General features: G+C 59.8%; 109 protein-coding genes, 1 pseudogene and 1 riboswitch (2 of these 111 only partly in view). Of the genes and pseudogenes, 48 read left to right on the top strand and 62 right to left on the bottom strand.

The window, feature by feature from the left end; translation table 11 throughout:
* From C4J83_RS04810 to C4J83_RS04785, 5 genes are all read right to left on the bottom strand, one after another.
* A protein-coding gene (locus C4J83_RS04810; protein ID WP_119735344.1) for a winged helix-turn-helix domain-containing protein crosses the window boundary here: on the bottom strand, positions 1-2014 show its 5' portion. The gene continues 716 nt to the left of window position 1, outside the view; only the first 2014 of its 2730 coding nucleotides appear in the window; the start codon lies at positions 2012-2014; its stop codon lies beyond the left edge, outside the window.
* 285 nt (positions 2015-2299) lie between these two features.
* Positions 2300-3664 (bottom strand): DUF1329 domain-containing protein, encoded by a 1365-nt coding sequence (locus C4J83_RS04805; RefSeq protein WP_106579575.1) that lies wholly within the window; start codon positions 3662-3664, stop codon positions 2300-2302.
* A 43-nt stretch (positions 3665-3707) separates the two neighbouring features.
* Positions 3708-5567 (bottom strand): DUF1302 domain-containing protein, encoded by a 1860-nt coding sequence (locus tag C4J83_RS04800; protein ID WP_124416454.1) that lies wholly within the window; start codon positions 5565-5567, stop codon positions 3708-3710.
* A 333-nt stretch (positions 5568-5900) separates the two neighbouring features.
* Positions 5901-7583: a fatty acid--CoA ligase gene (locus C4J83_RS04795; protein WP_124416453.1), complete on the bottom strand. Its 1683-nt coding sequence runs from the start codon at positions 7581-7583 to the stop codon at positions 5901-5903.
* Positions 7584-8835: 1252 nt separating this feature from the next.
* Complete coding sequence (locus C4J83_RS04785) at positions 8836-9468, bottom strand: LysE family translocator (protein WP_106578706.1); 633 nt, start codon at positions 9466-9468, stop codon at positions 8836-8838.
* An 84-nt stretch (positions 9469-9552) separates the two neighbouring features.
* Between C4J83_RS04785 and C4J83_RS04780 the strand changes: the two genes are divergently transcribed.
* The 3 genes from C4J83_RS04780 to C4J83_RS04770 all read left to right on the top strand — a co-directional run bounded on the left by C4J83_RS04780 (position 9553) and on the right by C4J83_RS04770 (position 12392).
* Positions 9553-10518 (top strand): 2-hydroxyacid dehydrogenase, encoded by a 966-nt coding sequence (locus C4J83_RS04780; RefSeq protein WP_124416452.1) that lies wholly within the window; start codon positions 9553-9555, stop codon positions 10516-10518.
* A 30-nt stretch (positions 10519-10548) separates the two neighbouring features.
* Positions 10549-11547 carry a methyltransferase gene (locus C4J83_RS04775; RefSeq protein ID WP_124416451.1) on the top strand — a complete coding sequence of 333 codons (999 nt, stop codon included), beginning with the start codon at positions 10549-10551 and terminating at the stop codon, positions 11545-11547.
* Between the two features lie 50 nt (positions 11548-11597).
* A riboswitch (yybP-ykoY riboswitch) is annotated at positions 11598-11719 on the top strand.
* Positions 11720-11807: 88 nt separating this feature from the next.
* Positions 11808-12392 (top strand): TMEM165/GDT1 family protein, encoded by a 585-nt coding sequence (locus tag C4J83_RS04770; protein WP_016974259.1) that lies wholly within the window; start codon positions 11808-11810, stop codon positions 12390-12392.
* A gap of 121 nt (positions 12393-12513) precedes the next feature.
* Here the strand turns inward: C4J83_RS04770 and C4J83_RS04765 are convergent, their stop codons facing one another.
* Entirely contained in the window at positions 12514-13332 is an 819-nt protein-coding gene (locus tag C4J83_RS04765) for a M48 family metallopeptidase (RefSeq protein WP_106578741.1), read from the bottom strand.
* Positions 13333-13560: 228 nt separating this feature from the next.
* On the opposite strand from C4J83_RS04765, the pseudogene C4J83_RS31025 reads away from it, so the two are divergent.
* Together C4J83_RS31025 and C4J83_RS31020 are read left to right on the top strand one after the other, a co-directional pair.
* Positions 13561-14793: pseudogene (locus C4J83_RS31025) on the top strand (cache domain-containing protein); the annotation flags it as partial.
* A gap of 63 nt (positions 14794-14856) precedes the next feature.
* Positions 14857-15699: a methyl-accepting chemotaxis protein gene (locus tag C4J83_RS31020; protein WP_372239320.1), complete on the top strand. Its 843-nt coding sequence runs from the start codon at positions 14857-14859 to the stop codon at positions 15697-15699.
* Between the two features lie 104 nt (positions 15700-15803).
* Here the strand turns inward: C4J83_RS31020 and C4J83_RS04755 are convergent, their stop codons facing one another.
* From C4J83_RS04755 to C4J83_RS04745, 3 genes are read right to left on the bottom strand one after another with little or no spacing between them, the layout of a single operon-like run.
* Entirely contained in the window at positions 15804-16424 is a 621-nt protein-coding gene (locus C4J83_RS04755) for an SOS response-associated peptidase (protein ID WP_106578702.1), read from the bottom strand.
* 36 nt (positions 16425-16460) lie between these two features.
* Complete coding sequence (locus tag C4J83_RS04750; RefSeq protein WP_106578701.1) at positions 16461-16721, bottom strand: putative signal transducing protein; 261 nt, start codon at positions 16719-16721, stop codon at positions 16461-16463.
* 11 nt (positions 16722-16732) lie between these two features.
* On the bottom strand, positions 16733-16915 hold the full coding sequence (locus tag C4J83_RS04745; RefSeq protein WP_106578700.1) for a CPXCG motif-containing cysteine-rich protein: 183 nt from the start codon (positions 16913-16915) through the stop codon (positions 16733-16735).
* A 131-nt stretch (positions 16916-17046) separates the two neighbouring features.
* On the opposite strand from C4J83_RS04745, the gene C4J83_RS04740 reads away from it, so the two are divergent.
* A complete protein-coding gene (locus C4J83_RS04740) occupies positions 17047-18210 on the top strand; it encodes a 1-acyl-sn-glycerol-3-phosphate acyltransferase (protein ID WP_177416144.1) in 1164 nt (387 codons plus the stop codon).
* Between the two features lie 121 nt (positions 18211-18331).
* Here the strand turns inward: C4J83_RS04740 and C4J83_RS04735 are convergent, their stop codons facing one another.
* On the bottom strand, positions 18332-18589 hold the full coding sequence (locus C4J83_RS04735; RefSeq protein WP_106578698.1) for a hypothetical protein: 258 nt from the start codon (positions 18587-18589) through the stop codon (positions 18332-18334).
* Between the two features lie 183 nt (positions 18590-18772).
* Between C4J83_RS04735 and C4J83_RS04730 the strand changes: the two genes are divergently transcribed.
* Complete coding sequence (locus C4J83_RS04730) at positions 18773-18982, top strand: hypothetical protein (RefSeq protein WP_106578697.1); 210 nt, start codon at positions 18773-18775, stop codon at positions 18980-18982.
* A gap of 56 nt (positions 18983-19038) precedes the next feature.
* Here C4J83_RS04730 and C4J83_RS04725 read toward each other — a convergent pair whose 3' ends face one another.
* Positions 19039-19623: a YajG family lipoprotein gene (locus C4J83_RS04725; protein ID WP_064450736.1), complete on the bottom strand. Its 585-nt coding sequence runs from the start codon at positions 19621-19623 to the stop codon at positions 19039-19041.
* A 182-nt stretch (positions 19624-19805) separates the two neighbouring features.
* Between C4J83_RS04725 and C4J83_RS04720 the strand changes: the two genes are divergently transcribed.
* Positions 19806-20039, top strand: a complete 234-nt coding sequence (locus C4J83_RS04720; protein WP_119736632.1) for a hypothetical protein — start codon at positions 19806-19808, stop codon at positions 20037-20039.
* Between the two features lie 724 nt (positions 20040-20763).
* Positions 20764-22272: a malate dehydrogenase (quinone) gene (gene mqo / locus C4J83_RS04715; RefSeq protein WP_124416448.1), complete on the top strand. Its 1509-nt coding sequence runs from the start codon at positions 20764-20766 to the stop codon at positions 22270-22272.
* Positions 22273-22342: 70 nt separating this feature from the next.
* On the opposite strand, the gene C4J83_RS04710 is transcribed toward mqo, so the two are convergent.
* From C4J83_RS04710 to C4J83_RS04695, 4 genes are all read right to left on the bottom strand, one after another.
* Complete coding sequence (locus tag C4J83_RS04710; protein ID WP_106578694.1) at positions 22343-22630, bottom strand: PA4642 family protein; 288 nt, start codon at positions 22628-22630, stop codon at positions 22343-22345.
* A 230-nt stretch (positions 22631-22860) separates the two neighbouring features.
* The gene (locus tag C4J83_RS04705; protein WP_119736630.1) at positions 22861-23346 is read right to left on the bottom strand and encodes a hypothetical protein; all 486 of its coding nucleotides are present in this window, start codon (positions 23344-23346) and stop codon (positions 22861-22863) included.
* Positions 23347-23381: 35 nt separating this feature from the next.
* A complete protein-coding gene (locus C4J83_RS04700) occupies positions 23382-23849 on the bottom strand; it encodes a WbuC family cupin fold metalloprotein (RefSeq protein ID WP_124416447.1) in 468 nt (155 codons plus the stop codon).
* 3 nt (positions 23850-23852) lie between these two features.
* Positions 23853-24410: a hypoxanthine-guanine phosphoribosyltransferase gene (locus tag C4J83_RS04695; RefSeq protein WP_025856323.1), complete on the bottom strand. Its 558-nt coding sequence runs from the start codon at positions 24408-24410 to the stop codon at positions 23853-23855.
* Between the two features lie 164 nt (positions 24411-24574).
* On the opposite strand from C4J83_RS04695, the gene upp reads away from it, so the two are divergent.
* On the top strand, positions 24575-25213 hold the full coding sequence (upp, locus tag C4J83_RS04690; protein WP_017138223.1) for a uracil phosphoribosyltransferase: 639 nt from the start codon (positions 24575-24577) through the stop codon (positions 25211-25213).
* A 2-nt stretch (positions 25214-25215) separates the two neighbouring features.
* On the top strand, positions 25216-26490 hold the full coding sequence (locus C4J83_RS04685; RefSeq protein ID WP_106578691.1) for a uracil-xanthine permease family protein: 1275 nt from the start codon (positions 25216-25218) through the stop codon (positions 26488-26490).
* A 128-nt stretch (positions 26491-26618) separates the two neighbouring features.
* Here C4J83_RS04685 and hisC read toward each other — a convergent pair whose 3' ends face one another.
* The 10 genes from hisC to C4J83_RS04635 form a co-directional block, all read right to left on the bottom strand.
* A complete protein-coding gene (gene hisC / locus C4J83_RS04680) occupies positions 26619-27671 on the bottom strand; it encodes a histidinol-phosphate transaminase (RefSeq protein WP_124416446.1) in 1053 nt (350 codons plus the stop codon).
* A gap of 3 nt (positions 27672-27674) precedes the next feature.
* Complete coding sequence (gene hisD, locus C4J83_RS04675) at positions 27675-28994, bottom strand: histidinol dehydrogenase (protein WP_106578689.1); 1320 nt, start codon at positions 28992-28994, stop codon at positions 27675-27677.
* Positions 28995-29121: 127 nt separating this feature from the next.
* A complete protein-coding gene (gene hisG, locus C4J83_RS04670; protein WP_003188599.1) occupies positions 29122-29757 on the bottom strand; it encodes an ATP phosphoribosyltransferase in 636 nt (211 codons plus the stop codon).
* Between the two features lie 257 nt (positions 29758-30014).
* A complete protein-coding gene (gene murA, locus C4J83_RS04665) occupies positions 30015-31280 on the bottom strand; it encodes a UDP-N-acetylglucosamine 1-carboxyvinyltransferase (protein ID WP_106578687.1) in 1266 nt (421 codons plus the stop codon).
* Positions 31281-31303: 23 nt separating this feature from the next.
* On the bottom strand, positions 31304-31543 hold the full coding sequence (locus tag C4J83_RS04660) for a BolA family protein (protein WP_008434291.1): 240 nt from the start codon (positions 31541-31543) through the stop codon (positions 31304-31306).
* A gap of 114 nt (positions 31544-31657) precedes the next feature.
* Positions 31658-31963: an STAS domain-containing protein gene (locus tag C4J83_RS04655; protein WP_106578686.1), complete on the bottom strand. Its 306-nt coding sequence runs from the start codon at positions 31961-31963 to the stop codon at positions 31658-31660.
* A complete protein-coding gene (locus C4J83_RS04650; protein ID WP_119736621.1) occupies positions 31960-32610 on the bottom strand; it encodes an MlaC/ttg2D family ABC transporter substrate-binding protein in 651 nt (216 codons plus the stop codon). The genes C4J83_RS04655 and C4J83_RS04650 overlap by 4 nt, the downstream gene beginning before the upstream one ends.
* An 11-nt stretch (positions 32611-32621) precedes the next feature.
* On the bottom strand, positions 32622-33089 hold the full coding sequence (gene mlaD / locus C4J83_RS04645) for an outer membrane lipid asymmetry maintenance protein MlaD (protein WP_005784855.1): 468 nt from the start codon (positions 33087-33089) through the stop codon (positions 32622-32624).
* A complete protein-coding gene (gene mlaE, locus C4J83_RS04640; RefSeq protein WP_106578684.1) occupies positions 33089-33886 on the bottom strand; it encodes a lipid asymmetry maintenance ABC transporter permease subunit MlaE in 798 nt (265 codons plus the stop codon). Before mlaE ends, mlaD begins: the two co-directional genes overlap by 1 nt.
* Complete coding sequence (locus C4J83_RS04635; RefSeq protein ID WP_003171811.1) at positions 33886-34695, bottom strand: ATP-binding cassette domain-containing protein; 810 nt, start codon at positions 34693-34695, stop codon at positions 33886-33888. Before C4J83_RS04635 ends, mlaE begins: the two co-directional genes overlap by 1 nt.
* Before the next feature lie 320 nt (positions 34696-35015).
* Between C4J83_RS04635 and C4J83_RS04630 the strand changes: the two genes are divergently transcribed.
* The 10 genes from C4J83_RS04630 (at position 35016) to C4J83_RS04585 (ending at position 42065) form a co-directional block, all read left to right on the top strand.
* Positions 35016-35990, top strand: coding sequence for a KpsF/GutQ family sugar-phosphate isomerase (locus tag C4J83_RS04630; protein ID WP_106578683.1), 975 nt, complete (start codon positions 35016-35018; stop codon positions 35988-35990).
* On the top strand, positions 35991-36515 hold the full coding sequence (locus C4J83_RS04625) for a KdsC family phosphatase (RefSeq protein WP_106578682.1): 525 nt from the start codon (positions 35991-35993) through the stop codon (positions 36513-36515).
* Positions 36516-36523: 8 nt separating this feature from the next.
* Positions 36524-37096 (top strand): LPS export ABC transporter periplasmic protein LptC, encoded by a 573-nt coding sequence (lptC, locus tag C4J83_RS04620; RefSeq protein ID WP_106578681.1) that lies wholly within the window; start codon positions 36524-36526, stop codon positions 37094-37096.
* Entirely contained in the window at positions 37083-37658 is a 576-nt protein-coding gene (gene lptA / locus C4J83_RS04615) for a lipopolysaccharide transport periplasmic protein LptA (protein WP_106578680.1), read from the top strand. Before lptC ends, lptA begins: the two co-directional genes overlap by 14 nt.
* Positions 37658-38383, top strand: coding sequence for an LPS export ABC transporter ATP-binding protein (gene lptB / locus C4J83_RS04610; protein ID WP_016974288.1), 726 nt, complete (start codon positions 37658-37660; stop codon positions 38381-38383). The genes lptA and lptB overlap by 1 nt, the downstream gene beginning before the upstream one ends.
* Positions 38384-38567: 184 nt before the next feature.
* Entirely contained in the window at positions 38568-40061 is a 1494-nt protein-coding gene (locus tag C4J83_RS04605) for an RNA polymerase factor sigma-54 (RefSeq protein WP_106578679.1), read from the top strand.
* Positions 40062-40136: 75 nt separating this feature from the next.
* A complete protein-coding gene (hpf, locus tag C4J83_RS04600; protein ID WP_106578678.1) occupies positions 40137-40442 on the top strand; it encodes a ribosome hibernation-promoting factor, HPF/YfiA family in 306 nt (101 codons plus the stop codon).
* Between the two features lie 9 nt (positions 40443-40451).
* Positions 40452-40916, top strand: coding sequence for a PTS IIA-like nitrogen regulatory protein PtsN (ptsN, locus tag C4J83_RS04595; RefSeq protein ID WP_058419319.1), 465 nt, complete (start codon positions 40452-40454; stop codon positions 40914-40916).
* Positions 40917-40918: 2 nt separating this feature from the next.
* Positions 40919-41776 carry an RNase adapter RapZ gene (rapZ, locus tag C4J83_RS04590; protein ID WP_106578677.1) on the top strand — a complete coding sequence of 286 codons (858 nt, stop codon included), beginning with the start codon at positions 40919-40921 and terminating at the stop codon, positions 41774-41776.
* Between the two features lie 16 nt (positions 41777-41792).
* Positions 41793-42065: an HPr family phosphocarrier protein gene (locus tag C4J83_RS04585; RefSeq protein ID WP_106578676.1), complete on the top strand. Its 273-nt coding sequence runs from the start codon at positions 41793-41795 to the stop codon at positions 42063-42065.
* 97 nt (positions 42066-42162) lie between these two features.
* Here C4J83_RS04585 and C4J83_RS04580 read toward each other — a convergent pair whose 3' ends face one another.
* The 6 genes from C4J83_RS04580 to pmbA form a co-directional block, all read right to left on the bottom strand.
* Positions 42163-43056, bottom strand: coding sequence for a ZIP family metal transporter (locus tag C4J83_RS04580; protein ID WP_124416445.1), 894 nt, complete (start codon positions 43054-43056; stop codon positions 42163-42165).
* 32 nt (positions 43057-43088) lie between these two features.
* Positions 43089-43700 carry a superoxide dismutase gene (locus C4J83_RS04575; protein ID WP_119736614.1) on the bottom strand — a complete coding sequence of 204 codons (612 nt, stop codon included), beginning with the start codon at positions 43698-43700 and terminating at the stop codon, positions 43089-43091.
* Between the two features lies 1 nt (position 43701).
* A complete protein-coding gene (locus C4J83_RS04570; RefSeq protein WP_124416444.1) occupies positions 43702-44145 on the bottom strand; it encodes a DUF2753 family protein in 444 nt (147 codons plus the stop codon).
* Positions 44146-44172: 27 nt separating this feature from the next.
* Entirely contained in the window at positions 44173-45549 is a 1377-nt protein-coding gene (locus C4J83_RS04565; protein WP_124416443.1) for a class II fumarate hydratase, read from the bottom strand.
* The gene (locus C4J83_RS04560) at positions 45542-45937 is read right to left on the bottom strand and encodes a FagA protein (RefSeq protein ID WP_119736607.1); all 396 of its coding nucleotides are present in this window, start codon (positions 45935-45937) and stop codon (positions 45542-45544) included. Before C4J83_RS04560 ends, C4J83_RS04565 begins: the two co-directional genes overlap by 8 nt.
* A gap of 145 nt (positions 45938-46082) precedes the next feature.
* Positions 46083-47429, bottom strand: coding sequence for a metalloprotease PmbA (gene pmbA, locus C4J83_RS04555; protein ID WP_124416442.1), 1347 nt, complete (start codon positions 47427-47429; stop codon positions 46083-46085).
* 108 nt (positions 47430-47537) lie between these two features.
* Between pmbA and yjgA the strand changes: the two genes are divergently transcribed.
* Positions 47538-48059, top strand: coding sequence for a ribosome biogenesis factor YjgA (gene yjgA / locus C4J83_RS04550; protein ID WP_083360139.1), 522 nt, complete (start codon positions 47538-47540; stop codon positions 48057-48059).
* A gap of 45 nt (positions 48060-48104) precedes the next feature.
* Here yjgA and tldD read toward each other — a convergent pair whose 3' ends face one another.
* The 8 genes from tldD to mreB all read right to left on the bottom strand — a co-directional run bounded on the left by tldD (position 48105) and on the right by mreB (position 59333).
* A complete protein-coding gene (tldD, locus tag C4J83_RS04545; RefSeq protein ID WP_106578669.1) occupies positions 48105-49547 on the bottom strand; it encodes a metalloprotease TldD in 1443 nt (480 codons plus the stop codon).
* A 16-nt stretch (positions 49548-49563) separates the two neighbouring features.
* Positions 49564-50412, bottom strand: coding sequence for a carbon-nitrogen hydrolase family protein (locus C4J83_RS04540; RefSeq protein ID WP_124416441.1), 849 nt, complete (start codon positions 50410-50412; stop codon positions 49564-49566).
* A gap of 48 nt (positions 50413-50460) precedes the next feature.
* A complete protein-coding gene (locus tag C4J83_RS04535; RefSeq protein WP_124416440.1) occupies positions 50461-54276 on the bottom strand; it encodes a YhdP family protein in 3816 nt (1271 codons plus the stop codon).
* A 76-nt stretch (positions 54277-54352) separates the two neighbouring features.
* Entirely contained in the window at positions 54353-55810 is a 1458-nt protein-coding gene (rng, locus tag C4J83_RS04530) for a ribonuclease G (protein ID WP_010213134.1), read from the bottom strand.
* Between the two features lie 70 nt (positions 55811-55880).
* On the bottom strand, positions 55881-56477 hold the full coding sequence (locus C4J83_RS04525) for a Maf family protein (RefSeq protein WP_124416439.1): 597 nt from the start codon (positions 56475-56477) through the stop codon (positions 55881-55883).
* 51 nt (positions 56478-56528) lie between these two features.
* Complete coding sequence (gene mreD / locus C4J83_RS04520) at positions 56529-57017, bottom strand: rod shape-determining protein MreD (RefSeq protein WP_017138250.1); 489 nt, start codon at positions 57015-57017, stop codon at positions 56529-56531.
* Positions 57017-58108, bottom strand: coding sequence for a rod shape-determining protein MreC (mreC, locus tag C4J83_RS04515; protein ID WP_372239319.1), 1092 nt, complete (start codon positions 58106-58108; stop codon positions 57017-57019). Before mreC ends, mreD begins: the two co-directional genes overlap by 1 nt.
* 187 nt (positions 58109-58295) lie before the next feature.
* Positions 58296-59333 carry a rod shape-determining protein MreB gene (mreB, locus tag C4J83_RS04510; RefSeq protein WP_002555108.1) on the bottom strand — a complete coding sequence of 346 codons (1038 nt, stop codon included), beginning with the start codon at positions 59331-59333 and terminating at the stop codon, positions 58296-58298.
* A 210-nt stretch (positions 59334-59543) separates the two neighbouring features.
* Here mreB and gatC point away from each other — a divergent pair, with 210 nt between their 5' ends.
* The 6 genes from gatC to C4J83_RS04480 all read left to right on the top strand — a co-directional run bounded on the left by gatC (position 59544) and on the right by C4J83_RS04480 (position 64771).
* Positions 59544-59831 (top strand): Asp-tRNA(Asn)/Glu-tRNA(Gln) amidotransferase subunit GatC, encoded by a 288-nt coding sequence (gatC, locus tag C4J83_RS04505; RefSeq protein WP_003171764.1) that lies wholly within the window; start codon positions 59544-59546, stop codon positions 59829-59831.
* 16 nt (positions 59832-59847) lie between these two features.
* Positions 59848-61299 carry an Asp-tRNA(Asn)/Glu-tRNA(Gln) amidotransferase subunit GatA gene (gatA, locus tag C4J83_RS04500; RefSeq protein WP_124416437.1) on the top strand — a complete coding sequence of 484 codons (1452 nt, stop codon included), beginning with the start codon at positions 59848-59850 and terminating at the stop codon, positions 61297-61299.
* A 10-nt stretch (positions 61300-61309) separates the two neighbouring features.
* On the top strand, positions 61310-62755 hold the full coding sequence (gatB, locus tag C4J83_RS04495) for an Asp-tRNA(Asn)/Glu-tRNA(Gln) amidotransferase subunit GatB (RefSeq protein ID WP_124416436.1): 1446 nt from the start codon (positions 61310-61312) through the stop codon (positions 62753-62755).
* A 159-nt stretch (positions 62756-62914) separates the two neighbouring features.
* Positions 62915-63286, top strand: coding sequence for a septal ring lytic transglycosylase RlpA family protein (locus tag C4J83_RS04490; protein WP_106578662.1), 372 nt, complete (start codon positions 62915-62917; stop codon positions 63284-63286).
* A gap of 58 nt (positions 63287-63344) precedes the next feature.
* Positions 63345-64391 carry a calcium/sodium antiporter gene (locus C4J83_RS04485; protein ID WP_124416435.1) on the top strand — a complete coding sequence of 349 codons (1047 nt, stop codon included), beginning with the start codon at positions 63345-63347 and terminating at the stop codon, positions 64389-64391.
* Positions 64388-64771: a carboxymuconolactone decarboxylase family protein gene (locus tag C4J83_RS04480; protein ID WP_106578660.1), complete on the top strand. Its 384-nt coding sequence runs from the start codon at positions 64388-64390 to the stop codon at positions 64769-64771. The genes C4J83_RS04485 and C4J83_RS04480 overlap by 4 nt, the downstream gene beginning before the upstream one ends.
* Positions 64772-64880: 109 nt before the next feature.
* Here the strand turns inward: C4J83_RS04480 and C4J83_RS04475 are convergent, their stop codons facing one another.
* The 5 genes from C4J83_RS04475 to kdgD form a co-directional block, all read right to left on the bottom strand.
* Positions 64881-65822, bottom strand: a complete 942-nt coding sequence (locus tag C4J83_RS04475; protein WP_106578659.1) for an AEC family transporter — start codon at positions 65820-65822, stop codon at positions 64881-64883.
* A gap of 228 nt (positions 65823-66050) precedes the next feature.
* Positions 66051-67604, bottom strand: a complete 1554-nt coding sequence (gene garD / locus C4J83_RS04470; RefSeq protein ID WP_124416434.1) for a galactarate dehydratase — start codon at positions 67602-67604, stop codon at positions 66051-66053.
* An 11-nt stretch (positions 67605-67615) separates the two neighbouring features.
* Positions 67616-68983: an MFS transporter gene (locus C4J83_RS04465; RefSeq protein WP_124416433.1), complete on the bottom strand. Its 1368-nt coding sequence runs from the start codon at positions 68981-68983 to the stop codon at positions 67616-67618.
* Between the two features lie 186 nt (positions 68984-69169).
* Complete coding sequence (locus tag C4J83_RS04460) at positions 69170-70615, bottom strand: aldehyde dehydrogenase family protein (protein ID WP_124416432.1); 1446 nt, start codon at positions 70613-70615, stop codon at positions 69170-69172.
* 54 nt (positions 70616-70669) lie between these two features.
* Positions 70670-71581: a 5-dehydro-4-deoxyglucarate dehydratase gene (kdgD, locus tag C4J83_RS04455; RefSeq protein WP_064450699.1), complete on the bottom strand. Its 912-nt coding sequence runs from the start codon at positions 71579-71581 to the stop codon at positions 70670-70672.
* Positions 71582-71814: 233 nt separating this feature from the next.
* Here kdgD and C4J83_RS04450 point away from each other — a divergent pair, with 233 nt between their 5' ends.
* Complete coding sequence (locus tag C4J83_RS04450; protein ID WP_124416431.1) at positions 71815-72972, top strand: phospholipase; 1158 nt, start codon at positions 71815-71817, stop codon at positions 72970-72972.
* A gap of 163 nt (positions 72973-73135) precedes the next feature.
* On the opposite strand, the gene C4J83_RS04445 is transcribed toward C4J83_RS04450, so the two are convergent.
* The 8 genes from C4J83_RS04445 to rplM all read right to left on the bottom strand — a co-directional run bounded on the left by C4J83_RS04445 (position 73136) and on the right by rplM (position 78935).
* The gene (locus C4J83_RS04445; protein WP_106578653.1) at positions 73136-73885 is read right to left on the bottom strand and encodes a FadR/GntR family transcriptional regulator; all 750 of its coding nucleotides are present in this window, start codon (positions 73883-73885) and stop codon (positions 73136-73138) included.
* A gap of 158 nt (positions 73886-74043) precedes the next feature.
* The gene (locus C4J83_RS04440; protein WP_106578652.1) at positions 74044-74463 is read right to left on the bottom strand and encodes a ClpXP protease specificity-enhancing factor; all 420 of its coding nucleotides are present in this window, start codon (positions 74461-74463) and stop codon (positions 74044-74046) included.
* Positions 74464-74480: 17 nt separating this feature from the next.
* Positions 74481-75098, bottom strand: coding sequence for a glutathione S-transferase N-terminal domain-containing protein (locus C4J83_RS04435; RefSeq protein ID WP_106578651.1), 618 nt, complete (start codon positions 75096-75098; stop codon positions 74481-74483).
* Positions 75099-75247: 149 nt separating this feature from the next.
* Positions 75248-76027 (bottom strand): cytochrome c1, encoded by a 780-nt coding sequence (locus C4J83_RS04430; protein ID WP_106578650.1) that lies wholly within the window; start codon positions 76025-76027, stop codon positions 75248-75250.
* Positions 76027-77238 carry a cytochrome b gene (locus tag C4J83_RS04425; RefSeq protein WP_106578649.1) on the bottom strand — a complete coding sequence of 404 codons (1212 nt, stop codon included), beginning with the start codon at positions 77236-77238 and terminating at the stop codon, positions 76027-76029. Before C4J83_RS04425 ends, C4J83_RS04430 begins: the two co-directional genes overlap by 1 nt.
* Positions 77238-77834, bottom strand: coding sequence for a ubiquinol-cytochrome c reductase iron-sulfur subunit (petA, locus tag C4J83_RS04420; protein ID WP_003216040.1), 597 nt, complete (start codon positions 77832-77834; stop codon positions 77238-77240). Before petA ends, C4J83_RS04425 begins: the two co-directional genes overlap by 1 nt.
* Positions 77835-78099: 265 nt before the next feature.
* Positions 78100-78492, bottom strand: a complete 393-nt coding sequence (gene rpsI, locus C4J83_RS04415) for a 30S ribosomal protein S9 (RefSeq protein WP_003171743.1) — start codon at positions 78490-78492, stop codon at positions 78100-78102.
* 14 nt (positions 78493-78506) lie between these two features.
* Positions 78507-78935, bottom strand: a complete 429-nt coding sequence (rplM, locus tag C4J83_RS04410) for a 50S ribosomal protein L13 (protein WP_003171742.1) — start codon at positions 78933-78935, stop codon at positions 78507-78509.
* Between the two features lie 248 nt (positions 78936-79183).
* On the opposite strand from rplM, the gene C4J83_RS04405 reads away from it, so the two are divergent.
* Positions 79184-80224 carry an NADP(H)-dependent aldo-keto reductase gene (locus C4J83_RS04405; protein ID WP_124416430.1) on the top strand — a complete coding sequence of 347 codons (1041 nt, stop codon included), beginning with the start codon at positions 79184-79186 and terminating at the stop codon, positions 80222-80224.
* A gap of 162 nt (positions 80225-80386) precedes the next feature.
* Here C4J83_RS04405 and C4J83_RS04400 read toward each other — a convergent pair whose 3' ends face one another.
* Positions 80387-81523, bottom strand: coding sequence for an acyl-CoA dehydrogenase family protein (locus C4J83_RS04400; protein ID WP_124416429.1), 1137 nt, complete (start codon positions 81521-81523; stop codon positions 80387-80389).
* A 244-nt stretch (positions 81524-81767) separates the two neighbouring features.
* Between C4J83_RS04400 and C4J83_RS04395 the strand changes: the two genes are divergently transcribed.
* On the top strand, positions 81768-82664 hold the full coding sequence (locus tag C4J83_RS04395) for a GlxA family transcriptional regulator (protein ID WP_177410109.1): 897 nt from the start codon (positions 81768-81770) through the stop codon (positions 82662-82664).
* 130 nt (positions 82665-82794) lie between these two features.
* Here the strand turns inward: C4J83_RS04395 and zapE are convergent, their stop codons facing one another.
* The 3 genes from zapE to C4J83_RS04380 form a co-directional block, all read right to left on the bottom strand.
* Entirely contained in the window at positions 82795-83889 is a 1095-nt protein-coding gene (gene zapE, locus C4J83_RS04390) for a cell division protein ZapE (protein WP_106578645.1), read from the bottom strand.
* 79 nt (positions 83890-83968) lie between these two features.
* On the bottom strand, positions 83969-85324 hold the full coding sequence (locus C4J83_RS04385) for a tryptophan--tRNA ligase (protein ID WP_124416428.1): 1356 nt from the start codon (positions 85322-85324) through the stop codon (positions 83969-83971).
* Between the two features lie 24 nt (positions 85325-85348).
* Complete coding sequence (locus C4J83_RS04380) at positions 85349-85978, bottom strand: alpha/beta hydrolase (protein ID WP_106578643.1); 630 nt, start codon at positions 85976-85978, stop codon at positions 85349-85351.
* 147 nt (positions 85979-86125) lie between these two features.
* Between C4J83_RS04380 and C4J83_RS04375 the strand changes: the two genes are divergently transcribed.
* Positions 86126-86563, top strand: a complete 438-nt coding sequence (locus tag C4J83_RS04375) for a Z-ring associated ZapG family protein (protein ID WP_124416427.1) — start codon at positions 86126-86128, stop codon at positions 86561-86563.
* A 191-nt stretch (positions 86564-86754) separates the two neighbouring features.
* Here the strand turns inward: C4J83_RS04375 and C4J83_RS04370 are convergent, their stop codons facing one another.
* From C4J83_RS04370 to C4J83_RS04360, 3 genes are all read right to left on the bottom strand, one after another.
* Entirely contained in the window at positions 86755-88479 is a 1725-nt protein-coding gene (locus C4J83_RS04370) for an ABC transporter ATP-binding protein/permease (protein ID WP_124416426.1), read from the bottom strand.
* Positions 88480-88578: 99 nt separating this feature from the next.
* Complete coding sequence (locus C4J83_RS04365) at positions 88579-89139, bottom strand: response regulator transcription factor (protein WP_003171731.1); 561 nt, start codon at positions 89137-89139, stop codon at positions 88579-88581.
* Positions 89132-90394 carry an ATP-binding protein gene (locus C4J83_RS04360; protein ID WP_106578640.1) on the bottom strand — a complete coding sequence of 421 codons (1263 nt, stop codon included), beginning with the start codon at positions 90392-90394 and terminating at the stop codon, positions 89132-89134. The genes C4J83_RS04365 and C4J83_RS04360 overlap by 8 nt, the downstream gene beginning before the upstream one ends.
* Before the next feature lie 218 nt (positions 90395-90612).
* Here C4J83_RS04360 and C4J83_RS04355 point away from each other — a divergent pair, with 218 nt between their 5' ends.
* The 11 genes from C4J83_RS04355 to C4J83_RS04305 all read left to right on the top strand — a co-directional run bounded on the left by C4J83_RS04355 (position 90613) and on the right by C4J83_RS04305 (position 105412).
* The gene (locus C4J83_RS04355; RefSeq protein ID WP_124416425.1) at positions 90613-91329 is read left to right on the top strand and encodes an SIMPL domain-containing protein; all 717 of its coding nucleotides are present in this window, start codon (positions 90613-90615) and stop codon (positions 91327-91329) included.
* 90 nt (positions 91330-91419) lie between these two features.
* A complete protein-coding gene (locus C4J83_RS04350) occupies positions 91420-93021 on the top strand; it encodes an ABC transporter substrate-binding protein (protein ID WP_124416424.1) in 1602 nt (533 codons plus the stop codon).
* A gap of 258 nt (positions 93022-93279) precedes the next feature.
* Positions 93280-94908: an ABC transporter substrate-binding protein gene (locus tag C4J83_RS04345; protein WP_106578637.1), complete on the top strand. Its 1629-nt coding sequence runs from the start codon at positions 93280-93282 to the stop codon at positions 94906-94908.
* 365 nt (positions 94909-95273) lie between these two features.
* Entirely contained in the window at positions 95274-96818 is a 1545-nt protein-coding gene (locus C4J83_RS04340) for an ABC transporter substrate-binding protein (RefSeq protein WP_372239317.1), read from the top strand.
* A gap of 170 nt (positions 96819-96988) precedes the next feature.
* Positions 96989-98383, top strand: coding sequence for an OprD family porin (locus C4J83_RS04335; protein WP_106578635.1), 1395 nt, complete (start codon positions 96989-96991; stop codon positions 98381-98383).
* Between the two features lie 80 nt (positions 98384-98463).
* Positions 98464-100062, top strand: coding sequence for an ABC transporter substrate-binding protein (locus C4J83_RS04330; RefSeq protein WP_106578634.1), 1599 nt, complete (start codon positions 98464-98466; stop codon positions 100060-100062).
* A gap of 76 nt (positions 100063-100138) precedes the next feature.
* On the top strand, positions 100139-101149 hold the full coding sequence (locus C4J83_RS04325; RefSeq protein WP_106578740.1) for an ABC transporter permease subunit: 1011 nt from the start codon (positions 100139-100141) through the stop codon (positions 101147-101149).
* Between the two features lie 10 nt (positions 101150-101159).
* On the top strand, positions 101160-102071 hold the full coding sequence (locus tag C4J83_RS04320) for an ABC transporter permease subunit (RefSeq protein WP_106578633.1): 912 nt from the start codon (positions 101160-101162) through the stop codon (positions 102069-102071).
* A gap of 10 nt (positions 102072-102081) precedes the next feature.
* Positions 102082-103050, top strand: coding sequence for an ABC transporter ATP-binding protein (locus tag C4J83_RS04315; protein WP_124416422.1), 969 nt, complete (start codon positions 102082-102084; stop codon positions 103048-103050).
* Positions 103050-104021 carry a peptide ABC transporter ATP-binding protein gene (locus tag C4J83_RS04310; RefSeq protein WP_106578631.1) on the top strand — a complete coding sequence of 324 codons (972 nt, stop codon included), beginning with the start codon at positions 103050-103052 and terminating at the stop codon, positions 104019-104021. The genes C4J83_RS04315 and C4J83_RS04310 overlap by 1 nt, the downstream gene beginning before the upstream one ends.
* 254 nt (positions 104022-104275) lie before the next feature.
* A complete protein-coding gene (locus tag C4J83_RS04305; RefSeq protein WP_124416421.1) occupies positions 104276-105412 on the top strand; it encodes a hypothetical protein in 1137 nt (378 codons plus the stop codon).
* An 83-nt stretch (positions 105413-105495) separates the two neighbouring features.
* Here C4J83_RS04305 and C4J83_RS04300 read toward each other — a convergent pair whose 3' ends face one another.
* The 3 genes from C4J83_RS04300 to C4J83_RS04285 form a co-directional block, all read right to left on the bottom strand.
* Complete coding sequence (locus tag C4J83_RS04300) at positions 105496-105756, bottom strand: hypothetical protein (RefSeq protein ID WP_124416420.1); 261 nt, start codon at positions 105754-105756, stop codon at positions 105496-105498.
* Between the two features lie 97 nt (positions 105757-105853).
* Positions 105854-106111: a hypothetical protein gene (locus C4J83_RS04295; protein ID WP_106578628.1), complete on the bottom strand. Its 258-nt coding sequence runs from the start codon at positions 106109-106111 to the stop codon at positions 105854-105856.
* 257 nt (positions 106112-106368) lie between these two features.
* Positions 106369-107952, bottom strand: a complete 1584-nt coding sequence (locus C4J83_RS04285) for a peptide chain release factor 3 (protein ID WP_106578627.1) — start codon at positions 107950-107952, stop codon at positions 106369-106371.
* Positions 107953-108284: 332 nt separating this feature from the next.
* Here C4J83_RS04285 and C4J83_RS04280 point away from each other — a divergent pair, with 332 nt between their 5' ends.
* The 5 genes from C4J83_RS04280 to C4J83_RS04260 form a co-directional block, all read left to right on the top strand.
* Positions 108285-109001 carry an ABC transporter permease gene (locus C4J83_RS04280; protein WP_025856261.1) on the top strand — a complete coding sequence of 239 codons (717 nt, stop codon included), beginning with the start codon at positions 108285-108287 and terminating at the stop codon, positions 108999-109001.
* A 20-nt stretch (positions 109002-109021) separates the two neighbouring features.
* Entirely contained in the window at positions 109022-109918 is an 897-nt protein-coding gene (locus C4J83_RS04275; protein ID WP_124416419.1) for a glycine betaine ABC transporter substrate-binding protein, read from the top strand.
* Positions 109919-109929: 11 nt separating this feature from the next.
* Positions 109930-110583, top strand: a complete 654-nt coding sequence (locus tag C4J83_RS04270) for an ABC transporter permease (protein WP_027604864.1) — start codon at positions 109930-109932, stop codon at positions 110581-110583.
* Complete coding sequence (locus C4J83_RS04265; RefSeq protein ID WP_053131666.1) at positions 110580-111737, top strand: osmoprotectant ABC transporter ATP-binding protein OsmV; 1158 nt, start codon at positions 110580-110582, stop codon at positions 111735-111737. Before C4J83_RS04270 ends, C4J83_RS04265 begins: the two co-directional genes overlap by 4 nt.
* Positions 111738-112215: 478 nt before the next feature.
* On the top strand, positions 112216-113250 hold the 5' portion of the coding sequence (locus tag C4J83_RS04260) for a type III PLP-dependent enzyme (RefSeq protein ID WP_017138295.1). It continues 129 nt past the right edge of the window; 1035 of the gene's 1164 nt are visible here — the first part of the coding sequence; the start codon lies at positions 112216-112218; its stop codon lies off the right edge, out of view.

Genomic DNA, 113250 nt, shown 5'->3' with positions numbered 1-113250 from the left:
GCGGCACGTCCCAGATATGCATCAAGCGCTCGGCTTCGGCAAGTTCGGCGAAGGCCTTGGCGAAATCACCGCGCCGCCCTTCGAAATTGGCGATCACACAATGCCCGATGAGCACGCTGATATCGCGGCAGGCGCGCGCTTCGCTCAGGCCGGCACGCAAGCGGGCAAGGCCAGCGTCTGACTGATAACGCACCAGCAGCAGGTAACCTTCGTACAGCGATAGCCGCGCGCGTACGGCGTACAGCCGTTGAGGCGCAAGGCCCTGCAGGCGTTGCAGCCCCTGGCGCACTTCGTCCAGAGAACGCAGAATTTCGCCGCGCGCCTGCAACACGCGCGCGCGGTCGTAATGGGCCAGGGCCTCGAACAGCGGGTTGCCGACGCGCTGCGCCAGCTCCAGGGATTCGCGATTCAGGCCACGCGCGCGCCACAGGTCGGCATCGACAATAGCCAGGTTGGACAGGGTCGACAGGCACATCAGGCGCTGGCCATAGCGTTTGTGCGGCAGGCTTTCCAACGCCTCGCTGCAATAACGCTGGGTCAATTCACGATCACCTCGCCCGCGGGCGATGATCCCGCTCAGCGCCAGCCATTGGGCCAGCATCGACTTTTGCGCAGTGGCCGACGGCGCCGGCAGGAAGCGACTGAGGTAGCCTGACAATTCTTCTGCCGCATCCAACTGGCACGCCAACCCCAGCGCCCAACTGTAGAGCACGATCAAGCGCGGCGTGCTGATCAGCAGGCTGTCGGGCAAGTCCATCTTCCAGCGCAGCAGCATGCCCACATTCTGCTCGGCCAGCAGTTGCTCCTCTGACAGGTTCTGCACCAGGTTTGCCGCCACATCGAGGTGGCCGGCGCGCAATGCCTGCTCTACGGCTTCGTCGATAAAACCCTGGGCGTTGAACCATCGACAGGCCCGCAAGTGCAGGCTGGCAATCGGCAAGGTGGCATTGCTCACGCGGCGCGTGCGCAGCAAATCGGAAAACAAATGGTGGTAACGGTACCAGTGGCCCTGTTCATCCAGCGGCACCAGAAACACCTGATGGGCCTGCAAATAGCGCAGGATTTCCGCGCTGTCGTGGGCCTCGCGCACGGCGTCGCACAGCTCGCTGCAGAAACGATCCTGAGGCGCCGTGTCGTACAGGAACGCCTGCACTTCAACCGGCAGGCAGTCGATGACCTCTTCGAGCAGGTAATCACGAATCAGCCCTTCGCCACCGTGCAAGCTGTGCGGCAACGCGCTTTCATTGCCCGCTTCGGCGATTGCCAATAGCCAGAAACGCAGGCCGGCGACCCATCCTTCACTGCGCCGGATCAAGTTGTCCAGCGCCTCGCCGCGCAACGAACTGCTGTGCCGATCCAGCACGGCCAGCGATTCGTCGTGGGTCAGGCGCAGGTCCTGTTCGTGCAGCTCCAGCAGGTGCCGGGACAGCCGCAGGCGCGCCAGGTGCCAGTCGGGACGTTGGCGGCTGGTGACCATGACCACCAGCCCATCGGGTAAATGATTCAAGAAAAACTGCAGGCAACGATCCAGCACCGGACCCTGAGCCAGATGGTAGTCATCCAGTACCAGCAACAAGGGCGCACGCGTGGACAAGTGCAACGTCAGCTCATCGAGCAGGCCGTCGAGCCATTCTTCAAAGGCAAAGGGTTGGTGACGCTGGCGCATTTTCAGCAGGCCCAGGGATTGGGCGCCGAGTTGCGGGAAATACTGTTGCAAACCGTCGAGCAGGCGCTCGAGGAAACGGCCCGGGTCGTTATCGCGTGGGCTCAGGCCCAGCCACAGGCTTTGCCAATGCGCCGGCAAACTCTGGCAGAACTCTACCGCCAGCGAACTCTTGCCGAACCCCGCCGGAGCGCTGACCAGTAGCAATCGCCCCTCCAGGCCAGCACTCAGCCGTTCGCACAGGCGCGGGCGCAGCACATAGCCGTCAGGCAAAGGTGGCCTGTAGAAGCGCGCTTCCAGGGTCGGAATTACTGCGCTTGCAGGCCCTTGGATTCGGGACAGATCAGTCATCGCCGGGCTCTTGTAGAAGGCTGTTGTCGGCATTGCAGATGTCCGCAGACTAGCGGTAAAAGCGGCAGGGTTGTAGATCTTTGCAACATTTACCTGAAAAAGAACTACGACAAAAAATGTGAGAGCTGCCTTGCGCAAGGCTGGCTTGTGTGGGAGCTGGCTTGCCTGCGATAGCATCAACTTGGTGTAACTGATACACCGAGGCGCCTGCATCGCGGGCAAGCCCGACTCCCACACAAGCCAGCTTTACACAAGCCAGCTCCCACATTGTCGAGTGAGTGTTGCTTAACGCACGCCATCCTGGCGCAGGGCCGCCGGGGTGAAGTCGCTGGTGGTGGCGGTAAAGCCGAAGTCATACGCCTGCTTCTCTTCGTTCTTCATGCCCAGGGCCAGGTAACGGCCGGACTGCAGGTCGTAGAGGGTTTCGAGGGCATACCACGGCACTTGTTTGTCGTAGTAGTTCTCAGCGTGAGCTTCAGCCACGCGCCACAATTGGCCACGGCCATCGTAGTGGTCGATCACAGCGGCTTGCCAGGTGTCTTCGTCGATGAAGAAGTCACGCTTGGCGTAGATGTGGCGCTGGCCTTCCTTCAAGGTTGCGACCACGTGCCAGACGCGACGCAGCTCATAACGTGCCAGGTCCTGGTTGATGTGGCCGGCCTTGATGATGTCGACGTACTTGAGCTTCGGATCGTCGATCTTGTAGCTGTTGGAGGCGATGTAGATTTCTTTCTTGCCTTCCAGCTTCCAGTCGTAGCGGTCCGGTGCGCCGTTGTACATGTCGAGGTTGTCGGAGGTACGCAGGCCATCGGCGGCGGTGCCCGGCCCGTCATAGGACACTTGCGGCGCCCGGCGAACACGGCGTTGGCCGGCGTTGTAGACCCACGCCGAACGCGGCTCCTTCACCTGGTCGAGGGTTTCGTGCACCAACAGCACACCACCGGCCAGACGTGCCGGCGCGGTCACTTGCTGCTTGAAGTAGAACAGCACGTTGCCCGGGTTTTTCGGGTCGTAGTCCTTCATCTTGTCGCGGAACACAAACTGATCGCGAAAGTACACCAGACTGAACGAGCCGTTGGTTTGCGGCGTGGCCTGGGTGACCAGACGCGTCACGCTGCCGCCGCGATAGCGGGTGATGTGGTTCCAGATCACTTCCACGCCGCTTTTGGGGATCGGAAACGGAACCGCGGTTTCGAAATTTTCCAGGCCGTTGCCGCCAGACACGAGGTTGGTGTTGGTGGCGTTCTTCTTGATGGCGGCGAACACATCAGCCGGCACGGTAGCGCCGCGATGGGTCGGGTAGACCGGCATCTTGAAGGTGTCCGGGTAACGCTTGAACATCGCGTACTGCCCCGGCGCCAGCTTGTCTTTGTACTGCTCGACGTTCTGCGCGGTGATCGTGAACTGCGGCTGCTCGCTGGCATACGGGTTGGCGAGGAAACCACGGGCATCCACGGCGCCGGCATTGGTGGGCAGCGGCGACCATTTGGGGATGGTACCGGCCGCGTTACCGGCCATCTCTGCGCCCATCGGGGTCAGGGTCGTGCCCAGCTTGGCGGCTTCATCGGCCGAAACTGCTGCCATGACGCTACCCGCCATGATCGACAGCCCAAGCACACCCACGTGCAACAGACTTTTAGTTATTTTCATGTTCTGGCTCTTCCTGAAATGCATGCATCTGAAAAAGAAAGTCTTAGAAGTTCACGCCGGCGCTCAAGGCGATAAAGTCGCGATCATCCACCGTGGTGAACCGGCCACCAAAGAAGTTGGTGTAGTTCAGGCCGACGGTGTAGGTGTTCTGGTACTCGGCATCGACGCCCAGGCTGACGGCCTTGCGACCTTCTTCAAAGTTGCCGCCAGGGCCTGGCGAATAACCTTTGACGTCATGGGACCAGGCCACGTTGGGCTTGAGGTTCACACCGGCAAACACATCCGGGTATTCCCAGATCGCCCGGGCGCGATAACCCCAGGACGTCGCGGTGGTGTAGCCGTCGTTGTTGCAATTGGTGTTCAGGCCGGATGCATTCGGCAGGCCCGCCCCCTGAGCGGTCGAATTGTTCAGCGCGTTGCAGAAACCACCCGGTAGCGTGCCAGGGCCGAACACCGGATCGCGGCCATAACGCGCAGTGTTTTTGCTTTCCAACCCGCCCACATGGGTCACGCCGATTTCGCCCACGGTGGTCAGGCGGGTCGCGCCCATTACCTGGTCAAAGAAGTGCGTGAAGGTGGTCTGGAACTGGGTCACTTCCTTGCGGTTGTAGCCGTGCAGATCCTGGCCCGGCGTGCCCTTGAGCACCGACGCATTGCCATAGCCCGGAATCGGCGTAACGCCCGCGTACAGGATATCGGTGGTGCTCAGTTGCACCGGCGCGTTCGGCCGGTAGCTCAACTCACCACTCCAGGCGGTGCCGGTCGGCAACGTGGTGGAGAAGCTCAAGCCATACAGGCGGATATCCTCCGGGTACTCGACGAAGTACTGGGAACTGCCCGCCACGATCAGCGGACGCAATGCCGCCAACGGCCCCAGTGGACGGGTGTAGGCCGAGTTGGGCGCACCTGTCGCGCTGAAGATCGGCGCACGGCTGTGGTAGTTCATGAAATACGCGCCGAACTCGGTGTCCAGCGGTTCGAAGTTGTAGTGCATGGCCACGCCGAACTGGCCGCTGTCCCGTGCATCACGGTCACCGCCACGTTTTACCAGCACGCCCTCATTGTTAACGTCCACACCCAGAGCATTCAATGTCGGCAAGGCCGCGCCAGGGATGGTGGAACGCTTGTTCAAGACCCGCAGGTTATTGCTGCAACCGTCGGCAATCACGTCTGGCTGGGAGAAGAACGTGCCGCAGTTATCCACCACGGTCTGGTCCCACTCCAACTGGTAGAACGCCTCTGCGGAGAGGTTGTCGGTGAGGGTCTGGGACACGTAGAACATGTTGACCGGAATCAAGCCTTCCTTGATCTCGGCGCCCGGACGACGGAATGCAGACACGTCGATCGGGTTGATCGAGTTGATACCGCCACCAATGAACGTACTTTCGCCCCAGCTCACTACCTGCTTGCCGAAGCGCACGCTGCCTGGCTCATCGGCAACGGTGTAGTTGTGATAAATGAACGCATCGAGGATCTGCCCGCCAGAGGACTTGGCGCCCTCTTTGCGGTTGTTGTTGCTGACATTCTTGAAGTCCAGGTCTTCGTTTTGCAGCGCGAAGTCATACCAGTATTTGCCACGCACAAAAATGCCGGTGTCGCCGTATTTCAATTCAAGGTCATGGATACCCTTGAAGATCTTCGAGAAGGAATCACCCTTGTTGAAGTTCAGGTGGCCGTCATCGGAGGTTTGCGAAAGCCCCTTGCCGCCGTTGTTGACACCAATCAGGTCTTTATTGCGACCCGCAGTCGACCAGCTCGCCCCCACCGACAGGGAGGAGTCAAAACTACCTTCGATTTCACCAATGTTGAAACTGACGCCGAATGCGGGCCCGGCGAGCGTAGAAGCGAGACTGACGGCCAGGGGCAGTCTTGCCCGGCGCCAGAACTGGTTTACTGAGGTCATCGACGCTACTCCATGTGCATTATTGTTATGGCAGTGAGTTCTTTCTTCTGGATGCATGTACCGGCCGGAATACAACGATTCCAATGCCGAACGGCAACCGAGCCCCCATGGCCCGAAGCGCAACATCCTTGAAAAACTCTGAGATGGACTATAGCCAGCAGGGGGTACCGCTTGATCCCTCTAAAGTGTGATTTGCATCACCAACCCGTCTGCCACAGTCCTTTCGCCACGCCGACGAAGGCCGGCGCGGCAAGGATGGCTGAAAATTGGCAAATCACAAGTGAAGGCTTGAGATAGAGCATTGCCGCGCCCGATCGGACGCGGCGAGAGGCATCAGAGGGTGGACAGGAACGTGCTGTTATTGGCCTGCCATTCAATGATGTCTATACGGATACGTTTTTTGTCGAGCTTGCCGACACTGGTCTTGGGAATTTCAGTAACAACGGCAATCTGGCTTGGAATCGCCCACTTGCTCAAATGGCCCAGTTCGACAAAAGGCTTGAGGTGTTCCTTGAGCTCGCGAGCACCTATCACTTGGCCATCATGCACCACCAGCAACGCAAACGGACGCTCGCCCCATTGCGGGTCGGCGATGCCCACCACCGCTACTTCGCGTACCGCCGGGTGACGGCTGACCAGATCTTCGAGGGCCAGGGAGGAGATCCACTCGCCGCCGGTCTTGATCACATCCTTGATGCGGTCGCGAATGTCGATCACGCCAAATGCGTCCAGCGTGGCCACGTCGCCGGTGTGCATCCAGCCGCCCTCCCACAGCTCGGCGCCCTTTTGCGGCTCGTTGTAATAGCCTTCGGTCAGCCACGGTGCGCGCAGCACCAGCTCACCCTGGGACTCGCCGTCAGCGGGCAGGAAGTTGCCTTCGCTGTCGACAATCGCCGCTTCCACCAACGGCCCGGGCACGCCGGCCTTGATGCGGTAGGTGGTGCGCTCGTCCTCGGTGCCGGCCATCAGTTCTTCGTTGAGGTGGGCACACGACACCAACGGCCCGGTCTCGGACATGCCGTACGCGGCAGTCAGTTGAATACCGCGCGCCTTGGCGGCTTCATACAGCGTGCGATTGAGCGCGCTGCCGCCGATGACGATTTTCCAGCCGCCAAAATCCACGCCTTGCGCCGCCTTAGCGTTGAGCACCATTTGCAGGATGGTCGGCACGCAGTGGGAGAAAGTGACCTTTTCCTTGCGCCACAACTCCACCAGGTATTCCGGGTCGTAGCGGCCCGGATAGACCTGCTTCAAACCGAGCATGGTTGCCACGTACGGCAGGCCCCAGGCGTGCACGTGGAACATCGGCGTGATCGGCATGTACACGTCGTTGGTGCCCAGCAGGCGCACGCTGTCGACGCTGCCCATGATCGTCGCAACGCCCATGGTGTGCAGCACCAGTTGGCGGTGGGTGAAGTACACGCCTTTGGGGTTGCCGGTGGTGCCGGTGGTGTAGAAGGTGGTGGCGACGGAGTTTTCGTCGAAGTCCTGGAAGTCGTACGTGGGGCTGGCGGCCGCCAGCAGGGTTTCGTACTCGCCGACCAGGTTGGGCAGCTCGGCGGTTTTTTCGTCGCCGTCGGTGAGCAGCAGCGTTTTGTCGACCGTGGTCAGGTGGCCGGCGATGGCCTGGTAAAGCCCCACGAACTCGCTGTTGACCAGCACGAAGCGGTCTTCGGCGTGGTTCATGGTGTAGAGAATCTGTTCGGGCGACAGGCGCACGTTGATGGTGTGGATTACCGCGCCGATCATCGGGATGGCGAACATGCATTCGAGGTAGCGGTGGCTGTCCCAGTCCATCACGGCGACGGTGTCACCGGCCTTGACCCCGGCCTCGGTCAGCACATTGGCCAGGCGCGCAACGCGCTCGATGAGGGTGGGGTAGGTGTAACGCAGTTTGTCGCGGTAGATGATTTCCCGGGTTTTTTCGTAGCGGGTCCCGGACATCAGCAGGCGTTTGATCAACAGTGGGTATCGGTAAGCGCCTTCGGCGGGTGGGATAACACGGGTCTGCAACATACGAATCCCTTATCTGACTGCACGGTGTTGGCTTGAAGACCTGCACTTTAGAGGGCTTATGTGTCAGCTAAATCAGCCAAAGGAATGATTTGCAGAGGCCGATGAATGCTAGCTTTGCGCCACCATTTAGGTGGTGTGTGAGTTCAGCGTGGGGGCCGGGATTGTTTGCGGCGAGGTGGTAGGGCTGGGACTTGGGGTGGTTGCAGGGCTGGGACCATATCCGTTATTTGGGTGATGGCGGGTATGGGTTCCGCCCTTACGGCGGGTCACTTTGGAAAAGCCCCAAAGTAACCAAAGGGCTCTTGCCCCACCACTCGGCACCTCGCTTAGGCTCGGTGTGCCCTCACTCCGGCTTGAATCCGTGGGCCGCCGTGACGGGCCATCCATGGCCCAACACGGCTAACCCGGCGTCCTGCCGGGTTACCCACGGATTCAAACCTGCGTTCGGCCAGCGTGGTTTAACGGGGCGCCTAAGGTCAAAGTCAAAAGCAGATCAAGATCAAAAGCAGAGCACGGCGGCCTAGTAGCCGACCTGAGTGGTTAGATCAAAAGCGAAGGCGAGGCGGCCTGACAGCCGACCTGATCTTGAAGGCTGAACTCAATCAAAGGTGGGAGCTGGCTTGCCTGCGATGGCATCTACTGGGTGTGCCTGATAGACCGAGGTGCCTGCATCGCAGGCAAGCCAGCTCCCACAGAAAAGCAAAGGCAGAGTGGTGGTGGAGGCTGAACTCGGTCAACTTGTGGGAGCGGGCTTGCTCGCGAAGGCGGTGGATCAGTCAACTCATGTGTAGCTGACACACCGCCTTCGCGAGCAAGCCCGCTCCCACATTTGGATCTCAGTGCATCAGATAGAAGTGTGTTGCTGTGCTGTTGCTGTGCTGTTGCCCTGCTTTTGCTTCAACCACTCAGGTCGGCTACTAGGCCGCCGTGCTCTGCTTTTGATCTTGCTTTTGATCTGACAGGCCCCGTCAACCACGCTGGCCGAACGCAGGCTTGAATCCGTGGGTAACCCGGCAGGACGCCGGGTTAGCCGCGTTGGGCCATGGATGGCCCGTCGCGGCGGCCCACGGATTCAAGCCGGAGTGAGGGCATGCCGAGCCTGGGCGAGGCACCGAGTGGTGGGGCAGAGACCTTTTGGTTACTTTTGGGGCGTTTGCCAAAAGTGACCCGCTGTAAGAGCGGAACCCTAAGTGGCCGTTACCGCAGCAACGGATATGCACTCACTCCCACAGCACAAACCAAAGCCCACCCCTCACTTCATACTCGTAAACGCAAGCTTCACACCAATCGCAATCAAAACCGCCCCCATGGTCCGATCAAACCAATGCCCCATCCGCGCAAATCCCGCGCGTACCCGCTGCTGACTGAACAACATAGCCACCAGGCAAAACCACAACGCCGTCGCCACCGCCAGGTACACACCGTACCCAGCCTGGATCGCCAGCGGCGTGTGCGGGTTGATCACCACAGTAAACAGCGACAGGAAAAACAGCGTGGCCTTGGGGTTCAAACCATTGGTCACAAACCCCGCAGTAAACGCCGCACGCGGAGTGCGCTCACCCACTTCAGGCCGCAACTCGCCCTCGGCAACCGGCTTGGCCGGCTGCGCACGCAACGCTTTGAAACCGATGTACAACAAGTACGCCGCCGCCGCCCACTTCAGTGCGTTAAACAGCACGATGGACTGCGACACGATCAAACCAATCCCCAGCAGCGAATAGCCCACGTGCAGGAAAATCGCCGAGCCCACACCCAAAGCGGTCCAGGTGCCGGCGCGACGGCCATGGGTCACACTCTCGCGCACCACCACGGCGAAATCCGGGCCGGGGCTGGCCACCGCCAACAAGTGAATCAAGGCTACGGTCAAAAACTCGGCGGCGTACATGCTCACTCCATTAAGTAACTGATTATTTCATCTGATAGGCTCGGCAGATTACGCCTTCGAACCCTGTCGCAAAAGGTACAGTTGATGACGAACAATCGCCGCGCCGTCTTCCTTGATCACCCGTCCCTGGACCTGGGGGACCTGGACCTCAGCGAATTGCGCAACAGCTTCAGCGACCTGCAGCTGTACGCGCACACCACGCCGCAGAATGTGGTCGAACGCCTGCAAGGCGCTCAAGTGGTCATCAGCAACAAGATCGCGCTGAATACCGAAACGCTGCAAGCCTGCCCCGAACTCAAGCTGATCCTGGTATCGGCCACCGGCACCAACAACGTCGACCTCGCCGCAGCCCGCGCCCATGGCATTACGGTGAGCAACTGCCAGGGCTACGGCACGCCGTCGGTGGCGCAGCACACGATCATGCTGTTGCTGAATCTGGCGACGCGCCTGAACGACTACCAACGCGACGTCAGCGCGGGCAAATGGCAACAAGCCAAACAGTTCTGCCTGCTGGATTACCCGATTGTCGAGCTGGAGGGCAAAACCCTCGGCCTGCTCGGCCACGGCGAACTGGGCAGCGCCGTCGCGCGCCTGGCCGAAGCCTTCGGCATGCGCGTGGTGCTCGGCGCGATTCCGGGCCGCCCTGCCCGCGCTGACCGCGTGCCACTGGATGAACTGCTCGCGCAAGTCGACGCGCTGACCCTGCACTGCCCGCTCAATGAACACACCCGCGACTTTATCGGCGCTCGCGAATTGGCGCTGCTCAAGCCCGGCGCGTTTATCGTCAACACCGCGCGCGGTGGCTTGATCAACGAACAAGCCCTGGCGGACGCGTTGCGCAGCGGCCATCTGGGCGGTGCGGCCACCGATGTGCTGAGCGTGGAGCCACCGGTAAACGGCAACCCGCTGCTGGCCGGCGACATTCCTCGCCTGATCGTGACGCCCCACAACGCCTGGGGCAGTCGCGAAGCGCGGCAGCGCATCGTTGGCCAACTGGCGGAAAACGCCCGCGGCTTTTTCAACGGCACCCCGCTGCGCGTCGTCAGTTGATAAACTGCGCCCCTTTTCAAGGAGCAGACCATGGATCCGCGCAGTGAAGTACTGCTTCGTCAGGCCGAACTTTTTCAAGGCAACCTGCTGCTGGTAGGTTTGCCCGCCGACGATTTGCTCGGCCGCCTGCCCAATGCCCACGGCTGGAGCTGGCATGCCGGCGACCAGGCGGCGCTCGACGCACGCTTCCCCGAACGCAGCCATTTCGGCGTGAACGTGCCCGAACGCGGGTTTGATGCGGCGGTGATTTTCCTGCCCAAATCCAAGGACCTCACCGATTACCTGCTCAACGCCGTGGCCGCACGCCTGCCCGGCGCCGAGCTGTTTCTGGTCGGCGAGAAAAAAGGCGGTATCGAAAGCGCCGCCAAGCAGATGATTCCGTTCGGCAAGCCCCGCAAGCTCGACAACGCGCGGCACTGCCAGCTGTGGCAGGTCACCGTGGCCAATGCCCCGCAGGCGGTCGAACTGCAAAGCCTGGCGCAGGTGTTTGAAGTACCGCTGGCCGAAGGGCCGCTCAAGGTGGTGAGCCTGCCGGGCGTGTTCAGCCACGGTCGCCTGGATCGCGGCACCGAGCTGTTGCTTGCACACCTGGACAAGTTGCCCAGCGGGCACTTGCTCGACTTTGGCTGCGGCGCCGGCGTGCTGGGCGCTGCGGTCAAGCGTCGCTACCCGCACAACACGGTGACGATGCTTGACGTGGATGCGTTCGCCGCCGCCAGCAGCCGCCTGACCTTGGCGGCCAATGGCCTGGAGGCCGAGGTGTTGACCGGTGACGGCATCGACGCTGCGCCGATGGGTTTGAACGCGATTTTGAGCAACCCGCCGTTCCATGTCGGCGTGCACACCGATTATTTCGCCACGGAAAACTTGCTGCGAAAAGCGGCGAAACACCTGGCAAAAGGCGGCGAACTTCGCTTGGTGGCCAACAGTTTCCTCAAGTACCAACCACTGATCGAAGAGCACTTGGGCGTGTGTGCAATCAAGGCCGAAGGCAACGGTTTTCGCATTTATCGTGCCAAACGCGGCTGATGGCTTTTTGAAAAAGAAGGCTTGCCGAATGGGTTTTGCCTAGGCAGAATCCGCTCCGTCCTAGGGGAGTAGTCTCCCACGAGCGCCACGCTCGTCCGGCATACGTCAACATACTTGGTCAGCAGATCATGGCGTATGCGACCCAGGAGTCCGCACAGACGGACCGGGGTTTGACAAGACCTATGACACGCACACCTTACCCGGGGCGGGAAGGCTGTACGTGTCATAGCCGTGTCGACCCGCCCCTGGAAACTTACCTGATGCTGGATTCATTACTCGTTCCTACCGCAATCGTTGCCTTGGCCGAAATCGGCGACAAGACGCAACTGCTCGCGCTCATCCTTGCTGCTCGCTTCCGCAAGCCCTGGCCGATCATCGCCGGCATCGTCGCCGCGACCCTGGCCAACCATGCGGCTGCCGGTGCCGTGGGCGCCTGGTTCGGCAGTTTCTTCTCGGATGCGGTGTTGCACTGGATCCTCGCGGCGAGCTTCTGCGCTACGGCGCTGTGGACCCTGGTGCCGGACAAACTCGACGATGACGAAGCCAGTACCACGCGCAAGTTCGGCCCGTTTCTGACCACGCTGATTGCGTTCTTCCTCGCCGAAATCGGTGACAAGACGCAGATCGCCACGGTGATGCTGGCGGCGCAATACCCTGAGCTGTGGCTGGTGATTATCGGCACCACCCTGGGCATGCTGATTGCCAACGTGCCGGTGGTTCTGGCGGGGAATTTCGCCGCGGAGAAACTGCCGCTGACCCTGATTCGTCGACTGGCGGCTACGGCGTTCTTCGTTCTGGCGGTGGTGGCGGTGTACAAGGCCATGCAAAGCAGCGGCTGGATCTAGACCTGTAAACCCCATCCAATGTGGGAGCTGGCTTGCCTGCGATAGCATCAACTCGGTATTTCTGAAGGACCGACCCGCCTGCATCGCAGGCAAGCCAGCTCCCACAGGGTTCCGCGTTAACTCAGGATTTTTTGGCCTGCTGGTAAAGCGGCATTACTTTCGGAATCGCCGCCTGCAATGAGGCGATCCGGCTGTCGGAGGCCGGGTGCGTGCTCATGAACTCCGGTGGAGAACCTTCCGACGCCTTGGCCATCTTGTTCCACAACGTGATGGCCGCGTTCGGGTTGTAACCGGCCCTAGCCGAGAGCTCCAGACCGATCAGGTCGGCTTCGTTTTCATTGGCGCGGCTGTTGGGCAGCGTCATGCCGTAGTTGGCCACCGTATCGGCCAGCGCCAGGCTGTCCTGGCCCAGACCGAACAAGGCACCGGCGCCCTGCTTGGCCATCTCGATGCCGTAGGCCTTGGACATGGCTTCACGGCCGTGTTCGCGCAAGGCGTGAGCGATTTCATGGCCCATCACCGCGGCCAGTTCGTCATCGGTGAGCTTGAGGTTGTCGATCAACGCGCTGTACACGAAGATCTTGCCGCCAGGCCCGCAGTTGGCGTTCATCTCATCACTTTTGATCAGGTTCACCTCCCACTTCCATTGCGCCGCATCCGGGCGAAAGGTCGGCGCCTGGGCGATCAGTCGATTGGCGATGGCCTGCACGCGCTTGGCGTTGGCACTGGTTTTATCGAGCATGCCTTTGCCGCTCGCCTCACCCAGCGTCTGCTGGTAGGACTGGGCATACATCTGGTCGACTTCCTGGCTTGACAACATGCTGAACATATACTGCTTGCGCTCTACCCCGACGGCGCCGCCGCTGGTGGTGTTAACCGACTGGCAACCCGCCAGCAGCATCGCCGCAACCAACCCACTTACCGCCAATGACTTCTTCATGAACACGCTCCCTGAAAACATGGCGCGTATCCTAGGCGCTCATGTGTATCGGCGCCAGATACAACAGACGTGTAACCGCTAACTTTCAGATACATCCCACCTGCCCACAGCGGCGGCCAACAGTCCATTTGCGACATCCGGCACTATTTCACCCGCCGAGCCTTAAGCCTCCCGAGCCCGTGGCCGATACACAAAGGCAGCCCACCTGCCCCTGCGCCCGGAGCTTTCATGAAATTCAAGTCGATTCAGTTTTCTGTCGCAGCACTGACCGGGGCCATCGTGCTGAGTGTGGTCGCCGTTTTGGTGCTCTACGCGGTGTTCGCCGGCGCGCGCACCCAGGAACTGGTGCAGGAACGCACCCAGGCGCAGTTCGAGCAGATCATCGAGCAACGGCTCACCGCCCTGGCGCACACCCAGGCCACGTTGATCCAGCGTGAATTGGAAGCGCCCTTGGTGACCGCCAAAGGCCTGGCCACGGCCAACGCACTGCTCGGCATGAAAGACGCCAAGGGCGAACCGGCCTTGCAAGTGGGCCGCGAACAACTGATCAACCTGTTGCACGAAACCGTGGTGCGCAACCCGAAAATCCTTGGCGCGTATATCGGCTGGGAACCCAATGCGATCGACCATAACGACGCCGCCTACGTGAACACGCCGATCGTCGGCATGGCCGCCGACGGGCGCTTCCTGCCGTGGTGGTACCGCAACGCCGATGGCAGCCTGGGCCTGGACAAACTCGCCGACGTCAACGACCAGAACATCCTCGCCACCGGCGTGCGCGCCAGTGAGTACTACCTGTGCTCCAAAGAAAGCAAGAAGCCCTGCGCCATCGACCCTGCGCCTTACAAGGTCGGCAATGCGATGGTGATGCTGGCCTCGTTTATCGAACCGATCATGATCGATGGCACTTTCCAGGGCATCGTCGGCGCCGACCTGTCGGTGAACTTCATTCAGGACATGCTCACCCGCGCCGACCAGAACCTCTACAACGGCGCCGGCGAACTGGCGCTGATTTCCAGTAACGGTCGCCTGGTGGCCTACACCAAGGACGCGAGCAAGCTGGGCGAAAAAGCCGCTGACTTGCTCGACAGCAACGCGCTGGCCAATCTCGGCCAGCTGAAAGTCGGAGAAGTGCGCTACGACATCGATAAGGAACACGGGCACATCGAGCTGTTCCTGCCCTTCAACATCGGCCAGGCCGAAGCGCGCTGGACCTTGATGCTGCAACTGCCACTGAGCGCGGTGATGGCCGATTCGCAAAAACTGCAAAGCGACCTGCAAGCCCAGCGCAAGACCGACACCTTCGGCATGGCCATGGTGGGCCTGTTGATTGCCGGCCTCGGCTTGCTGGTGATCTGGCTGGTGGGCCACGGCATCGCCCGCCCCCTCAAGCAAATGGTGGCCATGCTCAATGACATCGCTCAGGGCGAAGGCGACCTGACGCGCCGCCTGACCAGTGACCGGGCCGATGAACTGGGCGCGATTGCCACCGGTTTCAATACTTTTCTGATCAAGCTGCAGGGCATGATCACCCAGGTGGTGAGTTCGGTGCAGAAGGTCAGCGATTCGTCGGAGCACACCGCCGACATCGCGATTCGCACCAATCAGGGCGTGCACAAACAGATGGTCGAGATCGACCAGGTGGCCACCGCCGTGCATGAGATGACGGCCACCGCCCAGGACGTGGCGCGCAACGCCACCCAGGCCGCGCAAGCCGCCAGCCACGCTGACCAAGCCGCAAGCCAGGGCATGCGCATCGTGCGTGATACCTCGACGTCTATCGGCGCATTGGCGCAGGAAATCGGTAAAGCGGTGGGCGTGGTGCAAACGCTGGCCAAGGACAGCGAGAACATCAACGCGATCCTCACAGCGATTCGCGGGATCGCCGAGCAGACCAACCTGCTGGCGCTTAACGCCGCCATCGAGGCAGCGCGGGCCGGCGAGCAAGGCCGTGGTTTTGCGGTGGTGGCAGATGAAGTGCGCAACCTGGCGCAGAAGACGCAGAAGGCCACCGAAGAAATCCAGACCATGATCCAGCAGTTGCAACAAGGCACGCGCGATGTGGTTAAGGTGATGGAAGACAGCCAGAACCGCACCGATGAAAGCGTGCAGCATGCGGCGAAGGCGGCCGAGGCGCTGGAGACGATCACTCAGGCGGTGTCGGTGATCAACGACATGAATACCCAGATCGCCAGCGCCGCCGAGGAGCAGAGCGCGGTGGCCGAGGATATTAATCGCAATGTGATCAATATCGGCCAGGTGGCCAATGAAGTGGCGGGCGGCGCGGATGAATCGAGCGCAGCCAGTGCGGAGTTGACCAAGCTGGCGGAGCAGCAGCGGCGCTTGATCAATCAGTTTAAGGTTTAGGATTTGGCGGTGGTCTTCAGGCCGCTATCGCAGGCAAGCCAGCTCCCACATTTTGATGTGTGAACACCTTCAAATGTAGGAGCTGGCATGGAGTGAGCCCGACTTCAGCCCGGTGTCAGGCACTCCGGCCCATTCAGTTTCGGATCATTGACCATATTGGCCAACACCCGCTCGCGCAACGCAGCCGGCTCACTGGCCAGCAAACCCTGCAACACCGGCAACGGCGTCTGCGGATTCAGCCACGCCTCCTGCCCCGCCGCATCCAGGATCAACGGCCGCCGCTGACTCTGCGCCGCCTGGGTCACCACCGCGGTGCTCAGCCACACCTGTTCCTGCACCGGATACGCTTCCCAGATCGCCGCAAAAAACAGCGTCGAGCCCTCGCCCGGCGTCAGCCAGTACGGGCGCTTGCGCTGGGTGCCGCGCCATTCGTAAAACCCGTTGGCGGGCAGCAGGCAGCGGCGCTGGCGGAAGGCTTCGCGGAACATCGGTTGCTCGGCCAGGGTTTCGGCGCGGGCGTGGGCCGGGGTGCGGGAAAGGTCAGTCAGCCAGGGCGGCGTCAGGCCCCAGCGCGCGCGCGCCAGGGTGCGCTGGCCTTCGCTCAAGCGCTGAATCAGCACCGAATCATTCGGGGAGATGTTCCACTGCGCCTGCTGGTCGGCCGGGAAGCCCGGCAAGGCAGCAAACGTAGGGTTCCAGCGAAACAGGGCATAACGTCCACACATGGGGTAACACGACTCTTGGGTAAACCGACCGACAGCCTAACAGACCAATACGTCGGGAAAGCTGTCGGGTTCATCGCCGGGCAATGGTTGCGCACCGATGTAGGCCGTAATCAGCTCACGGGCGTAAACGGCCTGGTCGTTGTCCACCTCCAGGCCCAGCAGGCCGAAAATCGGCAATTCGCCGGTACCGCCGAGCAAATGGCGCCCCACCAGGTGCGCCTCGATGCCCTCGCTGGCGAGCATTTGTTGCAGCAACTCGCCTTCCATCAGGTTTTCCGGTTCATAGATTCGCTGCATGGGCGCACCTGTTACTCGTTTTCGCTGCGGACCGTGAGCATCCATTCGTCATCGTGTACCTGCAGATCAAAGATTATTGGCCGGCAACACACCGGGCAGTCTTCAATGTATGACTGATCGCCGCCGGAAAGGTCCAGCACGGCCTCAGCCGGCTCACCACAATAAGGACAATCGTACGACTCGGTTTCCAGCATCGCGGTCTCCCAGGTGACTTGTGCGTATAATCGCCGGTCTATTTACAGGGCTATTCACGGCAGAGCCAATATTGCGGCCGCACCCTGATATTTCCTTTACTTACACTAGCCGTTTCTAACAAGAGAGCATGATGGGCGAATTCGATACCATCCGACCTTACAACGACAGCGAAGTCCCGGCAGTGCTGGCGCGTCTGTTCAGTGACAAGGCCTTTCTGGACATCCTGACCCACTTCCGCTTCCCGCGCTTTGCCGGCGCCCTGGGCTGGCTGCTCAAGCCGATGATCGCCCGCAAGCTGCGCCGCGAGTTCGCCGGTGTCACCACCGTGGCCACGCTGCAGGACAAAGTCGAATATTACGTCGACCACACCATTGACCGCGCAACCGACGGGGTGACGTACACCGGCGTCGAACAGCTGAAGTCGGGCACCGCCTACCTGTTTCTGGCCAACCACCGCGACATCGTGATGGACCCCGCCTTCGTCAACTACGCCGTGTACCACGCCGGCCTGCCGACGCCGCGCATTGCCATTGGCGACAACCTGCTGCAAAAGCCGTTTGTCAGCGACCTGATGCGCCTGAACAAGAGCTTCATCGTGCACCGCTCGATCACCGGGCGAAAGGAAAAGATGGCGGCGTATAACCTGCTGTCGGCCTACATCAACCATTCGATCCGCAACGACTGTCAGTCGATCTGGATCGCCCAGGCCGAAGGCCGGGCCAAGGATGGCGACGATCGCACCGAGTCGGCGATCCTCAAGATGTTTCACGTCAGCCGCAAGGATGAGCCGTTTGCCGAGGTGATCCAGTCGCTGAACCTGACGCCGGTGTCGATCAGCTACGAATACGACCCCTGCGACACGGCCAAGGCCCGCGAACTGTATATCCGCGCCACCACCGGCACCTACAGCAAGGCGCCGGGCGAGGATGATGTGAGCATCGCCCTGGGCATCACCGGCTACAAGGGCCGTGTGCATGTGAACTTTGCGCCGCCGATCACCGAGCGTTTCGAGGACACCAAGTTGCTGGCGGTGGAAATGGACCGGCAGATTCTCGGCGGCTATCGCCTGTTCCCGGTGCATTACCTGGCGTACGCGCAGTGGAGCGACGCCGACCCGCAATTGCAGGTGCCGACGGCGGCCGAGGTGTTCCCGGCCGACGAGCTGGCCAAGGCGCAAGCGGAGTGGGAACGGCGCTTGAATGAATGCCCGGCCGAGCACCGGCCGTATCTGGTGGTGCAGTACGCGACGCCGGTGAGGAATCAATATCGGGTTAAAGCCGGGATTGCACTGTAAACACCGAAGCAAAATGTGGGAGCGGGCTTGCAAGCGAAAGCGCGGGTTCAGTCAAGGATGTATCGACTGAGCCCCTGCCTTCGCGGGCAAGCCCGCTCCCACATTTGTTTTGTGGTGTTTTTTAGAGGTGAGTACTGAGCCAGGACGTGGCCAGCGCCAGCCCGAGGCAGGCAAACCCTAGGCGATAAGCCAGACGATGCGCCCGTTCGGTGCGCACATCCAGAAACAACATCGGCTGGTCAATCGCGCGATCTTCGCTTTGCGCGGTCAGATCGGCCAGTGCGCGCTGCTCGCGCAAACGGGTGATGAACAGCAGCGCTGCGCCTGGGCAGGCCACCAGTAGAGCCACAACATTGATCAGCAGTGCAGGCAGCGCCATCGCAAACCTCAGTCGTACAGTGTGCTGGTATCAATTCAGATACAAACCTGAGTGATATTGGCCTCTTGCCGCTGAAACGTTCCGTCCCCCAAGTACGATCAATGTATCCATTAATTTACAGCGTCACCTGAACGTCACCTTAACAAGCCACGCTGTTGCCCTTCGAACACCCGGGAGCTTGTCATGCTGCATGCGCAAAACCAGGATCGGCTGTATTTGATCGCCCCAAACGATGAGCAAGAGGCGCTGGTTGGCGCACTCGCCTTCAACGTCCAGGATCGCCACTGGCTGGTGTATTGCGCGCTGGGCGGGCACCAGCACGCCGACCTGCCGGAGCTGGACCTGCTCACCGGTGTGAGTGTGCTGGACTTTTATGTCGAAACCGCAGCATGAAGCGACAGGCGAAAAAAAACCGGGCTCATCGCTGAGCCCGGTTTTTTTATGCAGGGTTACTGCGCGCTGAGCAGTTGGCCGATGCTTGGGTCTTTGAACAGGCGAGTCAGGGCGTCACTGAGGACGTCGCTGACCAGCTTGGTGTTGGTCTCTTGATTGGGCGACATGCCGAAACGCTGATTCAGCGATGCGCCGTAGCGGCCGCTGTAGCGACGGGTGCCGGCACTGACGTCGGACTTGAACGTCGCGCCAATGGAGGCTTCAGTCACGTACAAGCCTTCTTTGGGCGACTGGTATTTCAGTTCGGCCAGGGTGATGGTCAGCTGAGGCGCGCCCGGCGAGTTGGCCGGTGTGAAGCCCAACAGGCGCACGGCGGCTTCGGCCTGGGCCTGCAGCTTGGGCAGCACGTCTTGACCGGTGACCGAAATAAGCGCGGTCTCAGGGTACAGCCCACCACGCGAACCCAGCGTCGGCGACGGACGACCGTCCACCACACGCACCGATACCGGCTGGCCGTGACCGACAGGCGCCAGCTGCGCAGTGACTTTAGGTTGCGGGCTGAGTTGTTGCGGGCTGTTGGCGCAGCCAACCAGGGTCAAACTGGTCACAGTGATCAAACCGAACAACAGGCGTTGCAACATACTCATTTCTCCAGGACTAGATGCAAACAGGGCGCCAGTATAACGGTGCATGCGCGCCACTCACCAGCCATCCTGAACGGCAGCTGAAGGCACGTTCAAATTACAATTTCGCATAAATCCGTCATTCCAATGTCATGCCACACTGGCAACCTTCAAGCATGTAACGCAACAGGTACAAAGCCATGCGCCTTCTCAAGTCATTGTTCATGCAACACACCCGTCATCGCCACTATGCGCTGCTTGATGCGCACGGCCATTGCCTGGCGTTCAAGCAGTGCAGCCTGCCGCCTGTCGGCGAAGGTTGGGTGGAAGTCTCGGAGACTCATCTGGGCTGGATGCACCGCCCGCTGCCGGCAAGCGCGCGGGTCAGCCCGAAGGTTATGCACGCACAACCCCGGCATGCGTTGGCCTCCTGACCGAGACACGAATAAAAGTCATAAAACACGCCCATTTCCCCGGCGTTCTTCGCTACAATCTCCCCCCGATTATAAGGACGTCTCCTGATCGGGCCTCGCAGCATCGTTAATGCCTCGGTATTAACCCATGAATCGCCCACAGAGAGCCGCCCACACAGATCGAGTGAAGCTGGCGCGCTTGCTGTTTTCTTTGCAACCCACCCGCCTTACCGAATCTGCCAGAGCTGCCATTGCGCTCGGCCACTTGAGTTGTTTGCCCGTTTTGCCGCGTGTCGGCAGAGGTTTGCGGGTCAGGTGCCAGGCTGGGGCAGCCCTTTTTTGAGGTTCACGTCTTCAAAAGAGCGTGAAAAAACGGGTTTTCACAACTTCACAAGAGTGTGGCGAGCAAATGAATAGTTTGGCGTTTGTACAAGCACCATCAGCGTCTGGAACAGCCCAACCACACAGGACCGAGCACTCCTCAAACACCGGAGCTTGAGCCTGTCCGCTACGGATTGGTTGCACAAATCGCACGCTTTGACCATAAGTCGAATTGCCACAGGCGCCTATGAATGCGTTCATAGGCAGATTAGCCCGGCAGGAAGCGTGTGCTGAAGTTGCAAAGAATTGCGAATCGGACATGGCGATCCTGGCCATGGGTAATCTGGGGCAACACGTGAACCGCCCCGTCACTCCTGGCAGCCATGCCGTCAATTTGGTGCTGCAGATTTTGGAGACGCGTTAAATGGCGCATAACGAAGCAGTCGACGTAGTACTGGTAGGGGCCGGCATCATGAGTGCCACCCTGGCCGTACTGCTCAAAGAGCTCGACCCCGGCCTCAAGCTGGAAGTCGTTGAGCTGATGGATTCGGGTGCCGCGGAAAGTTCCAACCCGTGGAACAACGCCGGTACCGGTCACGCCGGGCTGTGTGAGCTGAACTACACACCGCAGGCCGCTGATGGCTCCATCGACATCAAGAAAGCCGTGCACATCAACACCCAGTTCGAGGTGTCGAAGCAGTTCTGGGCGTACCTGACCAAAAAAGGCACCTTTGGCTCGTCCAAATCCTTTATCAGCCCGGTGCCGCACCTGAGCTTCGTGCAGGGCGACAAAGGCGTGTCCTTCCTCAAGAAGCGCTTTGAAACCCTCAGCCAGCACCACGCGTTCTCGGACATGCACTACACCGAAGACCACAGCGAGATGGCCGAGTGGATGCCGCTGATGATGCCGGGCCGCCCGCTCGACGAAAAAATCGCTGCCACCCGCGTGATGAATGGCACCGACGTCAACTTCGGCGCCCTGACCAATCAATTGCTCTCGCACCTGACCAGCGCACCGGATGCTCAGGTCAAGTACTGCAAGCGCGTCACTGGCCTCAAGCGCAACGGCGCGGGCTGGACCGTGAGCATCAAGGACGTCAACAGCGGCAACAGCCGTGAAGTCGACGCCAAGTTCGTGTTCCTCGGCGCCGGTGGCGCGGCCCTGCCGCTGCTGCAAGCCTCGGGCATCGAAGAAAGCAAAGGCTTCGGCGGCTTCCCGGTCAGCGGCCAGTGGCTGCGTTGCGACAACCCGGAGGTGGTCAAGCACCACCAAGCCAAGGTCTACAGCCAGGCCGCGGTAGGTTCGCCGCCGATGTCCGTGCCGCACCTGGACACCCGCGTGGTCGATGGCAAGAAATCCCTGCTGTTCGGGCCCTACGCCGGCTTTACCACCAAGTTCCTCAAGCACGGCTCGTTCCTGGACCTGCCAATGTCGATTCGCGCCGGCAACATCGGCCCGATGCTGGCCGTGGCTCGCGACAACATGGACCTGACCAAGTACCTGGTCAGCGAAGTGCGCCAATCCATGGAGCAGCGCCTGGAATCCCTGCGCCGCTTCTACCCTGAGGCGAAAGCCGAAGACTGGCGCCTGGAAGTGGCCGGTCAGCGGGTGCAGATCATCAAGAAAGACCCGAAAAAAGGCGGCGTGCTGCAATTTGGCACCGAGCTGGTTGCAGCCAAAGACGGCTCGCTGGCCGCCCTGCTGGGCGCGTCTCCAGGTGCTTCGGTGACCGTGTCGATCATGCTGGAACTGATCGAGCGCTGCTTCCCGCAAAAGGCTGCGGGCGAGTGGGCGGCCAAACTGCACGAGATCTTCCCGGCGCGCGAAAAAGTCCTGGAGACCGATGCCGAGCTGTATCGCAAGATCAATACGCAGAACAACATCAGCCTGGAACTGGTTGAGCAAAGCAACGAAGCCGAAAGCTACGCTTAAGGCTTTGACGCAATAAAAAACGCCCCGCTCTCGGCATGAGAACGGGGCGTTTTTTTTGTGGCTTGGATAATCAGCCGCGAGCGTTGTCGATCAGCTCAATGTACTCGGCGGCGTTACGCTGATCCTTGATCAGGTCAACGAAGGTCTGGCCATGCTCGTCCTTGCCGTCCAGATCCAGGCCGGCCTCCTTGAAAAAGCCCAGGAACCGCGCGAAGTCGTCGATGCGCAAGCCACGGTAGGCTTTGATCAGTTTGTGCAGGGACGGTGAAGTCGCGTCAACCGGCTCGAAGTCCAGGAACAACTTGATCTGGTCGTCGCCAATCTCGTCACCAATCACCTGTTTCTTATCTTTACGCATTACCGACTCCAGCCTGCAGACATTACACGGGAAACGCAGTTTACCTGCGGCACACACGCTTCGGAAGCGACCAAGAACCTATGGGGGAGCTGGCTTGCCTGCGATGGCGGTGCATCAGTGACAGTTGAGCCCACTGACCCGCCACCATCGCAGCATAAAAGGCCGCCACAAAAGCTCGCCTGCTGCAGATTTTGTGTTCGCCAGCAGTTGTGTAGATACCTGCGGTCCCACTATTTAGCGCGAACGGCGCCGGTGTGCAGGTCGGCCCAAATGTGCCCGTTGGCATAGCTGAGGAACTGCACATACACCGTGTCGTTGCGCAGCAGGTCGACGATCACGCGGTACTGGGCCACCGGGTAAGACAAGGTCAGGGTCTTACTGCTCTCATCGAACACCGGCTTTTTCAGGCTTTTGCTTTCGGCGTCAAAATTGAGCACCACCTGGGCGATGGTCGCGCCTTTGTTCAAGGGTTTGCCCTTGAGGCGAATCATCAGCGGCGACGTCACCGGGATCGGCTGCTGAGTCGATTGACGCTGATTGCCGACCACCACTGCATATTCGGTGATTTGCAGCAGTTGCTGCTGATCGGGCGTGGCGGCACGCAAGGTGAGGTCGTCGGGCGGCAGGAACTGGCTGTGCATCGGCGCAGGCGCCGCAGCCAGCGGCAAGCTGAGGGTCAACGCCAGGGCGGCGCAGGTGCGTTTCAACAGGCTCATGGGCCGCTCCGAGAGAGATGGCCGAGCACTGTAGCTCAATCGAACTGGGCGAGCATCCAGCGTCGATACTCGGCAACGCCGGCATCGCCTTCGTGTGGCGCCCAGTCAGCCAACTCGCCCTCGCCTACGGGTCGATACGGCCCGGCCTTGCATTCAAACATCACGCTGTCGGGCTCCAGCACCACCAGGCCGTGAAATACGCCGGGCGGCAGGTCGACACCTGCACACTCGCCGCCCGCCCGCAGGACGCGCTTGGCGATCACCTCACCGGTTTCGCTGAAAACCAGCAGGCCCAGGGTGCCCTTGAGCACCATCAGGGTCTCTGCTTTATCCGCACTCAGGTGCCGATGCGGCGGCACATAGGTGTCGGGTTGCATGCCAACGGCCAGGCGATGGCAAGGCTCTTCCATCTGATGAAGGTTATGATGGTGCCGGCCACGGGGGCTGGCGGCCGCTTTCTCGGCCAGTTCGGTGAAGAGTGTTTGATCAAGAAAGCGGACCATGGCTTACATTCCTTTGACGGCGAAGATCCCATTGGCATTACGCCAGTAGCCTTTGTAGTCCATGCCGTAACCGAAAATGTAGCGGTCGATGCATGGCAGACCGACGTAATCGGCTTTCAGGTCCGGACGTGCTTTGCGGTCATGGTCTTTGTCGATCAGCACGGCGGTGTGCACTTTGCGCGCGCCGGCGTGTTTGCAGAAGTCGATGATCGCGCCCAGCGTGTGCCCTTCATCAAGGATGTCGTCGATGATCAGCACGTCGCGGTCGATGAACGAGACTTCCGGCTTGGCTTTCCAGAACAGGTCGCCGCCGCTGGTTTCGTTGCGATAACGGGTGGCGTGCAGGTAGGAGGCTTCCAGCGGGAACTGCAGGTGAGTCAGCAATTTGCCGGCGAAGATCAGGCCACCGTTCATCACGCAAAAGACCACCGGGTTGGTGTCGGCCATTTCGCGGGTGATGTGCGCGCCGACCTTGGCGATCGCCTCTTCGACTTGCGCTTCGGTGTACAGGCAGTCAGCCTCGCGCATGATTTGACGGATATGCTCGAGATCAGCGGACATGGCGCTCTCCAAGGGGGTGCTGTGGCAAGAAAAGCGGGCAAAGGTACGCATGTGAGGCGCAACGATCAAGCCTTAATGGACTAACGTACTAGATGTCTATAGGACAACACCCTCGGATAGATTAATCTAGGCCGGTTTTTTTGCCCGCCGCCGGAGCTTTTCCCATGCCCACTCGCGAGATCCGCCACCCGCTGATCAGACACAAACTCGGCCTTATGCGCCGTGCCGACATTAGCACGAAGAACTTCCGTGAGCTCGCTCAGGAAGTCGGAGCGCTGCTCACTTACGAAGCAACCAAAGATTTGCCCCTGGAAACCTACGAGATTCCTGGTTGGGCCGGCCCCGTCCAGGTCGAGAAAATCGCCGGTAAGAAAATCACCGTGGTACCGATCCTGCGCGCCGGTATCGGCATGCTCGAGGGCGTGCTCAGCCTGATCCCGGGCGCCAAAGTCAGCGCCGTCGGCGTGGCCCGTAATGAGGAAACCTTGCAGGCTCACACCTACCTGGAAAAACTCGTTCCGGAAATCAACGAGCGCCTGGCGATGATCATCGACCCGATGCTCGCCACCGGCAGTTCCATGGTCGCCACCATCGACCTGCTGAAAAAAGCCGGCTGCAAAGACATCCGCGCCATGGTGCTGGTGGCTGCGCCCGAAGGCATCGCCGCCGTCGAGAAGGCCCACCCGGACGTGCAGATCTACACCGCGTCCATCGATGAGCGCCTGAACGAACACGGCTACATCATCCCAGGCCTGGGCGATGCCGGTGACAAGATCTTCGGCACCAAGCAGAAGGACGCGTGAGCATGCAGGATGATTTCAACGACCCGCTTTGGCGCCAGATCCTGTCTGGCGCACAGATGCTCTTCGTAGCATTTGGCGCGTTGGTGTTGATGCCGCTGATCACAGGTCTTGATCCAAACGTCGCACTGTTTACCGCTGGCCTGGGCACGTTGCTGTTCCAGGTGGTAACAGGGCGGCAGGTGCCGGTATTCCTGGCATCGAGCTTTGCGTTTATCACCCCGATTATTCTCGCCAAGGGCCAGTTCGGCCTCGCGGCGACCATGGGCGGGGTGATGGCGGCCGGTTTCGTTTATACCTTCCTCGGCCTGGCAGTGAAGGTCAAAGGCACCGGTTTCATCGACCGGCTGCTGCCGCCGGTGGTCATCGGCCCGGTGATCATTTCCATCGGCCTGGCCATGGCGCCGATTGCCGCCAACATGGCAATGGGCAAAGCCGGGGATGGCAGCGAGCTGATCCATTACCAGACGGCGATGCTGATCTCGATGCCGGCGCTGCTGACCACGTTGATCGTGGCGGTGTTCGGCAAAGGCATATTCCGCCTGGTGCCGATCATTTCCGGTGTGCTGGTGGGCTTTGCCATGTCGTTCTACTTTGGTGTAGTCGACACGGCGAAGATCGCCGCTGCGCCCTGGTTCGCCCTGCCCCACTTCACCGCGCCGGAGTTCAACTGGCAGGCGATTCTGTTCATCGTCCCGGTGGCCCTGGCCCCGGCGATCGAGCATATCGGCGGTGTAATTGCGGTGGGCAGCGTGACCGGGCGCGACTACCTGAAGAAACCTGGCCTGCATCGCACGCTATTGGGTGACGGCATTGCCACCACGGCCGCCGGCCTGTTTGGCGGCCCGCCGAATACCACCTACGCCGAAGTGACCGGCGCGGTGATGCTGACCAAGAACTACAACCCGAAAATCATGACCTGGGCGGCGGTATTTGCCATCAGCCTGGCGTTTATCGGTAAGTTCGGCGCACTGCTGCAAAGCATCCCAGTGCCGGTGATGGGCGGCATTCTGTGCCTGCTGTTCGGCTCGATTGCGGCGGTGGGCATGAACACGCTGATCCGCCACAAGATCGACCTCGGCGAGGCGCGCAATCTGGTGATTGTGTCGGTGACCCTGGTGTTCGGGATTGGCGGTGTGCTGGTCGGCACCGGCACCGGCCCGGATGATTTCGGCCTCAAGGGCATTGCCCTGTGCGCGGTGGTAGCGATTGGTTTGAACCTGCTGCTGCCGGGCAATGATGGCTGGAAGAACAAAAAGCCGGATGAGCCGCTGATCTAACTGTTAACGCAACACGAATGTGGGAGCGGGCTTGCTCGCGAATGCAGTGTGTCATTGAGCACATCAGTGACTGAACCCCTGCATTCGCGAGCAACCCCGCTCCCACATTTTTTCAGCTTCAGTGTGGCTTAGAGCTCGCCCAACGCATCAATCAGCGCCTGGTTCTGCTCAGGCGTGCCAATACTGATCCGCAGGAACTGGGCAATCCGCTCCTGCTTGAAGTGCCGCACAATCACCCCCTGCTCCCGCACTTTGGCCGCCAGCCCGGCAGCGTCGTGCCCTGGATGCCGAGCAAAGATGAAGTTGGCCGCAGACGGCAGTACTTCAAACCCCTTGGCTTCCAGTTGCGCCACCAGCTTTTCACGGCTGTCGATCACCAATTGGCAGGTCTTCTGGAAGTACTCACGGTCGTCAAACGCCGCCGCCGCGCCGACAATCGCCAGCCGATCCAGCGGGTAGGAGTTGAAGCTGTTCTTGACCCGCTCCAGCGCCTCGATCAGGTCCGGGTGCCCCACCGCCAGGCCTACACGCAGACCGGCCAGTGAGCGCGATTTGGACAGGGTCTGGGTCACCAGCAGGTTCGGGTAACGGTCCACCAGGCTGATAGCGGTTTCGCCGCCGAAGTCGATATAGGCTTCATCGACCACCACCACCGAGTCCGGGCTGGCCTTGAGGATTTGCTCAACCGCGTCCAGCGCCAGTACGCAGCCGGTAGGCGCGTTCGGGTTGGGGAAGATGATCCCGCCATTGGGCTTCGCGTAGTCGGCCACACGAATCTGGAACTGCTCGTCCAGCGGCACCGGTTCAGACGTGATGCCGTAGAGCCCGCAGTAGACCGGATAGAAGCTGTAGCTGATGTCCGGGAACAACAACGGCAAGTCGTGCTGGAACAGGCCGTGGAAGATGTGCGCCAGGACTTCATCGGAACCGTTACCGAGAAAGACCTTGCCGGCGTCGATCCCGTAATACTTGGCCACCGCCTGCTTGAGCAGGTCGCTGTTGGGGTCCGGGTACAGGCGCAAGTTGTCGTTCAACTCGGCCTGCATTGCCGCGAGTGCCTTGGGCGATGGGCCGTAGGGGTTCTCGTTGGTGTTGAGCTTGACCAGCTTGGTCAGCTTCGGCTGCTCGCCGGGCACGTACGGCACGAGATTCTTGACGAAGGGGCTCCAGAATTTGCTCATGTCTCAGTTCCCCTCTTCAAGGATGCGGTATTCGGCGCTGCGGGCGTGAGCGCTCAGGGATTCACCACGGGCCAGCACCGAGGCGGTCTTGCCCAGCTCGGAAGCGCCTTGTGGCGAGCAGAAGATGATCGAGGAGCGCTTCTGGAAGTCATACACGCCGAGCGGCGACGAGAAACGCGCGGTGCCGGAGGTCGGCAGCACGTGGTTCGGGCCGGCGCAGTAGTCGCCCAGGGCTTCACTGGTGTGGCGGCCCATGAAGATCGCGCCAGCGTGGCGAATCGACGGCAGCCACGCTTGTGGGTCGGCCACGGACAACTCCAGGTGCTCCGGCGCGATGCGGTTGGCCACCTCAATGGCCTGCTCCATGTCGCGTACCAGGATCAGCGCACCACGGCCATTGATCGACTTCTCGATGATCTCGGCGCGGTCCATGGTCGGCAGCAGCTTGTCGATGCTGGCGGCGACCTTGTCGAGGAACTCGGCGTCGGGGCTGACCAGGATCGCCTGGGCGTCCTCGTCATGCTCGGCCTGGGAGAACAGGTCCATGGCGATCCAGTCCGGGTCGGTCTGGCCGTCACACACCACCAGGATTTCCGAAGGGCCGGCGATCATGTCGATACCGACCTGGCCGAACACGTGGCGCTTGGCGGTGGCGACATAAATGTTGCCTGGGCCGACCACTTTGTCGACCTTCGGCACGCTTTCGGTGCCATAGGCCAGGGCCGCGACAGCTTGAGCGCCGCCGATGGTGAACACGCGGTCAACCCCGGCGATGCACGCGGCAGCCAGTACCAGCTCGTTGATTTCGCCACGCGGCGTTGGCACGACCATGACCACTTCGGTCACGCCCGCCACTTTGGCCGGGATAGCGTTCATCAACACCGACGACGGGTACGAGGCTTTACCGCCCGGCACGTACAGCCCCGCGCGGTCCAGCGGCGTGACCTTCTGGCCCAGCACGGTGCCGTCGGCCTCGGTGTAGCTCCAGGAATCCTGTTTCTGTTTTTCGTGGTAGCTGCGTACGCGTGCCGCTGCCACTTCCAGCGCTTCACGCTGCGGCGCGGTGATGCGTGTGAGGGCCAGCTCCAGGCGCTCGCGCGGCAGGATGAGGTCGGACATCGACGCGACGTCGAGGCCGTCGAACTGGCGGGTGAAATCCACCAGCGCCGCATCACCGCGCTCGCGCACGGCCTTGATGATGTCGAGCACCCGCTGGTTGACCGAGTCGTCGGACACGCTTTCCCAGCTCAGCAGATGATCCAGATGATGGGCGAAATCCGGGTCGGCAGCGTTGAGTCGGGCAATTGCAGTGGACGTGGTCATAGCGAGGGCCTCATAGGATTGGCAAAAATGCTCAGGCGCCGAACGTTAGCAGTCGATCCGCTTGGGCACCTGAGAATTCTGGCTATGAGGCGGATAGACGGGCGCGACCTAGGGCCGCGCAGGTGAGTCAACCGCGGTGTCGAGACTCCACTGCCTTGCGCAGGGTGTCGATCAACGCCTGGATACGGGCGTGTTGCATTTTCATCGAAGCTTTGTTGACGATCAGTCGCGAGCTGATGTCGGCAATGAAATCCTGAGGCTCAAGACCGTTGGCACGCAGCGTGTTGCCGGTGTCGACTACGTCGATGATCTTGTCGGCCAGGCCGATCAGCGGTGCCAGTTCCATCGAGCCGTAGAGCTTGATGATGTCGACCTGGCGACCTTGCTCGGCATAGTAACGCTTGGCAACGTTGACGAACTTGGTCGCCACGCGCAGGCGGCCTTTGGGTTCGACGTCACCGACACGGCCGGCGGTCATCAGCTTGCACAGGGCAATACGCAGGTCCAATGGCTCGTACAGGCCCTGGCCGCCGTATTCCATCAACACGTCTTTACCCGCGACACCGAGGTCGGCCGCGCCATGTTCAACGTAAGTCGGCACGTCAGTGGCACGCACGATCAGCAGGCGAACGTCGTCCTGGGTCGTGGGGATGATCAGCTTGCGGCTCTTGTCCGGATTCTCGGTCGGCACGATGCCCGCTTCAGCCAGAAGCGGCAAAGTGTCGTCAAGGATGCGGCCCTTGGACAGTGCGATGGTCAACATGGGAAACGTCAGTCCTTCATCAGGCTATTGCTGTCCGGTCGCAGACGGCGCCAGACACAGATCGAGGCCATTACAGCCTCGATTTGAAACAAATTCAGCAGGGACACACTCAGTTAACAGCAAAACACCATCCCGTGGCGAGCGGGCTTGCCCAACGCTGGACTGCATAGCAGTCCCGTCTTGGAGGGCGCTACGCGGCCGGTACGACGACTCGACAAGCCCGTTCGCCACAGTGACGGTGGTTACCGCTACTGCGACTAGCCCGGCACGCGGCGGATCTTGGCGCCGAGCATCTGCAGTTTCTCTTCGATGCACTCGTAACCACGGTCTATGTGGTAGATGCGGTCGATCAGCGTGTCGCCGTCAGCGCACAGCGCCGAGATGACCAGGCTGGCCGACGCGCGCAGGTCGGTAGCCATCACTGGCGCGCCCTTGAGCTTGTCGATACCGGTGACGATGGCGGTGTTGCCTTCGACCTGGATCTTGGCGCCCATGCGGTGCAGTTCATACACGTGCATGAAGCGGTTTTCGAAAATGGTTTCGATCACGGCACCGGTGCCTTCGGCAATCGCGTTCAAGGAAATGAACTGCGCTTGCATGTCGGTCGGGAACGCCGGGTAAGGAGCGGTCCGCACGTTGACGGCTTTTGGCCGCTTGCCGTGCATGTTCAGCTCGATCCAGTCGGCACCGGTGGTGATTTCAGCACCGGCTTCCTTGAGTTTTTCCAGGACGGCTTCAAGGATGGTCGGATCGGTGTCCTTGACCTTGACGCGGCCACCTGTAACGGCAGCAGCCACCAGGTAGGTGCCGGTCTCGATACGGTCCGGCATCACTTTATAAGTGGCCGAGTGCAGACGCTTAACACCGTCGATGGTGATGGTGTCAGTGCCGGCGCCGGTGATGTTGGCACCCATGGCGATCAGGAAGTTGGCCAGGTCGACTACTTCCGGCTCGCGCGCGGCGTTTTGCAGGACGCTGCGGCCGTTGGCCAGGGCTGCGGCCATCATGATGTTCTCGGTACCGGTCACGCTGACGGTATCAAAGAAGAAGTTGGCACCACGCAGGCCGCCTTCCGGCGCCTTGGCCTTGATGTAGCCGCCTTCGACGTCGATGGTTGCGCCCATGGCCTCAAGGCCACGGATGTGCAGGTCGACCGGACGCGAACCGATGGCGCAACCGCCAGGCAGTGCCACTTCGGCCTCACCGAAACGGGCAACCATCGGGCCCAGCACCAGGATCGATGCGCGCATGGTTTTCACCAGCTCGTACGGAGCGATCAGGGTCTTGATGGTGCGCGGGTCGATTTCGACGGACAGTTTCTCGTCGATCACAGGCTCAATGCCCATGCGACCGAACAGCTCGATCATGGTGGTGATGTCGTGCAAGTGCGGCAGGTTGGCCACAGTCACCGGGCCATCGCACAGCAGGGTCGCTGCCAAAATCGGCAAGGCAGAGTTTTTCGCACCGGAAATGCGGATCTCGCCATCAAGGCGGGCACCGCCGGTAATAATCAATTTATCCATAAGAATCTCGACGCCTTGGGGGCTCAGGTGCGCTCGGCCCAGGCCGCGCGGCTGAAAAATTTCATAGTGACCGCGTGGATGCTGCCATCGGTGATCCACGGGTTTAAATGGGCATAGATCTGCTGTTGACGCTTGACCGGGCTCAATGCCGCCAGTTCATCGCTAATCACGTTCAGCTGGAAATTGCAGCCTTCGCCTTCAACTTCTACGTTCGTTTCGGGCAGCTTTCCTTCAAGGAAGCTTTTAACTTCTAGGGCCTGCATGCTCAACCTCTATCGGCGCCCAGTGCGCACGGGTCGCACATCATACAAAAAAGCCCCGCGCCTGCGAACCCCGCATAGCAGGACTCTGACGGGGGGCTTCCTTGATATTGGCTATTAAGGATGCGCCAGAAGCTCGGTCAGACCGGAAACTTCGGCAATTTCGCGCATGTCCTCAGGCAACGCACGGATGCTGACCGGCTTTTTGACCGCCTCGGCATCACGCATGAAGCACAGCAACAATGACAAACCGACGCTGCTGGACTTGGTCACTGCCGAGCAGTCCAGCACCAGCGCAGGCGCGTTGCTGCTGTTGATCAGCGCCTGGCCCTGCTTGCGCAGGTCAGGCCCGGAGCGGTAATCGAGCACGCCGCTCAGAAATAACTCGCCGGCGTCGCCAAGCCGAACAGCCGACTCGGTCATTGCGCAGGCTTCCCGGCAGCTTGTTTGTCGGTTTCTTCCTTGGCCTTGGCGACTTCACCGGCCCAACCATTGATGGTTTTGTCCAGGTCGTTGCCATTGCGCTGCATGGCGTCAGCGAACTGATCGCGGAACAGCTTGCCAATGTTGATGCCGTTGATGATCACGTTGCGCAGTTTCCACTCGCCTTTGACCTTCTCCAGCGTGTACTGCACAGGGTAGACGGCGCCGTTAGTGCCTTTGACGGTCATGTTGACGCTGGTGCGGTCACCTGACTCATCCCCGGCCGGAGCAACGGTAATCCCCTGGTTGTTGTATTCCAGCAGGGCATTACCGTAGAACTGGAACAGGCCCTTTTTGAAGTTTTCCTGGAAGGTCTGCATCTGCGCAGGCGTTGCCTTGCGCGAATACTTGACCGTCATGATGCTGCGGGAAATGCCTTCGGCATCAACCACTGGCCCGACAATGGTGTTGAGCGCATCGTAGAACTTGCTTGGGTCTTGCTTGTACTGCTCTTTATTGGCAGTCAGGTCAGCCAACATTTTGTTGGTCGTGTCCTGCACCAGATCGTGCGCAGAACCCGCCGCGTTGGCCATCAAGGGCAGCGCTGCAAGCAGCACCAGCAGGCCACGTCGCAAGGTAGAGATCATGAACAGATTCCTCATTTGGCGTCTTTATTGACCGTATTGAGCAGGAATTTACCGATCAAGTCTTCAAGCACCAGCGACGACTGTGTGTCGTGGATTGTCGAACCATCCTTGAGCAGGGCTGTTTCCCCGCCCACGCTGACGCCGATGTACTTCTCGCCCAGCAGACCCGCAGTGAGAATAGATGCAGTGGAGTCAGTCGGCAGATTATCTACCTTCTTGTCTACCTGCATGGTTACTCGCCCGGTGAAGCTGTCGCGATCCAGATCGATTGCCGTGACCTTGCCGATGGTCACACCGGCCATGGTCACTTTAGCTCTGACAGTCAAACCGGCGATATTGTCGAAGTAAGCGTAAAGTTTATAAGTATCGGCGGTCGGGCTGGCCGAAAGGCCACTGACTCGCAGGGCCAGCAACAGTAAAGCCAGGATGCCAGCCAGCAAGAAAAGGCCGACACCGATTTCCACAGTGCGGTTTTGCATCAGAAATCTCCAAACATCAAGGCGGTCAAAATGAAGTCAAGGCCCAGTACCGCCAGCGAGGCGTACACAACGGTCTTGGTGGTGGCGCGACTGATCCCCTCTGAAGTGGGCTCACAGTCATAGCCTTGGAATACGGCGATCCAGGTCACTACAAAGGCGAAAACGATGCTTTTGATGATGCCATTGAGCACGTCGCCGCTGAAGGTCACGCTGTTTTGCATGTTGCCCCAGTACGAGCCGTCATAGACGCCCAACCAGTCAACCGCCACCCACGAACCGCCCCAGATGCCTACCACGCTGAAAATCATCGCCAGCAGTGGCAGGGAAATGAAGCCGGCCCACAGGCGCGGGGCAACGATGTACTTGAGCGGGTCCACGCCGATCATTTCCAGGCTGGACAACTGCTCGGTGGACTTCATGTTGCCGATCTCGGCAGTCAGCGCAGAACCCGCGCGCCCGGCAAACAGCAAGGCGGTGACCACCGGGCCCAGTTCACGCAACAGCGTCAGGGCGACCATCTGCCCCACTGCCTGCTCCGAGCCATAGCTGGAGAGGATGTTGAACCCCTGCAACGCCAGCACCATGCCGATGAAAATCCCGGAAACCACGATGATGACCAGGGACATCACGCCGACGGAGTGCAGTTGTTTGAGCAGCAGGCCAAAGCCGCCACCAATGCCGCCGCGACCGAGCAACGCGTGAAACAGGAAAATCGTCGAACGCCCAAGCACTTCGACCATGTCGATGCCCGAGCGACCGAAAAGGCGAACCTTTTCGATGAGAGATGTCTTGCGCATCAGCGCTTCCCCAGAAGATCTGAGCGGTAGTCCGCTGCCGGAAAATGAAAAGGCACCGGGCCATCGGGATCGCCGGTCATGAATTGGCGAATGCGCGGGTTGTCAGCGTTCATCAGCTCTTCAGGCGTGCCCTGCCCCAGCACCTGACCATCACCTACTACATAAAGGTAGTCGGCGATGCTCGCGGTTTCAGCCAGGTCGTGGGACACCACGATACTGGTGATGCCGAGCGCATCGTTGAGCAGGCGGATCAACCGCACCAGCACGCCCATGGCGATGGGGTCCTGACCGACGAAGGGCTCGTCATACATGAGGATCTGCGGATCGAGAGCAATGGCACGCGCCAAAGCGACACGGCGCTTCATGCCGCCGGACAATTCATCAGGCATCAGGTCGATGGCGCCGCGTAGGCCAACGGCCTGCAGTTTCAGCAACACGATGTCACGAATCATTTCATCGGACAGCTGGGTATGCACCCGCAGCGGAAACGCCACGTTTTCGAAAACATCGAGGTCGGTGAACAAGGCGCCGCTCTGGAACAGCACGCCCATATGCTTGCGGGCATCGAACAGATCGCTGCGCGACAGCGTCGGCAGGTTCTGGCCGTTGACCCACACTTCGCCGGCGCTAGGGCGCAATTGCATGCCCATCAGGCGCAACAGGGTGGTCTTGCCGCAACCGGAAGGCCCCATGATGCCCGTGACTTTACCGCGGGGAATGCGAATATCGACGTTATTGAAGATGCTGCGCGTCCCGCGCTTGAAGGTAAGGCCCTTCAGCTCGACCGCGTAGGCGTTATCGGCACTCATCTAATCTCCTTGGGATGCAGCCTTTCACTCAGACACCATGTTTGCGACATTCGTTTGCAATGGTCGCGCAATAGTTTGCAACGGGTGCGCATTATTTAGTCACATGGGTTGGGCGGACCGAACTGGCGGCGAACTATATCACTGCTGGTACAGAGCCCCCAAGGCCGGAACAGCGCTCGTTCAGATTCGGGACAGGGAAAAAAACCCTGCCGGGCATGATTCTCTTGCTCAAGCAGAATAAACCCTGACGAACTTGCGTGAGGGAATTGATCATTACCGCTATAATCGCCGACTTTTCGTCAGGCTATACGATTTCAGACATGAGCCAATCCAGCGACCTTATTCAATCCGCACAACGCACCATCCGTCTCGAGCTAGAAGCCGTAGAAGGCTTGCTGGCCCATATCGACGCGGATTTCGTACGTGCCTGCGAGATGATTCTGGCCAGCAAAGGCCGCGTTGTCGTGGTTGGCATGGGCAAGTCAGGCCACGTCGGCAACAAGATTGCCGCTACATTGGCCAGCACCGGAACCACGGCTTTTTTCGTACACCCGGCCGAAGCCAGCCACGGCGATATGGGCATGATCACCAAGGATGACATCATCCTGGCATTGTCGAACTCCGGCACCACCAACGAAATCGTGACCCTGCTGCCGCTGATCAAGCGCCTGGGCATCAAGATGGTCAGCATTACCGGCAACCCGGATTCGACGCTGGCCAAGGCCGCGGAAGTGAACTTGAATGTTCACGTAGCCCACGAGGCCTGCCCGCTGAACCTGGCGCCGACGTCCTCGACCACCGCCGCCCTGGTGATGGGCGATGCCTTGGCAGTGGCGCTCTTGGAAGCCCGCGGCTTTACCGCTGAAGATTTCGCGTTTTCGCATCCAGGCGGCGCTCTCGGCCGTCGCTTGCTGCTGAAAGTGGAAAACGTCATGCATTCGGGCGATGAACTGCCCCACGTCCAGCGCGGCACCCTGCTAAAGGACGCGCTGATGGAAATGACCCTCAAACGCCTGGGCATGACTGTCATTCTGGAGTCCGACGGGCGTCTGGCCGGCGTTTTCACTGACGGTGACCTGCGCCGTACGCTGGACCGCAATCTCGACATTCAAACGGCGACGATCGATGAAGTCATGACCCCTCACGGCAAGACCGCACGCCCGGAAATGCTCGCGGCCGAAGCGTTGAAGATCATGGAAGACCACAAGATTCTTGCGCTGGTAGTCGTCGACGGCGACGATCACCCGGTTGGCGCCCTGAACATGCACGACTTGCTGCGTGCGGGAGTGATGTAAATGACCAGCGACCTGCTGCAACGCGGTAAACACATCAAACTGGCGATTTTCGACGTCGATGGCGTGCTGACCGACGGCCGCCTGTACTTCCTCGAAGATGGCAGTGAATTCAAGACGTTCAACACCCTCGACGGCCAAGGCATCAAAATGTTGATGGCCGCGGGCGTGCAAACTGCGATTATCAGCGGTCGAAAAACACCGGTTGTGGAACGCCGTGCACAAAACCTGGGTATTCCTCACCTGTATCAGGGCCGTGAGGATAAACTGGTGGTTCTGGACGAGCTTCTTGGCCAACTCAACCTAAGCTATGAGCAGGTCGCCTACTTGGGCGATGACCTGCCCGACCTCCCGGTTATCCGCCGCGTAGGTCTGGGCATGGCCGTTGCCAATGCGGCGACCTTTGTTCGCGAGCACGCCCATGGCATCACCACGGCCCGTGGCGGCGAAGGTGCCGCCCGCGAGTTCTGTGAATTGATCCTGCGTGCCCAGGGCAGCCTTGAAGCGGCACACGCCGCCTACTTATAGAGCGTTTTATGCTGAGCAAAAAGATTCGCAATTTCCTGCTGTTCGGGGTCATCGCCGCGCTGTTTCTGGCGGTAGGCTACTGGAATATCAGCCCCGAACGCTTTCTCGACAGGTCTGGCGCGCAGGTTGACGAAGGCGCTATCGACTATTACGCCATCAATGCCTACAGCGTGCAGTTCCTGCCGGATGGCAAGCTTCAATACGAGATGAACTCGGACAAAGTCGAGCACTTGAAGTCGTCCGATGTCACGTTGCTGACCAACCCGGACATGAACTTGTACCGCGGCACTGAGTTCCCTTGGCATGTCACCAGCAAGCATGGCGAAGTCAACCCGGACGGCACTCAGGTAGAACTGATCGACTCGGTACGTGTTGCACGTACTGACGATAAGAACCGCGACACTATTATTACCAGCAGTCGCATGACCGTTTTCCCACAACAGCAATATGCGCAGACCGAGCAAGACGTTAGAATCGACGGCGCTGGCGGTGTATCGACTGGCAAGGGAATGAAAGCGTATTTGAAAGAAAGCAGGATACACCTGCTATCGAACGTAAGAGGACAGTATGAGGCTCGTTAAAACCCTCCCTATTTTGCTCGGTCTGGGCGCAGCACTGGGAAGCGTGAGCGCCTGGGCTCTGCCGAACGATAGCCAGCAACCGATCCACATTCAGGCTGACGATGCACAGCTGGATGACAAGCAAGGCGTTGCAACCTATACCGGCGCCGTGATCATCACCCAAGGTTCGATGAAGATTACCGGCAACACGGTGACGCTCACGCGTACGCCTGCGGGTGACATCGACGTGGTGACTTCGGTGGGTAACCTGGCCTATTTCGAACAGAGGCAGGCTGCTGCAGATCCTGCTCCGATGAAGGGCTACGGTAAGACCATCCAGTATCACGCCCAGCAGAACCGTATCATCCTGATCGATCAGGCCAGGGTTGTGAGCAGCGACGGCAATACCACGGACGGTGAGAAAATCACCTATGACACCGTGAAGCAGATCGCTCAGGCTGGTCGTGCCACCGGCGCGAAGATCGGCACGCCGAAACCGCGTATCGACATGGTTATCCAGCCCAAGCAGAAAGACGCTGCCGCTCAGCCTGCGGCTAAACCCGCTGCGAAGAAGGCGAACTAATGGCAACCCTCAAAGCCCAGCATCTGGCCAAGGCTTACAAAAGCCGTCAGGTCGTGCGCGACGTCAGCCTGTCGATCGACAGTGGCCAGATCGTCGGCCTGCTCGGCCCTAACGGTGCCGGCAAAACCACATGCTTCTATATGATCGTCGGGCTGGTCCAGGCGGATCAGGGCCGTGTATTGATCGACGACCTCGACGTGAGCCACCAGCCAATGCACGGTCGTGCACGCGCAGGTATCGGCTATCTCCCCCAGGAGGCGTCGATCTTTCGCAAACTGTCGGTGTCGGACAACATCATGGCGATCCTCGAGACCCGCAAGGAACTCGACCGTGACGGCCGCCGCAAGGAGCTGGAAAGCCTGCTTCAGGAATTCCACATCAACCACATTCGCGACAACCTTGGCATGAGCCTGTCCGGTGGTGAGCGCCGTCGCGTGGAAATCGCACGTGCACTGGCAACCGCGCCGAAGTTCATCCTGCTGGACGAACCGTTTGCCGGCGTTGACCCGATCTCGGTCGGCGACATCAAACAGATCATCCATCACCTCAAAGCCAAGGGCATCGGCGTATTGATCACTGACCACAACGTCCGTGAAACCCTCGATATCTGTGAGACGGCTTATATCGTCAACGATGGCCAGCTGATCGCCGAAGGCGATTCCGCCACCATCCTGGCTAACGAACTGGTCAAGGAAGTGTACCTGGGCCACGAGTTCCGCCTGTAAGCATCGTGGTGTCACGGCTGTTCGCCAAGGCGCGCGGGAGTCAATAAAAACCTCGTTTTTTTATTGTTACCGCGCTCTAGGCAAAGCCCCCGACATCAGGCATATAATTTGCTTATGTTTGGCGCTCACGCGCCCTGTCGTGGATGGCGCATTGCGCCGGCGAATAAGGTGTTAAGCCCCTGCCATGAAACCATCGCTAGTCCTGAGAATGGGCCAGCAGCTGACGATGACACCGCAGCTGCAACAGGCCATCCGCCTGCTCCAATTGTCGACCCTGGACCTGCAACAGGAAATCCAGGAGGCCCTGGAGTCCAATCCGATGCTCGAACGCCAGGAAGAAGGCGACGACTTCGATAATGCAGACCCGCTGGCCGACAACATCGAGCAAAAACCCAACTCCGACGTGCAGGAACCCTCCTACCAGGAAACCGCCCCAACGGTGGATAACCTTGAGGAAGGCGAATGGAACGAACGCATTCCCAACGACCTCCCCGTGGATACCGCGTGGGAAGACGTTTACCAGACCAGCGCCAGCAGCCTGCCCAGCAATGACGATGACGAATGGGATTTCACCACCCGCACGTCCGCTGGCGAAAGCCTGCAAAGCCATTTGCTGTGGCAACTTAACCTCGCGCCGATGTCCGACACCGATCGCCTGATCGCTGTCACCCTGATCGACTGCATTAATAACCAGGGCTACCTGGACGAAACCCTTGATGAAATTCTCGAGGCCTTCGACCCGGAACTGGACATCGAGCTGGACGAAATCGAAGCCGTCCTTCACCGCATTCAACAGTTTGAGCCCGCCGGCATTGGCGCCCGCACCCTCAGCGAGTGCCTGCTGCTGCAATTGCGTCAACTGCCCGCCAAGACACCTTGGCTCGCCGAGGCCCAGCGCCTGGTCACCGACTACATCGACCTGCTGGGCAGCCGCGACTACAGCCAGTTGATGCGCCGCATGAAGCTCAAGGAAGACGACCTGCGCCAGGTCATCGAGCTGGTACAGAGCCTCAATCCGCGCCCCGGCTCGCAAATCGAGTCCAGCGAAGCCGAATACGTCGTTCCCGACGTGATCGTGCGCAAGGACAACGAACGCTGGCTGGTGGAGCTTAACCAGGAATCGGTGCCACGTTTGCGCGTCAACCCACAATACGCAGGCTTTGTGCGCCGCGCCGACACCAGTGCCGACAACACCTTCATGCGCAACCAGTTGCAGGAAGCGCGCTGGTTCATCAAGAGCCTGCAAAGCCGCAACGAAACCCTGATGAAAGTGGCCACCCAGATCGTCGAGCACCAGCGCGGCTTCCTGGAATATGGCGACGAGGCAATGAAACCGTTGGTGCTGCATGACATCGCCGAGGCGGTAGGCATGCACGAATCAACGATTTCCCGGGTGACCACGCAGAAGTTCATGCATACCCCACGGGGTATTTATGAGTTGAAATACTTTTTCTCCAGCCATGTCAGCACCTCCGAAGGCGGCGAATGCTCGTCCACGGCGATCCGCGCGATCATCAAAAAACTGGTTGCTGCGGAAAATCAGAAAAAGCCGTTGAGTGACAGCAAGATCGCTGGTTTACTGGAGGCACAAGGCATTCAGGTCGCCCGTCGAACCGTCGCCAAGTACCGCGAGTCCCTCGGGATCGCGCCTTCCAGCGAGCGTAAGCGTTTGATGTGACGGGCGGGCCATAGCGTTCCAGTGGCGGGTATTCCTACCCGCCGCTTTATGCACTGGCAACGAAGGAGAAGCTGTATGCAAGTCAACATCAGTGGACACCAACTGGAAGTTACCAAGCCCCTGCGTGAGTACACCGAGAGCAAGCTGAACAAGCTTGCGGGGCATTTTGACAAGATCACCAACGTGCAGGTCATCATGGAGGTCGACAAGCTCAAGCAAAAAATCGAGGCCACCCTGCACGTACCGAATGCGAAGCTAGTCGCCAATGCGGAGCATGAAGACATGTACGCAGCGATTGACTCGCTCTACGACAAGCTGGACCGCCAACTCATAAAGCATAAGGAAAAGTATCTGCACCTGATGCAAGGTACAGGTCGTTAACTCTCCCCCATGATCCAACTTGAAACCATCCTGACCCCCGGCCGTTCACTCGTGAACGCGCCGGGCGGCAGCAAGAAGAAAGCCCTCGAACACATCGCTAACCTGATCAGCCGTGAAGTGCCTGAGTTGGATGAGCAAGTTGTGTTCAAGGCCCTGATTGACCGTGAAAAGCTGGGCTCGACCGGTTTTGGTAACGGCATCGCCATTCCTCACTGCCGCCTTGAAGGCTGTACTTCGCCCGTAAGTGCACTTTTACACCTGCAAGAAAAAATCGATTTTGATGCCATCGACGGCGCCCCGGTTGACCTGCTGTTCGTGCTGCTGGTCCCGCAGGCCGCCACCGATGCACACCTGGAGCTGCTCCGGCAGATCGCCAGCATGCTCGACCGCAAGGAAGTACGCGACAAACTGCGCAGTGCCAGCAGCAACGAGGCGCTCTATCAGGTTGTCCTGGATGAACAAAACAGGCAGTAATCATGCGTTTGATCATCGTCAGCGGCCGTTCCGGCTCGGGTAAAAGCACCGCACTCAATGTCCTTGAAGACAACGGCTTCTATTGCATCGACAACCTGCCCGCCGGCCTGCTGCCGGAATTGGCCGAGCGTGCGCTGATTCATACTGAGTTGGCGCAGCCGTTGGTTGCCGTTTCAATTGATGCCCGTAATCTGCCCAGCCACCTCTCGCGATTTCCTGAATTGCTCGAAGAAGTGCGGGCCAAGCACATCAATTGCGACGTGCTGTACCTGGATGCCGACGAAGAGACGCTGCTCAAGCGCTTCTCTGAAACCCGTCGACGCCATCCTCTGAGCAGCCCTCACCGCTCGCTGGCCGAGGCCATTGAGGACGAGACCACGCTGCTGGGACCGATCATCGACCTCGCCGATCTCAAGATCAATACCACCGGCCTGAACTTGTATCAGCTGCGCGACGCCATCAAGCTACGCCTGCTGAATCAACCAGAGCCTGGCACGGCATTTCTCGTCGAGTCGTTTGGCTTCAAACGAGGCATGCCGGTCGATGCCGACCTGGTGTTCGACGTTCGCTGCCTGCCCAACCCTTACTGGAAGCCGGAGCTGCGTGATCAGTCCGGGCTGGATCAGCCGGTGGCCGAGTACCTGGCTGCGCAACCGGATGTCGAAGAGATGTTCCAGGACATTTCCAGCTACCTGCTTAAATGGTTGCCACGTTTTGCCGCGAGTAATCGTGCCTATGTCACTATCGCCATCGGCTGCACCGGCGGCCATCATCGTTCTGTCTACCTGACTGAACGCCTGGGCCAGGTGCTGCAACAAACCCTCAAGAACGTCCAGGTTCGCCACCGCGACCTTAGCTGAAAGGAACACCTGCGCGATGCCCGCTTTGGAAATCGAAATCATCAACAAGCTGGGCCTGCACGCTCGCGCTTCCGCCAAATTCGTCGGTGTGGCCGGGCAGTTCCCCTGTCAGATCCGGGCTGGGCGCACGCCCGAATCCATGGTCGACGGCAAGAGCATCATGGCCATGATGATGCTGGCTGCCGGCAAGGGCACCAGGATTCACTTAAAGACTGAGGGTGAGCAAGAACAGGAAGCGATGGACGCTCTGGTAAAGCTGATCAATAACTTCTTTGACGAAGGCGAATAACCGCGTCTAGGCACTCGGCTTGTTGGCAGGACGCCCTCAAGCCTTACCTTCACCGGGCGACCGTCGCCAAGCCTGGCTTTTGATGGTGGGCTGAGGTTTATCCCAGAGCAGTATCCATCACCATCATCAAACAGAACCCGATGCACAGCCCCAGGCTGGCAAGCTTTTCGTGACCATTGCGGCGCGATTCGGGAATCACTTCGTGCGTCACCACGAGCAACATCGCCCCAGCTGCCAGCGCGAGCCCCAGCGGCAACAAAATTTCCGCCAGGATCACCAGCCAGGCGCAGAGCACCGCAAAGACCGGTTCGACCAACCCTGACGCAGCGCCGATCAGGAACGCTTTGGTCCGCGACATCCCTGCCCCGGCCAAGACCAGTGCAATCACTAGACCTTCCGGAACATCCTGCAGGGCGATGCCCATGGCCAGGCTGTCGGCATCCGGCATGCCGCCACCCGCGGAAACACCTACGGCCATGCCCTCCGGAATGTTGTGGGCAATGATGGCAAACACGAACAACCAAATGCGCGGTGGAATCACCGGCTTGTCCGGCGTGCCCACCAGCATTTCCGGGCTGGCGCCGGAGACCTTGCAGTCAACCAGGTACAACCCGAACGCACCGAGCATGATGCCAAAGCTGATCAAACCACTGGCTCCCCAAGGCGATAGCCCAAGACCCTCAGCGGCCGCAATACCCGGCACGATCAGCGAAAAGGCCGTCGCCGCCAACATCACACCGGCGCCAAATCCCAGCAAGGTATCGCTGAGCGCCACTGGCATCCGACGAATCACCAGCACCGGGACTGCGCCCAGTGCCGTGCCAAGCGCGCAGATTGCCCCGCCCTGCAAGGCACGCAGGATGCGCGGTTCCAGATCCAGCCAGGCCAGCCCGTGGGCCACCAGCAATGCAGTACCTGCCAATAGCAGCAGCGAACCAAACGCATAGCGAAACATTCGTCCGCTGCTGATCGCCAGTGTTTCAGTGCCCATAGTCGGCCTTAGATCTTGTTATTGGATGAATATCAGGCCAAGGCGGCCTGGTAGCGTGCGGCGACTTCCGGCCAGTTGATGACGCTGTAGAAGGCGTTGATGTATTCCGGGCGGCGGTTCTGGTAGAGCAAGTAGTAGGCGTGCTCCCAGACGTCCAGGCCGAGGATCGGCGTGTTGCCGTTCATCAGTGGGCTGTCCTGGTTGCCGCTGTTCTCGACCACCAGAGTCTTTTGTGGCGTGACGCTCAACCAGGCCCAGCCGCTGCCGAATCGGGTCAAGGCCGCCTTGGTGAAGGCTTCCTTGAAACTGTCGAAGCCGCCCAGTTGGGTCTCGATCGCTGTGCCTAGTGCGCCCTCGGGTTTGCCGCCGCCTTTGGGCGACATCACCGCCCAGAACAACGAATGGTTAGCGTGACCGCCACCTTGGTTGATCACCGCGGCGCGAAGTTTTTCCGGCAGTTGCTGGACGCTGGAGACCAGCTTTTCAACCGGCCAGCCCGCAAACTCGGTGCCCTCTACCGCTGCATTCAGATTGTTGATGTAGGTCTGGTGATGCTTGGTGTAGTGGATTTCCATGGTCTGCGCATCGATATGCGGCTCCAGGGCATCATAGGCGTAGGGCAAGGCAGGCAAGGTGTAGGACATATCAATGTGCTCCGTAGTAGGGACTGTTGCGGGTCGACGCTTGCGGTTGCGCCGCAGTGCCACCCAGCAAGCGATGGGTCCGCGGGTATTCGCCGTGATCACTGATGAAGTTCAACAGTTCGACGTAGGTCTTGCTGCTCTGGCGCAGCGCCGCCTCGCGCAATTGCGGGCTCAGGCGCGAGTCCTGCATGGTCTGCAACAGGCGTTGGTGGATAGCGCACAGGTATTCCGCGCTTTCCTCGGGCTGGTTCAGGCGCAGGTGCAAGTCCGCCAGGTTGTGGTGGGAGATGACGCAAGCCGCCACTGCTTCGTCGGCATCCGCCCAGCGCTCGAATAACACTTGAGCCAGGGCCAGGGCTTGCAAATAAGCCTCGCGAGCGTCAACCAATTCGCCCTGCATAAAGCAGCGATTGGCTCGTTCGATCGTGCGTTTCCAGTGCTCCATGGTGAGCCTCCAAAGCAGAGTCGGTGATTACACGCCGCCGGCCGTGAGCTTTTCAGGATCCAGCAGGATCTCGAGTTGGCTACGTGACAAGTCGGTGTGCTCAAGGGCGACATCCATTACCGGGCGGCCTTGCTGGTAGGCCTTCTTGGCAATTTCAGCGGCTTTTTGGTAACCAATGATCGGGTTGAGGGCCGTGACCAGGATCGGGTTGCGCGACAGCGCTTCCTTGAGCTTGGCCTCGTTGACTCTGAAGCTGGCGATGGCCTTGTCCGCCAGCAATCGGCTGGAGTTAGCCAGCAGTTCGAGGCTGCTGAGCAGGTTTTGGGCAATGATCGGCAGCATCACGTTGAGTTCAAAGTTGCCGGACTGGCCCGCAACAGTGATCACGGTGTCATTGCCGATGACTTGCGCAGCAACCATGGCAGTCGCTTCGGGGATCACCGGATTGACCTTGCCAGGCATGATCGAAGAGCCCGGCTGCAAGCCTTCCAGTTCGATTTCTCCCAGGCCTGCGAGCGGTCCGGAGTTCATCCAGCGCAAGTCGTTGGCAATTTTCATCAGCGAAACGGCGGTGGCTTTCAACTGGCCGGAGACGGCCACGGCGGAGTCCTGCGAGCCAATCAACGCGAACAGGTTCTTGCCCGGTGTGAATTTCACGCCGGTCAGGGTGCTCAGTTGCTGGCTGAAACGCGCAGCGAATTCCGGGTGTGCGTTGATCCCGGTGCCGACCGCCGTGCCGCCCTGGGCCAGGGCTTGCAAGCTCGGCAGCAAGTCCTGCAAGTGACCGATATTGGCTTTGAGTTGTTGTGCCCAGCCGTTGAGCACTTGGCTCATACGCACCGGCATGGCGTCCATCAAGTGGGTGCGTCCGGTTTTGATGAACGGGTGGACCTCCTCGGCCTTGCGTTCGATCACCTGCACCAAGTGCAGCAAGGCCGGCAGCGTTTGCTCGTGCAGCACCAACGCGGCGCTGACGTGAATGGTGGTCGGGATGATGTCGTTGCTGCTTTGGCCGCAGTTCACGTGGTCATTGGGGTTGACCGCCTCGCCCAGCAAACGGCTGGCGAGGGTCGCGATCACTTCGTTGGCGTTCATGTTGGAGCTGGTGCCGGAACCGGTCTGGAAGATATCCACCGGAAAGTGCGGCATGTAATCACCTTCCAGCAAACCCTGGGCGGCATCGACGATGGCTTTGCCTTGCCCTTCGCTGATCTGTTTGAGGTCGACGTTGACCTTGGCCGCGGCGGCCTTGGCCAGAATCAGGGCGCGAATGAATTGCGCTGGCATACGCAGGTTGCTGATCGGGAAGTTGTTCACCGCGCGCTGGGTTTGCGCGCCATACAAGGCCCCGGCAGGCACTTGCAGTTCGCCCATGCTGTCGCGTTCGATACGGGTGTTACTCATCGGAAGATCCTTGCACCAAGTCAGAAACGGAAAGGGAGGGCAGCAATTCGCAGGTCGCCAATTGCCAGGCAAAGGTCTGCCAGCGCTTGAGGCGGCAGGCACAGTGAGAAAGTTTTTCCAGGTCACGCAGCGGGCGCCACGCCTGGTCCAGGCACATGGATCGCCAATGCCAGGGCAAGGCGACATCGCTGGCGGTGTCGATCAACAAACGGAATGAGGTTTCAGCGATCGTCCACGGATGGGTCGCGGTGCAGCACGCCAGGTATCGACCCTCATTGAGGTAATGTTCGATCAGGCGAGGTTCATTGGGATCGAGGCCGCAGCGAATCTGACGACTCATCCAGCGCCAGCTTTCCAGGTACGGATCCTCATGCAGGACAGAACTCATGATCCACACTCATTCGGTAATGATATTTATTATTAAATGATATTGAGAATCAAAACAAGGGTGGCACGTGAATCCAGCCGTGACGCGAGCATAAAAAAGGCGCGCCATCTGTAGGATGGCGCGCCTTTTTTGAGACGTTGAGTGTTTAGCTGCCGGCGACGGTCATCCGCTCGATCAACACCGACCCCGTGCGAATATTGCTGCGCAGCTCCAAATCGTTACCGACGGCCACGATCTGCTTGAACATGTCGCGCATGTTGCCGGCGATAGTCACTTCCTGGACAGCGAACTGAATCTCGCCGTTTTCCACCCAGAAACCGGCGGCGCCGCGGGAATAGTCACCTGTCACCATATTCAGGCCACTGCCCATCAATTCAGTCACCAGCAGGCCGCGGCCCATGCGACGCAGCAGCGCAGCCTGGTCTTCATCGCCATGGGTCACGAACAGGTTGTGCACGCCTCCGGAGTTGGCCGTGCTCGGCAGACCCAGCTTGCGACCGGCGTAAGTGCCCAACACGTACGAGACCAGCTCGCCCTTCTCGACGAACGGCTTGGCATAGGTCGCCAGGCCGTCACCGTCAAAGGCGGAACTGCCCATGGCACGCATCAGATGAGGACGCTCATCGATGGTCAGCCACTCTGGGAACAACTTCTGGCCGATTGCACCCTCGAGGAACGAGGACTTGCGGTACAGATTCCCACCGGAAATCGCCCCCAGGAAGCTGCCAAACAGGCCGCCGGCAAGTTCGGCCGAGAACAGCACCGGCACTTCACATGTCGGCACAGGACGCGCGCCCAAACGGCTCGCCGCGCGCTGTGCAGCGCGCTGACCAATACTGACCGGGTTCGCCAGCAATTCACCCTGGCGGCTCACGTCGTACCAATAATCACGCTGCATCTGGCCATCGGCTTCGGCGATCATCACGCAGCTCAAGCTATGGCGAGTGGAGGCGTAACCGCCGATAAAACCGTGGCTGTTGCCGTAAACACGGCAACCCTGATGGGTGCTCAGGGTGGTGCCATCAGCATTCTTGATACGGGGATCGGCATCAAATGCCGCGGCTTCGCAGATCAGCGCTTGCTCGATAGCCTGCTCAGGCGTGATGTCCCAGGCGTGAAAGAGGTCGAAATCCTTCAAGTCCTTGGCCATAAGCGCTTTGTCGGCCAAGCCCGAGCTTTCATCTTCGGACGTGTGCTTGGCAATCGCCAATGCAGCAGCGACAGTTTCGCGTATCGCTTCCGGCCCGCTGGCCGACGTACTCGCCGAGCCTTTGCGCTGCCCCGAATACAAGGTGATACCAAAACCCTGATCGCGATTGAATTCGACAGTTTCCACTTCCCGCTGGCGCACCGACGTCGACAGGCCCTGCTCCAGCGAGACGGCCACTTCACAGGCACTGGCACCCTGGCGCTTGGCTTCGGCAAGGATCTGCTCGACTTGTTCCTGCAGTGCCGGTAACGCTTGCGGACCGACGCTTTGGGCTGCACTCATGGTTTTCTCCACTCAAATTCTGCTTTCGGTTAAGGCCATCGAGCGACCGGGCCGGACAAGCGGCCCCCGACTGGTTATCATGGCGGCGTTTCTTTGCGGACTGCCACCATGGTTGATTCTTACGACGACTCCCTCGATGGGGAGAAAAGCAAAACCCAGGTCAAACGCGAGCTGCATGCTCTGGTTGACCTTGGCGAGCGCCTTACAACGCTCAAGCCGGATTTGGTTGCAAAACTGCCACTGACCGACGAAATGCGCCGGGCCCTGGCGGATGCGCCGAAGCACACCGCGAATATCGCGCGTAAACGGCACATCATGTTTATCGGCAAATTGATGCGCGATCAGGACACTGACGCCATTTTGACTTTGCTCGATCAACTCGATGCCTCCACTCGCCAGTACAACGAACGCTTCCATAACCTGGAACGTTGGCGTGACCGCCTGATTTCGGGCGATGACGCTGTACTGGAGAAATTCGTGGTGGACTACCCGGACGCGGACCGCCAGCAACTGCGCTCCCTGATCCGTCAGGCCCAGCACGAACTGGCGCAAAACAAGGCTCCGGCCACCAGCCGTAAAATTTTCAAGTACATCCGTGAGCTGGACGAGACTCAACGCGGCCTGCGCTGATCCTCTTCCCCGGGTGGCGTTCTGCGCCACCCGAAGCTCCACCGCTTACGACCCCGTGCCACCCACGGTGATCGCATCAATCTTCAACGTTGGCTGGCCAACGCCGACCGGCACCGACTGCCCATCCTTGCCGCACGTGCCCACGCCGCTGTCCAGCGACAGGTCGTTACCGACCATCGACACCTTGCTCATGGCTTCCGGCCCGTTACCAATCAACGTCGCCCCTTTGACCGGCGCGGTAATCTTGCCGTCTTCGATCAGGTACGCCTCGCTGGTGGAGAACACAAACTTGCCGCTGGTGATATCCACCTGGCCGCCGCCGAGGTTGGCGCAGTAGATCCCGCGTTTGACCGAGGCGATGATTTCCGCCGGATCGCTTTCGCCACCGAGCATGTAGGTGTTGGTCATACGTGGCATCGGCAAGTGCGCGTAGGACTCGCGACGACCGTTACCGGTGCGCGCCACGCCCATCAGGCGCGCATTGAGTTTGTCCTGCATGTAGCCCTTGAGCACACCGTTTTCAATCAGCGTGGTGCACTCGGTCGGCGTGCCTTCGTCGTCAACGCTCAACGAACCACGGCGACCCGCCAAGGTGCCGTCGTCGACGATAGTGCACAGCTTGGACGCGACCATCTCGCCCATGCGCCCACTGTAGGCCGAACTGCCCTTGCGGTTGAAGTCACCCTCCAGGCCGTGGCCCACCGCTTCGTGCAGCAAAACCCCGGACCAACCCGAGCCCAATACCACCGGCAAGGTACCGGCCGGTGCAGGAATGGCTTCCAGGTTAACCAGCGCCTGGCGCAGCGCCTCGCGGGCGTAGCCCATGGCGCGGTCATCGGAAAGGAAATACCGGTAGTCGGTACGCCCGCCGCCGCCATGTCCACCGCGCTCGCGACGACCATTCTGCTCGACGATCACACTGACATTAAACCGTACCAGCGGCCGTACATCCGCCGCCAGCCCACCATCGGTGGACGCCACCAGAATGCGTTCCCACACACCAGCCATGCTCACGGTCACTTGCTGTATGCGCGGGTCGAGGGCACGGGTGGCGGCGTCGATACGCTTGAGTAAATCGACCTTTTCCGCACGACTGATCACTTCCAGAGGGTTATCCGGCGCGTACAACTGCGCCACGTCCTGAGTACTGAACGCCTGCACCGTGCCGTTCTGGCCCGCGCGGGAAATCGAGCGCGCTGCGCGTGCCGCCAGACCCAGTGCTTCAAGAGTGATGGCATTACTGTAGGCAAACCCGGTCTTTTCACCGGATTGCGCACGCACGCCCACGCCCTGGTCAAGGTTGAAACTGCCTTCTTTGACGATGCCGTCTTCGAGGGCCCATGACTCGGAAATCTGCCCCTGGAAATACAGGTCCGCCGCGTCGATGCCTGGCCCGGCCAGGTCGCCGAGCACGGTTTGCAAGCTTTCGATGGTCACGCCACCGGGTGCCAGGAGGTGTTCACTGACTGAGGACAACAACTCGCTCATAGGTTTGGCCTTAAATTCATCGTTCCGAAGCAGGTCGCTGCGCGCCCTGCGAGAAAAAGCGCCGATGGTTGACCACCGGCATGCGCGTCCGAATCGACGCTTGTTCACTGCTATCGCGTTCGGCCAACAACACCGCTTCGCCTTGATCCTGTTGTGTCAGCACGCGCCCCCAAGGGTCGACAATCGCTGCGTGGCCAAAGGTTTCCCGTGGGCCTGGGTGTACGCCGCCCTGAGCAGCTGCCAGCAAGTAGCACTGGGTTTCAATGGCTCGCGCCCGAATCAGCACATCCCAATGTGCAGCGCCCGTCACCGCGGTAAAGGCCGAGGGCGCGGTAATCAATTCAGCTCCCGCCGCACGCAATTCGCTGTACAGCTCGGGGAACCTCAGGTCGTAGCACACCGTCAGGCCCAATCGCCCCACCGGCGTGTCCGCTACCACTACATTGCTCCCGAAAGCATAGTCGTCAGATTCGCGATAACGACCCCGCGCATCTGCTACATCCACATCGAACAAGTGCAGCTTGTCGTAACGGGCAACGATTTCGCCCTGATCATCGATCAGCAGCGAGCAAGCGTTGGACTTGGCGTTGGGTTGGTCCTTGGGCGGCAACGGCAAAGTACCGGCCACTATCCATAAGGTGAGGTCGCGAGCGGTCTGTTTCAACCACGGCAGGATCGGGCCTTCGCCCAAAGCTTCGGCGCGGCCGAGATCGGCTACGTCACGGCGGCCCATGGCGGCGAAGTTTTCCGGCAGTACCGCCAGCTTCGCGCCGCCCGCCGCCGCTTGCTCCAGCAAGCGCCTGGCCTGGGCCAGGTTGGCCAGAACATCGCTCTGGCTGACCATTTGAATTACCGTAAAGGACATAGGCCGACACTCCGTAAAGGGCATGCGGCCATGCTACTCCACAGCCTCTCAGTTTGGTTTTTCAAATGGCTTGTCGAAGGTGATTTTTGGATCCTTCCAAGGCCCTTGCACCTTGTACTGCACGCTGGCGAAGCGCGAAACACGATCGCCAATCAACTTGTCGATCAGGAATAACGCGCCACCAATGGCCGGTGCCCCGACAATCAAAGCGGCAATCGGCAGGTTATTGGTCACCGGCAACGTGACCAGCAGCTTGGCGTCGACGCGGTCGGCTACCAGGTCCAGCGTGCCATTGAGCTCCAGGTTGGTGGAAGGCCCGGTCATGGTGATGGGTTCACGCGTCACAAACACGCCATTGCTGGCCGCGAGCAAGCCTTTGACCCGGTCATAGCTCAAGCCTTTGCCAAGCAAGTCCGAGAAGTCCAGACGCAAGCGGCGCCCGATGGAGTTGAAGTTCAGCAAGCCAAATACCCGCAGAGCCTGCGCGCCACCTTCGACCTCAACGAACTGGCCTTTACGGAACGCTGCATCCAGGCTACCGGAGAAGCGCTTGGGACCGACCCAAGCCGGTGAGCCCGGCCAACGACCGTCCACATCCAGATGGAAGTCCTCACTGGTTACCGTCGGCGCAAACCCCCAGCCTTTGAGCACATCGGCGATGTTCTTGCCGTCCAGGCGACCTTTGTACCAACTGCTGCTGTTACCCGGTGCGCCTTCCCAACCACCAGCGCCGTTGAGCTGCATGCCTTTGAGGCCTAGGTCCAGATTGTTAAAGGCCAGGCCTTTGGCCGTCGGCCGTACTTTCAGTGACCAGGCGCCCACCAAGTCCGGCCCCTGGAACAGTTGATTGATGGAGATATCCAGCGCTGGAATGTCCTTGGGGTCGACATCCGCCAACGGGTCCGGCGCGTTTTCGTCGGCCTGTGCTTTCGGATCCACCGCCGGCAATTTCACGTACTGCAGGTTGATTGCAATAGGCGCGCCCTTGGCATCCGGAAGGTTCACAGCACCTTTGGCTTGCTGGCTGTCGAACTGCAACCCCCATGCGGACGGTTTGCGATCGAGTTGAAGGTTGACCTGGTCAAATTGGGTACCAAAACCGCTCAACTTGCCCACCTTGAAATCAGCACCGCTGAGCAGTTGCTTGGCATTGCCGCCTGGGTCATTGCCGGCGTAACGGTCGACCAGTTTCTTCCAAGGGTCTATATCCAGCTCCGACAGCACGCCACGAATGCGCAAGCCTTTGGCAGCCGGCAGCACGGCATCGCCGTCCCCCAGGAACAACTCCCCGCGACCCTCATTGAATTTGTCTGGAGGCGACGCAAAGGTGAAGCTCGCCAGCTCGCCATAATCGAACCAGTAGCGGCGCTCAGCCCCCTGCAAGGTCATGCGGAACACGCTGTCGCGCCCCTGGCTGGCGGGCATGCCGAACGGTGCGGGCAGGTCGACCGCTACGCCTTTCATGTTGGAACTGACCATCAGTTGGCTGTCGGCGCCGTCCAGTGTCACTTGCAATTGGTAGGGGATATCGCCGGACACCGGCAGCGGTTGGCTAATTTTCAACCAATCCGTCAAGCGCTTAACCGTGACCTGCCCTTTGGCGGTGATGCGCGTGCTGATATTGCCTGGTTTGCCATCGGCAATGATCTGCGCGGTGATCGGACGATCAAACGCCTGGGCGGAGATGTTCTGGCCACTCAGCCCCTTGGTGCTGTCGAAGCGGAAATCGCCCTTGAGCTGGCTCAAGTCCAGAGTCGGCTCGGCCAATTGCAGGCGGGACTTGTCGGTCTGAAAATCCACCACAATCTTCGGTTCGGTGCCTTTGACCAGCGGAATATCCAGGTCCAGCTTGCCTTGCAGGTCGCCCTCGCCTTTCCAGCCGGCAAACGTCGAGCCGGTGCCGATCGGCGCTTCCTGAAGGATCTTCAAGCCATCCCCCAGACCACCCGCGAATCCACCGGTGATCAGCAGATGACTGTCTTTACCGGCTGGCGCGTGAGGAATATTGACGTAGACGTCCTTGACCTTGGTATCGAGCAATTGGCCCTTGCTCGCCAGGATGCGTACGCCGCTCTCCTCGACAAACACTTCACCATTGACCTTGCTCACATGCGGCCAGCCTGGCTGGAACGCCAGTTCGGCATCGTGCACCTTGAAAAACAGGCTGATATTGCGTGCAGCCGGCAGTGCGTCATGGTTCAGCGAACCTTGGTACTGGAAGAAACCTTGGTCAACCGCGCCTTTGAGGATCGCTGTGCGCAACCACTCATCCAGCGACGGGCTCAATACCGCCGGCAAATACTTGGGTGTAAAACGGCCATCGCCATCGACCATGCCGACCCGCAGGTCCATATAGTCTTCCTGGCTGTGGTCGAAATGCAGGCGAATCAGGAAGTCTGCCGCAACCTTGCCTTCTTCGCCGAGCACCTTGATGTAGGGGGCGATCAGGGTGAAACCTTCTTTATCCAGCTTCCAAGTCAGGCGTGCATTGGCCTGGATGTATTGCCACGGCTTGGCAAAGATCGGGTACAGGTGCAAGGAGAAGTCCTTGCTGTCCATGCGCAACTCACCGTGGCCCAGGTCGCCGCTGATACTGCCGGACACGTTGCGCGCAGCCGGCGCGCCGAAGTAGGCATCAAACCCGATGCGCTCGAGGTTGGCGGCAAAACTGACCTTCTGATCGCTCGTGTCCTGGGGACGGAAATCCACCAGCACGTTGCGCAGCATGCCAGTGGCCTTGAGGTGTTCGACGGCTTTAGCAAAGCCTTCCGGCAGGGGCGCCAAGGCATTCAGCAGCGGCGTAATGGGCGTGAGGTCAAGGCGGTCGGCCTGAAGCTTCCAGACTTCCAGATCCTTGTCGGTAGCCAGGCTCTGCTGCAATTGCAGGCGCGACTCCCAGCGCGTGTCACCGATGTTCATTGCCAACGAGTCAAACAGCACATTGAGGCCGCTCTCACTGCGTTGCAGGTAAGCCGTGAGGGCAAGGTTTTCGATATGGACCGGCTTGCGGTCGGCGTAGCTGCCTTTCAGCTGGGGTGAGTTGAGACGCGCCACCGCGCTTTGCACGGTGCCTTTGGCCCAGGTCAGCCAGAATTCGCCGCCGGCCTTGAACTGCGTGACTTTCCATTGCTGGGTCAGCCTGCCGGGTATCCATTTGGCCCAATCGCTTTGCGGAAGGCTCAGGTAAGCCTGGACCTCACCGTCTTTCCAAGCGCTGGCGCGAATACGTGTACGCAGGTTCACAGCCAGTGGCTGGCCATCCGGCAGGGTCAGGCGGGCATCGAGGCGCTGGCGAGTGGCGCCGGTGTGCAGGCTGAGGCCCACGTAAGTCAGGGTCAGCGGCGTCTGGCCGAACGGTTGCAGCGTGACCTGGCTATCGAGCAACGACACGCGCTTGACCATCTGCATGCGCGTCAGCAACTGCTCAGGGTCCAACGGCTGATCGTCCTGTACCGGCAGGCCCTGGAGCGCCCAGTGGCCGTCCTTGTCTTCCTTGACGCTCAACTGCAGCCCGCTGACTTCCAGGTGGGCTATGCGCACCTCGCGGGCCATCAGGCTGGCCCAGATATCCGGCACCACTTCAACCTGGTCCAGGCGCAAGGCACTGCTGCCCTCGCCGACCATCACGTCGTGAGCCAGCAACACGGGAGCGAAACCGCTCCAGCGGCCTTCCAGGCTGCCGATTTGCACGGGCATGTCCACCGCAGCCTGAGCCTTGGCTTGGATTTCGGCGCGGTATTCAGCCACCAGCGGGGTCAATTCACGACCCAGGCTCACGTACACCGCAGCCAACACCAGCACCAAGGCACACAAGCCCAGGCCCCAACGGGTCAAAGCGGCAAAAAAGCGTATCAGACGCTCCATGTCAGGCGACCCTCAAAGCAGTTGACGGACGGCAGATCAAGGTCTGCCGTTCTCGAAGAAATTAAGCGATTGGGGATCAGAGCAGCACCACGTCATATTGTTCCTGGGAATACATGGTTTCGACCTGGAAGCGAATCGTGCGCCCGATAAAACCCTCCAGCTCGGCGACGTTACCAGACTCTTCATCGAGTAACCGATCGACGACTTTCTGGTTGGCGAGCACTCTATAACCTTCGGCCTGATAGGCGCGTGCCTCCCTTAGGATTTCGCGGAAAATCTCGTAGCAAACCGTTTCCGGGGTCTTCAGCTTGCCGCGCCCCTGGCAGCTGCTGCAGGGTTCGCAGAGCACTTGCTCAAGGCTTTCGCGGGTGCGCTTGCGGGTCATCTGCACCAGGCCCAGCTCGGTGATGCCGATGATGTTGGTCTTGGCGTGATCGCGCTCCAGTTGCTTCTCGAGGGTACGCAGCACCTGGCGCTGGTGCTCTTCGTCTTCCATGTCGATGAAGTCAATGATGATGATGCCGCCCAGGTTGCGCAGGCGCAGTTGGCGGGCAATCGCGGTGGCGGCTTCAAGGTTGGTCTTGAAGATGGTCTCTTCGAGATTGCGGTGGCCGACAAACGCGCCGGTATTGACGTCGATGGTGGTCATGGCTTCTGCCGGGTCCACGACCAGGTAGCCGCCGGATTTGAGCGGTACTTTGCGCTCCAGGGCTTTCTGGATTTCGTCTTCGACACCATAAAGATCGAAGATCGGCCGCTCGCCGGGGTAATGCTCCAGGCGGTCGGCAATTTCCGGCATCAATTCGGCGACAAATTGTGTGGTGCGCTGGAAGGTTTCCCGCGAGTCGATGCGAATTTTCTCGATTTTCGGGCTGACCAAATCGCGCAATGTACGCAGCGCGAGGCCAAGGTCTTCATAGATCACGCTCGGCGCGCCAATGGTTTTGATCTGTGCGCCGATCTGGTCCCACAGGCGCCGCAGGTATCGGATATCCATGAGGATTTCATCGGCGCCGGCGCCTTCTGCGGCCGTGCGCAGGATGAAACCACCCGCTTCCTTGATGCCCTCGGCAGCCACACAATCGCTGACCACCTTTTTAAGGCGCTCACGCTCGGCTTCGTCCTCGATTTTCAAAGAAATACCGACATGCGCAGTGCGCGGCATGTACACGAGGTAACGCGAAGGAATCGACAGTTGAGTAGTCAGCCGCGCGCCCTTGGAACCGATCGGGTCCTTGGTGACCTGCACCACCAGGCTCTGCCCTTCGTGTACCAGCGCGCTGATGCTTTCAACCGCAGGGCCTTCGCGCAGCGAAATTTCCGATGCATGGATAAACGCGGCACGGTCCAGGCCAATGTCGACAAATGCCGCCTGCATGCCTGGCAACACGCGCACCACTTTGCCTTTATAGATATTGCCGACAATGCCGCGCTTCTGGGTGCGCTCGACGTGCACTTCTTGCAGAACACCGTTCTCTACCACCGCCACGCGCGATTCCATCGGCGTGATATTGATCAGAATCTCTTCACTCATGGCTGGGTCTCGTTCAGGCGTTTTCACAATAGTGACCGATCGCTTAAGGCTTGGCGCTGGGATACGGCGTTCAGCGCGCGGTAAGGTTTTGCCAACAGGGTATGCCGAATTGAGCAAGCAGTTGCGCGGTTTCGCACACGGGCAGGCCTACCACGGCGGAATAGCTGCCATTGAGCCCGGCGACAAACACCGATCCCAGCCCCTGGATAGCATAGCCGCCTGCCTTGTCCTGAGGTTCGCCGCTGTGCCAGTAGGTTGTAGCCTCCTCGACAGAAATAGCGCGAAAACGTACCCGGCTGCTTACACATCGAGTTTCGCTGCGCTCGCCATCGGTGACAGCAATGGCGGTGAGGACGTCATGCTCGCGTCCCGACAGGGCCATCAACATCGCCAGGGCGTCGGCCTGGTCCACCGGTTTGCCAAGGATCTGACCATCAACGATCACGGCCGTGTCGGCGCCCAGCACGCAGGCGCCGGCAGTCTTTTCAAGCGCAGCAAAACCCGCCGTGGCCTTGCCGTGCGCAAGGCGCTCGACGTAGGCAACGGCGGATTCGTTTGTATGAGGAGTTTCATCAATGGCGGCGCTGACCACGGTGAAAGGCACACCGATCTGCGTCAACAGTTCACGCCGCCTTGGGGAGCCCGAGGCCAGATAAAGCGAATTCATTGCAGACTCTCCCTGTAGGGTTCGATAACCAGGCAGAGCCTCGCAATCCATTCAATTGATTTTATAGCGGCGACGTAAACCACGCAGACCGAAGCTGACCCAAGGCCACAGCAACGCACTGACCAGGGCCGGCAATACCAGGGCCAGGGTCGGCTGGCGGTTACCGGTCAATGCGCTGAGCCACAGTTGCACCAACTGCGCCAGGCCGAAGATCACCAGAATCACCAGGCACTGCTGCCACATCGGGAACATGCGCAACCGCTGCTGCAATGACAGCACCAGGAAAGTAATCAGGGTCAGGATCAGCGCGTTCTGGCCAAGCAAGGTGCCATAGAGCACGTCTTCCGCCAAGCCCAGGCACATCGCTGTGACCATGCCTACCTTATGCGGCAAGGTCAGCGACCAGAACGCCAGGAGCAAGGCGAGCCAGAGCGGTCGCAGGATTTCCATGAATTGCGGCAACGGCGAAACGCTGAGCAGCAAGCCGATGGCGAAAGTCAGCCAGACGATCCAGCCATTGCGCGAATGCGTACCGGCCATTATTCCTCCCTCTGCCGCGTGGTTGCCGGCGCTGCGGCCGCTGGTCGGGTTGCCGGCGTGGCAGGCGGTTTAGCCGCTGGCGCTGTGGTGGCCGGCGTCGTGGCCGGTGGCTTGGTCGCAGTCGGTTTGGCTGGGCGGGCGCTGTGGGCCGCAGGTTTGACAGGCGTCGCCACTGGCGCGACCGGGGTCGCGACAGGTGCAGGTGGGCCCACAAAGGCTGGTTTTGGCACCGTGGCAGGAATGACCGGCGCGGTGCCGTTCTGCTTGTCTTCTGCTTCCTGCGCCTGGGCAGCGTCGTTGGCACGCTCTTCGGGCGTACGGTTGTCGCTGAACACCAGCAGCAGGTAACGGCTGCGGTTCAAGGCAGCCGTCGGGACCGCGCGCACAATGGCGAACGGCTGGCCGGAATCGTGGATGACTTCCTTGACCGTCGCTACCGGGTAACCCGCGGGGAACCGCTGACCCAGGCCGGAACTGACCAACAGGTCGCCTTCCTTGATGTCGGCAGTGTCGGCCACATGACGCAACTCAAGACGCTCCGGGTTACCGGTACCGCTGGCAATCGCACGCAAGCCGTTGCGGTTGACCTGCACCGGAATGCTGTGGGTGGTGTCCGTCAGCAGTAACACGCGCGAAGTGTAGGGCATCAGCTCGACCACCTGGCCCATCAGGCCACGGGCGTCGAGCACCGGTTGGCCCAGGACCACGCCGTCGCGCTCACCCTTGTTGATGATGATGCGATGGGTGAAGGGATTGGGGTCCATGCCGATCAACTCGGCCACTTCGACCTTCTCGTTGACCAATGCCGAAGAGTTAAGCAACTCGCGCAGCCGAACGTTCTGCTCGGTGAGGGCCGCCAGCTTTTGCATGCGCCCCTGCAAGAGCAGGTTTTCGGTCTTGAGTTTTTCGTTCTCGGCGACAAGCTCAGTGCGGCTGCCGAACTGGCTGGCCACGCCCTGATAAAGCCGTTGCGGCAGGTCGGTGATCCAGTAAGTCTGCATCAACACCAGCGACATCTGGCTACGCACGGGCTTGAGCAGTGCAAAGCGGGCATCGACCACCATCAGCGCGACCGAAAGCACGACCAGCACCAATAAGCGCACGCCCAATGAGGGGCCTTTGGCGAAAAGCGGTTTAATAAGCCGCTCCTCCCGGGCAAATGTTCTCTTTATTCATACGGCATCAAACCGGCCTGGATGCAGATTGAAGAAGATAAACGCCAACAGGCAGCACTGCAAAGTGCTGCCTGCGGGCGAAGCATGAACCATTCCGGCAATCTTATTCGCTGGAAAGCAGGTCCATGGTGTGTTTATCCATCATTTCCAGTGCACGGCCACCACCACGGGCGACGCAGGTCAGCGGGTCTTCGGCGACGATCACCGGCAGGCCTGTTTCCTGAGCCAGCAGCTTGTCGAGGTCGCGCAGCAAGGCGCCACCACCGGTCAGCACCAGGCCACGCTCGGCGATGTCGGAAGCCAGCTCCGGAGGCGATTGCTCCAGGGCGCTCTTCACTGCCTGAACGATGGTGGCCAGGGACTCTTGCAGAGCTTCCAGCACTTCATTGGAGTTCAGGGTGAACGCACGTGGAACGCCTTCGGCCAGGTTGCGACCGCGAACATCAACTTCGCGAACTTCGCCGCCCGGGTAAGCGGTGCCGATTTCCTGCTTGATGCGCTCGGCGGTGGATTCGCCGATCAAGCTGCCGTAGTTACGACGCACATAGGTAATGATCGCTTCATCGAAACGGTCGCCGCCTACGCGCACGGATTCGGCATACACCACACCGTTCAGGGAAATCAGGGCGATTTCAGTGGTACCACCACCGATATCCACCACCATCGAACCGCGCGCTTCTTCGACCGGCAGGCCGGCGCCGATAGCGGCAGCCATAGGCTCTTCGATCAGGAATACTTCGCGGGCACCGGCGCCAAGGGCCGATTCACGGATGGCGCGACGCTCAACCTGGGTGGACTTGCATGGAACGCAGATCAGCACACGAGGGCTGGGCTGCAGGAAACTGTTTTCGTGAACCTTGTTGATGAAGTACTGCAGCATCTTCTCGCAGACGCTGAAGTCGGCGATCACGCCGTCTTTCATCGGACGAATGGCAGCGATGTTGCCTGGTGTTCGGCCGAGCATGCGCTTGGCCTCGGTGCCAACGGCAACGACACTTTTCTGATTACCATGGGTCCGAATGGCCACAACCGATGGCTCATTCAGAACGATACCGCGCTCGCGCACGTAAATAAGGGTGTTGGCAGTGCCCAGGTCAATGGAAAGATCGCTGGAAAACATGCCACGCAGTTTCTTGAACATGGGGAAAGGACCCTAGGCAACGCGTGGGTAAAAAAGTGCGGCAAACTCTAACAACGACAGGGATTTTGGGCAAGGCGCCAATGTGCTAAATTGGCCGACTTTCTGTGCACCAACCCCCACAATCGCGGCCATATGACCGTAGAAATGCGGTAGTGTTCCGACAATCTAACACACGGACGCCCTCCGTTCTGTTTTCCACTGGAGAATCCCATGGCGCTTGAACGCTCCGACGTGGAAAAAATCGCTCATCTGGCCTCGCTTGGCCTGAATGAAGCCGATCTTCCACAGACCACCGCAGCCCTGAACAGCATTCTCGGGCTGGTTGACCAAATGCAGGCCGTCAATACCGACGGCATCGAGCCCCTGGCTCACCCGCTGGAAGCCAGCCAGCGCCTGCGCGCAGACGTTGTGACCGAGCGAAATAATCGCGAGGCCTACCAGTCCATCGCGCCAGCGGTCGAAAACGGCCTGTACCTGGTTCCGAAAGTCATCGACTAAAGGGAAAGAGCCTTTCATGCATCACATGACTCTGGCCGAGATCGCCCGCGGTCTCGCCGACAAAAAGTTTTCTTCCGAAGAGCTGACCAAAACCCTGCTTGCGCGCATCGCCGAGCTTGATCCGAAGGTCAACAGCTTCATCAGCCTCACCGAAGAGCTGGCCCTGAGCCAGGCCAAGGCCGCCGACGTACGTCGCGCCAACGGTGAGAATGGCGCCCTGCTGGGCGCACCAATCGCCCACAAAGACCTGTTCTGCACCCAGGGCATTCGCACCAGTTGCGGCTCGAAGATGCTCGACAACTTCAAGGCGCCCTACGATGCCACGGTCGTGTCCAAGCTGGCCGCCGCGGGCGCCGTGACCCTGGGCAAGACCAACATGGACGAATTCGCCATGGGTTCTGCCAACGAGTCGAGCTACTACGGCGCAGTGAAAAACCCGTGGAACCTGGAGCACGTGCCAGGCGGTTCGTCCGGTGGTTCGGCTGCCGCGGTTGCCGCGCGCTTTCTGCCGGCGGCTACCGCTACCGACACCGGCGGCTCGATCCGTCAGCCCGCCGCGTTCACCAACCTCACCGGTTTGAAGCCGACCTACGGTCGTGTTTCCCGTTGGGGCATGATCGCCTACGCCTCCAGCCTGGATCAGGGCGGCCCGCTGGCACGCACGGCTGAAGACTGCGCGATTTTGTTACAAGGTATGGCCGGGTTTGATAAGCAGGACTCCACCAGCATCGACGAACCGGTGCCGGACTACAGCGCCAGCCTCAATACCTCGCTCAAAGGCCTGCGTATTGGCGTGCCGAAAGAGTATTTCAGCGCCGGCCTCGACCCGCGTATCGCCGAACTGGTGCACAACAGCGTCAAGACGCTGGAACAGCTCGGCGCCGTGATCAAGGAAATCAGCCTGCCAAACAACCAGCACGCGATTCCTGCCTACTACGTGATCGCGCCGGCAGAAGCCTCTTCCAACCTGTCGCGCTTCGACGGCGTGCGCTTCGGCTATCGCTGTGAAAACCCGAAAGGCCTCGAAGACCTGTACAAACGCTCGCGCGGCGAAGGCTTTGGCGCCGAAGTCCAACGTCGGATCATGGTCGGGGCCTACGCCCTGTCCGCCGGCTACTACGACGCGTACTACCTCAAGGCGCAAAAAATCCGTCGCCTGGTCAAGAACGACTTCATGGCTGCCTTCGAAGAAGTCGACGTGATCCTCGGCCCAACCACGCCGAACCCGGCCTGGAAGCTCGGCGCCAAGACCGGCGACCCGATCGCCGAGTACCTGGAAGACCTGTACACCATCACCGCCAACCTCGCGGGCTTGCCGGGCTTGTCGATGCCGGCTGGTTTCGTCGATGGCCTGCCGGTCGGCGTGCAATTGCTCGCCCCGTATTTCCAGGAAGGCCGCCTGCTCAATGTGGCGCACCAGTACCAGTTGAACACCGACTGGCACACTCGCACCCCAACCGGCTTCTGAGGAGAACACTATGCAATGGGAAGTTGTGATCGGGCTGGAGATTCATACCCAGCTCGCCACCCAATCGAAGATTTTCTCCGGTAGTGCCACCACGTTCGGCGCAGAGCCCAACACCCAGGCCAGCCTGGTAGACCTGGGCATGCCCGGCGTGCTGCCGGTGCTGAACCAGGAAGCAGTGCGCATGGCGGTGATGTTCGGCCTGGCGATTGACGCCGAGATCGGCCAGCACAACGTGTTCGCGCGCAAGAACTACTTCTACCCGGACCTGCCCAAGGGCTACCAGATCAGCCAGATGGAATTGCCGATTGTCGGCAAGGGCTACCTGGACATTCCGCTGGAAGACGGCACCATCAAACGGGTCGGCGTGACCCGCGCGCACCTGGAAGAAGACGCCGGCAAGAGCCTGCACGAAGAATTCCCCGGCGCTACCGGTATCGACTTGAACCGTGCCGGCACGCCATTGCTGGAAATCGTGTCCGAGCCGGACATGCGCAGCGCCAAGGAAGCCGTGGCCTACGTCAAGACCATCCACGCGCTGGTGCGTTACCTGGGCATCTGCGACGGCAACATGGCCGAAGGCTCGCTGCGTTGCGACTGCAACGTGTCGATCCGTCCCAAGGGCCAGGTCGAGTTCGGCACCCGCTGCGAGATCAAGAACGTCAACTCGTTCCGCTTCATCGAAAAAGCGATCAACAGCGAAGTGCGTCGCCAGATCGAACTGATCGAAGACGGCGGCAAGGTCATCCAGCAGACTCGCCTGTACGACCCGAACAAAGACGAAACCCGCGCCATGCGCAGCAAAGAGGAAGCCAACGACTACCGTTACTTCCCCGACCCGGACCTGTTGCCGGTGGTGCTTGAAGACTCGTTCCTCAATGACATCCGCGCCACCCTGCCGGAATTGCCGCAGCACAAACGCGAGCGCTTCCAGGCGCAGTTCGGCCTGTCGGTCTACGATGCCAGCGTGCTGGCTTCCAGCCGTGAGCAAGCCAACTACTTCGAAAAAGTCGTGAGCATCGCCGGCGACGCCAAACTGGCGGCCAACTGGGTGATGGTTGAGCTGGGCAGCCTGTTGAACAAACAGGGCCTGGAAATCGACGAAGCGCCGGTGACCGCCGAGCAACTGGGCGGCATGCTGCTGCGCATCAAGGACAACACCATCTCCGGCAAAATCGCCAAGACCGTGTTTGAAGCGATGGCCGCAGGCGAAGGCAGCGCCGATGAGATCATCGAGAAGCGCGGCCTCAAGCAAGTCACCGACAGCGGCGCGATTTCGGCCGTTCTCGATGAAATGCTGGCTGCCAACGCCGAACAGGTCGAGCAATACCGCGCCGCAGACGAAGCCAAGCGCGGCAAAATGTTCGGCTTCTTTGTCGGCCAGGCGATGAAAGCCTCCAAAGGCAAAGCCAACCCGCAACAGGTGAACGAACTGCTGAAAAGCAAGCTCGAAGGCTGATTCGCGGTGAAAGGGTCCGGGCGGGATTTCATGCCCAACTCGGACCCCATGTGGGAGCTGGCTTGCCTGCGATAGCAGCGCCTCGGTGCAACTGCAACACCGAGGTACCTGTATCGCAGGCAAGCCAGATCCCACATTTACAATGGGGACTTACTTAACGTGAAGCGTCTACTCGGCCTGCTGGCCCTGTTCTCTATGTTGGCCGGTTGCGCCAGCGGCCTCATCGACCCCAACGGCTACGACGAAACCGGCACCGCCTCCTATTACGGCGCCAAGCACCATGGCAACAAGACTGCCAGCGGTGAACCTTTCAACCAGAACACCCTGACCGCCGCCCATCGGCGCCTGCCCTTCGGCACCCAGGTCAAGGTGACCAACCTTAACAACAACAGATTCGTGGTCGTGCGCGTCAACGATCGCGGCCCGCATACCCGTGGGCGCCTGATCGACGTTTCACGCAAGGCTGCCGAACAACTCGGTATGCTGGGCAGCGGCACTGCACGGGTTCGCGTGCAGGCGCTGAACAACTGATAAAGGAGCCCTGGCCATTTTCGGATTAACCGCCCTCTCGCCCTGGAGCCTGATCGAGCTGATCAGTGGCCTGGTGTTGCTGATCGTCGGCGCCGAAATTCTGGTGCGCGCCGCCGTGCGCCTGGCGGCCAGCCTCAAGGTGCGGCCACTGATTATCGGCTTGAGCATCGTCGCTTTCGGCAGCAGTGCGCCGCAGATGACCGTAAGCCTGCAGGCCACCCTGGCCGGCAATACCGATATCGCCGTGGGCAGCGTCATCGGCAGCAGTATCTTCAACACTCTCGTCACCCTGGGCCTAGCTGCGTTGATCATTCCGCTGCGCGTCTCGCGGCAGTTGGTGCGGCTGGACATCCCTGTGATGATTTTCGCCGGCCTCTTGGTGTTTACCCTGGCCGGCAATGAAGAACTGACACCGCTCGACGGCCTTTTCTTACTGGTTGCGCTGATAGCCTACCTCGGTGTTTTGCACTACCAGACCCGCCATTCCCGCCGTCCACGCACGCTGGACACGGTGGCCCGCGCGCCCTGGCTCAGCAGCGCATTGTTGATGCTGGGCGGGTTGTTGATTCTGGTGCTGGCCGGGCATTTGCTGCTGGGGGCAGCGGTGGATGTAGCAAGCGACCTGGGCCTGTCCGAACGCATCATCGGCCTGACGCTGATCGGTGTTGGCACCTCACTGCCGTGCCTGGCCACCTCGCTGATTGCCGCGTTGCGCGGCGAGCGCGAGATTGCCGTGGGCAACGTGATCGGCAGCAACCTGTTCAACCTGCTTGGCGTACTAGGGTTCACCGCGCTGGTGGCGCCCTCGCCGTTGTCGGTGTCGCCTAACGCACTGGATTTCGACTTGCCGGTGATGCTCGGCGTGGTGGTGTTGTGCCTGCCGGTGTTCTACAGCGGCTACCGCGTCACCCGCGCTGAAGGCCTGGTGTTTCTGGGGTTGTATCTGGCGTATGGGCTGCATGTGGTGTCGTTTACCTTCGGCATGCCGCTGGCCACCCGGCTTGAACAATTGATGCTGCATTACGTCCTGCCAGCGCTGGTCGCGTTTGTGTTGTTCACCTCGCTGCAAGCCTGGCGCCGCCAACACAAGAGGGAATCGCAATGACCGAACAGAAAAAGTCCGGGGTTGAAATGCGTCGCCAGGTCATGGGCGATGTGTTCGTCGACCGCGCCCTGGGCAATGCCACCGAGTTCACCCAGCCGCTGCAGGATTTCGTCAATGAGCATGCATGGGGCAGCGTGTGGAACCGCGAGGGCCTGCCGCTGAAGACGCGCAGCCTGATCACACTGGCCGCCCTCACTGCTCTCAAGTGCCCGCAGGAACTCAAGGGCCACGTGCGCGGCGCGCTGAACAATGGCTGCACAGTGGAAGAGATTCGCGAAGCACTGCTGCATTGCGCGGTGTATGCCGGCGTGCCGGCGGCGATTGATGCGTTTCGGGCGGCGCAGGAAGTGATTGAGGCGTATCAGGCGGATAAGCCGTGACGGCTGGATAGTCAGCGCAGGCAAGCCAGCGCCCACCTTTGATTGCATTCACCGATCAAACTGTGGGAGCTGGCTTGCCTGCGATTGGCCCTCAACCCCACCACAACGTTCAGATCCAACCACCCGCCTGCAACACAAAAATCCCGATATTGGTGGTCACCGCCGCCATCAAGGTCGTAATCACAATAATCGCCGCCGCCAGCTCATGATTGCCCTCGGCCGCCCTGGCCATGACAAAACTCGCCGCCGCGGTCGGTGCGCCAAAGTACAAAAACAGAATCCCCAGCTCCGGGCCCCTAAAGCCCAGCAGCCATGCGCCCAGCGTCGCAAATAGCGGCAGGCCGATCATCTTCACCAGGCTGGCACTGAAGGCCATGCTTCCGCTTTTGCGCAAGGCCGCCAGCGACAAGGTGCCGCCGATGCAGATCAATGCCAGCGGCAAGGTCATGTCCGCCAGGTATTGCCCGGACGACTCCAGCCACCCCGGCAGGCCGATCTTGAAAATCGCGAACGGTGCGGCCGCAATCACGCTGATGATCAGCGGGTTGGCCACCACGCTTTTGAAGATGCTCCACGGGTCGGACTTGATCACCGGGCTGTACACCGCCAGCACGATGGTCGACAGGGTGTTGTAGAACAGGATCACCAGCGCCGCGAGGATCGCGCCAAGGGAAATGCCGTAGTCGCCATACATGCTGGCCGCCAGCGCCAGGCCGATCACGCCGTTGTTACCGCGAAACGCACCCTGGGTGTAGATACCGCGGTCGACGCGCGGGCAACGATAGATCGCCCAGCCCCAGGCCAGCGCAAAGCTCAGCAACGTGGCCAGCGCAAAGTAGATCAGCAGACCCGGCTTGAGCGCCGAGTGCAGGTCGGCGTGCAGGATGCCCAGGAACAGCAGCGCCGGCATGGTGACGTTGAAGACAAGGGAGGAAGCGGTGTGGATAAAGTTGTCGTTGATCCAGTTGATGCGCTTGAGCAGCACACCCAGAAACAGCATGGCAAACACCGGCGCGGTGATGGTGAGGGTGGTGAGGAAGATAGCCAGCATGCCGGGAAGAACCTTGGTGGGTGTCGTCAGGTGGCTAATGATAAGCCATGCGGCCGTGCGGCGTCTGGTAGGCCGCCTTCGGGGGCAAGCCCCCTCCCACAGTTGAAGGTATTCACCCATCAACTGTGGGAGCTGGCTTGCCTGCGACAGCGGAGTGTCAGCAACCGATGGGCTGACTGACACACTGCACTCGCCGGCCAGCCTGCTCCTACAGGGGCCGCGTCGGTCTCAGGTGATGGGCGCCGGGTTGAACAACGTAATGTCGTTATGCAGCTTATGCCGCTCCGCCCACGTCTGCTTCTTGCCGCTGGCCACATCCAGGTAGAAGTGAAACAACTCCCAGCCCAATTCCTCAATGCTCGCACGCCCGGTGGCGATGCGTCCGGCGTCGATATCGATCAGGTCCGGCCAGCGCTGCGCCAATTCCGTACGCGTCGAGACCTTCACCACCGGCGCCATCGCCAGCCCATACGGCGTGCCACGCCCGGTGGTGAACACGTGCAGGTTCATCCCGGCCGCCAGTTGCAAGGTGCCGCAGACGAAATCACTGGCTGGCGTGGCGCAAAAGATCAGGCCCTTGCTCTTGAAACGCTCGCCCGGGCCAAGCACGGCATTGATCGCGCTGCTGCCCGACTTGACGATGGAGCCCAGGGACTTCTCGACGATATTCGACAACCCGCCTTTCTTGTTGCCCGGCGTGGTGTTCGCGCTACGGTCCGCCTCGCCTTTGGCCAGGTAGCGGTCGTACCAGTCCATTTCCCTGACCAGCGCTTGGGCCACTTCTTTGCTCTGGGCACGAGCGGTCAGCAGGTAAATGGCGTCACGCACTTCAGTCACTTCGGAAAACATCACCGTCGCCCCGGCCCGCAACAGCAGGTCCGAGGCAAACCCCAGCGCCGGGTTGGCGGTGATGCCGGAAAACGCATCGCTGCCGCCGCACTGCATGCCCAGGATCAGCTCCGACGCCGGCACGGTTTCGCGGCGGCGCAGGTCGAGTTTCTTCAAGCGCACTTCGGCCAGCGCCATGATCTGCTCGATCATCTCGGTAAAGCCATGGCTGGAATCCTGCAGCCGATACAGCCACGGCTCGCTCAAGTCGACGGAGCTGTCGTTGTCGTGCATCACCTGCCCGGCCTGCAGCTTCTCGCAGCCCAGGCTGATCACCAGCGCTTCGCCGCCCAGGTTCGGGTTGCGCGCCAGGTTGCGCACGGTGCGGATCGGGATGTACGCATCCGTCGCAGTGATCGCCACGCCGCAGCCGTAGCTGTGGGTCAGCGCCACCACGTCATCGACATTCGGGTATTTGGGCAGCAATTCATCCTTGATGCGCTTGACCGCATGGTCCAACACACCGGTGACGCACTGCACCGTGGTGGTGATGCCCAGAATATTGCGCGTGCCCACGGTGCCGTCGGCGTTGCGGTAACCCTCAAACGTAAAGCCTTCCAGCGGCGCCTGGGTTTCAGGCACCTCGGTGGACAGCGGCAGGCTGTCCAGCGGCGGCGCGGTGGGCATGCGCAGTTGATCTTCCTGCACCCAGCTGCCACGTGGAATCGGCGCCAGGGCGTAACCAATGGTCTGCCCGTAGCGAATAATCTGACCGCCTTCGGGGATATCTTCCAGCGTCACCTTGTGGCTCTGCGGAATGAAATCCACGGTCACCAGGCCGTCCGGGAACTCGGTCCCGGCCGGTACGCCTTGATCGTTGACCACGATCACTACGTTGTCGCGCTCGTGCAAACGGATCGAGCGCGGCGAGTCGGCATGTTCAATCAACTGCATTACATCGCCCCTCAGGAATGCGCTTGGGTAAGTTGGGTCAGCTCAGGCCCTTTGCTGCTGGGCGGTTCTTTGAGTACCACACGCTTGATCGGGCCGACGATCACCAAGTAGCTGAACACTGCCAGCAAGGCGTTGGCGCCGACGAACACCAGGGCCCACTTGAACGAGCCAGTGGTGGCAATGATGTAGCCGATCACAATTGGTGTGCTGATGGAGGCCAGGTTGCCAAACATATTGAACAGACCGCCACTGAGGCCGGCGATTTGTTTCGGTGAGGTGTCAGACACTACCGCCCAACCCAGTGCGCCAACGCCCTTACCGAAGAAGGCCAACGCCATGAAGCCCACCACCATCCATTCGATATCCACGTAGTTGCACGCCACGATGCTGCACGACACCAGCAACCCGCCAATGATCGGCGCCTTGCGCGCAAACGTCAGGGAATGGCCTTTGCGCAGCAGGTAATCGGAAATCAAACCACCCAACACCCCACCGATAAACCCGCAGATGGCCGGCAACGAGGCAATGAAGCCCGCCTTGAGGATGGTCATGCCACGCTCCTGCACCAGGTACACCGGGAACCAGGTCAGGAAGAAATAGGTGATGCCATTGATGCAGTACTGGCCCAGGTACACACCGAGCATCATGCGATTGGTCAGCAGCTGGCGGATGTAGTCCCACTTCGGACCGTCGGTTTTCTGGCCCTTGGTCTTTTCCTGGTCCATGTCGACCATCGCACCGTTCTCGGAGATGTACTTGAGTTCAGCGTCGTTGATCATCGGGTGCTGGCGCGGGCTGTGGATAATTTTCAGCCAGATCAGCGAGAACAGCACGCCAATCCCGCCCATCACGATAAACACGTGCTGCCAGCCGAAGGTGTAGACGATCCAGCCCATCAGCGGCGCGAACAGCACCGTGGCGAAGTACTGCGCCGAGTTGAAAATCGCCGAGGCCGTACCGCGTTCGGCGGTGGGGAACCAACCGGCCACGATGCGCGCATTACCGGGGAATGACGGCGCTTCCGCCAAGCCCACCAGAAAGCGCAGCATAAACAGCGCGACGATCGCGGTGGAGACGCCAAACTCACCGACATAGCCTTGCAGGATGGTGAACAGCGACCAGGTGAAGATGCTCAGGGCATAGACTTTTTTCGAGCCGAACCGGTCCAGCAGCCAGCCGCCGGGGATTTGCCCGGCCACGTAGGCCCAACCGAATGCGGAGAAGATATAACCGAGGGTGACCGCGCTGATACCGAGGTCTTTTTGCAGGCTGGAGCCGGCGATGGCGATAGTGGCCCGGTCGGCGTAGTTGATCGTGGTCACCAGAAACAGCATGAGCAGGATCAAATAGCGGACGTGGGTCGGCTTGGTCGCTTGCATGAAGATGTACTCCCACTAATTATTTTTTTTGCGGGTAAGCATTTCTGTTTTAAGTGCAGGAACCGCTTTCTGTGAGAGCTGGCTTGCCTGCGATGGCGGTGTATCGGTCCACATCTCTGTGACTGATGTACCGCTATCGCAGGCGAGCCAGCTCCCACACAAGCCGGTTCCCACAGGTGTTACGTGTTACGAACCGATGTAGCTGGTCTTCACCACGGTGTAGAACTCTTGCGCATAGCGACCTTGCTCGCGCGAACCATACGAGGAGCCCTTACGGCCACCGAACGGCACGTGGTAATCCACACCGGCAGTCGGCAGGTTGACCATCACCATCCCGGCCTGGGAGTGGCGCTTGAAGTGGTTGGCGTACTTGAGCGAGGTGGTGGCAATGCCCGCCGACAGGCCGAATTCGGTGTCGTTGGCCATGTCCAGCGCCGCCTCGTAATCTGCTACGCGCACCACGTTGGCTACTGGGCCGAAGATCTCTTCACGGCTGATGCGCATGGCGGCTTCGCTGTCGGCAAACAGCGTCGGCGCCAGGTAGTAGCCTTCGGTGTCGCAGGTCACCAGGCCGCCACCGCTGACCAGCCGCGCACCTTCGCTTTGGCCGATGTCGATGTACTTCATGTCCTGGTCCAACTGGGCCTGGGAAACCACCGGGCCGATGTCGGTGCCGCTTTTCAACGCGTGGCCGACTTTGATCGACTTCATGCGCTCGGCCATGGCCGCAACGAACTGGTCATGGATACCGGCGGTGACGATCAAGCGGCTGGAGGCAGTGCAACGCTGGCCGGTGGAGTAGAACGCGCTCTGTACCGACAGCTCGACGGCCTGCTTGAGGTCGGCGTCGTCGAGGATGATCTGCGGGTTCTTGCCGCCCATTTCCAACTGCACTTTGGCCTGGCGCGACACGCAGCTGACGGCGATCTGACGGCCCACGCCGACCGAACCGGTAAAGCTGATACCGTCGACTTTCGGGCTGTTGACCAACACGTCGCCAACCACACGGCCGCTGCCCATCACCAGGTTGAACACACCGGCAGGGAAGCCGGCGCGGGAAATGATTTCGGCCAGCGCCCAGGCGCAGCCCGGCACCAGTTCGGCCGGTTTGATCACCACGCAGTTGCCGTAGGCCAGGGCCGGGGCGATTTTCCAGGCGGGGATCGCAATCGGGAAGTTCCACGGGGTGATCAAGCCGACCACACCCAGGGCTTCGCGGGTGACTTCCACATTGACGCCTGGGCGCACCGATGGCACGTAGTCACCGGACAGGCGCAGGCATTCACCGGCGAAGAACTTGAAAATGTTACCAGCGCGGGTCACTTCGCCGATGGCTTCGGGCAGGGTCTTGCCCTCTTCACGGGCCAGCAAGGTGCCGAGTTCTTCACGGCGGGCGAGGATTTCACTGCCGACTTTATCCAGCGCATCGTGGCGAGCCTGGATGCCGGAGGTCGACCAGGCCGGGAAGGCGGCGCGGGCGGCATCGATGGCGGCGTTGACTTGGGCTACGTCGGCTTTGGCGTATTCGCCAATGACATCGGACAACTCCGACGGGTTGATGTTGTTGCAGTAGTCGGCACCGGCCACCCACTCGCCGTTGATGTAGTTCTCAAAACGTTTGGCTTGGGACACAAATCTTCTCCTGACGCAAAAGGCCGCTGATCTCTCAGCGGCCTTGTTGATGAGTTACTGCGGACCTTGCTTGTCGATCAGCGCGGCCAGGGCTTCGTATTCTTCCGGCAGCAGGTCGGTCAGCGGCGTGCGCACCGGGCCTGCGTCGTAGCCGGCGATTTTTGCACCGGCCTTGACGATGCTCACGGCGTAACCCGCCTTACGGTTGCGGATGTCGAGGTAAGGCAGGAAGAAGTTGTCGATGATCTTGCCGACGGTGGCGTGATCGTCCTTGGCAATCGCGTGGTAGAAGTCCATCGCGGTTTTCGGGATGAAGTTGAACACCGCCGAGGAGTACACCGGCACGCCCAGGGCCTTGTAGGCAGCGGCGTAAACCTCTGCAGTCGGCAGGCCGCCGAGATAGCTGAAACGGTCACCCAGGCGACGGCGGATCGACACCATCAACTCAATGTCACCCAGACCGTCTTTGTAGCCGATCAGGTTCGGGCAGCGTTCAGCCAGGCGTTCCAGCAGAGGCGCAGTCAGGCGGCAAACGTTGCGGTTGTAGACCACCACGCCGATCTTGACCGACTTGCACACCGCTTCCACGTGGGCGGCGACGCCGTCCTGGCTGGCTTCGGTCAGGTAGTGCGGCAGCAACAGCAAGCCTTTGGCACCGAGGCGTTCAGCCTCTTGGGCGTACTCGATGGCCTGGCGGGTCGAACCACCCACACCAGCAAGAATCGGCACGCTGGTGGCGCAGGTATCAACAGCGGTCTTCACCACTTGGGAATATTCGCTGGCAGCCAGGGAGAAAAACTCACCGGTGCCGCCGGCGGCGAACAAGGCGGTAGCGCCGTACGGGGCGAGCCATTCCAGACGCTTGATGTAGCCGGCCTGGTGGAAGTCACCCTGCGCATTGAAATCGGTCACGGGAAAAGACAGCAGACCGTGGGAGAGGATGGACTTCAGTTCTTGTGGATTCATTATTCGAACACCCTGGGCGAAGACTTTCTGTCGAAAGGTTATTGTTGGTTTGTTGATGTCGTACGTCATCGTACAACTATAAAAGGATTCGTCAACTGCAATTCATCGGGCTTCATGCGGCCCTGCGTTTAAACGCGGTTTCTTGACGTGGGAAATTAATCCTCTATGCTCCGATTAACTGTATATACATACAGTTATTACGGAAGATTCCTACGACATAGCAAGGAGCTAACATGTCAGGTCTTGAACTCGCAGCACCCGAGAAAAACCCACCTACCCTGCGCTTCGAAGGCGGTGAGCACACTGCCATCGGCGATGACACGCTGTTGCGTTTCGTCAAGGACGCCCCGGCGATTCCCGCACACCAGGTCGAGTTGCACCTGCCCAACGGGCTGGCACTCACCTATGGCCAGGTGATCGCACTGGGCGGCGACTTCTATGGCATTCCTGGCCAGCCGATCAGCGACGGCGCGTCCGCGGCCGATCGCGCGCAGCGCTTTACTGCAGCGTTCAATTCGCTGGCGGTGTTGCCAGCCTCGCGGGAAGAGGCCGGGAAAATTCTTGCGGTGATGCAAAAGGAGATCAACGCAGTGAACCAGGCGATCAAGGACGGCAAACAACCGCATGAAGCCTATGACGCGCTGGGTGATACGTTGTCCGAGGAATGGAACCGCATCACTGGCGGCGGCAGTGCCGTTTCGGCATTGATTCCGCTGGGGCGCTACCTGAAATTGGCCGCAGATAACGCTGACCACTTTGGCGAATGGGCGCTGTCAGCGTATTTGGCTGGCCATACGGCGGCACTGCAACAGGCGGTCGTGGCCCATCAAACCGGCACCGATCAGGCACTGGAATTGGCCTACGCCATGAACGGCTTTGCTGATCACTTTTTGACCGACCTGTTTTCCGCTGGCCACCTGCGCGTGCCGCGCAAGCAATTGGCGGCGGTGGTGACGCCTGGCGAACTGGGCTCGCTGATCAGCCGCTTCATGCACGATGAGGACAGCAAGTTCGGGCTCAAGGTGCGCAACGCCAAGGGCGATCAATGGCACGCCTATGGGGATAAACGCTATTTCGATGCCATCGACGCGGACAATCGGGCGATGGTCAAACGTGCGGTACAGGCCTCCGCCGATGAGGTCTTCGAGACCTTCATCAGCGGTGTGGCGCCCTCCCCGGCCAACTTCAAGGCGCCGCTGTATGTGCCGGATTTGAACGCCGCACAGAACCCGGCGAATAACTTTTCGCCGCTGTTCAAGATGGAAGGCGACAAGGTGCTGCGCCGCAAGGACGTGAATGACCTGAACGACAAACACTGGACCAATGATTGGTGGGGTTGGAGCACCTACCTGTTGCTCAAGGACTACAAGCCCAATCAGCCGGCTGATTAAGTAGACGCAAAACTCCAGGCCAAGGAGATCAAGATGTGGGAACGAGCTTGCTCGCGAAGGCGTTTTTTCAGTTGATGCATGTGCAGACTGACACACCGCATTCGCGAGCAAGCCCGCTCCCACACTTGGCTCGATTGACTCCCGACACCACTCGGTTGCCCGGTTAGCCGCGCTGCGCTTCTGCCTCTTCGTGGGCATGGCGCAGTCGCTCTCGGCTGTTGGTCAAATGCAAGCGCATGGCGGCGCGTGCCGCGTCCGAATCCTGACGGGCAATTGCCTCATAAATCTCTTCGTGCTCGCGGCTCAGGCGGCCCATGTAGTGCTGCTGATCGTCATGGGCCAGGCGTGCTGAATTCAGGCGTGTACGCGGAATGATGCTGGTGCCCAGGTGGGTCATGATGTCGGTGAAGTAGCGGTTGCCGGTGGACAGCGCAATTTCCAGGTGGAACGCGAAATCTGACGCCACCGCATCGCCGGCGTGGGCAGCGCTTTCATTCAGGGCATCGAGCGCCGCACGCATGGCGGCCAGTTGCTCGTCGCTGCGACGTAACGCGGCAAGGCCGGCGGATTCCACTTCCAGGCTGATCCGCAGCTCCAGAATCGCCAACACATCGCGCAGCGTGACCACCGTGGCCGGGTCAATCCGGAAACCGCTCGGGCTTGGCGTGTCCAACACAAAGGTGCCGATACCGTGACGGGTTTCCACCTGCCCCGCCGCCTGTAAACGTGAGATGGCTTCACGCACGACCGTACGACTGACGCCATGGGCTTCCATGATTGCCGACTCGGTGGGCAACTTATCGCCACGTTTGAGTTGACCGTCGCGGATCTGCTCAGACAACACCGTGACCAATTCCTGGGCAAGGCTGCGGCGCTTGCGGGGAAGACGAGGGGCGGTGTTGGCGTTTTCCATGATGATCCATCTTTCTCGGCGAACTTGAGCCCGCATCATAGCCCATGGCGGTTGTACGATCACCGTTGTGTCGCGACTTTCATCCACATCCTTCGCGCAAAAAAATGCCCCGACGCGTGTCGAGGCATTTTTCAGGCTCACCCGAGGGTGAAAGCCGCTTACTTCACCACTTTCAGGCTCGGCCGGCCGCTTGGACGCGGTGGCTCGGAGTCTGGTGGTGGTACATCATCACCGCCTTCGCCTTCGATCGATTCGTCGTCCTCGAAAGGCGACTCCAGATCGAACACCATGCCTTGGCCATTCTCACGGGCATAGATCCCGAGAATCGCGCCAATCGGCACGAACAGCGTATGGGGCACGCCGCCGAAACGCCCTTCGAAGCTGACAGCCTCGTTGTCCATGTGCAGGTGGCGCACGGCACTGGGTGATACGTTCAGCACAATCTGGCCGTCACTGGCAAAGCCTTGAGGCACGTCAACCTTGGGAAATTCGGAGTTGACCAGCATGTGCGGGGTGCAATCGTTGTCCACAATCCACTCATAGAGCGCGCGGACCAAATAGGGTCGACTGGAGTTCATCAGCGGCTCCTTAAGCCTTAGCGCATATCGCGTTCGACACCAGACAGACTCGCCTGGAAAGCCTCACGCGCAAACTGGCGCTCCATGTAATCAAGCAACGGCTTGGCCGGCCGTGGCAGTTCAATGCCCAGGATCGGCAAGCGCCAGAGTATGGGTAATAGGCAGCAATCCACCAAGCTTTGTTCCTCGCTGAGGAAAAAAGGTTTGTCGGCGAACAGCGGCGAAACGCCGGTCAGGCTCTCACGCAATTCCTTGCGCGCCTGCACCCGAACGGCTTCTTTACTGCGTGAATCCAGAATCACATCCACCAGCCCGCACCAGTCACGCTGGATCCGATGGATCAGCAGGCGGCTGTTGGCACGCGCCACCGGGTACACCGGCAGCAAAGGGGGATGCGGGTAACGCTCATCCAGGTATTCCATCACCACGGTTGACTCCCACAACGCCAGGTCACGATCGACCAGGGTGGGCAAGCTGCCGTAAGGGTTCACTTCGATCAGTTTCGGCGGATGACGTCCCACCTCCACACTGATGATCTCGGCGCTGACACCCTTCTCTGCGAGCACGATGCGTACTCGGTGGGAATAGTGGTCGGCGGGGTCGGAGTAACAGGCCAACCGGTTGGTCACGCCCATGGCGGTCCTCCTCGCTTGTTGAAATTATCGAAAGCTCAAAAACGAGCGCGCCCAGAAAGCATCTCTGTAGTGCCTGGTTCAACCAGACCGCTACGTGTTCAGAGATGCCGCTGGGCGCGCAAGATTAACAGCAATTGCTTACGGTTGGATCAATGCACATCCTTCCAGTATTCGCGTTTAAGCAGATAGGCGAATACGAAGAAGAAGGCCAGGTACAGCAATACATAGGTACCGATGCGCTGATGTTGCAGTTTGACCGGGTTGGCCGAGTAGGCCAGGAAGGTCACCAGATTCTTGACCTTCTCGTCAAACTGCTCTTCGTTCAGCGTACCGGTCTTGGGCACTATGGTCAGTTGATCACACGCTTCATGCGTCAGAGGCGTGCCGGTCAACGGATCATATTGCTTCTTGCCGTCTTCAACGACCTGAACCTGCTTGCATCCTACCACTTGGCGACCCTGCAGGCCGACCAGAACGTTAGGCATACCGACGTTCGGGAAGACTTTGTTGTTCACACCCCAAGGGCGCGTCGGGTCTTCGTAGAAGGATTTAAGGTAGCCGTACAGCCAATCGGTACCCCGCACGCGCGCCACCAGGGTCAGGTCAGGCGGTGCGGCACCGAACCAGGCCTTGGCGTCGGCAGGCTGCATGCCGATGTTCATGTGGTCGCCAATCTTGGCGCCGGTGAACACCAGTTTCTCCAGCATCAGCTCATGCGGGATACCGAGGTCATCGGCAACCCGCTCATAGCGCTGGAACTTGGCACTGTGGCAGCCCATGCAGTAGTTGGCGAAGGTACGCGCACCATCTTGCATTGCAGCTTTGTCAGAGACGTCGATATCGACTTTTTCCAGTTCCGGGCCATGCTCGGCCGCGAAGGACAGTAGCGGCAGTGCCGCAAGCATCAAAGCAACGAATAACTTTTTCATCAGCCAGTCACCCTTTCCGGAACCGGTTTGGTCTTCTCGAGCCGGGTGTAGAACGGCATCAGAATGAAGTAGGCGAAGTACAGGAAGGTGCAGACCTGCGACAGCAACGTCAGCGAAGGCGTCGGTGCCTGGACGCCGGTCCAGCCCAGCAGCATGAAGGCGATGCAGAACACCACCAGCCAGATTCGGCTCAACCATCCTTTGTAGCGCATCGACTTGACCGGGCTGCGGTCAAGCCACGGCAGGACGAACAACAGCGCAATCGACGCACCCATGGCAACAACGCCCATGAGCTTGTCTGGAATCGCCCGCAAGATCGCGTAGAACGGCGTGAAGTACCAGACCGGTGCAATGTGCTCAGGCGTCTTGAAGGCGTTGGCCTGTTCGAAGTTAGGCTTCTCGAGGAAATACCCGCCCATCTCCGGGAAAAAGAACACGATCGAGCAGAAGATGAACAAGAACACCACCACGCCGACAATGTCTTTGACGGTGTAGTACGGGTGGAACGGAATGCCGTCCAGCGGGATGCCGTTTTCGTCTTTATGCTTCTTGATGTCGACGCCATCGGGGTTGTTCGACCCCACTTCGTGCAGCGCCAGGATATGCAGCACCACCAGGCCCAGAATCACGATCGGCAGGGCCACAACGTGCAAGGCGAAGAAGCGGTTCAAGGTGATGCCGGAGATCAGGTAGTCACCACGAATCCACTGGGTCAGGTCGTTGCCGATGACCGGGATCGCGCCGAACAGCGAGATAATCACCTGAGCGCCCCAGTACGACATCTGACCCCATGGCAGCAGGTAACCCATGAAGGCCTCGGCCATCAGCGCCAGATAGATCAGCATGCCAAACACCCACACCAGCTCGCGGGGTTTTTGGTATGACCCGTAGAGCAAGCCACGGAACATGTGCATGTAGACCACGATGAAGAACGCCGAGGCGCCGGTGGAGTGAAGCAAGCGCAGGATCGAGCCGTACTCGACGTCGCGCATGATCCCTTCAACGGACGCAAAGGCCTCTTCAGCCGAGGGTGTGTAGCTCATCGTCAGCCAGACGCCGGTGACGAGTTGGTTGACCAGCACCAACAGTGCCAGGGAGCCGAAGAAGTAGAAGAAGTTGAAGTTTTTTGGTGCGTAATATTTGCTGAGATGGTCTTCCCACATTTTGGTAGCGGGGAAGCGCGCATCCACCCAATCCATGAACTTGCTCATCAGGCTTTCTCCCCCTCGTCGACGCCAATGACAATGACACTGTCAGTCTCGTAGTGATGTGGCGGAACTGGCAGGTTCAGTGGTGCGGGTTGTGACTTGTAGACGCGGCCGGCCAGGTCGTAGTGAGAGCCATGGCAAGGGCAGAAGTAACCACCCACCCAGTCTTTGCCCAGGTCGGCAGGAGCAACTTCAGGGCGGAAGGTAGGCGAGCAGCCGAGGTGGGTGCAGATACCGATCAGCAGTAGAATCTCTGGCTTGATCGAACGGATTTCCTTATCGACGTAGGCGGGTTGGTCGGAATTCTTCGAGTCGGGATCAGACAGCTGACCTTCGATTTTTTTCAGATTCCCCAGGATTTCCTCAGTACGACGAACGATGAAGACCGGCTGACCGCGCCACTCAGCAATCATCTGCTGGCCTGGGTCGATCTTGCTGACATTCACCTTCACCGGTGCACCTGCGGCTTTCGCCTTGGCACTGGGAAACCATGACCCCACGAACGGGACCGCAGCCCCCACCGCTCCTGCAGCACCCACCACGGATGTGGCTGCTACCAAGAAGCGACGCCGGCCTGCATTCACGCCGTCATTGCTCATTCAGTCCTCTCCCATCAGCTTTTTGGCCTGTTAAATCAGGCGTCTACTAAGTGTTGAATCTTTACTTATAAAAATTTTGCCGAATGGTAATGAAAAGCCCCACGTATGACAAGGGAATTGCCCGGGGCTCCCTCTCCAGGCCTTGTAGTATAGGGGGTCTACGGATGTGGCAAGTTGTCACGGCGAAATTTGTGCATAAATCGCAGGCAATAAAAAACGCCCAGCTCCGTGAGGAGTTGGGCGTTTTTGTGGAACGTAAAGCGAATTAACGCTTCGAGTACTGCGGACGCTTACGCGCTTTACGCAGACCGACTTTCTTACGTTCAACTTCACGAGCATCGCGAGTTACGAAGCCAGCTTTGCGCAGTGCGCCACGCAGGGTTTCGTCGTACTGCATCAGAGCGCGAGTGATACCGTGGCGGATTGCGCCAGCTTGACCACTTACACCGCCACCGATAACGGTGACGTAGATGTCGAACTTTTCAACAGTCTCGGTCAGTTCCAGCGGCTGACGAACTACCATGCGGGCAGTTTCGCGACCGAAGAAGTTGTCCAGAGTGCGGTTGTTGATCGAGATGTTACCAGTGCCCGGACGCAGGAAAACGCGTGCGGTTGCGGTTTTGCGACGGCCAGTGCCGTAATTTTGAGTCGCCGACATAATGAACTATTCCGTTAAAACTTCAGTTCTTGGGGCTGCTGAGCAGCATGAGGGTGTACAGCGCCCGCATAGACTTTCAGCTTGCGAAACATATCGCGACCCAGTGGGCCCTTCGGCAGCATGCCTTTGACCGCGATTTCGATCGGTGCTTCAGGCTTCTTGGAAATCAGGCCTTCAAAGTTCGAAGACTTGATACCGCCTGGGAAACCGGAGTGACGGTAGTACATTTTGTCTTGCGCTTTGTTGCCGGTAACACGTACCTGCTCAGCGTTGATGATCACGATGTAGTCACCGGTGTCAACGTGAGGGGTGTACTCAGGCTTGTGCTTGCCACGCAGACGGCTGGCGACTTCAGTGGCCAGACGACCCAGGGTCTGACCAGCGGCGTCGACGACAAACCAGTCGCGCTGAACTGTTTCCGGTTTTGCAGTAAAAGTTGTCATTCTTTAATAGCCTCAGGGGCCGCCCTGTAAATTAGACGGCGGATCTTACTGAATAGTGCGTACTTTGACAAGTCAAAGGCAGCCGGATACAGACGCTATCGGGGGCTCGGGTCGGCGCGTCCGTTCAACGGCAAGATTCTTCGGCAGGCGGCGCATCACTTCCACTGCAGAAAGAGGTGGGCAATTATGCAGATTGCGAAAAAAAATTCAACCTGCTTTTATGATTGTTTTCCCCGAAGGAGTACCCGATGGATTATCGACAGCTGGGCCGAACCGATCTGAACGTAAGCGCGATAGCCTTGGGCACCATGACCTGGGGTGAGCAGAACAGCGAGGCAGAGGCCTTCGCGCAGATCGAACGGGCCAAGGCCGCGGGGATCAACTTCCTCGACACGGCGGAAATGTACCCGGTGCCGCCCAAGGCCGACACCTATGCCACCACCGAGCGTTACATCGGTAATTACTTCAAAAGCCGCGGCGACCGTGCCGACTGGATCCTCGCCAGCAAGATCGCCGGCCCCGGCAACACCATCGACTACATCCGCGATGGCCACCTGCGCCACAACCGCAAGCACATTGTCGAAGCACTGGACGCCAGCCTCAAGCGCCTGCAAACCGACTGGATCGACCTCTACCAGCTGCACTGGCCGGAACGCAGCACCAACTTCTTCGGCCAACTGAGCTACAAGCACAAGGACGAAGACGACCTCACCCCGCTGGAAGAAACCCTCGAAGCACTGGACGAGCAGGTAAAAGCCGGCAAGATCCGCCACATCGGCCTGTCCAACGAAACCCCATGGGGCACCATGAAGTTCCTCGCCCTGGCCGAGGCCCGCGGCTGGACCCGCGCGGTGTCGATCCAGAACCCTTACAACCTGCTCAACCGCAGCTTTGAAGTGGGCCTGGCGGAAGTGGCGATTCGTGAACAGTGCGGGCTGCTGGCGTATTCGCCCCTGGCGTTCGGCATGCTCAGCGGAAAGTACGAGAACGGCGCACGCCCGGCCAAGGCACGCCTGACCGAATACAGCCGTTTCAGTCGCTACTTCAACCCGCAGTCCGAAGCCGCGTGCAGCCGTTATGTGGCGCTGGCGCGTGAACACGACCTGGACCCAGCGCAAATGGCCTTGGCGTTCGTGACGCAACAGCCGTTTGTGACCAGCAACATCATTGGCGCGACGTCTTTGGAGCAACTGGATAGCAACATTGCCAGCGCTGACCTGACGCTGTCCAAAGAGGTATTGGAAGGGATCGAAGCGATTCAGAAGGATCATCCGAACCCTGCGCCTTGATTGATCCCTTGTGGCGAGGGGGCTTGCCCCCGTTGGGCTGCGCAGCGGCCCCAAGCAAGACCGCCTGATTCTTTCAGTAAGATTGAGGTGTGAGGTTTGGGGCTGCTGCGCAGCCCAACGCGGGGCAAGCCCGCTCGCCACAACAGCCCTTACCCCCCAGTATCAAAGCGCTCGCGCAATAATCTCCTTCATGATTTCGTTAGTCCCCGCATAAATCCGCTGCACCCGCGCATCCGCCCAGGCCCGTGCGATCGGGTATTCCCACATGAAGCCGTAGCCGCCGTGCAACTGCACACACTCGTCGAGCACCTTGCATTGCAGGTCCGTGGCCCAGTACTTGGCCATCGCTGCGGTAGGCACGTCGAGCTTGCCTTCCAGGTGCAACGCCATGCACTGGTCGACAAACACGCGACCGATCTGAATCTCCGTCGCCATCTCCGCCAACTTGAACCGAGTGTTCTGGAAATCGGCAATCGCCTTGCCGAACGCCTTGCGCTCGCGCGTGTATTCCAAGGTCCATTGCAGCGCCGCCTCCGCCGATGAGAGCGCACCAATCGCCACGGTCAAACGCTCCTGCGGCAACTCCTGCATCAAATAGGCGAAGCCCATGCCCGCCTGCCCCAGCAGGTTGCCCTTGGGCACGCGCACGTCCTGGAAAAACAGCTCCGAGGTGTCCTGGGCCTTCATGCCTACCTTCTCCAGGCGCTTGCCCTTGTCGAACCCCGGCGTGTCGGCTTCCACCACAAACAGGCTGGTGCCCTTGGCGCCGGCCTTGGGATCGGTCTTGGCCACGACGATCACCAGCTCGGCGAGAAAGCCATTGGTGATGAAGGTCTTTGAGCCATTGATCACGTACTCATCGCCGTCCAGCACCGCAGTGGTCTTCACGCCCTGCAAGTCGGAACCCGCCCCTGGCTCGGTCATGGCGATGGCCGTCACCATTTCACCGCAAATCAATTTGGGCAGGTATTTCTGTTTCAGCGCCTCACTGCCGTAATGCAGGAGGTACGGCGCGACGATGTCTGAATGCAGCGAGAAACCGATGCCCGTCAAACCGAGGCGGCTGACCTCTTCGATCACCACCGCGCTGTAGAGAAAGTCGGCGCCCAGGCCGCCATACGCTTCCGGCAAATGGGAGCAGAGCATCCCCGCCTCCCCCGCCTTGCTCCACAACGCACGGTCGATATAGCCCTGTTTCTCCCATTGCCCATGGAACGGCGCGGCGTGTTTTTCAAGGAAGGTGCGCACGCTCTCGCGAAAGAGCTCGTGCTCCGAGCTGAACAAGGTTCTGGGGATCATGGGTCACCTGCGTGGATTGTCGGACAAAGACCAGACCACAGAGCCTATGCCGCGAAGCCGTCACGGGACACTGGACACATGCGACAAAAAATAAGACGATCCAGCCGTCTGGTGACCACTTTCCCCTATAAGAATAAATGAAATTATGTCTAACCAAATCTCCACGCCCCTGCGGCGCGTCAGCATTTTGGCCATTGATCGGGTATTCGCTTCCACCCTCATGCAAGCCAAGGATTTCTTCCATCTGGCCAGCCTGCGTTATGGCAAACAACAAGGCCTGGGCCTGACCCCGGCGTTTGAAACGCGTCTGGTCAGCCCCGACGGGCAATCGGTGCGCAGCTTCAGTGATGTGATCATGCCGGTGGACGGCGGCCTGGAAGACGCCGACATCATCGTGCTACCGGCCTTCTGGGACGACTTCGACGCGCTGTGCACCCGCTACCCGCAAGTGCTGCCCTGGCTGCGCCAGCAACACGCCCGCGGCGCTGTACTCTGCGGTGAGGCCACCGGTGTGTTCTGGCTGGCCGAGGCCGGATTGCTGGATGGCAAGGAAGCGACCACTTACTGGCGTTTCTTCAATGCCTTCAGCGAACGCTTCCCCAAGGTGCAGCTCAACCAGGACAAGCACCTGACCGACGCCGACAACGTGTATTGCGCCGGCGGCACCACCTCGGCGTGCGACCTTTATATCTACCTGATCGAACGCTTCTGCGGCGCTAACATCGCCCAGGCCGTGGCCCGCGACATCCTCTACGAAGTGCAACGCAGCTACGCACCGGGCCGCATTGGTTTTGGTGGGCAGAAGCTGCACCAGGACGTGATCATCCTGCAGATCCAGCACTGGCTCGAAGAGCACTTTGCCGACAAGTTCCGCTTCGAAGACGTCGCTCGGGAACACGGCATGAGCATCCGTAACTTCATGCGCCGTTTCCAGACCGCTACCGGCGACAAGCCGCTGCATTACCTGCAACGCCTGCGCATCGAGACCGCCAAAGGCTTGCTCTCGGGCAGCCGCAAAAGCATCAAGACCATCAGCTATGAGGTGGGTTACGACGATGCGAGTTTCTTTGCGCGGCTGTTCCGCCAGCACACCGAGCTGTCGCCGAACCAATACCGGCAGCAGTTCCAGCAAGCCGCCTAACCCAGATTAAACGCGGTAAAAAATGTGGGAGCGGGCTTGCTCGCGAAGGCGGTGTGTCAGTCAACACTTCCAGTGACTGGCACTCCGTCTTCGCGAGCAAGCCCGCTCCCACATTTGAAATACTTCGTTCTTAGGGTTTGTGCCCGCGCGACAGGAACTCGTGGGACTGCATTTCCAGCAAGCGGCTCAGCGTGCGCTGGAATTCGAAGTTCAAGCGACCGCCCGTATAGAGGTCCTTGAGCTCGACTTCGGCCGAGATGATCAGCTTGACGTTGCGGTCGTAGAACTCGTCGACCATGTTGATAAACCGGCGCGCGATGTCGTCAGTGGTGACGCTCATCTGTTCCACGCCGCTCAGGATCACCGCGTGGAAAATCTTGCCCAGTTCGATGTAGTCGTTCTGACTGCGTGGGCCGTCGCACAGCTGGCGGAACTCGAACCAGGCCACGTCATCGCAGGTGCGCAGCGCGATGATTTCGCGGTTCTCGATCATCAGCTTGTCGTTTTCGACCGCCTTGGTGCATTCCGGCGTGAGCGCGCGGAAGCTTTTTTTCAGGCTGTCGAGCGCGGCATCGTTCAGCGGGTAGTGGTAAAGCTCCGCTTGCTCAAGGTGACGCAGGCGATAGTCGACGCCGCTGTCAACGTTGACGATCTCGGTGTTCTGCTTGATCAGCGCGATGGCCGGCAGGAAGCGCGCGCGTTGCAGGCCGTCCTTGTACAAGCCGTCGGGCACGATGTTCGAGGTCGCAACCAGGGTCACGCCGTTCTTGAACAGCTCTTCCATCAGGGTGCCGAGGATCATGGCATCGGTGATGTCGGAGACGAAGAATTCGTCGAAACAAATCACCCGCGCCTCATCGGAGAAACGCTTGGCGATGATGGTCAGCGGGTTTTTCTCGCCCGGCAGCGTCTTCATTTCTTCGTGCACGCGCTTCATGAAGCGGTGGAAGTGCGTACGCACCTTTTCCTTGAACGGCAGCGCTTCGAAGAAGGTGTCGACCAGGTAAGTCTTGCCGCGGCCCACGCCACCCCAGAAGTACAAGCCTTTGACCGGCGTATGGTCTTTCTTGCCAAACAGCTTGCTGAACATCCCTGGCTTGTTTTGCGAGGCCGCGACCAGGTCGTCGTACAGGCGCTGCAAATGACGCACCGCATTTTCCTGCGCGGCGTCATGGAAGAATTCAGGGCGTTTCAGATCAGCTTGATATCGTTCTAGGGGCGTCATAATTTCGTTAGCAAGGCAACAAAAACGGGCCGTCACTGTAACGACGGCCCTGGATAATGGCAATCAACCCTTGGTCGGGTTAATCCTCGGTTGGGGTCAACGCAACGCGCAACGCGGCGATGGCTGCATCGCGCGACGTTTCGTCGGCGAACGCGGCACTGTCGGCCACCACCGCGCCTTCCAGCCATACGCTGAAACTCAGGGCCTCAGTGCGTACATCCAGCGCGTCACCGTTTTGCAGTTGCTTGGTCACAGCACCGGCCGCTTTGCCATCGGCAAAATTGCGCGACAGCAGCAGTTGCTCGCCGTCGGCCGATAGCAGGCGGAAGCGGAAGCTGCCGTCGTCTTCGCGAAAGCTCACAAAGCGCGCGGCTTTGGCGGCTTTCTTCTTGGCAGCCACCGGCGCGGCGGCCTGATTGACGAACGAGCGCAAGCCAACCGCCTCACGCAGCTCGGCCAGGAATGGCGCCGCCACCGCACGGGCTTTTTTCGCGCCGATCAGCAACAGGTCTTCCATGTCCGAGGGGCGCGACATCAGGTGGTGATAACGCTCGCGCGCCTCACCCAGTTGGCCGTCGAGCAGTTGGAACAGACGGTTCTTCGCCTCGCCCCAGCCCAGGCCTTGCAGCAGTTCGGCACGGAACTCTTCTTCCTGGGCCTTGGTTGCAAACGCCTGGAACAGGGTGAACAAGTGCGAATTGTTCGGGTCCTTGGCTTCGCCAGGCGCGCGCGAGTCGGTGACGATCCGCGAGATCGCATCCTTCATGTCCTTGGCGCTGGTGAACAACGGGATGGTGTTGTCGTAGCTTTTGGACATCTTGCGGCCATCCAGGCCAGGCAAGGTGGCAACGCTTTCTTCGATCAACGCCTCGGGCATGGTGAAGAATTCTTTACCGTTGCCAAACAGGTGATTGAAGCGCTGGCCGATGTCGCGGGCCATTTCTACGTGCTGGATCTGGTCGCGGCCGACCGGCACCTTGTGCGCGTTGAACATCAGGATGTCCGCCGCCATCAGCACCGGGTAGCTGTACAAGCCCATGGTGATGCCCGCGTCCGGGTCTTCGCCGGTTTCCACGTTTTTATCCACCGAGGCCTTGTAGGCGTGGGCGCGGTTGAGCAGGCCCTTGGCGGCGACGCAGGTCAGCAGCCAGGTCAGTTCAGGAATTTCCGGGATGTCGGACTGGCGATAGAACGTCACCCGGTTCACATCCAGGCCACCGGCCAGCCAGGTCGCGGCAATTTCCATGCGCGAGCGCTGGATGCGCTGCGGGTCATCGCATTTGATCAGGGCGTGGTAGTCGGCCAAGAAGTAGAAGGAATCGGCATTGGCATCCTGGCTGGCGAGGATCGCCGGGCGGATCGCACCGGCGTAGTTGCCCAGGTGCGGCGTGCCGGTGGTGGTAATGCCGGTGAGGATACGGGTACGAGTCGTCATGGGTAATCGCTTATCAGACTGCTATCAATTCGAGAGACGCGGCAGCACCAGATCCTTGAGATCGGTCAGCTTGCCATGAAAAAAGTGTCCGCATTCTGCCACTTTCAGCAGCTCATGGGGGCGTTTCAGGGCGGCGGACCAGTCGTAGACCAGTTGCGGGTCGACCACTTCATCGGTTTGCGGCTGGATCAAAGTCAATGGGCAGCCTTGGGGCAGCACGTCGGTGTCGCGCAAGCGCATCACGGCGGCGGCCACCATGAACAGGTGCGCCAGCTTTTCACCCTTGGCTTCCAGACGGCCGCCGAGGCTGGCAGCCACGTAGCCACCGAAGGAAAACCCGAGCAACGTGATCGGCAGGTCGGGGTGTTTTTCCCGCAGCCAGGTCGCGGCCGCTTCGGCGTCGTCCACCTCACCGGTGGCCATGTCGTGGGTACCGGCGCTGGCACCGACGCCACGGTAATTGAAACGTAAAGTAATCAAACCGGCATCGCGAGCGGTGCGTTGCAGGGTCGAGACAACTTTATTGAGCATGGTCCCGCCCTGCACCGGGTTAGGGTGGCAGATCAGCGCCAGGCCACGTGGCTCGGGGTGATCCAGGTACAGGGCTTCCAATTGGCCAACCGGGCCATCGATCAAAACGGGGGTTTCACGCATGAGCAAGGAATGAACTCCGTGACCTCACAAAGGGTCGACTCGTCTAGCTAAAAGTCTGTGCATGGCATCATTGCGAGCTTAATCGCGGTATACAGCGCAGGTCCGAGCCGTTAACGTAAAGCAAAGCCGTTTATAGAGGAAGGACTCGTGGAACACTCGCTCTTAGTTTGGTTGTTGCCGACTCTCGCCTTGGTTGCCGGTGTCGCCATTGGATTCCTGGTTGCCCGCCTGCTGCCAAATGCCGCGCCTAACCGCACGCAGCGTCAGCTGGATGACATTCAGGAACGTTTTGACACTTATCAGAACGAGGTTGTTACCCACTTCAACAGCACCGCGACCCTGGTCAAGAAGCTCACCCAGAGCTACCAGGACGTACAGGATCATCTCGCCGATGGCGCTAACCGCCTGGTCCTCGACGACATCACCCGTCAGCGTCTGCTGGCCGCGCTGCATTCCGATGCACCGCAAGCGCCACGGGAGCGCCTGACGCCTCCGCGGGAAAACCAGGAGCCACCACGGGACTACGCGCCAAAAACGCCGGACGCCCCGGGCATGCTGGATGAGCATTACGGCTTGAAAAAGTAAGTCTTCTCCAAGCAACAAAAAGCCCGGCTGATCGATGATCAGCCGGGCTTTTTGTTGGGCTTCACTTTCCATGACACTGGAGATTCACTGTGGGAGCGGGCTTGCTCGCGAAGGCGGTGGGTCAGTCAGCACATCGCTAACCGACAGACCGTATTCGCGAGCAAGCCCGCTCCCACACTGACCGCACGACCTTAAGCCGGTTGCTGCTCCTGCAACAACCCACCGTCAATGCGTACATGCCGCCCATGGAAGCGCTTGAGGCTGCTGCGATGGCCGACGCTGACGATGCTCAGTCCCGGCAACTCGTCAATCAATGCTTGATACAACGTGGCCTCGTCTTCTTCATCCATCGCCGAGGTGGCTTCATCCATGTACAGCCATTGCGGCGCGAACAACAACGCACGGGCAAACGCCAGACGCTGCTGCTCACCCGGCGAGAGCATGCGTTGCCAGTGATTGGCTTCGTCCAGGCGCGCAACCAGATGCGGCAGGCGGCACGTCTCCAGGACCTGTGCATAACGTTCGGCCGGGTACGCGCTGTCGTCTTGTGGATAACTCAACACAGCCTTCAGCGTGCCGATGGGCAAGTAAGGCTTTTGCGGCAGGAACAGGTAACGCGCAGCCGGCAGGCGAATGCTGCCGTGGCCTGCGGGCCAGAGGTGGCCCATTGCGCGCAGCAGCGTACTCTTGCCGCTACCTGAGCGCCCACTGAGCATCACGCGCTGGCCCGGCTCTACAGTCATGTCGGCGTCGGTCAGCAAGTGACGACCGTCAGCCAAATCCATGCCCAGGTTTTTCACCACCAGGCGCTCGCCCTCGGGGTGCACGTCGATGGCAGGCACACGCTGCTCGTTGTCACTCATGGCCTGATGGAAGCTGAGTAGACGATCGCTGGTCGCGCGCCACGAAGCCAGCTCCGAATACGCGTTGATAAACCAGCTGAAGTTCTCTTGCACGTTGCCGAACGCCGAGTTGATTTGCATCAGCTCGCCCAGCTCGATCTTGCCGGTGAAGTAGCGTGGCGCGGCGACAATGAAGGGAAAGATGATCGCAATCTGGCTGTAGCCAGCGGTGAAAAAGGTCAGGCGCTTGGACACTTTCATGATGTCCCAGAAGTTGTGCCAGACCTTGCCAAAGCGTGCGCTCAGGCGCTGGTTCTCATTCGGCTCGCCGTTGTACAAGGCGATGCTCTCGGCGTTCTCACGCACACGCACCATGGAGAAACGCAGGTCTGCTTCGAAGCGTTGTTGTTGGTTGCTCAGGCCGATCAAACGACGGCCGATCAAGTGGGTCAGCCAGCTACCGACGCCCGCGTAGACCAATGCGCACCAGAACATATAGCCGGGAATGGTGAAGCCAAATACTTCAATGCTGCCCGACACGCCCCACAGGATGATCGAGAACGACACCAGGCTGACCACATTACGCAGCAGGCCCAGACCAAGGCTCAAAGTGCTGGAGGTGAAGTTGTTGAGGTCTTCGGAAATCCGCTGGTCCGGGTTATCGGTGTAACCGCCCTGCTCCAGCTGGTAGTAATTCTTGTTGGCAAGCCAACGAGCGAAATGCTTTTCGGTGAGCCAGGCACGCCAGCGGATCGTCAGCATCTGGGTCAGGTAAAGGCGATAGACCGCGCCGAGAATCGCTACGGCGGCGATCCCGCCGAAATAGCCGATCAACTGCCAGAAGGCGGCGGTGTCCTTCTTTTCCAGCGCGTTGTAGAAGTCTTTATACCAGTGGTTGATCCACACGGAGATCGCCACGCTGAACAGCGACAGGCCAATCACTGCAGCCAGTAACAACCAGGCCTTGCCCTTCTCTTCGCTGCGCCAATAGGGCGTGATCATCGCCCAGGTTCGGCGAAAGAAGTGCCCACGCACCGCGTCGTTGACCGCGGAGTACTCAGCGTTCTGATTCATCGTTCAGGCTCGGTAGGAAAAAGTGACAGGCGTTTGAACCGATCATAGACGATCGGTTCAGGGCTCCGTGCAGCCTGAAGCAGATTGTTCAGACTTTGTTCAGCGCCGTACCGGGCGCTTCTGCAGCTTGCGTTGCAGAGTACGCCGGTGCATGCCCAGGGCTCGGGCAGTGGCGGAGATATTGCCTTCGTGCTCGGTCAGCACACGCTGGATGTGCTCCCACTGCAGACGGTCCACCGACATCGGGTTTTCCGGCACCAGGGTGTCGAGGTCGGCATGCTCGGAGAGCAACGCGGCCAGCACGTCGTCGGCGTCCGCCGGCTTGCACAGATAATTGCAGGCACCGCGCTTGATAGCCTCGACGGCGGTGGCGATGCTCGAGTAACCGGTGAGGATCACCACGCGCATTTCGGGGTCGAGTTCCAGCAACTTGGGCAGCAGCACCAGGCCGGAGTCGCCGTCCATTTTCAGGTCGAGCGCGGCGTAGTCCGGCAAATCGGCCTGGGCGATGGTCAGGCCTTCTTCGGCCGAGCCTGCGGTGCTCACGCGAAAACCACGGCGGCTCATGGCGCGCGCCATCACGCGGGTAAAGGTGGCGTCGTCATCTACCAGCAGCAGGTGCGGCAGTTCTTCGCCTTCGACTTGGATCTCGTCACTCATCGATATCTCCTCGTGCGACACGGGGCAGGCGCAGCTCGGTGAGCGTGCCACCTTCCTCATGACTATAGAGCTTCACTGAGCCGCCCGCGCGGGTCACGCTGGCCTTGCTCAAAAACAGGCCGAGGCCGAAGCCTTTGCCCTTGGTGGTAAAGAAAGGTTTGCCGATTTGCTCGGCAATGGCCAACGGCACGCCCGCGCCGTGGTCACGAATGCTGATGGTCACGTTTTCCGCGTCCCAGTCCAACTGCACGCCCAACCCTTCAGGGCAGGCATCGGCGGCGTTGTTCAGCAGGTTGAGCAACGCCTGCGTCAGGTCTGGCGGCGGCGCCATGCGCGGCACGCTGCCCTGGCCCAGCAGGTTGAAACGGTAACTGGCTTCGGGGCGCATCAGGTGCCAGCGGTTCAGGGCTTCGTCGAGCCACTGGGTCACGTCCTGCATCTCCACCGCCAGGCGGCGATTGGCCTCGGCGGCGCGTACCAGTTGCTGCAAGGTCTGCTTGCACTGCTTGACCTGTTCCTGCAACACGCTCAGGTCGTCTTGCAGCGCCGGGTCGTGATGGTCCTGGGTCATTTCCTTGAGCAGTACGCTCATGGTCGCCAGCGGTGTGCCCAACTCATGGGCCGCGCCGGCGGCCTGGGTGGCGACGGCCAGCAACTGCTGGTCACGCAGGCCTTCTTCACGGCGAATGGCGCGCAGTTCTTCCTGACGGCGCAGCTCTTCGGCCATGCGCGCGGCGAAAAACGTGATAACCGCAGCGGACAGCGCAAAGCTCAGCCACATCCCGTAGATCTGCAGATTTTCCCGGGCGATAGGGAAGGTCTTGAGGGGGTAAAACTGCGCCAACAGCAGGGTGTACAGCGTCAGCGCGATGCCCGACAGCACCACCGAATAGCGCCATGGCAACGTCACGGCGGCAATGGTCAGCGGCACCAGGTAGTAAGAAACGAACGGGTTGGTGGAACCACCGGAGAAATAAAGCAACACACTGTGGATGAACAGGTCGCAGGCCAACTGCAGCGCGTATTCCAGCTCTGTCACCGGCCACGTGGTGCGCAGCCGAATGGCGGTGAACACACACAGCACGATGGAAAAACCCAGGGTCACGGCCAACTGCAGCCACGGCAGCGGCAGCAGGTCGAACCAATACGCGAGCCCGACGGAGCCGGCCTGTGCGGCCAGTACCAAGGTACGAATGAACGTCAGGCGCCAGAGGTTCTGGCGGGTGGCGGAAGTCAGTTTTACGGCGGCGAGCATGAGCTCTCCCGGTGAGCGCTGCAGGCGGATCGGCAGGAGTATAAACGAAGCAGACCCGCTGGCACGGCGCGTGTGGCTCTTTGACGCAGGCCGGGCAGATGACCGTTCGTCGGCACTCGGCCACTTGTAGCGAATGTGTAAACCCGAAGAACCCGATAGCACCGTCTACAGTCTTACCGAACACGGCTATCCCAACACGACCATCCCAAGGAGCTTCCATGTCTCGTTTCACTCGCAGCGCAGCTGTCCTCACTCTCAGCGCCAGCGCCCTGGCCAGCCTGCCGGCCATGGCCGCCGATGAACTGCATTACAACCAGATCTCCCTGCGTGCCGAAGTCAGCCAGGAAGTGGCTCGCGACAAGATGATCGTCACCCTTTATACCGAGTCACAAAACACCGACCCGGCCAAGCTCGCCGCCGAAATCACCACCACCCTGAACAAGGCCCTGGGCGAAGCTCGCGAAGTCAAAGGCGTGACCCTGCGCCAGGGCAGCCGCAGCAGCTACCCGATCTACGACAACAAGAACCAGAAGATCACCGGCTGGCGCGAGCGTGCCGAACTGCGCCTGGAAAGCGCGGATTTCCCGGCGCTGTCCAAGCTCACCGGCGATTTGCTGAACACCCTGAAAATGGAAAACATGGACTTCGCCATTGCCGACGCCACGCGCAAGTCCAGCGAAGATGCACTGCTTAAAGACGCGGTCGCCGCCTTCAAGGCGCGTGCGCAACTGGCCACCGATGCACTGGGCGGCAAGGGCTACAAGATCGTCAACCTGAACTTCAACACCAATGGCTACCCAATGCCTTACGCCCGCAACGGCGGGATGATGATGAAAGCGGCCATGGCGGATTCGGCACCTACCCCGCAAGTGGAAGCCGGCACCAGCCAGGTCAACATGAGCGCAGACGGCGTGATCGAAGTACAGATGCAGTGACCTCTACCTGACAAACCTGAACGGCGGTAACCTCGGTTGCCGCCGTTTTCGTTTGGGCGGCTGTATAGGCCTGCCACTTCAGGAGTTTCCATGGAAAGAACCGTTTTCAAACCGCTACTCCTGGCTGCAAGCCTGCTGGCGTTCATGCCGATGGCCCAGGCGGCCAGCACCCTGGTCTACTGCTCTGAAGCCAGCCCTGCCGGCTTCGACCCCAGTCAGTACACCAGCGGCACCGATTTTGATGCCTCCGCCGAAACCGTGTTCAACCGCTTGACCCAGTTCAAGCGTGGCGGCACCGAAGTCGAACCCGGCCTGGCAACGCGCTGGGAGGTATCCAATGACGGCCTGAGCTACACCTTCCATCTGCGCGATGGCGTCAAGTTCCACACCACCGACTACTTCACCCCTACCCGCGACTTCAACGCGGATGACGTGCTTTTTACCTTCAACCGCCTGCTGGATGCCGACAGCCCATTTCGCAAGGCTTACCCGTCCGAGTCGCCGTACTTCACCGACATGGGGTTGAACACCACGATCAAAAACGTCGAAAAACTCGACGATCACACCGTGCGTTTCAACCTGAATAATGTCGATGCTTCGTTCGTGCAGAACCTGGCCATGAGTTTTGCCTCGGTGCAGTCAGCCGAATACGCAGCCCAGCTGTTGAAAGAGGGCAAGGCTGAAGACATCAACCAGAAACCCGTCGGCACCGGGCCGTTTATGTTCAAGCGCTACCAGAAAGACTCGCAGATCCGTTACGTCGCCAATAAACAGTATTGGAAACCCGAGGATGTGAAGCTCGACAACCTGGTGTTTGCCATCACTCCGGACGCTGCTTCGCGCTTGCAGAAGCTCAAGGCCGGCGAGTGCCAGGTCAGCGGTTACCCACGCCCGGCCGATATCGAGGTGATGAAACAGGACCCTAACCTGCGCGTGCTGCAACAAGCCGGTTTCAACCTGGGCTTTCTTGCTTACAACGTGACTCACCCGCCGCTTGACCAACTCAAAGTGCGCCAGGCCCTGGATATGGCCATCGACAAACCGGCGATTATCAAGGCCGTGTACCAGAGCGCCGGGCAATTGGCGCAGAACGCATTGCCACCCGCACAGTGGTCTTATGACCCCACCATCAAGGACGCTCCCTACGACCCGACCAAGGCGCGGGCGCTACTAAAAGAAGCAGGGGTTGCACCAGGTACCACCATCAATCTTTGGGCGATGACCGTGCAGCGCGCCTCCAATCCAAACGCGCGAATGTCGGCGCAGATGATTCAGCAGGATTGGGAAAAGGTGGGTATCAAAGCCAACATAGTCAGCTACGAATGGGGCGAATACATCAAACGCGCGAAAAATGGCGAACATGACGCGATGATTTACGGCTGGACCGGGGACAACGGCGACCCGGATAACTGGCTCGGCGTGCTCTACAGTTGTGCCGCGGTCAAAGGCAGCAACTACGCCAAATGGTGTAACCCGGCCTACGACAAGCTTGTGCAGCAAGCCAAAGTCAGCAGTGACCGCGACCAGCGCATCAAGTGGTATCAACAGGCACAAAAAATCCTTAAGGAACAAGTACCTATAACGCCTATCGCAAACTCGACGGTTTTCCAGCCAATTCGAAAAGAAGTGCAGGACTTCAGGATCAGTCCTTTTGGCCTGACGCCGTTTTATGGTGTCAGTCTAGATAAGTAACAGCTGCGCCCCAACCGAGTGCGCCAGACGCCTCGGTTGGGCTTTTTTGGTGCGTCAAATGCACCGAAAAAACCCTCTATATATATGCATTTATGTACAAACTTTCATAAATGCGACATTCCTGTACGTTCGTACCACTGTTTGGCCCTCACGACGGTTCAGCATCTTGCAATGGGTATGGCCCCTGCATAAGTATCCGCAGGCCGACTCACGAGGTCGCCCTCAACACCAAAAATGACAACAAATCATGAGGCCAACATGCTTAAACACGCAGTCCTTCCGCTTTTAGTTAGCGCTGGCCTTATGGCCGCAGCCCCTTTCGCCCAAGCGGCGACTAACCTGGTGTTCTGCTCCGAAGGGAGCCCGGCCGGTTTTGACCCAGGCCAGTACACCACCGGAACAGACTTCGATGCCTCGGCCGAAACCGTGTTCAACCGCCTGAGCCAATTTGAACGTGGCGGCACCGCCGTTGTTCCTGGCCTGGCCACCAGTTGGGACGTTTCCCCGGATGGCCTGACGTATACCTTCCACCTTCGTGAAGGCGTCAAGTTCCACACCACCCCGTACTTCAAGCCGACTCGTGAATTCAATGCCGATGACGTGCTGTTCACGTTCAATCGCATGATCAACAAGGACGATCCGTTCCGTAAAGCCTATCCAACCGAGTTCCCGTACTTCTCGGACATGGAAATGGACAAGAACATCAAGAACATCGAAAAAGTTGATGACCACACCGTCAAGTTCACCCTTGGCACCGTGGACGCGGCTTTCATCCAGAACCTGGCAATGAGTTTCGCGTCGATCCAGTCGGCCGAATACGCTGCCCAGCTGTTGAAGGAAGGCAAAGCCAGCGACATCAACCAGAAGCCTATCGGCACCGGTCCGTTCGTTTTCAAGAGCTACCAGAAAGACTCCAACATCCGCTTTACCGGCAACAAGGACTACTGGAAGCCTGAAGACGTCAAGGTTGATAACCTGATCTTCTCGATCTCCACTGACGCCTCGGTACGCATTCAAAAACTCAAGAAGAATGAGTGCCAGATCACGGCCTATCCTCGCCCAGCGGACATCAAGCCACTGGAAGCGGACAAGGACATGAAGATGCCGCACCAGGCGGGTTTCAACCTGGGTTATATCGCTTACAACGTCATGCCTGTGCTTAAGGGCCAGACCACGCCGAACCCATTGGCAGACCTGCGGGTTCGCCAGGCGCTGGACATGTCGGTCAACAAGCAGCAGATCATCGACTCCGTGTATCAGGGCGCAGGCCAACTGGCCGTCAACGCCATGCCGCCGACCCAATGGTCGTATGACACCACCATCAAAGACGCCAAGTACGACCCGGCCAAAGCCAAGGAACTGCTCAAGGAGGCCGGTATCAAGGAAGGCACCGAGATCACCTTGTGGGCCATGCCGGTTCAGCGTCCGTACAACCCGAACGCCAAACTGATGGCCGAGATGCTGCAGAGCGACTGGAAACAGATCGGCCTGAAGGTCAACATCGTCAGCTACGAGTGGGGCGAGTACATCAAGCGCTCCAAAGGCGGCGAGAACCAGGCGATGATCATCGGCTGGAGCGGTGACAATGGTGACCCGGACAACTGGTTGGGTACCCTCTTTGCCTCCTCGGCCTTGAACGGTAACAACTTCTCCAAGTTCACCAACAAGCAGTATGACGACCTGATCAGTCAGGCCAAGTCGACCACTGATGTGGCCAAGCGCACCGAACTGTACAAGCAGGCGCAACAACTCCTGAAACATGAATTGCCTTACACACCTATCGCGCACTCGACGGTGTATCAACCCATGCGCAACACCGTGCAGGACTTCAAGATCAGCCCGTTTGGCTTGAACTCCTTCTACGGCGTGAGCGTAAGCGGCAAGTAAGGATTAATAACGGCGACGTTTCATAACGTCGCCGTTATTGCATCCGCCTGGACCGTAGGAATCAGACCACCTTTGCAACCGTTACCGTCCTACGGCAACGAACTGCGATAGGTGCGTCTGTTGCCTACAAGGTCAATCCGTTTTGGCGCATTTACTGCGAAGTCCACGGCCCATACCGTCGTACGACAGCAGAGGCACCAATATCGGAAAGGCACCTGCCGTATGTGGGATCAGTGATGTCTCCCAGGCTTCGCGCCTGGGTGATTGCTCGCTGATGACAACTACAAACAAGGATCGGGATCGTCATGCGCCATACCACTGTTCTATCCGCAATTTTTGGCACCAGCCTGCTGGCTGTGGCCACGATGGGCCAAGCCGCCGACAAGAAGAGCCTGGTGTTCTGCTCTGAAGGCAGCCCGGCCGGGTTTGACACCGCGCAGTACACCACCGCCACCGACAACGATGCGGCCGAGCCGCTGTACAACCGCTTGGTTGAGTTCGAAAAAGGCGCGACCAATGTGGTACCTGGGTTGGCAACCAAGTGGGATATTTCCGAAGACGGCCTGACCTACACCTTTCACTTGCGTGAAGGGGTGAAATTCCACAGCAACAAGGAATTCAAGCCGACGCGCGACTTCAACGCCGACGACGTGCTGTTCACCTTCAACCGCATGCTTGACCCCGACCACCCGTTTCGCAAGGCCTACCCCACCGAGTTTCCGTACTTCAACGGGATGAGCCTGAACAAGAACATTGCCAAGGTCGAGAAAACCGACCCGCACACCGTGGTGATGACTTTGAATACGGTCGACGCTGCGTTCGTTCAAAATATCGCCATGAGCTTTGCCTCGATTCTGTCGGCCGAGTACGCCGAGCAGTTGCTCAAGGAAGGCAAGCCCAGCGACATCAACCAGAAGCCGATTGGCACTGGTCCGTTTGTGTTCCAGCGTTATCAGAAAGACTCGCAGATCCGTTACGTGGGTAACAAACAGTACTGGGACCCAAGCCGGGTCAAGCTGGACCAACTGATCTTCGCCATCAACACCGATGCGTCGGTGCGGGTACAGAAGCTCAAGGCCGGTGAATGCCAGATCACGCTGCACCCGCGCCCGGCAGACGTCGACGCCCTCAAGGCCGACCCGAACCTGCAACTGCTGACCAAACCCGGCTTCAACCTGGGTTACATCGCCTACAACGTGCGCCACAAACCCTTCGACCAGCTCGAAGTGCGTCAGGCGCTGGACATGGCGGTGAACAAGCAAAGCATCCTCAACGCCGTGTACCAGGGCGCCGGCCAACTGGCAGTCAACGCCATGCCGCCGACCCAGTGGTCCTACGACGACAGCATCAAGGACGCTGCCTACAACCCGGAAAAAGCCAAGGAATTGCTCAAGGCCGCCGGCGTCAAGGAAGGTACCGAGATCACCCTGTGGGCGATGCCGGTGCAACGGCCTTACAACCCCAATGCCAAGCTGATGGCCGAAATGCTGCAAAGCGATTGGGCCAAGATCGGCCTCAAGGTCAAGATCGTCAGCTACGAATGGGGCGAGTACATCAAGCGCACCAAGAACGGTGAGCACGACATCAGCCTGATCGGCTGGACCGGCGACAACGGTGACCCGGACAACTGGCTGGGCACTCTTTACAGCTGCGACGCCATCGGCGGGAACAACTACTCCATGTGGTGTGACCCGGCGTACGACAAGCTGATCAAGCAAGCCAAGGTCGTGACCGACCGCGAACAAAGGACTGTTCTATACAAACAGGCGCAGCAACTGCTCAAGCAGCAGGTGCCGATCACGCCCGTCGCCCACTCGACGGTCAACCAGCCGTTAAGCGCCAAAGTCGAAGGTTTTAAAGTGAGCCCCTTCGGCCGCAACGTGTTCTCGGGCGTCAGTATCAACCCATAAAAAAATAACCGGATTGCAGGGAGCGACGTTGGCTCCCTGGCAAACGTGCAGCCTTTTGTTGGGAAATTTCCTACGGCAAACGTTTGCAAAGGCTTGAACGAGTTACACACCCAATAGCCGGTTCACCTAAAAAGACCGGCATTAAAAAGAGAACCAAAGGAGCTCCACCCATGAAACTGAGCAGCAAAGCGCTTCTGGCCCTGGCCATCAGCAGCATCACGGCGACCGCCTTCGCTGAAACCCAGAGCCAGGACTTCGTTCCGACCACATTGGCCGGCACCAGCGCCCAAAGCGAGGCCAAAGGCTTTATCGACGGTCAAAGCCTGGGCGGTACTACCCGTAACTGGTTTTCCAACGAGCAGCGTTTCCGTGGTAGCAAGTTCACTTACCAGAAGCACGGCGAGGCTCGCACCGACGCCTACCGTACCAACTGGCTGCAAGGCACCATCCTTAACTACTCCTCGGGCTTCACCCAAGGCACTGTTGGGGTAGCAACCGAAGTAGCGGGTTACAACGTCATCGCGCTCGACCAGAGCAAGCGTGACATCAAGGGCGGTTCCAACCGTACCCTGGCCGACTCCGACGGCGATGCCGTAGGCCAGTGGAGCAAACTGGGCCTGGCCAACGTCAAGTTCCGTGTGTCCAACACCACCTTGACCGCCGGTCGCCAGAACTTCAGCAGCGGCATTATCGACACCATCGGCAACCGTGCACTGCCGTCGAGCTTTGAAGGTTTTGCCCTCAACAGCGAAGAGTTCAGCAACCTGTCGTTCCAGGGCGCTTACTTCGACCGCGTGTCGCCACGTACCGAGCAGAGCCTGTCGAAATTCCGCAGCGAATACGGCAATGGCCAGGAAGCGGATCACGTCTACACCGCCGGTGTGAACTACCAGCCGTTCAAGAGCCTGAAAACCAGCTTCTTCGGCGCTCAAGTCAAAGACTTCTGGAACCAGTACTACTTCGGCGCAACCCATGAACTGGGTGACAGCCAGCAACTGAGCCTGACCACCGGCCTGAACTACTACAAAACCGTCGACGAAGGCAAAAAGTTGATGGGCAAGATCGACAACGACACTTACTCGCTGTCGCTCGGCCTGACTCACCAGGCTCACAGCCTGACCTTCTCGTACCAGGAAGTGAACGGTAACGAGTACTTCGACTACCTGCACGAAACCAACGGCATCTACCTGGCCAACTCCCTGACGTCCGACTTCAACGGCCCGAACGAGAAATCGTTCCAGATCGCCTACGGCATCAACATGGCCGAATACGGCGTGCCAGGCCTGAAGTTCAACATCTACTCGGCTCGCGGCTGGGGCATCGACGGCACTCACTACACCGGCGACGGCGGCGTGAAAGGCTTTGCTTACAACGGTATCCAGACCCAAGACGGCGAGAAACACCAGGAATACGGCGTAGGTACTTCCTACGCGATTCAAAGCGGCGCACTCAAGGCCACCACCATTCGTGGTACCTACGTGACTCACCGCGCCAGCGCCAACCAGGCTGACGGCAACCTGCGTGAGTTCCGCCTGGTCACCACCATCCCGTTCAACATTCTTTAATTAGCGCCAGGTAAACGGCGGGCTCAGGACGAGCCCGCTGTCTACGCTTGTCTGGTTCACTCGATTGCAGAGGGCTCTGAATGAAAATGCTCCCGTTACAAGCTGCCATTGCCGCTGCGCTATTGAGCGTTGCGATCGGCGTTTCGGCCAAACCGTTGGTGGTCTGCACTGAAGCCAGCCCGGAAGGTTTTGACCCGGTCCTGTACACCACCGCCGTCACCGCTGACGCCGCGGCAGAAACCATGTTCAACCGCCTGGTGGACTTCAAGCCCGGCACCACCGAAGTCGTGCCTGCCCTGGCCAAAGACCTGCCGGAAATCAGTGCCGATGGCCTGACCTACACGTTCCACCTGCGTGACGACATCAAGTTCCACACCACCGATTACTTCAAACCCACGCGCAACATGAATGCCGACGACGTGCTTTGGAGCTTCCAGCGCCAGCTGGACCCGAATCACCCGTGGCACAACAAGTCCAACGTGGGCTACCCGTACTTTGAAAGCATGGGCTTCAAGGAACTGCTCAAGAGCGTAGAGAAGACCGATGACCACACCGTGGTCTTCACCCTGACCCGTCCTGAAGCACCGTTCCTGTCCGACCTGGCCATGGCGTTTTCCTCGATTCACTCCGCCGAATACGCCGACCAGTTGCTCAAGTCCGGCAAGACCGATGACCTGAACGCCAAGCCCATCGGCACCGGCCCGTTCATCTTCAACCGTTACGCCAAAGACGCCCAGGTGCGCTTCAAGGCCAACCCGGACTACTTCCGTGGCAAGCCGCCGGCTGACCCGTTGATCCTGGCCATCACTACCGACAGCAACGTGCGCCTGCAAAAGCTCAAGGCCAACGAATGCCAGATCGCGCTGTACCCCAAGCCCGATGATGTGCCGAGCGCCAAGGCTGATCCCAACCTGAAAGTCGCGGAACTGGCGGCGATGACCACCAGCTACACCGCCTTGAACACCACTCACAAGTACATGAGCGACGCGCGCGTGCGCCACGCGATCAACATCGCGTTCGACAAAAAAGGCTACAACGAGTCCCTGTACGGCAAAGGCAACGCTGTCGACGCCACCGGCCCGTATCCGCCAACGCTTCTGGGCTTTAGCGACAAGCTGAAAAACCCACCGCGCGACCTGGACAAGGCCCGCGCCCTGCTCAAGGAAGCCGGCGTGCCGGAAGGCACTGAGTTCACCCTGTTCACCCGTAACGGCGGCGGCCCAACCAACCCCAACCCGATGCTCGGCGCCCAGCGCATGCAGGCGGATCTGGCGCAGATCGGCCTGAAAGTGAACATCAAGGTCATGGAATGGGGCGAAATGCTCAAGCGCGCCAAAAACGGTGAGCACGACATGGTGTCCGCCGGTTGGGCGGGGGATAACGGGGACCCGGATAACTTCCTCACACCAAACCTGAGTTGCGATGCAGCCAAAAACGGCGAAAACTACGCCCGCTGGTGTAACAAAGAGTTTCAAGACTTGATCGACAAGGCACGCGCTATCGCTGAACCGGCCCAGCGCGCTGCACTCTATGAACAAGCCCTGGACGTTTTCGAGAAGGACCAACCGTGGATTCCCATGGCTTACCCGAAAATGTTCACCGCCATGCGCAAAAACGTCGAGGGTTATACCCAAAGCCCTCTGACGACCAATAACTTCGCCACCACCCAGGTGAAGTAATAAGAGAAGACGCTCGGCACCGTCGCCATTGACGGTGCCGAACCTGCCTAACCGGCTGATTGAGGTACACAACAAGATGTTTAGTTTTATTGCCCGCCGATTGGGGTTATTGATCCCCACGTTTTTCGGCATCACGTTGCTGACGTTTGCGTTGATTCGCATGATCCCCGGCGACCCTGTCGAAGTCATGATGGGCGAACGACGAGTCGACCCCGAGATGCACGCACAGGCAATGGAACGCCTCGGCCTTAACAAGCCGCTGTACGCGCAATACCTGGACTACGTAGGCAAACTCGCCCACGGCGACCTCGGTGAGTCACTGCGCACGCGCACCAGCGTGTGGACCGAATTCACCGCCCTCTTCCCTGCGACCCTGGAACTGTCCATGGCCGCCCTGTTGTTCGCCGGTGTCCTGGGCCTGTTGGCCGGGGTGATCGCGGCCTTGAAACGAGGATCCCTGTTCGACCATGGGGTGATGGGCATCTCCCTCGCGGGATATTCGATGCCGATCTTCTGGTGGGGCCTGATCCTGATCATGTTCTTCTCGGTTAGCCTGGGCTGGACCCCGGTTTCCGGGCGTATCGACCTGCTCTACGACATCGAGCCGCGCACCGGCTTCATGCTGATCGACACGCTGCTGGCTGACGAGCCCGATGCGTTCTTCGACGCCCTGCACCACTTGATCCTGCCGGCCATCGTGCTCGGCACCATCCCGCTGGCGGTGATCGCGCGGATGACCCGTTCGTCGATGCTCGAAGTCCTGCGCGAAGACTACATCCGTACCGCCAAGGCCAAAGGCCTGTCGCCGGCGCGCGTGGTATTCGTCCACGGCCTGCGTAACGCGCTGATCCCGGTACTCACCGTGGTCGGCCTGCAAGTGGGCACGCTGCTGGCCGGTGCGGTCCTGACCGAAACCATCTTCTCGTGGCCCGGCATCGGCAAATGGCTGATCGAAGCCATTGGCGCACGGGACTATCCCGTGGTGCAAAACGGCATCCTGTTAATCGCCTGCCTGGTGATTCTGGTGAACTTCGTGGTGGATATCCTCTACGGCTTCGCCAACCCACGCATCCGTCACCAGCGCTGAGATCATGACCATGACCACACCTACTTCCGCGGTAGCAGTCGATCAAAGCCTGCTGTACCCGTCCCCGTACAAAGAATTCTGGCAAGCCTTTTCCAAGAACAAAGGCGCCGTTGCCGGCCTGCTGTTCATGTTGCTGGTGGTGTTTTGCGCGATCTTCGCCCCTTGGGTTGCGCCGCATAACCCAAGCGAGCAATACCGCGACTTCCTGCTCACCCCTCCAGCCTGGCTGGAAGGCGGGCAGATGCAGTTCCTGCTCGGCACCGACGAACTGGGCCGTGACCTGCTCTCGCGCCTGATCCAGGGTTCGCGCCTGTCCTTGCTGATCGGCTTGTCGTCGGTCGTGATGTCGCTGATCCCGGGCATCCTGCTGGGCCTGTTCGCCGGGTTCTTCCCGCGCATGCTCGGCCCAACCATCATGCGCTTGATGGACATCATGCTGGCCCTGCCGTCGCTGCTGCTGGCTGTCGCCATTGTCGCAATCCTCGGCCCTGGCCTGATCAACACCGTGATCGCCATTGCGATCGTGTCGCTGCCCTCGTATGTGCGTCTGACCCGTGCTGCGGTGATGGGCGAGCTGAACCGCGACTACGTGACGGCCGCCCGCCTCGCTGGCGCCGGCCTGCCACGCCTGATGTTCATCACCGTGCTGCCCAACTGCATGGCGCCGCTGATCGTACAGGCGACCTTGAGCTTCTCCTCGGCGATTCTCGATGCCGCGGCCCTGGGCTTCCTTGGCCTTGGCGTACAACCGCCAACCCCTGAGTGGGGCACCATGCTGGCTTCGGCCCGTGACTACATCGAACGCGCCTGGTGGGTCGTGAGCCTGCCGGGTTTGACCATTTTGCTCAGCGTGCTGGCAATCAACTTGATGGGTGACGGCCTGCGCGATGCGCTGGACCCGAAACTCAAGAACGCCGCCTGAGGAGATTCCCATGTCACTGTTAGAAATCAAGAATCTCAACGTACGCTTCGGCGACGCGACCGCCGTGCCGGTGGTCGATGGCCTCGACATTTCGGTCGACAAAGGCGAAGTACTGGCGATCGTTGGCGAGTCGGGCTCGGGTAAATCCGTGACCATGATGGCGCTGATGGGCCTGATCGAGCACCCCGGCATCGTCACCGCCGACGCCCTGAACTTTGATGGCAAAGACATGCTCAAGCTGAGCAACCGTCAGCGCCGCCAAATCGTCGGCAAAGACCTGGCGATGGTGTTCCAGGACCCGATGACCGCGCTGAACCCCAGCTACACCGTGGGTTTCCAGATCGAAGAAGTGCTGCGCCTGCACCTGAAAATGTCCGGCAAGCAAGCGCGCAAACGTGCGATCGAACTGCTCGAAAAAGTGGAAATTCCGAGCGCGGCCAGCCGTATGGATGCCTACCCGCACCAACTGTCCGGTGGTATGAGCCAGCGTGTCGCAATCGCCATGGCAATTGCCGGCGAGCCGAAACTGCTGATCGCTGACGAACCGACCACTGCGCTGGACGTGACCATTCAGGCGCAGATCATGGAGCTGCTGCTGGCCCTGCAGAAAGAGCAGAACATGGGCCTGGTGCTGATCACCCACGACCTGGCCGTGGTGGCTGAAACCGCACAGCGCGTGTGCGTGATGTACGCCGGCCAGGCCGTGGAAGTTGGCCAGGTGCCGCAGCTGTTCGACATCCCGGCGCACCCGTACAGCGAAGCGCTGCTCAAGGCGATCCCCGAGCACAGCCTGGGCGCCACGCGCCTGGCCACGCTGCCGGGTATTGTTCCCGGTCGTTATGACCGCCCGCAGGGTTGCCTGCTGTCGCCACGTTGCCCGTATGTGCAGGAATCCTGCCGTGCCCAGCGGCCTGGCCTTGACCCGAAAAGCAACAGCCTCGCGCGCTGCTTCTACCCCTTGAACCAGGAGGTGGCGTAATGGCCGTCGTTCTTACCGCCCGCGACCTGACCCGTCACTACGAAGTCTCCCGTGGCCTGTTCAAGGGCCACGCGCTGGTACGCGCGCTTAATGGTGTGTCGTTTGAACTGGAAGCTGGCAAGACCCTCGCCGTAGTAGGCGAGTCGGGTTGCGGCAAATCCACCCTGGCCCGCGCGCTGACGCTGATTGAAGAGCCGTCGTCCGGCTCGTTGAAAATCGCCGGCCAGGAAGTCGCCGGTGCCGACAAGGCCCAGCGCAAGCAATTGCGCAAAGACGTGCAGATGGTGTTCCAGAGCCCGTACGCCTCGCTGAACCCTCGGCAGAAAGTCGGTGATCAACTCGGCGAGCCGCTGTTGATCAACACCAACCTGTCCGCCGCCGAACGCCGCGAAAAAGTGCAGGCGATGATGAAGCAAGTGGGCCTGCGCCCCGAGCATTATCAGCGCTATCCGCACATGTTCTCCGGTGGCCAGCGCCAGCGTATTGCCCTGGCACGCGCCATGATGCTGCAACCTAAAGTGCTGGTGGCGGATGAACCGACCTCGGCACTCGACGTATCGATCCAGGCCCAGGTACTTAACCTGTTCATGGACCTGCAGCAGGAATTCAACACCGCCTACGTGTTCATTTCCCACAACTTGGCAGTGGTGCAACACGTTGCCGACGACGTGATGGTGATGTACCTAGGCCGCCCGGTGGAAGTGGGCCCCAAGGAAGACATCTACGCTCGTCCGCTGCACCCGTACACCCAGGCGCTGCTGTCGGCCACCCCGACCATCCACCCAGACCCGAACAAGCCGAAGATCAAGATCGTCGGCGAACTGCCCAACCCGCTGAACCCGCCATCTGGCTGCGCGTTCCACAAGCGCTGCCCGTACGCGACAGCACGTTGCAGCAGCGAGGAGCCGCTGTTGCGGCCGCTGGATAACCGCCAAGTGGCTTGCCACTACGCGGAGCAGTTCGTGGCCTGAGCCTGCGTGCAACAAAAATGCCCTGGCGATAACGCCAGGGCATGACAGGTGTTCTACAAGCCCTTCCCATCAGGTTGCGCATCAGCCTGTTGGGAGGGGCTTTTTTTTGGCTGATCACCACCCGCATTTGATCAACAAATCCCCTTCAGTATTCGAAACCAATCTAACTGCCTGTCAGTTCTCACAGTAGCCAGCCACGGCCTTTTGCATTGTTATGAGCTCACCCCCTTTATCCAATGGACGGGTAATCGCTCATGACAACATTCACTGTTTTTTTCTGCGGCACTGGCTCAACCAAGTTTGACGATACTCACGCCAGTTATTGGAACGGTGAGTTGATTTCCACGCTGGCGCAAAACACTCAAAGCGTCAGTAAGGAGTTTGCCGAATGGATTGTTATCGACGGCCCCGGCAGCGGCAACTTGCAAGCCGATGAAATGTTCTCCGAGTCTGGCAATTATCTTCAGTTAAAGGGCACCGCCCTGGGCTCTGGCTGGGAAGAAAATGTGGCTCACGCGGTTAACATCATGAAGGGCACGTTTACCTGGCAGCGCGAAAAACTGACTGAGGAAAACTACACCCAACTGCAAAAAGCCGGCATTCCAATTGAAGACGTCAAAGTCACCGGCAGTTGGTATTGGCGCACTTACGATTACGGTACGCGCAAAGTAACGCAGCAACAGTTGCAAGAGCAGATCATCAAGACCTTTCGAAAAGACGGGATCATTCCCACGCGCGTCAACCTGGTCGGTTGGAGCCGCGGCGGGATCAGCTGCCACATGCTGGCCAACGCCATGCTCAATGACAGCGTCTTGAAGAATGTGCCGGTCAATATCTTCGCTGTCGACCCGGTTCCCGGGCTCTTGAACTTCCAGAGCAGTCGAGTAACGCTCGGCAGCAACGTTAAAGAGTACGTCGGTTTTTACGCCAGGGACGAGCGATCCTCCGGATTCGCGTGTGTCGTACCCGCCTTTGATACAAACACCCATGTTCATATCTATCCAATGCCCGGGCGCCACGCGACCTTGGTGGGTAATGCAGCCCCCGACGGAAACCAGGGTGCAAAGGTATATGCCGAACCCGGCGAGATTGTTCGTCACTTTGCAGAAACTTGCCTGACGCGATGGGGGGTGCGCCTGGAAAAGAAACTCAACCTCACGCCCGGCCAGATTAATGACCGTCTTACCAAAATGAATAATGATTTGAGCGGGTACGTGGCGATGCGAAATACGGTCTACACCACCCGTACGTCCACAGCCGGTGAGCGCAGCATTACCAAGGGCAGCAGTGATATGAAATTCACCGCAGCGAGCAGTACCGATTACCTGCCAGGACAGGGACTTTCAATAGACAAGATAGTGAACAGCGACTACTTCAACGATATCGCATGATTCAAAAGGAGCGGGTTTAACGGTATACAGCCCTCCCGTCAGGCGGTGCATACCTGACGGGATGGACTGTGCTTCAGGCCGACTCAGGTATCGCTGTCACCTTGATCGCCATCATCGTCATCCGGGGCTTGCTGGTCGTCATCATCCTTGGAACCGCCTTGGTCCTCATCGCCTGGCTCGGCTTCCGACTTGGCCAGTTGCAGTCCCTTGCCCTGCGCTGTCTGCACCGCCGAAAAGCCCGTCTGGCTGCCCTGCACCTGGTTATGCGCCCAGGCCGTCGACATCCCCAACGACAACAGCACCAGCACTTTTATCAACAGCACTACACGTTGAAAAATACTCATGGTCGATTTCCGTCCAGTCAGTAGATGAATCCTGCACGACAGCGTTTTACCGTCGCCAGGTTAGAAGCTAGTCCCAATGCCGGGTTTGCGCCAGGCTTCAGGTATCGCCATCGTCGTAGGTGTCGCTGTCCTCGCCTTCGTTATAGGGGTTTTCCGCATCCTCCTTGGGCGCGGGTTGGGCTTGGGGTTGCCAACTGCCGGAGTTAACCTCGTTCTGCTTTTTCTTGGTCACCGGGCCAGTGTCTTTCCATTGGGGCGTGCCGGTGTCGGCCAGCGCCGAGGTGCATGCCAAGGCGGTGGACACACCCAGGGTGCCAAAAAGCACCAACCAGATAGCCCGTTGAGTTATACGCAAGGTAGCCTCCAGATCCGTCGGTGAATGGGTGAATTATTTGAAACGCTAGACCGGATGCGGATATCTCGCCAATTCATCGCCTTGTGGAGATCAAAATGTGGGAGTGGGCTTGCTCGCGAATGCGGAGTGTCAGTCACTGAATATGTTGACTGATACACCGCATTCGCGAGCAAGCCCGCTCCCACACTTAGAATATTCGGCGCCCACAAAAAAGGGCGAAGCCATGACAGCTTCGCCCTTTTTGTGCCGCTCAGACCTTAATGGTGCTCACGGGTCGCGCGGAATTTCACATCCGGCCAGCGCTCTTCCATCAACGCCAGGTTCACTCGGGTCGGGGCCAGGTAGGTCAGGTGACCACCGCCGTCCACTGCCAGGTTTTCCACAGCCTTGTTGGAGAACTCTTCCAGCTTCTTCTTATCGCTGCAATCGATCCAGCGCGCGGAGTACACGGTGATTGGCTCGTAGGAGCATTCGACCTTGTATTCCTCTTTCAGGCGGCTGGCGACCACATCGAACTGCAGCACGCCGACGGCGCCGAGGATGATGTCGTTGCTGCGCTCGGGGAAGAACACCTGGGTGGCGCCCTCTTCCGCCAATTGCTGCAGGCCCTGGCGCAGTTGCTTGGATTTCAGCGGGTCGCGCAGGCGTACGCGGCGGAACAGTTCCGGGGCGAAGTGCGGGATACCGGTGAAGCCCAGCACTTCGCCCTCGGTGAAGGTGTCACCGATCTGGATGGTGCCGTGGTTGTGCAAGCCAATGATGTCGCCGGCGTAGGCTTCTTCGAGCTGTTCACGCTCGGAGGAGAAGAACGTCAGGGCATCGCCGATGCGCAGGTCCTTGCCGGTGCGCACGTGGCGCATCTTCATGCCTTTTTCGTATTTGCCGGAGCAGATACGCATGAAGGCGATACGGTCGCGGTGCTTGGGGTCCATGTTCGCCTGGATCTTGAACACAAAGCCGGTGAATTTTTCTTCAACCGGTTCCACCGTGCGCTCATTGGCAACCCGGGCCAGAGGTTTCGGCGCCCAGTTCACGACGGCGTCGAGTACGTGGTCGACACCGAAGTTGCCCAACGCCGTACCGAAGAACACCGGCGTCAGTTGGCCGTCGAGAAATTCCTGCTGGTTGAACGCGTGGCAGGCGCCCTGCACCAGTTCCAGTTGATCGACGAAGCGGTCGTACTCGTCACCCAGGTGGGCGCGGGCTTCGTCGGAGTCGAGCTTCTCGATGATCTTGACGTCGGTGCGCTCGTGGCCGTGGCCGGCGGTGTAGACAATGATGTAGTCGTCGGCCAGGTGGTACACACCCTTGAAGTCGCGGTAGCAACCGATCGGCCAGGTGATCGGCGCAGCCTTGATCTTCAGGACGGCTTCGATTTCATCGAGCAACTCGATCGGGTCGCGAATATCGCGGTCGAGTTTGTTGATGAAGCTGACGATCGGCGTGTCTCGCAGGCGGCAAACGTCCATCAGCGCGATGGTACGTGGCTCAACGCCCTTACCGCCGTCGAGGACCATCAAGGCCGAGTCCACCGCCGTCAGGGTGCGGTAGGTATCTTCGGAGAAGTCTTCGTGGCCCGGGGTGTCGAGCAGGTTGACCATGTGGTCGCGATACGGGAACTGCATGACCGACGTGGTAATGGAAATACCCCGTTGTTTTTCCATTTCCATCCAGTCGGAGGTGGCATGGCGGTCCGATTTGCGGGATTTCACCGTGCCGGCCACTGCGATTGCCTTGCCCATCAGCAGGAGCTTCTCGGTGATGGTGGTTTTACCGGCATCGGGGTGGGAAATAATGGCGAAAGTGCGGCGTTTCGCGACTTCGGCGGCCTGGTGGGTCATGGGAAATCGCCTGGCAGGTGAGTCAAAAAAGGGCGGCGAGTATAGCGCAAACCCAGGGAGCCAGACCACCGTTCACCCGATTGGGGGTGGCTAAATGCTGCCAAGTGTGGAACCTTTTAAAAGGTAGAGACGTCCACTCCCCTGCTATCGCACTCGTACCAGGGGCTGAAAAATCAGCAAGTTAGCCTGACGAGGCTGCGCTCATGGCTTGACCTCATGTCGTCTAACCGGCATTGGCAAGCTGCATTTCGCGACCACATTCGCCGACAGCCAGGAATGGCATTGCCGCTCGGAAATGTGGACGCCGACAGAAGAAAAAAAGGAGTCCGCCTGTGGCTATTCGCTATGGCAAAGGGCTGATAGGAGGAGCGGTTGTCGTCGCTCTCCTGGCCCTGCTGGTCCACTGGATCGGCATCAACACGATCGAACTGTACCGCGACGATTTGTTGTTTTACCTGCAAGCACACCTGATCCTCGTTCTTGTCTCCATGCTGGCCGCCCTCGTTGTAGGCATCCCCGCCGGTATCCTGCTCAGCCGACCGAACATGGTCGGGCGCGCAGAACGCTTCATGCAGATCTTCAACATCGGCAACACCGTCCCGCCCCTGGCCGTACTGGCCATCGCCCTCGGCGTCCTCGGCATCGGCAGTGGCCCGGCCATCTTCGCGTTGTTCCTCGCCTCGTTGCTGCCCATTGTGCGCAACACCTACGAAGGCCTCAAAAACGTTCAAGGCTCGTTGAAAGAAGCCGCCACCGGCATCGGCATGACGCCGCGCCAGGTGCTGTTTCGCGTGGAATTGCCCAACGCCGTGCCGATCATCATCGGCGGTGTACGCGTGGCCCTGGCGATCAACGTCGGCACCGCACCGCTGGCGTTCCTGATTGGTGCCAACAGCCTTGGCAGCCTGATCTTCCCCGGCATCGCCCTGAACAATCAGCCGCAACTGCTGCTCGGCGCCGCGTGCACCGCGCTGCTGGCATTGCTGCTTGACGGTCTAGTGACCATGGCCAGCCGCCTCTGGCTGGAACGCGGGTTGCGTCCGTCTTAAGGCTTGGCAAAGGAATCGACATGAAAAAGTTAAGCTTGATATTAGGCTGCGTCCTGCTGTTGGCAGGTGTTGCGCAAGCCGCCGAAAAACCCGTCATCCGCATCGGCGCCCGCGTGTTCACTGAACAGACGCTGCTCGCCGAAATCACCTCCCAGTACCTGCGCACCAAGGGTTACGACACCCGCGTGACCGGCGGCCTGGGCAGCAACCTGGCGCGCAGTGCCCAGGAAAGCGGGCAACTGGACCTGATCTGGGAATACACCGGCGTGTCGCTGGTGGCCTACAACCATGTGGACGAGAAGCTCGACAGCGAACAGTCCTACGCCCGAGTCAAAGAACTCGATGCGAAAAAAGGCCTGGTCTGGCTCTCCCCGTCGAAATTCAGCAACACCTACGCATTGGCGTTGCCGGAAAACGTGGCCAAGGAATTCCCGCAGATCAACAGCATCAGCGACCTGACCCAAGCCCTGGCCGAGAAAACCAAAGGCACGCGCCTGGTGGCCCTGGACACCGAGTTCGCCAACCGTTCCGACGGCATGGCCGGCATGGTCAAGCTGTATGACATGAACCTCACGCGTAAAAACACCCGGCAGATGGACGCCGGCCTGGTCTACACCGCGCTGCGTAATGGCCAGGTGTTTGCCGGGTTGGTCTACACCACCGACGGTCGCCTGAACGCCTTCAAATTGAAGCTGCTGGAAGACGACAAACACTACTTCCCGGACTACACCGCCGCGCCGGTGGTGCGTCAGGATTATCTCAACGCTCACCCTGAACTGGCCGCCGACCTGAAACCACTGGCCGCGCTGTTCGACGACGCAACCATGCGCCAGCTGAACGCGCGAGTCGACGTTGACCATGAAAGCCCGTCCGCCGTGGCCGCAGACTTCCTGCGCCAACATCCCATCAGCCAATAAGAGGAGAAGACATGGAATTTCTGAACGCCTTTTCCCATCTTGATTGGGCCCAGGTCCTGCACCTGACCTGGCAGCACATCACCCTGGTCGGCATTGCCGTCATTCTGGCAATCGTCGTGGGCGTGCCGCTGGGCGTGCTGATGACACGCTTCCCGACCCTGGCCGGCCCGCTGCAAGCCAGCGCCACCGTGCTGCTGACCGTGCCGTCGATCGCGCTGTTCGGCCTGCTGCTGCCCTTCTACTCCAAGTTCGGCCAGGGCCTGGGGCCAATGCCGGCGATCACCGCGGTATTCCTCTACTCGCTGCTGCCGATCATGCGTAACACCTACCTGGCCCTGACGGGCGTGGAACCGGGCATTCGCGAAGCCGCCAAAGGCATCGGCATGACCTTCGGCCAGCGCCTGCGCATGGTTGAACTGCCCATCGCCGTGCCCGTGATCCTCGCCGGTGTGCGCACCGCCGTGGTGATGAACATTGGTGTGATGACCATTGCCGCCACCATCGGCGCCGGTGGTCTGGGTGTACTTATTCTGGCTTCCATCAGCCGCAGCGACATGTCGATGCTGATCGTTGGCGCCGTGCTGGTCAGTCTTCTGGCCATCTTCGCCGACCTGCTTCTGCAATGGCTGCAACGCTCGCTGACTCCAAAAGGACTGCTCAAATGATCGAACTTCAAAACCTGACCAAGACTTTTCAAAGCAACGGCAAAACCGTATCTGCCGTGAACGACGTAAGCCTGACCGTCAATGAAGGCGAGATTTGCGTGTTCCTCGGCCCCTCGGGTTGCGGCAAAAGCACCACGCTGAAAATGATCAACCGCCTGATCAAGCCCACCTCGGGCAAGATCCTGATCAACGGCGAAGACACCACCGACCTGGATGAGGTGACCTTGCGTCGCAACATCGGTTACGTGATCCAGCAGATCGGCCTGTTCCCGAACATGACCATCGAGGAAAACATCGTGGTGGTGCCCAAACTGCTCGGCTGGGACAAGCAGAAATGCCACGACCGCGCCCGCGAGTTGATGAGCATGATCAAGCTGGAACCCAAGCAATACCTGCATCGCTACCCACGTGAACTGTCGGGCGGCCAGCAACAGCGCATCGGCGTGATCCGTGCCCTGGCGGCCGATGCACCGCTGCTGCTGATGGACGAGCCGTTCGGCGCGGTCGACCCGATCAACCGCGAGATGATCCAGAACGAATTCTTCGAGATGCAGCGCGCGCTGAACAAGACCGTGATCATGGTCAGCCACGACATCGACGAAGCGATCAAGCTGGGCGACAAGATTGCGATCTTCCGTGCCGGCAAGCTGCTGCAGATCGACCACCCGGACACGCTGCTGGCGCATCCGGCTGACGAGTTCGTGAGCAACTTCGTCGGCCAGGACAGCACCCTCAAGCGCCTGCTGCTGGTGAAAGCCGAAGACGCGGCGGACAACGCCCCGTCGGTGAGCCCGGAAACCCCGGTGGCCGAAGCCCTGGAGCTGATGGACGAAACGGACCGTCGCTACGTGGTGGTCACCTGTGCCGAGAACAAGGCGCTGGGTTATGTACGACGTCGCGACCTGCACCGTCAGACCGGTACTTGCGGCCAGTACCTGCGCGAGTTCAACGCCACGGCGGCGTACGACGAGCACCTGCGCATCCTGTTGTCGCGCATGTATGAGTTCAACCGCTCGTGGTTGCCGGTGATGGACGCGGAGCGCGTGTTCCTCGGTGAAGTGACCCAGGAGTCGATTGCCGAGTACCTGAGCTCCGGTAAGTCGCGTGGGGGCAAGACCAGTATTGTCTCGCCTGCCGAGACTGCGCTGGCCTGACCTGAAATAACACAGCGCAACAGGTGGGAGGGGGGCTTGCCCCCGATAGCGGTGGATCAGTGACTGATGAAGTGACTGACACACCGCCATCGGGGGTAAGCCCCCTCCCACATTTGCCCGTTGGTGAGTCAGGGAAATCCCACCGATTTGGCCCTCCCGGGGAACATCAATCCGTCACACCGGTCGGTTACATAAGTAGCTGCACGAGGTCCTGCGACGAACGCGTGCAAAAACGCGACATTTTTAGTTGATCTATGGCCCCTCACGTCCTAAAGTTCGCGCCGAACGTCCATGCTGGAAACGATCCATCCGGCTCAAGTACTGACGACGAGACAGCAAGGCCAAGGGAAGCGGTTATTCCCGTGGCCTTTTTGCTTTCGGCGACATGCCTTGGGAAGTAGGCGAACCAAAGTGGGGATACGGAGGACGTTCATTTGCACCCATTGATCAAATTAGTTTGCCCTTAGGAGTTCCCAGCATGTCGATCAACGTCGAAGATTATTTCGCGCGCGCCACTTTTGACAAAATGAAGGCGTTCGCCGACAAGCAAGAAACCCCGTTCGTGGTGATCGACACCGCGATGATCAGCCAGGCCTACGATGACCTGCGCGCCGGTTTCGAATTCGCCAAAGTCTATTACGCGGTCAAGGCCAACCCTGCCGTCGAGATCATCGACCTGTTGAAAGACAAGGGTTCGAGCTTCGACATCGCCTCGATCTACGAGCTGGACAAGGTCATGGACCGTGGCGTCAGCCCCGACCGTATCAGCTACGGCAACACCATCAAAAAATCCAAGGACATCCGCTACTTCTTTGATAAGGGCGTGCGTCTGTTCTCCACCGACTCCGAAGCCGACCTGCGCAACATCGCCAAGGCCGCGCCGGGCTCGAAAGTCTATGTGCGTATCCTCACCGAAGGCTCGACCACGGCCGACTGGCCTTTGTCGCGCAAATTCGGCTGCCAGACCGACATGGCCATGGACCTGCTGATCCTCGCCCGTGACCTGGGCCTGGTGCCATACGGCATCTCTTTCCACGTCGGCTCGCAGCAGCGCGACATCAGCGTGTGGGACGCGGCGATTGCCAAGGTCAAAGTGATCTTCGAACGCCTCAAGGAAGAAGACGGCATCCACCTCAAGCTGATCAACATGGGCGGTGGCTTCCCGGCCAACTACATCACCCGCACCAACAGCCTGGAAACCTACGCCGAAGAAATCATCCGCTTCCTCAAGGAAGATTTCGGCGACGACCTGCCGGAAATCATCCTGGAGCCGGGCCGTTCGTTGATCGCCAACGCCGGCATCCTGGTCAGCGAAGTGGTGTTGGTTGCGCGTAAATCCCGCACCGCCGTCGAGCGTTGGGTATACACCGACGTGGGCAAATTCTCCGGCCTGATCGAAACCATGGACGAAGCCATCAAGTTTCCGATCTGGACCGAGAAGAAAGGCGAGATGGAAGAAGTGGTCATCGCCGGCCCTACCTGCGACAGCGCCGACATCATGTACGAGAACTAC

The organism is Pseudomonas sp. LBUM920, from assembly GCF_003852315.1.
Lineage (GTDB): Bacteria > Pseudomonadota > Gammaproteobacteria > Pseudomonadales > Pseudomonadaceae > Aquipseudomonas.
Note: the sequence above shows the minus strand (reverse complement) of the source record. Positions and strands in the feature narration are given on the sequence as shown.

Excerpts from the sequence above, each read along its gene's own strand:
- C4J83_RS04570 (WP_124416444.1), bottom strand. The coding sequence starts at position 44,145 with ATGGAGCACTGGAAACGCACGATCGAACGAGCCAATCGCTGCTTTATG.
- C4J83_RS04540 (WP_124416441.1), bottom strand. The coding sequence starts at position 50,412 with ATGTCCTTTACGGTAATTCAAATGGTCAGCCAGAGCGATGTTCTGGCC.
- C4J83_RS04400 (WP_124416429.1), bottom strand. The coding sequence starts at position 81,523 with ATGATCCCCAGAACCTTGTTCAGCTCGGAGCACGAGCTCTTTCGCGAG.
- C4J83_RS04270 (WP_027604864.1), top strand. The coding sequence starts at position 109,930 with ATGGAATTTCTGAACGCCTTTTCCCATCTTGATTGGGCCCAGGTCCTG.
- C4J83_RS31020 (WP_372239320.1), top strand. The coding sequence starts at position 14,857 with ATGATCACCCAGGTGGTGAGTTCGGTGCAGAAGGTCAGCGATTCGTCG.
- C4J83_RS04755 (WP_106578702.1), bottom strand. The coding sequence starts at position 16,424 with ATGTGTGGACGTTATGCCCTGTTTCGCTGGAACCCTACGTTTGCTGCC.
- rplM (WP_003171742.1), bottom strand. The coding sequence starts at position 78,935 with ATGACAACTTTTACTGCAAAACCGGAAACAGTTCAGCGCGACTGGTTT.
- C4J83_RS04705 (WP_119736630.1), bottom strand. The coding sequence starts at position 23,346 with ATGAGCCTGTTGAAACGCACCTGCGCCGCCCTGGCGTTGACCCTCAGC.
- C4J83_RS04435 (WP_106578651.1), bottom strand. The coding sequence starts at position 75,098 with ATGGGCGTGACCAACCGGTTGGCCTGTTACTCCGACCCCGCCGACCAC.
- mreB (WP_002555108.1), bottom strand. The coding sequence starts at position 59,333 with ATGTTCAAGAAACTGCGTGGCATGTTTTCCAGCGATCTTTCCATTGAC.
- C4J83_RS04425 (WP_106578649.1), bottom strand. The coding sequence starts at position 77,238 with ATGAGCAAGTTCATGGATTGGGTGGATGCGCGCTTCCCCGCTACCAAA.
- C4J83_RS04525 (WP_124416439.1), bottom strand. The coding sequence starts at position 56,477 with ATGAATTCGCTTTATCTGGCCTCGGGCTCCCCAAGGCGGCGTGAACTG.
- C4J83_RS04265 (WP_053131666.1), top strand. The coding sequence starts at position 110,580 with ATGATCGAACTTCAAAACCTGACCAAGACTTTTCAAAGCAACGGCAAA.
- C4J83_RS04320 (WP_106578633.1), top strand. The coding sequence starts at position 101,160 with ATGACCACACCTACTTCCGCGGTAGCAGTCGATCAAAGCCTGCTGTAC.
- C4J83_RS04725 (WP_064450736.1), bottom strand. The coding sequence starts at position 19,623 with ATGTTGCAACGCCTGTTGTTCGGTTTGATCACTGTGACCAGTTTGACC.
- C4J83_RS04625 (WP_106578682.1), top strand. The coding sequence starts at position 35,991 with ATGACCAGCGACCTGCTGCAACGCGGTAAACACATCAAACTGGCGATT.
- gatC (WP_003171764.1), top strand. The coding sequence starts at position 59,544 with ATGGCGCTTGAACGCTCCGACGTGGAAAAAATCGCTCATCTGGCCTCG.
- C4J83_RS04635 (WP_003171811.1), bottom strand. The coding sequence starts at position 34,695 with ATGAGTGCCGATAACGCCTACGCGGTCGAGCTGAAGGGCCTTACCTTC.
- C4J83_RS04450 (WP_124416431.1), top strand. The coding sequence starts at position 71,815 with ATGTCAGGTCTTGAACTCGCAGCACCCGAGAAAAACCCACCTACCCTG.
- C4J83_RS04585 (WP_106578676.1), top strand. The coding sequence starts at position 41,793 with ATGCCCGCTTTGGAAATCGAAATCATCAACAAGCTGGGCCTGCACGCT.
- mlaD (WP_005784855.1), bottom strand. The coding sequence starts at position 33,089 with ATGCAAAACCGCACTGTGGAAATCGGTGTCGGCCTTTTCTTGCTGGCT.
- C4J83_RS04360 (WP_106578640.1), bottom strand. The coding sequence starts at position 90,394 with ATGCTCGCCGCCGTAAAACTGACTTCCGCCACCCGCCAGAACCTCTGG.
- C4J83_RS04770 (WP_016974259.1), top strand. The coding sequence starts at position 11,808 with ATGCTGGATTCATTACTCGTTCCTACCGCAATCGTTGCCTTGGCCGAA.
- C4J83_RS04575 (WP_119736614.1), bottom strand. The coding sequence starts at position 43,700 with ATGTCCTACACCTTGCCTGCCTTGCCCTACGCCTATGATGCCCTGGAG.
- rpsI (WP_003171743.1), bottom strand. The coding sequence starts at position 78,492 with ATGTCGGCGACTCAAAATTACGGCACTGGCCGTCGCAAAACCGCAACC.
- C4J83_RS04655 (WP_106578686.1), bottom strand. The coding sequence starts at position 31,963 with ATGACCGAGTCGGCTGTTCGGCTTGGCGACGCCGGCGAGTTATTTCTG.
- rng (WP_010213134.1), bottom strand. The coding sequence starts at position 55,810 with ATGAGTGAAGAGATTCTGATCAATATCACGCCGATGGAATCGCGCGTG.
- C4J83_RS04325 (WP_106578740.1), top strand. The coding sequence starts at position 100,139 with ATGTTTAGTTTTATTGCCCGCCGATTGGGGTTATTGATCCCCACGTTT.
- C4J83_RS04660 (WP_008434291.1), bottom strand. The coding sequence starts at position 31,543 with ATGCAGGCCCTAGAAGTTAAAAGCTTCCTTGAAGGAAAGCTGCCCGAA.
- hpf (WP_106578678.1), top strand. The coding sequence starts at position 40,137 with ATGCAAGTCAACATCAGTGGACACCAACTGGAAGTTACCAAGCCCCTG.
- C4J83_RS04710 (WP_106578694.1), bottom strand. The coding sequence starts at position 22,630 with ATGCGTAAAGATAAGAAACAGGTGATTGGTGACGAGATTGGCGACGAC.
- pmbA (WP_124416442.1), bottom strand. The coding sequence starts at position 47,429 with ATGAGTGCAGCCCAAAGCGTCGGTCCGCAAGCGTTACCGGCACTGCAG.
- C4J83_RS04315 (WP_124416422.1), top strand. The coding sequence starts at position 102,082 with ATGTCACTGTTAGAAATCAAGAATCTCAACGTACGCTTCGGCGACGCG.
- ptsN (WP_058419319.1), top strand. The coding sequence starts at position 40,452 with ATGATCCAACTTGAAACCATCCTGACCCCCGGCCGTTCACTCGTGAAC.
- mreD (WP_017138250.1), bottom strand. The coding sequence starts at position 57,017 with ATGGCCGGTACGCATTCGCGCAATGGCTGGATCGTCTGGCTGACTTTC.
- C4J83_RS04735 (WP_106578698.1), bottom strand. The coding sequence starts at position 18,589 with ATGGCGCTGCCTGCACTGCTGATCAATGTTGTGGCTCTACTGGTGGCC.
- C4J83_RS04745 (WP_106578700.1), bottom strand. The coding sequence starts at position 16,915 with ATGCTGGAAACCGAGTCGTACGATTGTCCTTATTGTGGTGAGCCGGCT.
- C4J83_RS04305 (WP_124416421.1), top strand. The coding sequence starts at position 104,276 with ATGACAACATTCACTGTTTTTTTCTGCGGCACTGGCTCAACCAAGTTT.
- zapE (WP_106578645.1), bottom strand. The coding sequence starts at position 83,889 with ATGACGCCCCTAGAACGATATCAAGCTGATCTGAAACGCCCTGAATTC.
- C4J83_RS04475 (WP_106578659.1), bottom strand. The coding sequence starts at position 65,822 with ATGCTGGCTATCTTCCTCACCACCCTCACCATCACCGCGCCGGTGTTT.
- lptC (WP_106578681.1), top strand. The coding sequence starts at position 36,524 with ATGCTGAGCAAAAAGATTCGCAATTTCCTGCTGTTCGGGGTCATCGCC.
- C4J83_RS04385 (WP_124416428.1), bottom strand. The coding sequence starts at position 85,324 with ATGACGACTCGTACCCGTATCCTCACCGGCATTACCACCACCGGCACG.
- mqo (WP_124416448.1), top strand. The coding sequence starts at position 20,764 with ATGGCGCATAACGAAGCAGTCGACGTAGTACTGGTAGGGGCCGGCATC.
- C4J83_RS04365 (WP_003171731.1), bottom strand. The coding sequence starts at position 89,139 with ATGAGTGACGAGATCCAAGTCGAAGGCGAAGAACTGCCGCACCTGCTG.
- C4J83_RS04430 (WP_106578650.1), bottom strand. The coding sequence starts at position 76,027 with ATGAAAAAGTTATTCGTTGCTTTGATGCTTGCGGCACTGCCGCTACTG.
- C4J83_RS04730 (WP_106578697.1), top strand. The coding sequence starts at position 18,773 with ATGCTGCATGCGCAAAACCAGGATCGGCTGTATTTGATCGCCCCAAAC.
- hisD (WP_106578689.1), bottom strand. The coding sequence starts at position 28,994 with ATGACCACGTCCACTGCAATTGCCCGACTCAACGCTGCCGACCCGGAT.
- C4J83_RS04785 (WP_106578706.1), bottom strand. The coding sequence starts at position 9,468 with ATGTACGCCGCCGAGTTTTTGACCGTAGCCTTGATTCACTTGTTGGCG.
- murA (WP_106578687.1), bottom strand. The coding sequence starts at position 31,280 with ATGGATAAATTGATTATTACCGGCGGTGCCCGCCTTGATGGCGAGATC.
- C4J83_RS04580 (WP_124416445.1), bottom strand. The coding sequence starts at position 43,056 with ATGGGCACTGAAACACTGGCGATCAGCAGCGGACGAATGTTTCGCTAT.
- C4J83_RS04285 (WP_106578627.1), bottom strand. The coding sequence starts at position 107,952 with ATGACCCACCAGGCCGCCGAAGTCGCGAAACGCCGCACTTTCGCCATT.
- C4J83_RS04355 (WP_124416425.1), top strand. The coding sequence starts at position 90,613 with ATGTCTCGTTTCACTCGCAGCGCAGCTGTCCTCACTCTCAGCGCCAGC.
- C4J83_RS04370 (WP_124416426.1), bottom strand. The coding sequence starts at position 88,479 with ATGAATCAGAACGCTGAGTACTCCGCGGTCAACGACGCGGTGCGTGGG.
- C4J83_RS04740 (WP_177416144.1), top strand. The coding sequence starts at position 17,047 with ATGGGCGAATTCGATACCATCCGACCTTACAACGACAGCGAAGTCCCG.
- kdgD (WP_064450699.1), bottom strand. The coding sequence starts at position 71,581 with ATGAATCCACAAGAACTGAAGTCCATCCTCTCCCACGGTCTGCTGTCT.
- C4J83_RS04805 (WP_106579575.1), bottom strand. The coding sequence starts at position 3,664 with ATGAAAATAACTAAAAGTCTGTTGCACGTGGGTGTGCTTGGGCTGTCG.
- C4J83_RS04350 (WP_124416424.1), top strand. The coding sequence starts at position 91,420 with ATGGAAAGAACCGTTTTCAAACCGCTACTCCTGGCTGCAAGCCTGCTG.
- C4J83_RS04340 (WP_372239317.1), top strand. The coding sequence starts at position 95,274 with ATGGGCCAAGCCGCCGACAAGAAGAGCCTGGTGTTCTGCTCTGAAGGC.
- gatB (WP_124416436.1), top strand. The coding sequence starts at position 61,310 with ATGCAATGGGAAGTTGTGATCGGGCTGGAGATTCATACCCAGCTCGCC.
- lptA (WP_106578680.1), top strand. The coding sequence starts at position 37,083 with ATGAGGCTCGTTAAAACCCTCCCTATTTTGCTCGGTCTGGGCGCAGCA.
- C4J83_RS04335 (WP_106578635.1), top strand. The coding sequence starts at position 96,989 with ATGAAACTGAGCAGCAAAGCGCTTCTGGCCCTGGCCATCAGCAGCATC.
- C4J83_RS04480 (WP_106578660.1), top strand. The coding sequence starts at position 64,388 with ATGACCGAACAGAAAAAGTCCGGGGTTGAAATGCGTCGCCAGGTCATG.
- tldD (WP_106578669.1), bottom strand. The coding sequence starts at position 49,547 with ATGAGCGAGTTGTTGTCCTCAGTCAGTGAACACCTCCTGGCACCCGGT.
- C4J83_RS04700 (WP_124416447.1), bottom strand. The coding sequence starts at position 23,849 with ATGGTCCGCTTTCTTGATCAAACACTCTTCACCGAACTGGCCGAGAAA.
- garD (WP_124416434.1), bottom strand. The coding sequence starts at position 67,604 with ATGCAGTTGATTGAACATGCCGACTCGCCGCGCTCGATCCGTTTGCAC.
- C4J83_RS04685 (WP_106578691.1), top strand. The coding sequence starts at position 25,216 with ATGCAGGATGATTTCAACGACCCGCTTTGGCGCCAGATCCTGTCTGGC.
- lptB (WP_016974288.1), top strand. The coding sequence starts at position 37,658 with ATGGCAACCCTCAAAGCCCAGCATCTGGCCAAGGCTTACAAAAGCCGT.
- mlaE (WP_106578684.1), bottom strand. The coding sequence starts at position 33,886 with ATGCGCAAGACATCTCTCATCGAAAAGGTTCGCCTTTTCGGTCGCTCG.
- C4J83_RS04440 (WP_106578652.1), bottom strand. The coding sequence starts at position 74,463 with ATGAACTCCAGTCGACCCTATTTGGTCCGCGCGCTCTATGAGTGGATT.
- C4J83_RS04560 (WP_119736607.1), bottom strand. The coding sequence starts at position 45,937 with ATGAGTTCTGTCCTGCATGAGGATCCGTACCTGGAAAGCTGGCGCTGG.
- C4J83_RS04750 (WP_106578701.1), bottom strand. The coding sequence starts at position 16,721 with ATGCAGCGAATCTATGAACCGGAAAACCTGATGGAAGGCGAGTTGCTG.
- hisG (WP_003188599.1), bottom strand. The coding sequence starts at position 29,757 with ATGTTGACCATCGCACTGTCCAAGGGCCGCATCCTTGACGACACTTTG.
- petA (WP_003216040.1), bottom strand. The coding sequence starts at position 77,834 with ATGAGCAATGACGGCGTGAATGCAGGCCGGCGTCGCTTCTTGGTAGCA.
- gatA (WP_124416437.1), top strand. The coding sequence starts at position 59,848 with ATGCATCACATGACTCTGGCCGAGATCGCCCGCGGTCTCGCCGACAAA.
- C4J83_RS04330 (WP_106578634.1), top strand. The coding sequence starts at position 98,464 with ATGAAAATGCTCCCGTTACAAGCTGCCATTGCCGCTGCGCTATTGAGC.
- C4J83_RS04405 (WP_124416430.1), top strand. The coding sequence starts at position 79,184 with ATGGATTATCGACAGCTGGGCCGAACCGATCTGAACGTAAGCGCGATA.
- yjgA (WP_083360139.1), top strand. The coding sequence starts at position 47,538 with ATGGTTGATTCTTACGACGACTCCCTCGATGGGGAGAAAAGCAAAACC.
- C4J83_RS04695 (WP_025856323.1), bottom strand. The coding sequence starts at position 24,410 with ATGTCCGCTGATCTCGAGCATATCCGTCAAATCATGCGCGAGGCTGAC.
- C4J83_RS04720 (WP_119736632.1), top strand. The coding sequence starts at position 19,806 with ATGCGCCTTCTCAAGTCATTGTTCATGCAACACACCCGTCATCGCCAC.
- C4J83_RS04650 (WP_119736621.1), bottom strand. The coding sequence starts at position 32,610 with ATGATCTCTACCTTGCGACGTGGCCTGCTGGTGCTGCTTGCAGCGCTG.
- C4J83_RS04775 (WP_124416451.1), top strand. The coding sequence starts at position 10,549 with ATGGATCCGCGCAGTGAAGTACTGCTTCGTCAGGCCGAACTTTTTCAA.
- C4J83_RS04605 (WP_106578679.1), top strand. The coding sequence starts at position 38,568 with ATGAAACCATCGCTAGTCCTGAGAATGGGCCAGCAGCTGACGATGACA.
- C4J83_RS04800 (WP_124416454.1), bottom strand. The coding sequence starts at position 5,567 with ATGACCTCAGTAAACCAGTTCTGGCGCCGGGCAAGACTGCCCCTGGCC.
- C4J83_RS04630 (WP_106578683.1), top strand. The coding sequence starts at position 35,016 with ATGAGCCAATCCAGCGACCTTATTCAATCCGCACAACGCACCATCCGT.
- C4J83_RS04780 (WP_124416452.1), top strand. The coding sequence starts at position 9,553 with ATGACGAACAATCGCCGCGCCGTCTTCCTTGATCACCCGTCCCTGGAC.
- upp (WP_017138223.1), top strand. The coding sequence starts at position 24,575 with ATGCCCACTCGCGAGATCCGCCACCCGCTGATCAGACACAAACTCGGC.
- C4J83_RS04465 (WP_124416433.1), bottom strand. The coding sequence starts at position 68,983 with ATGCAAGCGACCAAGCCGACCCACGTCCGCTATTTGATCCTGCTCATG.
- C4J83_RS04535 (WP_124416440.1), bottom strand. The coding sequence starts at position 54,276 with ATGGAGCGTCTGATACGCTTTTTTGCCGCTTTGACCCGTTGGGGCCTG.
- C4J83_RS04795 (WP_124416453.1), bottom strand. The coding sequence starts at position 7,583 with ATGTTGCAGACCCGTGTTATCCCACCCGCCGAAGGCGCTTACCGATAC.
- rapZ (WP_106578677.1), top strand. The coding sequence starts at position 40,919 with ATGCGTTTGATCATCGTCAGCGGCCGTTCCGGCTCGGGTAAAAGCACC.
- C4J83_RS04765 (WP_106578741.1), bottom strand. The coding sequence starts at position 13,332 with ATGAAGAAGTCATTGGCGGTAAGTGGGTTGGTTGCGGCGATGCTGCTG.
- C4J83_RS04380 (WP_106578643.1), bottom strand. The coding sequence starts at position 85,978 with ATGCGTGAAACCCCCGTTTTGATCGATGGCCCGGTTGGCCAATTGGAA.
- C4J83_RS04565 (WP_124416443.1), bottom strand. The coding sequence starts at position 45,549 with ATGAGTAACACCCGTATCGAACGCGACAGCATGGGCGAACTGCAAGTG.
- C4J83_RS04345 (WP_106578637.1), top strand. The coding sequence starts at position 93,280 with ATGCTTAAACACGCAGTCCTTCCGCTTTTAGTTAGCGCTGGCCTTATG.
- C4J83_RS04445 (WP_106578653.1), bottom strand. The coding sequence starts at position 73,885 with ATGGAAAACGCCAACACCGCCCCTCGTCTTCCCCGCAAGCGCCGCAGC.
- C4J83_RS04310 (WP_106578631.1), top strand. The coding sequence starts at position 103,050 with ATGGCCGTCGTTCTTACCGCCCGCGACCTGACCCGTCACTACGAAGTC.
- C4J83_RS04300 (WP_124416420.1), bottom strand. The coding sequence starts at position 105,756 with ATGAGTATTTTTCAACGTGTAGTGCTGTTGATAAAAGTGCTGGTGCTG.
- C4J83_RS04275 (WP_124416419.1), top strand. The coding sequence starts at position 109,022 with ATGAAAAAGTTAAGCTTGATATTAGGCTGCGTCCTGCTGTTGGCAGGT.
- hisC (WP_124416446.1), bottom strand. The coding sequence starts at position 27,671 with ATGAGCAAATTCTGGAGCCCCTTCGTCAAGAATCTCGTGCCGTACGTG.